General features: G+C 56.9%; 133 protein-coding genes, 2 tRNA genes, 1 other RNA gene and 1 pseudogene (2 of these 137 cut by a window edge). 42 read left to right on the top strand and 95 right to left on the bottom strand.

The features are described from left to right. Positions 1-89: the end of a hypothetical protein gene (locus ACP39K_RS11470; protein WP_033640661.1), read on the top strand. Its footprint begins 130 nt before the window's first position; only the last 89 of its 219 coding nucleotides appear in the window; the start codon falls outside the window, past its left edge; its stop codon occupies positions 87-89. Here the strand turns inward: ACP39K_RS11470 and ACP39K_RS11475 are convergent. Continuing rightward, positions 86-490: a hypothetical protein gene (locus tag ACP39K_RS11475; protein WP_079451355.1), complete on the bottom strand. Its 405-nt coding sequence runs from the start codon at positions 488-490 to the stop codon at positions 86-88. The two genes, ACP39K_RS11470 and ACP39K_RS11475, sit on opposite strands and share 4 nt — an antisense overlap. Positions 491-1,002: 512 nt before the next feature. Here ACP39K_RS11475 and ACP39K_RS11480 point away from each other — a divergent pair. Beyond that, positions 1,003-1,101: a YoaK family small membrane protein gene (locus tag ACP39K_RS11480; RefSeq protein ID WP_031221779.1), complete on the top strand. Its 99-nt coding sequence runs from the start codon at positions 1,003-1,005 to the stop codon at positions 1,099-1,101. A gap of 187 nt (positions 1,102-1,288) precedes the next feature. Here ACP39K_RS11480 and ACP39K_RS11485 read toward each other — a convergent pair whose 3' ends face one another. The 7 genes and pseudogenes from ACP39K_RS11485 to ACP39K_RS11515 all read right to left on the bottom strand — a co-directional run bounded on the left by ACP39K_RS11485 (position 1,289) and on the right by ACP39K_RS11515 (position 8,256). Continuing rightward, entirely contained in the window at positions 1,289-2,197 is a 909-nt protein-coding gene (locus ACP39K_RS11485; RefSeq protein WP_497008494.1) for a hypothetical protein, read from the bottom strand. A 2-nt stretch (positions 2,198-2,199) separates the two neighbouring features. After that, positions 2,200-4,596, bottom strand: coding sequence for a hypothetical protein (locus ACP39K_RS11490; protein ID WP_497008495.1), 2,397 nt, complete (start codon positions 4,594-4,596; stop codon positions 2,200-2,202). 16 nt (positions 4,597-4,612) lie between these two features. After that, entirely contained in the window at positions 4,613-5,392 is a 780-nt protein-coding gene (locus ACP39K_RS11495) for a phage baseplate protein (RefSeq protein WP_072270281.1), read from the bottom strand. Next, positions 5,393-5,971 (bottom strand): DUF2612 domain-containing protein, encoded by a 579-nt coding sequence (locus ACP39K_RS11500; RefSeq protein ID WP_497008496.1) that lies wholly within the window; start codon positions 5,969-5,971, stop codon positions 5,393-5,395. Then, positions 5,968-7,158, bottom strand: a pseudogene (locus ACP39K_RS11505) (baseplate J/gp47 family protein). Before ACP39K_RS11505 ends, ACP39K_RS11500 begins: the two are co-directional and overlap by 4 nt. After that, entirely contained in the window at positions 7,151-7,501 is a 351-nt protein-coding gene (locus ACP39K_RS11510) for a contractile injection system sheath initiator (RefSeq protein WP_497008497.1), read from the bottom strand. Before ACP39K_RS11510 ends, ACP39K_RS11505 begins: the two are co-directional and overlap by 8 nt. Then, on the bottom strand, positions 7,498-8,256 hold the full coding sequence (locus ACP39K_RS11515; RefSeq protein ID WP_497008574.1) for a Gp138 family membrane-puncturing spike protein: 759 nt from the start codon (positions 8,254-8,256) through the stop codon (positions 7,498-7,500). The genes ACP39K_RS11510 and ACP39K_RS11515 overlap by 4 nt, the downstream gene beginning before the upstream one ends. Before the next feature lie 152 nt (positions 8,257-8,408). Here ACP39K_RS11515 and ACP39K_RS11520 point away from each other — a divergent pair, with 152 nt between their 5' ends. After that, positions 8,409-8,762, top strand: coding sequence for an Aca2/YdiL-like domain-containing protein (locus ACP39K_RS11520; protein ID WP_497008498.1), 354 nt, complete (start codon positions 8,409-8,411; stop codon positions 8,760-8,762). Positions 8,763-9,073: 311 nt separating this feature from the next. On the opposite strand, the gene ACP39K_RS11525 is transcribed toward ACP39K_RS11520, so the two are convergent. The 24 genes from ACP39K_RS11525 to ACP39K_RS11640 form a co-directional block, all read right to left on the bottom strand. Next, a complete protein-coding gene (locus ACP39K_RS11525) occupies positions 9,074-9,337 on the bottom strand; it encodes a hypothetical protein (RefSeq protein ID WP_497008499.1) in 264 nt (87 codons plus the stop codon). Positions 9,338-9,359: 22 nt separating this feature from the next. Then, positions 9,360-9,734, bottom strand: coding sequence for a hypothetical protein (locus ACP39K_RS11530; RefSeq protein WP_497008500.1), 375 nt, complete (start codon positions 9,732-9,734; stop codon positions 9,360-9,362). Positions 9,735-9,748: 14 nt separating this feature from the next. Further along, positions 9,749-10,093: a hypothetical protein gene (locus ACP39K_RS11535; protein WP_497008501.1), complete on the bottom strand. Its 345-nt coding sequence runs from the start codon at positions 10,091-10,093 to the stop codon at positions 9,749-9,751. Positions 10,094-10,102: 9 nt separating this feature from the next. Further along, positions 10,103-11,164 carry a hypothetical protein gene (locus tag ACP39K_RS11540; RefSeq protein ID WP_497008502.1) on the bottom strand — a complete coding sequence of 354 codons (1,062 nt, stop codon included), beginning with the start codon at positions 11,162-11,164 and terminating at the stop codon, positions 10,103-10,105. 3 nt (positions 11,165-11,167) lie between these two features. Further along, positions 11,168-11,473 (bottom strand): phage baseplate plug family protein, encoded by a 306-nt coding sequence (locus tag ACP39K_RS11545; RefSeq protein ID WP_497008503.1) that lies wholly within the window; start codon positions 11,471-11,473, stop codon positions 11,168-11,170. Next, entirely contained in the window at positions 11,470-12,075 is a 606-nt protein-coding gene (locus ACP39K_RS11550) for a phage baseplate protein (RefSeq protein WP_015377524.1), read from the bottom strand. Before ACP39K_RS11550 ends, ACP39K_RS11545 begins: the two co-directional genes overlap by 4 nt. Then, positions 12,075-14,081 carry a transglycosylase SLT domain-containing protein gene (locus ACP39K_RS11555; protein ID WP_443021930.1) on the bottom strand — a complete coding sequence of 669 codons (2,007 nt, stop codon included), beginning with the start codon at positions 14,079-14,081 and terminating at the stop codon, positions 12,075-12,077. The genes ACP39K_RS11550 and ACP39K_RS11555 overlap by 1 nt, the downstream gene beginning before the upstream one ends. Next, positions 14,078-14,203, bottom strand: coding sequence for a DUF6889 family protein (locus ACP39K_RS11560; RefSeq protein ID WP_015377522.1), 126 nt, complete (start codon positions 14,201-14,203; stop codon positions 14,078-14,080). Before ACP39K_RS11560 ends, ACP39K_RS11555 begins: the two co-directional genes overlap by 4 nt. 56 nt (positions 14,204-14,259) lie before the next feature. Beyond that, the gene (locus ACP39K_RS11565; protein WP_060424623.1) at positions 14,260-14,688 is read right to left on the bottom strand and encodes a phage tail assembly chaperone; all 429 of its coding nucleotides are present in this window, start codon (positions 14,686-14,688) and stop codon (positions 14,260-14,262) included. Positions 14,689-14,698: 10 nt separating this feature from the next. Further along, positions 14,699-15,139 carry a phage structural protein gene (locus ACP39K_RS11570; protein ID WP_015377520.1) on the bottom strand — a complete coding sequence of 147 codons (441 nt, stop codon included), beginning with the start codon at positions 15,137-15,139 and terminating at the stop codon, positions 14,699-14,701. A gap of 11 nt (positions 15,140-15,150) precedes the next feature. After that, the gene (locus ACP39K_RS11575; RefSeq protein ID WP_497008504.1) at positions 15,151-16,632 is read right to left on the bottom strand and encodes a DUF3383 domain-containing protein; all 1,482 of its coding nucleotides are present in this window, start codon (positions 16,630-16,632) and stop codon (positions 15,151-15,153) included. Positions 16,633-16,634: 2 nt separating this feature from the next. After that, positions 16,635-17,183 carry a phage neck terminator protein gene (locus tag ACP39K_RS11580; protein WP_421131157.1) on the bottom strand — a complete coding sequence of 183 codons (549 nt, stop codon included), beginning with the start codon at positions 17,181-17,183 and terminating at the stop codon, positions 16,635-16,637. Next, the gene (locus tag ACP39K_RS11585; RefSeq protein ID WP_060437625.1) at positions 17,173-17,562 is read right to left on the bottom strand and encodes a hypothetical protein; all 390 of its coding nucleotides are present in this window, start codon (positions 17,560-17,562) and stop codon (positions 17,173-17,175) included. Before ACP39K_RS11585 ends, ACP39K_RS11580 begins: the two co-directional genes overlap by 11 nt. After that, the gene (locus tag ACP39K_RS11590) at positions 17,549-18,112 is read right to left on the bottom strand and encodes a hypothetical protein (protein WP_497008505.1); all 564 of its coding nucleotides are present in this window, start codon (positions 18,110-18,112) and stop codon (positions 17,549-17,551) included. Before ACP39K_RS11590 ends, ACP39K_RS11585 begins: the two co-directional genes overlap by 14 nt. Next, a complete protein-coding gene (locus ACP39K_RS11595; RefSeq protein ID WP_060424636.1) occupies positions 18,109-18,513 on the bottom strand; it encodes a DUF4054 domain-containing protein in 405 nt (134 codons plus the stop codon). The genes ACP39K_RS11590 and ACP39K_RS11595 overlap by 4 nt, the downstream gene beginning before the upstream one ends. Continuing rightward, positions 18,500-18,892: an STY1053 family phage-associated protein gene (locus ACP39K_RS11600; protein WP_497008506.1), complete on the bottom strand. Its 393-nt coding sequence runs from the start codon at positions 18,890-18,892 to the stop codon at positions 18,500-18,502. Before ACP39K_RS11600 ends, ACP39K_RS11595 begins: the two co-directional genes overlap by 14 nt. 34 nt (positions 18,893-18,926) lie before the next feature. Next, positions 18,927-19,871, bottom strand: coding sequence for a DUF2184 domain-containing protein (locus ACP39K_RS11605; RefSeq protein ID WP_497008507.1), 945 nt, complete (start codon positions 19,869-19,871; stop codon positions 18,927-18,929). 14 nt (positions 19,872-19,885) lie between these two features. Then, positions 19,886-20,377, bottom strand: coding sequence for a structural cement protein Gp24 (locus tag ACP39K_RS11610; protein WP_060437628.1), 492 nt, complete (start codon positions 20,375-20,377; stop codon positions 19,886-19,888). An 11-nt stretch (positions 20,378-20,388) separates the two neighbouring features. Beyond that, the gene (locus ACP39K_RS11615) at positions 20,389-21,612 is read right to left on the bottom strand and encodes a DUF2213 domain-containing protein (RefSeq protein ID WP_060443300.1); all 1,224 of its coding nucleotides are present in this window, start codon (positions 21,610-21,612) and stop codon (positions 20,389-20,391) included. Between the two features lie 62 nt (positions 21,613-21,674). Continuing rightward, positions 21,675-22,103 (bottom strand): hypothetical protein, encoded by a 429-nt coding sequence (locus ACP39K_RS11620; protein WP_414945924.1) that lies wholly within the window; start codon positions 22,101-22,103, stop codon positions 21,675-21,677. A gap of 71 nt (positions 22,104-22,174) precedes the next feature. Continuing rightward, the gene (locus ACP39K_RS11625) at positions 22,175-22,828 is read right to left on the bottom strand and encodes a phage head morphogenesis protein (RefSeq protein WP_497008508.1); all 654 of its coding nucleotides are present in this window, start codon (positions 22,826-22,828) and stop codon (positions 22,175-22,177) included. Beyond that, on the bottom strand, positions 22,785-24,248 hold the full coding sequence (locus ACP39K_RS11630; protein WP_497008509.1) for a DUF1073 domain-containing protein: 1,464 nt from the start codon (positions 24,246-24,248) through the stop codon (positions 22,785-22,787). The genes ACP39K_RS11625 and ACP39K_RS11630 overlap by 44 nt, the downstream gene beginning before the upstream one ends. Beyond that, on the bottom strand, positions 24,245-25,420 hold the full coding sequence (locus tag ACP39K_RS11635) for a PBSX family phage terminase large subunit (RefSeq protein WP_497008575.1): 1,176 nt from the start codon (positions 25,418-25,420) through the stop codon (positions 24,245-24,247). The genes ACP39K_RS11630 and ACP39K_RS11635 overlap by 4 nt, the downstream gene beginning before the upstream one ends. A gap of 71 nt (positions 25,421-25,491) precedes the next feature. Next, positions 25,492-26,223: a terminase small subunit gene (locus ACP39K_RS11640; RefSeq protein WP_497008510.1), complete on the bottom strand. Its 732-nt coding sequence runs from the start codon at positions 26,221-26,223 to the stop codon at positions 25,492-25,494. 175 nt (positions 26,224-26,398) lie between these two features. Here ACP39K_RS11640 and ACP39K_RS11645 point away from each other — a divergent pair, with 175 nt between their 5' ends. Beyond that, positions 26,399-26,671, top strand: a complete 273-nt coding sequence (locus tag ACP39K_RS11645) for a hypothetical protein (RefSeq protein ID WP_497008511.1) — start codon at positions 26,399-26,401, stop codon at positions 26,669-26,671. A gap of 314 nt (positions 26,672-26,985) precedes the next feature. Here the strand turns inward: ACP39K_RS11645 and ACP39K_RS11650 are convergent, their stop codons facing one another. The 5 genes from ACP39K_RS11650 to ACP39K_RS11670 form a co-directional block, all read right to left on the bottom strand. Then, on the bottom strand, positions 26,986-27,393 hold the full coding sequence (locus tag ACP39K_RS11650; protein ID WP_497008512.1) for a hypothetical protein: 408 nt from the start codon (positions 27,391-27,393) through the stop codon (positions 26,986-26,988). Positions 27,394-27,457: 64 nt separating this feature from the next. Then, the gene (gene lysC, locus ACP39K_RS11655) at positions 27,458-27,727 is read right to left on the bottom strand and encodes an Rz1-like lysis system protein LysC (RefSeq protein WP_497008513.1); all 270 of its coding nucleotides are present in this window, start codon (positions 27,725-27,727) and stop codon (positions 27,458-27,460) included. After that, positions 27,612-27,998, bottom strand: coding sequence for a DUF2570 family protein (locus ACP39K_RS11660; RefSeq protein ID WP_497008514.1), 387 nt, complete (start codon positions 27,996-27,998; stop codon positions 27,612-27,614). Before ACP39K_RS11660 ends, lysC begins: the two co-directional genes overlap by 116 nt. Next, positions 27,995-28,489, bottom strand: coding sequence for a lysozyme (locus tag ACP39K_RS11665; protein ID WP_497008515.1), 495 nt, complete (start codon positions 28,487-28,489; stop codon positions 27,995-27,997). The genes ACP39K_RS11660 and ACP39K_RS11665 overlap by 4 nt, the downstream gene beginning before the upstream one ends. A 4-nt stretch (positions 28,490-28,493) precedes the next feature. Beyond that, positions 28,494-28,721 (bottom strand): HP1 family phage holin, encoded by a 228-nt coding sequence (locus ACP39K_RS11670; RefSeq protein ID WP_060424656.1) that lies wholly within the window; start codon positions 28,719-28,721, stop codon positions 28,494-28,496. Between the two features lie 273 nt (positions 28,722-28,994). Between ACP39K_RS11670 and ACP39K_RS11675 the strand changes: the two genes are divergently transcribed. After that, entirely contained in the window at positions 28,995-29,258 is a 264-nt protein-coding gene (locus tag ACP39K_RS11675) for a hypothetical protein (protein ID WP_197809082.1), read from the top strand. Positions 29,259-29,365: 107 nt separating this feature from the next. Here ACP39K_RS11675 and ACP39K_RS11680 read toward each other — a convergent pair whose 3' ends face one another. The 12 genes from ACP39K_RS11680 to ACP39K_RS11735 form a co-directional block, all read right to left on the bottom strand. Continuing rightward, positions 29,366-29,926, bottom strand: coding sequence for a DUF1133 family protein (locus tag ACP39K_RS11680; RefSeq protein ID WP_497008516.1), 561 nt, complete (start codon positions 29,924-29,926; stop codon positions 29,366-29,368). After that, entirely contained in the window at positions 29,923-30,207 is a 285-nt protein-coding gene (locus tag ACP39K_RS11685) for a DUF1364 domain-containing protein (protein ID WP_060443310.1), read from the bottom strand. The genes ACP39K_RS11680 and ACP39K_RS11685 overlap by 4 nt, the downstream gene beginning before the upstream one ends. Beyond that, entirely contained in the window at positions 30,204-30,800 is a 597-nt protein-coding gene (locus ACP39K_RS11690) for a DUF1367 family protein (RefSeq protein WP_497008517.1), read from the bottom strand. Before ACP39K_RS11690 ends, ACP39K_RS11685 begins: the two co-directional genes overlap by 4 nt. 59 nt (positions 30,801-30,859) lie before the next feature. Then, positions 30,860-31,036, bottom strand: a complete 177-nt coding sequence (locus tag ACP39K_RS11695) for a hypothetical protein (protein ID WP_369605639.1) — start codon at positions 31,034-31,036, stop codon at positions 30,860-30,862. A 212-nt stretch (positions 31,037-31,248) separates the two neighbouring features. Continuing rightward, positions 31,249-31,593, bottom strand: a complete 345-nt coding sequence (locus ACP39K_RS11700) for a hypothetical protein (RefSeq protein ID WP_497008518.1) — start codon at positions 31,591-31,593, stop codon at positions 31,249-31,251. Between the two features lie 31 nt (positions 31,594-31,624). Further along, the gene (locus ACP39K_RS11705) at positions 31,625-32,548 is read right to left on the bottom strand and encodes a site-specific integrase (protein ID WP_369605638.1); all 924 of its coding nucleotides are present in this window, start codon (positions 32,546-32,548) and stop codon (positions 31,625-31,627) included. A gap of 129 nt (positions 32,549-32,677) precedes the next feature. Further along, positions 32,678-33,055, bottom strand: coding sequence for a hypothetical protein (locus ACP39K_RS11710; RefSeq protein ID WP_261465352.1), 378 nt, complete (start codon positions 33,053-33,055; stop codon positions 32,678-32,680). A gap of 14 nt (positions 33,056-33,069) precedes the next feature. Next, positions 33,070-33,648 carry a replication protein P gene (locus ACP39K_RS11715; protein WP_126181272.1) on the bottom strand — a complete coding sequence of 193 codons (579 nt, stop codon included), beginning with the start codon at positions 33,646-33,648 and terminating at the stop codon, positions 33,070-33,072. Next, positions 33,557-34,558, bottom strand: a complete 1,002-nt coding sequence (locus tag ACP39K_RS11720; RefSeq protein WP_369605637.1) for a DnaT-like ssDNA-binding domain-containing protein — start codon at positions 34,556-34,558, stop codon at positions 33,557-33,559. Before ACP39K_RS11720 ends, ACP39K_RS11715 begins: the two co-directional genes overlap by 92 nt. A 63-nt stretch (positions 34,559-34,621) precedes the next feature. After that, positions 34,622-34,858 carry a hypothetical protein gene (locus ACP39K_RS11725; RefSeq protein WP_497008519.1) on the bottom strand — a complete coding sequence of 79 codons (237 nt, stop codon included), beginning with the start codon at positions 34,856-34,858 and terminating at the stop codon, positions 34,622-34,624. A 14-nt stretch (positions 34,859-34,872) separates the two neighbouring features. Continuing rightward, positions 34,873-35,334, bottom strand: a complete 462-nt coding sequence (locus ACP39K_RS11730) for a toxin YdaT family protein (RefSeq protein WP_497008520.1) — start codon at positions 35,332-35,334, stop codon at positions 34,873-34,875. A gap of 11 nt (positions 35,335-35,345) precedes the next feature. After that, positions 35,346-35,591 carry a transcriptional regulator gene (locus ACP39K_RS11735; protein ID WP_041922220.1) on the bottom strand — a complete coding sequence of 82 codons (246 nt, stop codon included), beginning with the start codon at positions 35,589-35,591 and terminating at the stop codon, positions 35,346-35,348. Between the two features lie 103 nt (positions 35,592-35,694). Between ACP39K_RS11735 and ACP39K_RS11740 the strand changes: the two genes are divergently transcribed. The 9 genes from ACP39K_RS11740 (at position 35,695) to ACP39K_RS11780 (ending at position 43,928) form a co-directional block, all read left to right on the top strand. Continuing rightward, entirely contained in the window at positions 35,695-36,078 is a 384-nt protein-coding gene (locus ACP39K_RS11740) for a helix-turn-helix domain-containing protein (protein ID WP_497008576.1), read from the top strand. Between the two features lie 119 nt (positions 36,079-36,197). Further along, positions 36,198-37,124, top strand: a complete 927-nt coding sequence (locus ACP39K_RS11745) for a BstA C-terminal domain-containing protein (protein WP_497008521.1) — start codon at positions 36,198-36,200, stop codon at positions 37,122-37,124. A 556-nt stretch (positions 37,125-37,680) separates the two neighbouring features. Further along, on the top strand, positions 37,681-37,875 hold the full coding sequence (locus tag ACP39K_RS11750; RefSeq protein WP_060437647.1) for a hypothetical protein: 195 nt from the start codon (positions 37,681-37,683) through the stop codon (positions 37,873-37,875). An 84-nt stretch (positions 37,876-37,959) separates the two neighbouring features. Further along, a complete protein-coding gene (locus ACP39K_RS11755; RefSeq protein WP_154746943.1) occupies positions 37,960-38,268 on the top strand; it encodes a hypothetical protein in 309 nt (102 codons plus the stop codon). A gap of 523 nt (positions 38,269-38,791) precedes the next feature. After that, on the top strand, positions 38,792-39,664 hold the full coding sequence (locus tag ACP39K_RS11760) for a RecE family exodeoxyribonuclease (RefSeq protein WP_497008522.1): 873 nt from the start codon (positions 38,792-38,794) through the stop codon (positions 39,662-39,664). A 22-nt stretch (positions 39,665-39,686) separates the two neighbouring features. Then, positions 39,687-41,438, top strand: a complete 1,752-nt coding sequence (locus ACP39K_RS11765; protein ID WP_497008523.1) for a RecE-related exodeoxyribonuclease — start codon at positions 39,687-39,689, stop codon at positions 41,436-41,438. A 14-nt stretch (positions 41,439-41,452) separates the two neighbouring features. Further along, positions 41,453-42,520 carry a RecT family recombinase gene (locus ACP39K_RS11770; RefSeq protein ID WP_421131164.1) on the top strand — a complete coding sequence of 356 codons (1,068 nt, stop codon included), beginning with the start codon at positions 41,453-41,455 and terminating at the stop codon, positions 42,518-42,520. 75 nt (positions 42,521-42,595) lie between these two features. Beyond that, complete coding sequence (locus ACP39K_RS11775) at positions 42,596-42,871, top strand: excisionase (protein WP_015377485.1); 276 nt, start codon at positions 42,596-42,598, stop codon at positions 42,869-42,871. Next, complete coding sequence (locus ACP39K_RS11780; protein WP_103101180.1) at positions 42,846-43,928, top strand: tyrosine-type recombinase/integrase; 1,083 nt, start codon at positions 42,846-42,848, stop codon at positions 43,926-43,928. The genes ACP39K_RS11775 and ACP39K_RS11780 overlap by 26 nt, the downstream gene beginning before the upstream one ends. Before the next feature lie 316 nt (positions 43,929-44,244). On the opposite strand, the gene ACP39K_RS11785 is transcribed toward ACP39K_RS11780, so the two are convergent. From ACP39K_RS11785 to ftnA, 4 genes are all read right to left on the bottom strand, one after another. After that, on the bottom strand, positions 44,245-44,586 hold the full coding sequence (locus tag ACP39K_RS11785) for a YebY family protein (RefSeq protein WP_016928154.1): 342 nt from the start codon (positions 44,584-44,586) through the stop codon (positions 44,245-44,247). Between the two features lie 69 nt (positions 44,587-44,655). After that, positions 44,656-45,537, bottom strand: coding sequence for a copper homeostasis membrane protein CopD (gene copD / locus ACP39K_RS11790; RefSeq protein ID WP_244758097.1), 882 nt, complete (start codon positions 45,535-45,537; stop codon positions 44,656-44,658). Between the two features lie 2 nt (positions 45,538-45,539). Then, on the bottom strand, positions 45,540-45,923 hold the full coding sequence (gene yobA, locus ACP39K_RS11795; RefSeq protein ID WP_033640665.1) for a CopC domain-containing protein YobA: 384 nt from the start codon (positions 45,921-45,923) through the stop codon (positions 45,540-45,542). A 326-nt stretch (positions 45,924-46,249) separates the two neighbouring features. Then, on the bottom strand, positions 46,250-46,768 hold the full coding sequence (ftnA, locus tag ACP39K_RS11800) for a non-heme ferritin (protein ID WP_015377481.1): 519 nt from the start codon (positions 46,766-46,768) through the stop codon (positions 46,250-46,252). A gap of 344 nt (positions 46,769-47,112) precedes the next feature. On the opposite strand from ftnA, the gene ACP39K_RS11805 reads away from it, so the two are divergent. Next, on the top strand, positions 47,113-47,343 hold the full coding sequence (locus ACP39K_RS11805; RefSeq protein ID WP_016928156.1) for a DNA polymerase III subunit theta: 231 nt from the start codon (positions 47,113-47,115) through the stop codon (positions 47,341-47,343). A 31-nt stretch (positions 47,344-47,374) separates the two neighbouring features. Here the strand turns inward: ACP39K_RS11805 and pip are convergent, their stop codons facing one another. Together pip and ACP39K_RS11815 are read right to left on the bottom strand one after the other, a co-directional pair. Then, positions 47,375-48,328: a prolyl aminopeptidase gene (gene pip, locus ACP39K_RS11810; RefSeq protein WP_033641435.1), complete on the bottom strand. Its 954-nt coding sequence runs from the start codon at positions 48,326-48,328 to the stop codon at positions 47,375-47,377. Positions 48,329-48,484: 156 nt separating this feature from the next. Continuing rightward, positions 48,485-48,880 carry a RidA family protein gene (locus tag ACP39K_RS11815; protein ID WP_048322942.1) on the bottom strand — a complete coding sequence of 132 codons (396 nt, stop codon included), beginning with the start codon at positions 48,878-48,880 and terminating at the stop codon, positions 48,485-48,487. A 148-nt stretch (positions 48,881-49,028) separates the two neighbouring features. Here ACP39K_RS11815 and ACP39K_RS11820 point away from each other — a divergent pair, with 148 nt between their 5' ends. Then, the gene (locus ACP39K_RS11820) at positions 49,029-49,925 is read left to right on the top strand and encodes a LysR family transcriptional regulator (protein WP_004928843.1); all 897 of its coding nucleotides are present in this window, start codon (positions 49,029-49,031) and stop codon (positions 49,923-49,925) included. A gap of 4 nt (positions 49,926-49,929) precedes the next feature. Here the strand turns inward: ACP39K_RS11820 and dksA are convergent, their stop codons facing one another. After that, positions 49,930-50,355: an RNA polymerase-binding protein DksA gene (dksA, locus tag ACP39K_RS11825; protein ID WP_004928840.1), complete on the bottom strand. Its 426-nt coding sequence runs from the start codon at positions 50,353-50,355 to the stop codon at positions 49,930-49,932. A gap of 369 nt (positions 50,356-50,724) precedes the next feature. Here dksA and ACP39K_RS11830 point away from each other — a divergent pair, with 369 nt between their 5' ends. Continuing rightward, on the top strand, positions 50,725-51,471 hold the full coding sequence (locus ACP39K_RS11830; protein WP_497008524.1) for a carbon-nitrogen hydrolase family protein: 747 nt from the start codon (positions 50,725-50,727) through the stop codon (positions 51,469-51,471). 26 nt (positions 51,472-51,497) lie between these two features. Next, entirely contained in the window at positions 51,498-52,166 is a 669-nt protein-coding gene (gene exoX, locus ACP39K_RS11835) for an exodeoxyribonuclease X (protein WP_060444442.1), read from the top strand. A 35-nt stretch (positions 52,167-52,201) separates the two neighbouring features. On the opposite strand, the gene ACP39K_RS11840 is transcribed toward exoX, so the two are convergent. From ACP39K_RS11840 to ACP39K_RS11865, 6 genes are all read right to left on the bottom strand, one after another. Beyond that, positions 52,202-54,235 carry a S9 family peptidase gene (locus tag ACP39K_RS11840; RefSeq protein ID WP_033640669.1) on the bottom strand — a complete coding sequence of 678 codons (2,034 nt, stop codon included), beginning with the start codon at positions 54,233-54,235 and terminating at the stop codon, positions 52,202-52,204. Positions 54,236-54,303: 68 nt separating this feature from the next. Beyond that, the gene (locus ACP39K_RS11845; protein WP_033641437.1) at positions 54,304-54,957 is read right to left on the bottom strand and encodes a tellurite resistance TerB family protein; all 654 of its coding nucleotides are present in this window, start codon (positions 54,955-54,957) and stop codon (positions 54,304-54,306) included. 149 nt (positions 54,958-55,106) lie between these two features. Further along, positions 55,107-55,685 (bottom strand): TorD/DmsD family molecular chaperone, encoded by a 579-nt coding sequence (locus ACP39K_RS11850; RefSeq protein WP_048797007.1) that lies wholly within the window; start codon positions 55,683-55,685, stop codon positions 55,107-55,109. A gap of 42 nt (positions 55,686-55,727) precedes the next feature. Continuing rightward, a complete protein-coding gene (locus tag ACP39K_RS11855) occupies positions 55,728-56,465 on the bottom strand; it encodes a phosphatase (protein ID WP_033640672.1) in 738 nt (245 codons plus the stop codon). A 90-nt stretch (positions 56,466-56,555) separates the two neighbouring features. Further along, positions 56,556-57,497: a glyoxylate/hydroxypyruvate reductase GhrA gene (ghrA, locus tag ACP39K_RS11860; RefSeq protein ID WP_033640673.1), complete on the bottom strand. Its 942-nt coding sequence runs from the start codon at positions 57,495-57,497 to the stop codon at positions 56,556-56,558. Between the two features lie 126 nt (positions 57,498-57,623). Next, on the bottom strand, positions 57,624-59,090 hold the full coding sequence (locus ACP39K_RS11865) for a peptide MFS transporter (protein ID WP_016928165.1): 1,467 nt from the start codon (positions 59,088-59,090) through the stop codon (positions 57,624-57,626). Between the two features lie 447 nt (positions 59,091-59,537). On the opposite strand from ACP39K_RS11865, the gene ACP39K_RS11870 reads away from it, so the two are divergent. The 3 genes from ACP39K_RS11870 (at position 59,538) to ACP39K_RS11880 (ending at position 60,411) form a co-directional block, all read left to right on the top strand. Beyond that, positions 59,538-59,627 (top strand) — tRNA-Ser (locus ACP39K_RS11870). A 527-nt stretch (positions 59,628-60,154) separates the two neighbouring features. Next, positions 60,155-60,244: transfer RNA gene (locus ACP39K_RS11875), tRNA-Ser, on the top strand. Positions 60,245-60,291: 47 nt separating this feature from the next. Further along, a non-coding RNA gene (locus ACP39K_RS11880) (RtT sRNA) lies at positions 60,292-60,411 on the top strand. A gap of 54 nt (positions 60,412-60,465) precedes the next feature. Here ACP39K_RS11880 and ACP39K_RS11885 read toward each other — a convergent pair. Further along, positions 60,466-60,822 carry a helix-turn-helix domain-containing protein gene (locus ACP39K_RS11885; protein WP_033640674.1) on the bottom strand — a complete coding sequence of 119 codons (357 nt, stop codon included), beginning with the start codon at positions 60,820-60,822 and terminating at the stop codon, positions 60,466-60,468. 296 nt (positions 60,823-61,118) lie between these two features. On the opposite strand from ACP39K_RS11885, the gene sdeA reads away from it, so the two are divergent. Beyond that, entirely contained in the window at positions 61,119-62,306 is a 1,188-nt protein-coding gene (gene sdeA, locus ACP39K_RS11890) for a multidrug efflux RND transporter periplasmic adaptor subunit SdeA (protein WP_033640675.1), read from the top strand. A 24-nt stretch (positions 62,307-62,330) separates the two neighbouring features. Continuing rightward, positions 62,331-65,474, top strand: a complete 3,144-nt coding sequence (gene sdeB, locus ACP39K_RS11895; protein ID WP_222398004.1) for a multidrug efflux RND transporter permease subunit SdeB — start codon at positions 62,331-62,333, stop codon at positions 65,472-65,474. Positions 65,475-65,539: 65 nt separating this feature from the next. On the opposite strand, the gene ACP39K_RS11900 is transcribed toward sdeB, so the two are convergent. From ACP39K_RS11900 to hinT, 10 genes are all read right to left on the bottom strand, one after another. Next, positions 65,540-66,019: an RrF2 family transcriptional regulator gene (locus ACP39K_RS11900; protein ID WP_028128027.1), complete on the bottom strand. Its 480-nt coding sequence runs from the start codon at positions 66,017-66,019 to the stop codon at positions 65,540-65,542. 264 nt (positions 66,020-66,283) lie between these two features. After that, on the bottom strand, positions 66,284-66,820 hold the full coding sequence (locus tag ACP39K_RS11905; protein ID WP_167325016.1) for a glycine zipper 2TM domain-containing protein: 537 nt from the start codon (positions 66,818-66,820) through the stop codon (positions 66,284-66,286). A gap of 101 nt (positions 66,821-66,921) precedes the next feature. Next, positions 66,922-67,167, bottom strand: a complete 246-nt coding sequence (locus ACP39K_RS11910) for a hypothetical protein (RefSeq protein ID WP_289527265.1) — start codon at positions 67,165-67,167, stop codon at positions 66,922-66,924. An 8-nt stretch (positions 67,168-67,175) separates the two neighbouring features. Then, positions 67,176-68,480: an NAD(P)/FAD-dependent oxidoreductase gene (locus tag ACP39K_RS11915; RefSeq protein ID WP_004928794.1), complete on the bottom strand. Its 1,305-nt coding sequence runs from the start codon at positions 68,478-68,480 to the stop codon at positions 67,176-67,178. A 332-nt stretch (positions 68,481-68,812) separates the two neighbouring features. Further along, complete coding sequence (ycfP, locus tag ACP39K_RS11920; protein ID WP_060444319.1) at positions 68,813-69,355, bottom strand: alpha/beta hydrolase YcfP; 543 nt, start codon at positions 69,353-69,355, stop codon at positions 68,813-68,815. 79 nt (positions 69,356-69,434) lie between these two features. Then, positions 69,435-70,454, bottom strand: coding sequence for a beta-N-acetylhexosaminidase (gene nagZ / locus ACP39K_RS11925; protein WP_016928173.1), 1,020 nt, complete (start codon positions 70,452-70,454; stop codon positions 69,435-69,437). Positions 70,455-70,491: 37 nt separating this feature from the next. Next, complete coding sequence (gene thiK, locus ACP39K_RS11930) at positions 70,492-71,358, bottom strand: thiamine kinase (protein ID WP_497008525.1); 867 nt, start codon at positions 71,356-71,358, stop codon at positions 70,492-70,494. Continuing rightward, positions 71,339-71,929 (bottom strand): penicillin-binding protein activator LpoB, encoded by a 591-nt coding sequence (gene lpoB / locus ACP39K_RS11935; RefSeq protein ID WP_033640679.1) that lies wholly within the window; start codon positions 71,927-71,929, stop codon positions 71,339-71,341. The genes thiK and lpoB overlap by 20 nt, the downstream gene beginning before the upstream one ends. 26 nt (positions 71,930-71,955) lie before the next feature. Continuing rightward, on the bottom strand, positions 71,956-72,345 hold the full coding sequence (locus ACP39K_RS11940) for a YcfL family putative periplasmic lipoprotein (RefSeq protein WP_016928175.1): 390 nt from the start codon (positions 72,343-72,345) through the stop codon (positions 71,956-71,958). A gap of 11 nt (positions 72,346-72,356) precedes the next feature. Continuing rightward, a complete protein-coding gene (gene hinT / locus ACP39K_RS11945) occupies positions 72,357-72,707 on the bottom strand; it encodes a purine nucleoside phosphoramidase (RefSeq protein WP_004928776.1) in 351 nt (116 codons plus the stop codon). A gap of 221 nt (positions 72,708-72,928) precedes the next feature. Between hinT and ACP39K_RS11950 the strand changes: the two genes are divergently transcribed. Beyond that, a complete protein-coding gene (locus ACP39K_RS11950; RefSeq protein ID WP_049191427.1) occupies positions 72,929-73,834 on the top strand; it encodes an ABC transporter substrate-binding protein in 906 nt (301 codons plus the stop codon). Here ACP39K_RS11950 and ACP39K_RS11955 read toward each other — a convergent pair. Next, positions 73,831-74,208 (bottom strand): winged helix-turn-helix transcriptional regulator, encoded by a 378-nt coding sequence (locus ACP39K_RS11955; protein ID WP_072270887.1) that lies wholly within the window; start codon positions 74,206-74,208, stop codon positions 73,831-73,833. The two genes, ACP39K_RS11950 and ACP39K_RS11955, sit on opposite strands and share 4 nt — an antisense overlap. Before the next feature lie 99 nt (positions 74,209-74,307). Between ACP39K_RS11955 and ACP39K_RS11960 the strand changes: the two genes are divergently transcribed. After that, entirely contained in the window at positions 74,308-75,057 is a 750-nt protein-coding gene (locus ACP39K_RS11960) for an SDR family oxidoreductase (RefSeq protein ID WP_048796994.1), read from the top strand. Between the two features lie 51 nt (positions 75,058-75,108). Here the strand turns inward: ACP39K_RS11960 and ACP39K_RS11965 are convergent, their stop codons facing one another. Continuing rightward, positions 75,109-75,627, bottom strand: coding sequence for a YybH family protein (locus ACP39K_RS11965; RefSeq protein ID WP_016928179.1), 519 nt, complete (start codon positions 75,625-75,627; stop codon positions 75,109-75,111). A gap of 158 nt (positions 75,628-75,785) precedes the next feature. Between ACP39K_RS11965 and ACP39K_RS11970 the strand changes: the two genes are divergently transcribed. Further along, positions 75,786-76,691, top strand: a complete 906-nt coding sequence (locus tag ACP39K_RS11970; protein WP_497008527.1) for a LysR family transcriptional regulator — start codon at positions 75,786-75,788, stop codon at positions 76,689-76,691. Positions 76,692-76,700: 9 nt separating this feature from the next. Here the strand turns inward: ACP39K_RS11970 and ACP39K_RS11975 are convergent, their stop codons facing one another. Beyond that, positions 76,701-78,005, bottom strand: coding sequence for an Nramp family divalent metal transporter (locus ACP39K_RS11975; protein ID WP_048796991.1), 1,305 nt, complete (start codon positions 78,003-78,005; stop codon positions 76,701-76,703). A gap of 230 nt (positions 78,006-78,235) precedes the next feature. Here ACP39K_RS11975 and mntR point away from each other — a divergent pair, with 230 nt between their 5' ends. Together mntR and ACP39K_RS11985 are read left to right on the top strand one after the other, a co-directional pair. After that, positions 78,236-78,706, top strand: a complete 471-nt coding sequence (mntR, locus tag ACP39K_RS11980) for a manganese-binding transcriptional regulator MntR (RefSeq protein ID WP_046686860.1) — start codon at positions 78,236-78,238, stop codon at positions 78,704-78,706. A gap of 14 nt (positions 78,707-78,720) precedes the next feature. Further along, a complete protein-coding gene (locus tag ACP39K_RS11985) occupies positions 78,721-79,086 on the top strand; it encodes a DUF4180 domain-containing protein (RefSeq protein WP_049191429.1) in 366 nt (121 codons plus the stop codon). A 56-nt stretch (positions 79,087-79,142) separates the two neighbouring features. Here the strand turns inward: ACP39K_RS11985 and ptsG are convergent, their stop codons facing one another. The 6 genes from ptsG to pabC form a co-directional block, all read right to left on the bottom strand. Further along, entirely contained in the window at positions 79,143-80,576 is a 1,434-nt protein-coding gene (gene ptsG, locus ACP39K_RS11990; protein WP_016928184.1) for a PTS glucose transporter subunit IIBC, read from the bottom strand. 342 nt (positions 80,577-80,918) lie between these two features. After that, positions 80,919-81,695, bottom strand: coding sequence for a metal-dependent hydrolase (locus tag ACP39K_RS11995; RefSeq protein ID WP_033640743.1), 777 nt, complete (start codon positions 81,693-81,695; stop codon positions 80,919-80,921). A gap of 19 nt (positions 81,696-81,714) precedes the next feature. Beyond that, positions 81,715-82,722 (bottom strand): DNA polymerase III subunit delta', encoded by a 1,008-nt coding sequence (holB, locus tag ACP39K_RS12000; RefSeq protein WP_197754719.1) that lies wholly within the window; start codon positions 82,720-82,722, stop codon positions 81,715-81,717. After that, entirely contained in the window at positions 82,722-83,360 is a 639-nt protein-coding gene (gene tmk / locus ACP39K_RS12005; protein WP_115115922.1) for a dTMP kinase, read from the bottom strand. Before tmk ends, holB begins: the two co-directional genes overlap by 1 nt. Then, positions 83,350-84,375, bottom strand: coding sequence for an endolytic transglycosylase MltG (gene mltG / locus ACP39K_RS12010; RefSeq protein ID WP_497008528.1), 1,026 nt, complete (start codon positions 84,373-84,375; stop codon positions 83,350-83,352). Before mltG ends, tmk begins: the two co-directional genes overlap by 11 nt. Positions 84,376-84,388: 13 nt before the next feature. Beyond that, positions 84,389-85,186: an aminodeoxychorismate lyase gene (gene pabC / locus ACP39K_RS12015; protein ID WP_060444315.1), complete on the bottom strand. Its 798-nt coding sequence runs from the start codon at positions 85,184-85,186 to the stop codon at positions 84,389-84,391. Between the two features lie 117 nt (positions 85,187-85,303). On the opposite strand from pabC, the gene ACP39K_RS12020 reads away from it, so the two are divergent. Continuing rightward, a complete protein-coding gene (locus ACP39K_RS12020) occupies positions 85,304-85,900 on the top strand; it encodes a hypothetical protein (RefSeq protein WP_497008529.1) in 597 nt (198 codons plus the stop codon). A gap of 89 nt (positions 85,901-85,989) precedes the next feature. On the opposite strand, the gene fabF is transcribed toward ACP39K_RS12020, so the two are convergent. From fabF to yceD, 8 genes are all read right to left on the bottom strand, one after another. Continuing rightward, positions 85,990-87,231: a beta-ketoacyl-ACP synthase II gene (fabF, locus tag ACP39K_RS12025; protein ID WP_004928734.1), complete on the bottom strand. Its 1,242-nt coding sequence runs from the start codon at positions 87,229-87,231 to the stop codon at positions 85,990-85,992. 82 nt (positions 87,232-87,313) lie between these two features. Beyond that, positions 87,314-87,550: an acyl carrier protein gene (gene acpP, locus ACP39K_RS12030; protein ID WP_004719003.1), complete on the bottom strand. Its 237-nt coding sequence runs from the start codon at positions 87,548-87,550 to the stop codon at positions 87,314-87,316. 154 nt (positions 87,551-87,704) lie between these two features. Continuing rightward, positions 87,705-88,439 carry a 3-oxoacyl-ACP reductase FabG gene (fabG, locus tag ACP39K_RS12035; RefSeq protein ID WP_016928193.1) on the bottom strand — a complete coding sequence of 245 codons (735 nt, stop codon included), beginning with the start codon at positions 88,437-88,439 and terminating at the stop codon, positions 87,705-87,707. Positions 88,440-88,450: 11 nt separating this feature from the next. Next, positions 88,451-89,380 (bottom strand): ACP S-malonyltransferase, encoded by a 930-nt coding sequence (gene fabD / locus ACP39K_RS12040; RefSeq protein ID WP_015377451.1) that lies wholly within the window; start codon positions 89,378-89,380, stop codon positions 88,451-88,453. Between the two features lie 18 nt (positions 89,381-89,398). After that, the gene (locus ACP39K_RS12045; protein WP_028128023.1) at positions 89,399-90,352 is read right to left on the bottom strand and encodes a beta-ketoacyl-ACP synthase III; all 954 of its coding nucleotides are present in this window, start codon (positions 90,350-90,352) and stop codon (positions 89,399-89,401) included. Positions 90,353-90,358: 6 nt separating this feature from the next. After that, positions 90,359-91,393 (bottom strand): phosphate acyltransferase PlsX, encoded by a 1,035-nt coding sequence (gene plsX, locus ACP39K_RS12050; RefSeq protein ID WP_004928717.1) that lies wholly within the window; start codon positions 91,391-91,393, stop codon positions 90,359-90,361. 11 nt (positions 91,394-91,404) lie between these two features. Then, positions 91,405-91,572, bottom strand: coding sequence for a 50S ribosomal protein L32 (gene rpmF / locus ACP39K_RS12055; RefSeq protein ID WP_004927778.1), 168 nt, complete (start codon positions 91,570-91,572; stop codon positions 91,405-91,407). Between the two features lie 16 nt (positions 91,573-91,588). Further along, a complete protein-coding gene (gene yceD, locus ACP39K_RS12060) occupies positions 91,589-92,110 on the bottom strand; it encodes a 23S rRNA accumulation protein YceD (protein ID WP_004927780.1) in 522 nt (173 codons plus the stop codon). A gap of 141 nt (positions 92,111-92,251) precedes the next feature. On the opposite strand from yceD, the gene ACP39K_RS12065 reads away from it, so the two are divergent. After that, entirely contained in the window at positions 92,252-92,833 is a 582-nt protein-coding gene (locus ACP39K_RS12065; protein ID WP_497008530.1) for a Maf family protein, read from the top strand. A gap of 6 nt (positions 92,834-92,839) precedes the next feature. Here ACP39K_RS12065 and rluC read toward each other — a convergent pair whose 3' ends face one another. Next, positions 92,840-93,799 carry a 23S rRNA pseudouridine(955/2504/2580) synthase RluC gene (rluC, locus tag ACP39K_RS12070; protein WP_497008531.1) on the bottom strand — a complete coding sequence of 320 codons (960 nt, stop codon included), beginning with the start codon at positions 93,797-93,799 and terminating at the stop codon, positions 92,840-92,842. Between the two features lie 552 nt (positions 93,800-94,351). On the opposite strand from rluC, the gene rne reads away from it, so the two are divergent. After that, entirely contained in the window at positions 94,352-97,717 is a 3,366-nt protein-coding gene (gene rne, locus ACP39K_RS12075) for a ribonuclease E (RefSeq protein ID WP_147826929.1), read from the top strand. Between the two features lie 60 nt (positions 97,718-97,777). On the opposite strand, the gene ACP39K_RS12080 is transcribed toward rne, so the two are convergent. Beyond that, positions 97,778-98,065, bottom strand: a complete 288-nt coding sequence (locus ACP39K_RS12080; RefSeq protein WP_015377446.1) for a putative quinol monooxygenase — start codon at positions 98,063-98,065, stop codon at positions 97,778-97,780. A 213-nt stretch (positions 98,066-98,278) separates the two neighbouring features. Between ACP39K_RS12080 and pyrC the strand changes: the two genes are divergently transcribed. The 8 genes from pyrC (at position 98,279) to ACP39K_RS12120 (ending at position 103,850) form a co-directional block, all read left to right on the top strand. Next, positions 98,279-99,325, top strand: a complete 1,047-nt coding sequence (gene pyrC / locus ACP39K_RS12085; protein WP_048795836.1) for a dihydroorotase — start codon at positions 98,279-98,281, stop codon at positions 99,323-99,325. Between the two features lie 75 nt (positions 99,326-99,400). Further along, positions 99,401-99,640 (top strand): DNA damage-inducible protein I, encoded by a 240-nt coding sequence (gene dinI, locus ACP39K_RS12090; protein ID WP_015377444.1) that lies wholly within the window; start codon positions 99,401-99,403, stop codon positions 99,638-99,640. Between the two features lie 130 nt (positions 99,641-99,770). Beyond that, on the top strand, positions 99,771-100,049 hold the full coding sequence (locus ACP39K_RS12095; RefSeq protein WP_004927809.1) for a hypothetical protein: 279 nt from the start codon (positions 99,771-99,773) through the stop codon (positions 100,047-100,049). Between the two features lie 201 nt (positions 100,050-100,250). After that, positions 100,251-100,505, top strand: coding sequence for a biofilm formation regulator BssS (gene bssS, locus ACP39K_RS12100; RefSeq protein WP_004927812.1), 255 nt, complete (start codon positions 100,251-100,253; stop codon positions 100,503-100,505). A 139-nt stretch (positions 100,506-100,644) separates the two neighbouring features. Continuing rightward, positions 100,645-101,760, top strand: coding sequence for an N-methyl-L-tryptophan oxidase (gene solA / locus ACP39K_RS12105; protein WP_028128020.1), 1,116 nt, complete (start codon positions 100,645-100,647; stop codon positions 101,758-101,760). Positions 101,761-101,976: 216 nt separating this feature from the next. Beyond that, positions 101,977-102,603 (top strand): LuxR C-terminal-related transcriptional regulator, encoded by a 627-nt coding sequence (locus ACP39K_RS12110; RefSeq protein WP_048795835.1) that lies wholly within the window; start codon positions 101,977-101,979, stop codon positions 102,601-102,603. Positions 102,604-102,725: 122 nt separating this feature from the next. Next, a complete protein-coding gene (locus tag ACP39K_RS12115; protein WP_004927822.1) occupies positions 102,726-102,842 on the top strand; it encodes a DUF2770 family protein in 117 nt (38 codons plus the stop codon). A gap of 3 nt (positions 102,843-102,845) precedes the next feature. After that, positions 102,846-103,850 (top strand): zinc-dependent alcohol dehydrogenase family protein, encoded by a 1,005-nt coding sequence (locus ACP39K_RS12120; RefSeq protein WP_497008532.1) that lies wholly within the window; start codon positions 102,846-102,848, stop codon positions 103,848-103,850. Here the strand turns inward: ACP39K_RS12120 and ACP39K_RS12125 are convergent. Beyond that, on the bottom strand, positions 103,798-104,856 hold the full coding sequence (locus ACP39K_RS12125) for an AI-2E family transporter (RefSeq protein ID WP_497008533.1): 1,059 nt from the start codon (positions 104,854-104,856) through the stop codon (positions 103,798-103,800). The genes ACP39K_RS12120 and ACP39K_RS12125 overlap by 53 nt on opposite strands. 442 nt (positions 104,857-105,298) lie before the next feature. Between ACP39K_RS12125 and ACP39K_RS12130 the strand changes: the two genes are divergently transcribed. Both ACP39K_RS12130 and ACP39K_RS12135 read left to right on the top strand, forming a co-directional pair. Further along, positions 105,299-105,853, top strand: a complete 555-nt coding sequence (locus ACP39K_RS12130) for a cytochrome b (RefSeq protein ID WP_016928207.1) — start codon at positions 105,299-105,301, stop codon at positions 105,851-105,853. A 23-nt stretch (positions 105,854-105,876) separates the two neighbouring features. Continuing rightward, the gene (locus tag ACP39K_RS12135) at positions 105,877-106,455 is read left to right on the top strand and encodes a YceI family protein (RefSeq protein ID WP_015377429.1); all 579 of its coding nucleotides are present in this window, start codon (positions 105,877-105,879) and stop codon (positions 106,453-106,455) included. 43 nt (positions 106,456-106,498) lie between these two features. Here ACP39K_RS12135 and trhO read toward each other — a convergent pair whose 3' ends face one another. Both trhO and ACP39K_RS12145 read right to left on the bottom strand, forming a co-directional pair. Then, positions 106,499-107,566: an oxygen-dependent tRNA uridine(34) hydroxylase TrhO gene (trhO, locus tag ACP39K_RS12140; protein WP_048795831.1), complete on the bottom strand. Its 1,068-nt coding sequence runs from the start codon at positions 107,564-107,566 to the stop codon at positions 106,499-106,501. A 119-nt stretch (positions 107,567-107,685) separates the two neighbouring features. Further along, positions 107,686-107,844 carry a hypothetical protein gene (locus tag ACP39K_RS12145; protein ID WP_016928210.1) on the bottom strand — a complete coding sequence of 53 codons (159 nt, stop codon included), beginning with the start codon at positions 107,842-107,844 and terminating at the stop codon, positions 107,686-107,688. Positions 107,845-108,105: 261 nt separating this feature from the next. On the opposite strand from ACP39K_RS12145, the gene ACP39K_RS12150 reads away from it, so the two are divergent. Continuing rightward, positions 108,106-108,324 carry the 5' end (the start) of a Kdo(2)-lipid IV(A) acyltransferase gene (locus ACP39K_RS12150; protein ID WP_015377426.1) on the top strand. Its footprint extends 702 nt past the window's final position, so the window shows 219 of its 921 coding nt (coding positions 1-219); the start codon lies at positions 108,106-108,108; its stop codon lies beyond the right edge, outside the window.

Raw genomic sequence — 108,324 nt, forward strand, 5'->3', positions numbered from 1 at the left:
CGCTGGTGGTGGTCGGCGCCATCCTGCTGTGGATCCATAAATTGCTGCGGTTCTTTTTTGCCGAGAAATTTGAGAAGAAACCGCGTTAAGCCGTGTTCTCGTTGGGGGCGCCGCCCGCAACGATAAAACCGGCATCGCGAATCGCCGCTTTAACCTGCCTGGCGTCCATCACGGCCGTTTTCACATAGCCAAAAAAGGCCACCCGTGCGCTGGGCAAACGGATTGGCGTCGCCAGTTGAGCCATCAGCTCACGATTGCGCTGCGCCATCAGCTCGGCGCGTGCCTGCCAAAACGCGGCCGGTTCGGAGGGTGCTTCAGTGGCGGTTTCGAACCGAGACGCCAACTCGCTTAGCGCCTCCCACTCCGCCAACAGGGCGGCAACTACTTCAGGATTAGCCACCTGCCCCCAGTCAGAGGGTAAGGCCCCCTCACGCCACGCCTCGAGATAGCCGGGCAACATCATCTTTAATTGATTCAGTTGCTCGTTCACTGCGGGTTTCCTTTTATAGCGCCTGATGCCGGGATATTTCCCATAATGACACTCTCGTTAAACCGTTGATGGGAGCAATGGCCGAAGCTTATCAGCGCCATAGATGACGTAATGACTTTTGGTGCGGCTAAATTAGCGATAGGTGCGGTGGGTGTGTGGAGCCGGAGATCGGGTTGAAATGTGACGACGGGAAAGAGAAACCAGAAATTTATTGGCGCTTTAAGTGGAATTTCCTTATAAATCAATCACACAAAAAAAGACCGAATACGATTCCTTTATGCGCAAAACAATGACAATAGCAAGATAAAACAATTAGTTAATGAATAAAAGCCTTTCGCAATCACTTGCTACACCTTGCATTTCCTTTCTTTAATTTCAGTCGTTTACCAAAGTTCTCGGATCGGTTCGGGAAAATTTCGGCCATGATCGCAGTGTCAATGACCGGACATCAAAGCTGATAGGTGTTAGCATGATGCTTTGGGCGGAATGTGCCACCAGATAACGAGAAAATCATGAAGATCGGATACCTGTTCCCCGTCGCCATCATCGTGGCGGCTGTAGTGCTCCTAGCTTGGTTCATCATCGGTGGATATGCAATGCCTGGGAAGTGATGTAGGTCTGGTAAGAGGCCGCAGAGCTGCGGCCATAGTTCAATTTTGATGTGCTTTACAAGTGATAGGTCTGCCCCGCCGATGTTCAACCTGACTGCACGCTACGAGGCCGGTGAAGGGGCAGCAGATTTTAGATAGGGGCTGCATCTGCTTTTTCAAGCCTGCCGGACTCCTTCCCCTCCCAGCATTACATCCCCAAGCGTGACGCGAGGATCGCGTCGGATTCGTCAGCAGTGTGTAGGCATAGAATGTCCATGAATGCCCCATAGCACGCACTGACGATGTTATTCGCTAACTGCGTACCACCAATCAACATCGGCGTAGTGTAGCTGCTCAAATCAGTCAGTTTTCCCGTCGCCGCCGGCGCTGAGGTCGCAAGCAACTTCCCTTTCTCGTACCCCTCAATGACCCCTTGAGCAACTTTGAACAAGCCCGCGGATGGCACATAGTCAGCATAGATATTGGTTGCGGCATTGAGCGCGCCACCACTACCCGCAGGCCATGCGCTATCGCGTGACCCATATCGCCACGCCTCAGTAACTGCGCTGTTGTTCGTTATCATCGTCCGAAGATACGCCATCGGTAAACCTGTCAGATTGTATCCGGCAGTAATTCCGTTATTGTCGGCACGATTGAGGTCGCTCATGCGGCCTGCAATCAAATAAGTCGAACTTTTCTGGATAACAAGATTCGTGCGGCTTTTGAGATACCAGCCCCCACCCGATGTGACCTGAATGATAACCGCGCGCGCAGTGGCATCGTAGGTCATGGGTAGCGGTGGAGTTCCTTGGGAACCCGCGATCAAATCCCCAGCAGAGCCAAGCAGGTTATAAACGGTTTGGACATTTCCAGCACCATCGACTTTTAAACCAAACGCCGGCGCTGCACAGAACGTCGCTCGACTGTACATCCCGTTATTTACCAGAAACTCAAACCGCGCAAGACAACCTGATTCATCTGGAACTGTGCCTCCGTCTGCTACTATCCGCGCTTTGTATGCGCTAAATAGCGCCGACGGATCAAGAATGGAAGCGGATAAGTCCAGAGCTGGGCGGAAACCAGAATAGCTTTTGCCGGTATTAATGGCTGCTGTCATTTTTAAAATTCTCCGGTCATTGGCAGGCGATCGAGGCACAGCCAGTTATAAAGGGGGAAAGGTTCGTTATTTCGCGTGATCCAGCGCGATTTAATTGGGGACGAATCACGGAAGCATGTAAGCGGATACACGTGGCCACTTGAACTAAGCGCGGTATTAGTAAAGCCAATCAGCATGTAATCATCTGATGCCGGAGCTTTATCAAACTCAATGCGAATTATGTTACCGTCGACGACAGTGACGCTCTGAACTGATGCGGAGTTTTTCTCGAGACTAATTCCTTGATTCAAACAATCAGCGATGAAGTTGGTATCAATGACGATCGGCGTATATGGGACATCACAGAGCAATTCAACAATATTTCCTGAGACGGAAAGGCTTTTTACTTTCAGCCCAGTCCACGTGCCTTTTTTCTCTGCGTTGTACAGATGCCAGTGAATGGCCTGTGCAGTATATTCCCCTTGTAGCACTTTCCCTTTTGCGTTCAGATGACTGAGCGAGTTGTCGTTATAGAGCCAGTTCAGCATGTATTTAGGGCCGTACATAATCGCCGTGTCGGGGTTTTGGCGCACGTATGCGAGTTGGTCAACCGCTGGAACTGAATACGGTTGAACCACGATGCTTTCGCCCGTCGGGTTACCCTCTTCATCAACGGCTCCAGCTTTGGTGTTGCTGCGACTGCCGACCTGCCCGATAACAATCAGGAAATCGTCTGTCTGGCCGGTAATGCCTTTAAAGTCGATTTGAATGCCGGGGAAATAAACGTTTTCTTTTGCGAGATAGTCTCCCGGATTTCGGCAATCACCATTATCGGAATCAGTTTCTCCATGCTCATGAGTCAGAAACTTAAATATATATTGCTTACCGACACCGTCCGCAGCACTCTTAGCCATTCGAACAAATTTTAGTCCGTTTTCATATGGCACAGTCCCCCTGCTGATTTGTATGAATGAGCGACCACCAGCCGCAAATCCAGCATGGATATAAATAATATTTCCAACACCCTTGGACATGAGTTCATTGTACATTGGGAGGATATTACCTCGGCGGTATGATGGGTAACTCATATCGTTAAGGTTTGATACGTCATCATTATTTACAGCATTTACGTTCTTACCTTCTGGATTTCCGTTTATACCCGCCAATAAGCGACCACGGAATGATTTATCAATATTAACAATGTTCGAATTAGCAGTATCGAACGCTAGATTAAGAGATTGGCCGCAGGCGCCAGCACCGTGAATCACGGTTGCATCAATAGGCATTTCTCGTATAGATGGAACATACATCACGCCAGCCCCAGAAGTAGCATCACCACCTGGCATATAGCTGAATACAAAGCCGCTTGATGTCAGTTTTTGCGCCGTTAACACAGGACGCTCAGACCACACAATATCACCGCGCCACGCAGCTGCAGGAACGCCGCCGACAGTCGTGATTGATGCCAAAGACTCGCCGAGATTATCTTGAAGCGGTCCGTCAATGCCGGGGATATGCACGCCGCCGTCATCGTCAATCGCGAATATTGCCGACGTCATATCAGACGTAAAAATAACGAACTGGAATCCAGCAACCCTGCGAGAAAACGTGGTCGAACAAATCGTGTTTAATCTGTCTTGCAAAACGTCATCAGTGCCGACGATCCGAATATCGCCGTTATTGTTTATTGTTACCAGTCCGTCAATGCCGTTTTTTGCCACGATAGCGTATTGCAGATCAACGTATCGATTTGCAATGCTCTTCGGCATGAGCTGTTCGATATAATCTTGAATTGAAGACTTTAACCCAGCCAGCCACAACCCAAAATCGTTATCAAGCGCCATTGCTGTCTCAGATGCGCCGCCGGCACCTTCAACTAACCACTGCCATTTCTCAGATTGATATTGCCGAAGTGAAGCAGTTCGCCTGTTAGTTTCAATCAGACTCGCCAGCAGCGAAATAACGGATGCGGCAATCTCATCAACGTATTTCCCATTGCTCAGATAGCGGCCCGTTGGCGTCGCTATACCGTTGACGTTCTCATATTCATCAACCCATTGCGTTGAAATGGTCGAGCGAACAGAGAAATAACGCCGCGTTTCAGTGCCAGCGTCGATCGCGGCTTGTGCAGCAGCGACATCAGGATAAGCATCAGCACCAGATTGCGCGATTTCTGCCGCAGCTTCGGCGCGATCTGCTGCACCCGAAGCAATGACTGCATTTTCAGCCACGCCTTCGGCGGCTTCCGCCGCACCTAGTTCAGCCTGAGTAGCTTTTGCGGCGGAATTAGCCGCTGAAATTGCACTACCTTGGGCTGCCTGGGCATATGCATCACCTGCTGATGCGCCGGCAGTGCGGCGCTGACCAAGGGTAACAGAAACCCCTACCACGTCAGTGACTGGCAAACCATTATTTGACATGATTTATTTCTCTCTATTAAGCGGTGCGATACCAGCCCATTAATTTGACGTAAGCATTGGTGATATTAATTGAATTCCCAGAGCCAAGGGTTTCTGTTGAACCACTAACATTATGTGAATGCGTACCAATATTTACCGTGTGTGCGTGTTCACCGTCGTCACTTGTATAAGTAAGTGGCCTATGTGAATCATTATCAGACCCAACTATATAGTCTTGGTATGAAGCACCTGGGCCTGCCATGCCAGACCTATGATTATGTCTGCCCTGGGTATCTGTTTGTCGAGAGCCGAGATCTACTTCATTAGCAGTGCCGCTGACAGATAACGCTATATTTGGCAGGTTTTCCTTACTGATGATTATTTGATCCGCCCCTCCGGACTCAAGCAAATCACTCCCATCAGGTTTCGATAACCTGATGGTTTTATTCTCACCAAGGTATACCCACGTAGTACCTGGAAAAAGTTCGTTAGGGTTTTTATTTTGAGCAAACCAAGCAACCATGCCGACAGGATGACTAAAATTAATTATTGGTTTTGATAATGCTTTAATCAGTGATTGTAAAACCTTGCTCGTATCACCATCATCCAACACATCATCACCGGAGTTAATGGAAATGAAATCACCTAATACGGATGACATCACGGAAGATTGCCGCCATACCTTGTTAAGTTCTTCACTTTTTGCGACACCTGCGGTAAATCCCGCCCCTACAGCGGGTAGTGATTCATATTCATTCTGTGATAACACGTTCGCATATTCACCGATGGCAAACGGTTTAAATTCATTCTTCGCCATTTATCCCTCCACAACTTCATAATTTACGGCGATCCCCATCGGTTTAATCGAGAGATACCCCTGCCGAATAATTTCTTTCGTGATTGCCGGTATTACGGCCCCTCGAGCTGTGATCGTCATGCTCATGTCGAGATTGTCCGAAAAAGTGATCGTGATACCGCCTTTCGGATAAATAGCCGCCAGAACGGCGGGCAGCGTTTCTACAGTACCGTCCCAGTTGTTGGCGCCGATTTTTGCACGCAGTACCGTTCGATAGGTGTCGTCATCCATATCGATATACTCGTCGCCGTAGTCGTAGCGTCCCTTCCATGTCCCCAGGTCGAAACCCAGAACGGGATCATCGAACGAAAAATAATGGTTCACTGCCGGTGCACGTATGCGACGCCCGCGCCCTACCCACAGGCCGATTACATCGAGCTGAGCGCCAATGGCACTATCAAGGTCAAACGCCGGCACGATGCCGCGCGTGCTGTCCTGTTGACGTACGAACGCCTCAGTGACTGCATTGACGGTGGCGAAGTAGTTGGGGAATTGACAGTGATAAGCGGTTATTAATACGGTGTATTTGTTGGTCATCATGCCACCGTGATAATTGCGATATTCTCCGGCGAACAGGTCGCAGACTCGTTAAACAGGATCGGAATGTTGGCCTCGCTCATCGTGACTGCATCTTTTCCAATGCTCACCGTCATCAGGTCATAGGTTTTCCCGCTGGCGGCATTTCCCAGCGTGGCGGGAACATAAAGCCGGGAAAAATAAACGGTGTCACCGATATAGAGCGTGTTGATGTAGTCGGACACGGCTTTTTTTATGTCTTCGCCAATGTCGCTGGTGTAGCCAGGAAGCACCTTAATTTTGATAGCCGCGTAAATCGGGACTTTGGTCGGCCGGAAAAAATGGATCGGCTTGTCTGTGTCGTAGGCATCCTTGACGATCACCGTCGTGGTGCCGAACGTCGGCGCGCCTGGTGATTTTTTTATCGCGATGATGCGGGCGATCTCTTCTGCATCGCCGCCGTCTACCACCATCGAAACCGCATGCGCCGGCACGCCGTTGATGTCGGTTTCCGAAGTGTCGTTGTCGTAGCCCTTATAGCGCGTCACGCCGGTGATATTGCCAATGGCACCTATCAGCCCCTCCATGACAGTTCGGGACGGTAGCGCGACGCTGAGCGCCTGCCGCTGTCGCAGTTCGGCGTCAGTTTCAACCGGTTTGCCGGCGGTGGCTGCTTCAGGGTTCGTGACGGATTGCCAGCCGCGCGTCGGTGTAGCGATTTGCGAAACATCACCGGGCAGCGCAGTAATGGCGCCTGCCTTCTTCGCCGTCGCGGTTACCACTGCCTAGCCGTGAATATCGAGCTCCACCTCTGCTGGCAAATCCCAGAGGTTCCCGGCGCTGTCGCGCACTGAGGCATTGCGGATAACCATCCCGACCTGGCCGACCAGCCGCACGTCAACCGTGGAATTCGACGGGGCCTTGCGGCTGATACCGTTGATTTTGACGTTACTCGCCAACCCAGCGCCGGTGCCGGTCGCCGGGCTAAACGCATTCCAGGTGGCGATCGCCGCATTGTTGCCGCCGTGCATCGCGTAGGCGATCAGCGACAACAGCACGCCGTCTTTGCTGTCTGGATCGATGTAGATGTCATCGCCATAGATGCCGCGAAAAATCGTCTGCCAGCCGGTGAGGATGGTCTGGAATTCAGGCGCGCTCATCCCTGCCGCCGTTATTTTTGGCAGCATCGAATCGATAATGTCTTCATACATAGGTGGTTACCGAGGTTTGGCCGAAGGCAGTGTTTAAAGTGGCGGTGATCAGAAGGTCGCGCGTATCGACATCGCGCTGGCTCTGGTACTCGACGATCTCGGTCACGTTCGGCGTGCCGAGGATGCGCTCGCGGATCACGATGTCATAGAGGCCCGACGTGTATTTGCCGAGTATCTGCGTCCAGTCGGTGCCGGCGGTTGTATCGAGGAACCACTCACCCTTTCGCAGCTGCAGGCGGCTGATCACCGCCATGCCCACGGCCTCGGGAGTGTTAATGAAGAAATCCCCCTCGCCGCGCCCGACGCTGTAATCGCCATTCTTGTCTTCTTTCCGGTATCTCACTGCGGGCCTCCCGTCTGGCCGCCGCCAGTTTCTACACCACCGTGCTTGTGCGTCTGCAGGCTGATGCCCCCGGCGTTGACGTCGTTCGTCACGTTGACCGGCCCCAGCATTGTCGCCGTGCCGCCACCGTCTCCCATACCCTGCGACAGGTTGCCGTTAATCGTCACGTTGCCGTTGAGTACGATCTCGGGGGAGTTGATCTCCGTGCCGCCCTGCGCGCTGGCGGTCAGCTTGCCTGGCGTGGTGACGTTAACGGCATGGCTGCCTGGGTCGAGTTCGATAAATGCGGCGCCATCGTCGGTGCGCAGCTGCGCGGCGCTGGTGCTGATACCGCTGATTTTCTGGGCCTGCGACTGCGGGCCGACAATAGCGAAAGCGTCAGACAGGTTGTGCATACGTTCGGCGGCCGACTCCTGCACGCCACCGTTTTGCCACCAGAAATCGATGCTCCGGTCGGCAAACACAAGAAGGCACTCATCACCTGACTTGATCGGAAACGTGAGCGTAACGCCCCCGCCACGCGGGAAAATGACCGGCACATCTACCAGCAGCGGCAGGCTGGCAGAATTTCCGCCGCCGGCGCTTTCCGGCTCGTAACCTTTCACAGCCGGCAGGACAACGCAGGTAACCGTGTCCGCGTCAAAGGATTGAATGATGCCGGGGATCGACACGCGCATTCCCGCGTTGATGGCGTCGATCAACGCTTGGTCGGCCTGCTGCTTATCGCCGATTTGAGATGTGAGGGATACAGGCATAATTTTTCCAATAAAATCCATCAAAGCTGTTTGATATTTACTAATGTTCAGTGAAATTGTTGACAACAGCCACTTGCATTGGTCGCTAATGCGACCTATCATAAATATGACGATTCGGGATGGCCCGAATCAATCCTTATGAGGACCTCAGCATGACTAATAAAGAATTGAAGGCACTTCGCCAGTTGCTAGCACTTGAGTGTAGCGAAGCTGCCGAACATATCGGATTTGTATCTACAAGAAGCTGGCAGCGTTGGGAAGATGGTACGCGGTCAGTACCTGATGATGTAGCAAGAAATATGTTAGAATACGCCAGCTATCATAATTATTTAATTGAACAGCAACTCACTAAGTTTGAACGAACTGGGGAGCCTATCAATCTTCGATTCTATATGACGGTAGATGAATACGAAGAGGTAAACAAACAACGAGATGTCGTTATGTGGAAGATAACAAATGCTGTTGCAGCTCACTGCTTTGCTGTTCAGAAAGCAAATCTTATCTAATTTTATGGGATTTTCCACTTTAGTCTCAGAAGGCCTCACTCCGTGAGGTCTTACTTACACTCGGCTATACCTCAAAAAAATCTGCTTATTACTTCTTTTGAATATAATCATATTTCACTTATTGGAGAACACGTCCATGCTGGTCTGGAGTAGTTGAGCGTTCAGAAAGCGCTTCGTGCCATCTCGCCTCAAGTACTATAGTGCGCTGATAATCACCACAACGCACATCCGCAGAAAATGCTCAAGTAGGGATGGTTATCCATGTTCTAATCTTATGAAAAAATGCAAAAAACATTAACATTTAAGATATTTTATACATTCATCCAAAGGAACTTTATTAAAGCGATAAAACTTGCAAGAACCCCAAATCCAAAAAGCACACCACCTGCACATGCCAGCACGCCAGAGATTATGGCACCACCATCCGTTTTCGCTTCGCTATTAACCACAGTAAATATAACAGCAAACAAACCGCCCCAAAACAAAGAGGCTATAATCCAATGCTCGACACTCAGAACAAAGACTATAGTTAAAGCGTTTTCTACCCAATGAATTTCGCCACCGCTAGTATTCATAATCCCTCATAAATTATATCAATTACGATTCTCGTACACATTTTCTCGTTTTAGCATCACCTCTGGGTCTATTGTCAGCATCCAGAGGCTGCACCACTTGCCGAATTTCATTGTTGTCCTTTGGAAAAATGGTTGTGTAATGATTATGCATTCCACCATTCTCGCCCCAAACATCAAAAGAAATCACATATGAATCGCCTAAGTCACCGTAAGAATACTCGTCAAACTGCGCATTTTCTGTCAACTCATCATCAAGAATGACTGCAACCTTTGTTAAAGGTCCGTTGACATAGGCAGTAAAAGTGTCAGCACCACAAGTAAATACAGATGACCTTTTCGCCATTGCTCCAGAAGAAATTAAAAGAAGTGCACATACGGCAAATTTATAAAACTTCATTAAAATCGTCCTTGCTAGTTTATTTTTTTGCAGTCATACGTCGCATACTGACGCGGCGCATCCATACTAGCCTGAAGCAGCTGAACGTTAAGAAAACGCTTCGTGCCGCCCCGCTTCACGTACTCCATGCCTAACCATTTTCCCGGCTGGTTCGTTGCAACACGCCATTCGTACTTGACGTTGTCATAGTCTTCTTTTTGCCCAAGGAAGGTGAATTTCTGCGTTTCCGGTCTGACACCGTTAATGTGCATGAATCCATCATTGCTGGCCGTTAGAGTGTAATCACCACAGCGTACATCAGCAAAACCGGATGACGCATACAAGGAACCGAAGACTAACAGCATCAGGTACTTTTTCATCGGTTTTTTCTACTGTCCTTTTAGCAAAGTAGAGCTCGATTGCAAATCTGCCGAGCCGCGCGCGAAGCACATCAGATCCATGTACCACGCCTGGCCCCGTGTGTCGCCAGTATAGTCGATCGCTTTCACGATATACACGCCGTCCGTCGCAATGCTGGCGGGCTGCTGCAGGGAACCGGCGACAACTCGATTTCCATTCTGGTCGGTTTCGCTGATGCGGCCGCCAGATTGGGCGATCTCACTGTCGGATAGTGCTGTTCGATAAACTGATGCCTGGTCGAGTTGGATCAGGCCATTAATGCGAATATTCGGGTTGATGAGGCAGCGCACATTAACGCCGGCGCCCATCGTCTGCTGAGGCATGCCGATCAGCCCTGTTTCGCTGTTCAGCACGATAGCCTCGTGAATGTATTTGTTCTCGTTGACCATCTGCAGCTTGCCGTCGATTAGCTGCCAGGTGGCCTTACACATGCCGGCAACGGAGTCCATGACATCGCGCGCGGATTGGAACAGCGCCAGACCTCGAGGAAAAACCGTATCGGGAAAAGTTCCGGTGATCCCCTGGGTGATGCCGTAGGCGTTGAAGCCTTTCAGGGCGGCATTGTACACGTCAGCCACGGTATAGCCGGCGGCGAGCGTCGTGTTCACCGTCGCATAGAGAAACGCCTCATGATCGCCCACGGCCTGAATCAGCACCCAGGAATCTATCGGGTTGTCTTTGCCGGTGATCGTGAAGCGCAGATCTCCCTCAAAAATTAGGCCAAAGTTCTGGCCGTCCCGCTGGCCTGATTTTGCCGGGTCCACCGGCCGCGCTACGCCGACCTGAGTGGCTTCTGCATCTGGGGCTATCCCATCATAGCCGGCAATCATGCGGACTTTAGAAAACTCGCTGCCCAGAATCCGGTTTTGGGTATCCGGCGAAAGGTTGTAAATTTTGACGTTGGCGACGCGCGGCCACCGCGTATCGGCCCACTCAATGCGGAAAGTGACTTTAAAATCTGACAGGCTGATGCCGCTGCCCTGCTGGTCCAGCAGCTGCAGCTCAAAATGCCGCATCCAGTTCTGACTCATGCCCTACTCCTGCACAAAATAAAGATTGCTGCCGATCCCGAGGTTGGTTTTCGTCGGTAGCTCTGGTTCGTTGTTGTCGACCATGACGATCAGCGCACCGGTAAACCCCAGGTGCGCATGCTGCGCTAGCAGGTTGGCGCCAGGCACCAGCGGCACACTATTCACCAGCGCGCCGCCTGCGCTGTCCATGAGGTCGAGCAACCAGCCGGCCTCATCGCGCCAGGTCAGCCGCATATTCATCTGCTGGCCGCCCAGCGCGATCCCGAATTGCTGATTGTCCGGCGTCAGCGGAATTTCCTGAATGTTCACCCGAAACCTCCCAGCACTCCCAGCGCGCCGCGCTGCGCCTGGGAGAGCAAACTTTCGTTGACCGGCTTGGCCGATTTCGTGCCGGAGTTCTGCACCGCCGACGTGCTGACGCCGTCGGCCATGTTGGCTTTGTCCGCAACCGAAACGCTCTGCGTGCGGGAAATGATGACGTTGCGCAGCGTCAGGACACACATCAGCACGTTTTCGCTGGTGCGATCGGTCGTGACATCCAGCGAGCGGATCAGCATGTTCTGGTACTGTCGCTTGCCGGTGGTTACGTCGAACGGCAAGCGGCTTTCCTGCAGCGCGAGCAACTGCTTATAAACTTCCCGCGGGCCGCTGCTGAGCGTCCGCCCGCTGTTGATGTCGATAAACTGGGTTGTGTCGACGCCATCCAGCAGCGAGCCACCGCCGGCGAATCCCAGCTCCATCGTCACCTCTGGCGGACGTTTGTAGGCGTGGTCGCTGACAGGCGCGCCATCCTCGATCGGGTGCTCGGTGATCTCCAGCGTGTCGCTGTGTTTTTCCGAAATAGCCACGCTCGGGATGATGCCGCCGATCTTCCGGGTCTGTTGCGAAAACAGGACGGAGAGAATATCCATTATTGCGGCCTCGCATAGAGTTGCTGGGTCAGGCGGGAGTTCACGCCAGTTTGACGATCGGCGACTTCCATCCCAGCGCGCGCAGGATCATTAACGCCGTGGATATTGATCACCGTCTGCTGATTCAGGCTATTCCCGCCGGCGCCTGGCATGTTGCTGAGCACTCTCGGTATGTAGTTGCGCGTCTCCGCCGGCATCAGCCCCATGCCGTGCTTCTGAACGTTGCCGATCCCCCAGTTATAGGACGCCAGCGTTTTTTCCAGATCGCCGCCGTTCATGCGGAGCAGCATTCCCAGATAACGCGCCGCGGCCGCCGCCGACTTGGACGGGTCGAAGACGTCATCACCGCGCAGCCCCATGTCCCGGGCGGTGCCCGGCATGAACTGGAACAAGCCTTTCGCGCCGGCACCGGAAACAGCAAACTGATTGCCGCCAGATTCGGTTAGCGCAACGCTGCGCAGCAGGCCCGCCGGCAGGTTGTACATTGCCTCGAGCTGCGTCAGTTTGGGCTGCAGCCAGCCCAACAGCGCCGCCCCTGCTTTTGTCGCCTGCGGCCGGCGTACCGACTGGCCGTATTGCGTAGATTCACCACGGCGCCACGGCAGCAGTTTGCGCCCCCATTCGTCGACCGTGTCACTGCCCGGGAGCTGGTTCAGGAAATTGGCGACGGGATTGTTGGTCAGCCAGGAGTATTTCCCCTCGAGTGGTTTAACGACAGCCTCTTCGACCGCAAGCAAGCCGCCGATCACGCCGACTTTGCCCAAGCCGCCCATCGCTTTTGACAGGCCACCGACGCTTTTAGTCACGGAGCCGATCGCACTGACCATTTTCGCCGCCCAGGTAACAGCCACGAAACCGGCCAATATTTCCAGCGCAGTTTTCCAGCCGCCGACGGCGTCTTTCAGTTCGAGCAGCTTGTCACGCAGCCAGATCATCGCGTTCTTGGCCTGGGTGATAGCCGGTTCCCACTTCGCCCAATCGATGAGGCTTTTTCCGCCTTCTTTCCAGGTGCGGTAATCGTCCCACAGCAGGCCGATACCCACGATAAGCGCAGTGATCATCCCAATCGGCGACATCAGGAAAGCGCTATTCAACAGCCGCCAGGCAACCAGCAGCGCGCCGAAAATCCCGATCAGTTTGCGCGATTCGGTATCGAGGTTTTTCCACCAAGTGATCACCTGATCGATAGCCTGATAGCCACGGTAAAGCATCCGCCCGAAAACCTCGGCTAACCAGAGAACACCCCGAACAGTTTTGGTGATGAATCCCTCTATCTTCGGGAAATTGTCCATAATGCGCCGGCGCAGAGTATCCAGTGAACCACTCAGGCCGCCGGCCAGATCTGAGCCTATTTTGTCTTTTGCCATGCCAAGCAACGCGGTCAGGCTGCGCATGGAGGTCATGAATTTATTGGACTGCTGCGCCGCGCGGTCGGCGTTCAGGCCGGTGGCTTTCAGCATGCTCTGGTAATCGGCAGTAAAACCGTTAATGCCGCGGCGCATGGCGAGGAGCGTGTTTTCGTCGATCCCCAGCATCTGCGCATACTGATTCGCTCGGTAATACGGCATACTGCGCAGCTTATCGCCAACACCGGTAAAAATGGCGGCGGCATCGCGCATCTGACCGTTCGCACCGCGCGTCTGCACGCCCAGGCGGTTCAGGAAACCTTCGGCGCCCGGGTTGTTACGGATGAATCTCGCGAGGCTCTCCAGCGAGCCCTGCGCAGCGGCCGCGTCTGCGCCCATCTGCGAGGCGGCATATCCCAACGCGCGGATGCCCGCCACTGAGGCGCCGGTGCGCTGCGATGCAAAATAGACTTTATCCAGGCCATTGGCGATCTGCGTGGTGAAGCCGACGATCGTCAGCGCAGCCCCTTCTACTGCTGCCCCCATTTTGAGCACGTTCGCCGTGACGCCGGCGACAACAGCCGAGAATTTTCGCTCGCCGGTGGAGTCGATCTCGAAGCCCAGAGAAATCAAAAAATCCTTGATGGTTTCAGCGTTCATTGATCCTCTCTCCACCTGGCGATCCGTGCTTCGTTATCCGCTTTCATGTCCAGGTAATCATTCATCAGCGCGACGTCGAACAAATCGAGGCGTCCATCCTTGAGCGCCTCAAAGCTGCACATGCCGGCATCCACCGGGCGTAACAGGTAATCCTCTCCGCCCGGCAGGACGTCCAGCGTCAGGCCGGCGGCTGGTCTTTCGTCTCGCTGTCGGGGAGTGCGGGCAAAAAATTTCCCAACGAGTCCCCGACCACGCGCGCGACGATTTGCAGCATGTCCATCATGTCGATGTCATCGAACATCAGTTGACCGCTGGTAAAGATCGACGTGTAGACGGTGCCATTCTGGCGTGACACCACCGCCAGGCAGGGATGAATAATCGCGTTGCTGTCATCGTCGCTCACGTCCGCCAGCGTTTGTGCGATCACCGGTAGCGCCACTTTGAGCGCATCCTCAATCGAAATCTGCCCGGTTTTCAGCTGGCGCAACACCTTAATTTCCCCCAGCAGGCCGGACAGCAGCGGCAGCAGCTTCCGGGAAACTTTCAACTGCTCGAAAACATTCAGTTTGGCCGCGCGGTATTTTTGGCCCTTAATTTCAAATTCCATGCATTACCCCTTAAAACGTGCCGAGCAGTTGGTCGATCTTGATGCAGTCGAACACCCAAGCGACGGTGTTACCGTCTTTGGCGTTCTGCCAATCCGGCAATTTCTTGAACGCGACGCCGCGCGCCGTGGTCACGTCGTTACTGGATTTGTTGCGGATCACGATGACGTTGTTGCCCCAGGTCGCAGATGACAGCGACTGCGCGTTATACATCACCGACAGCTTGGCGTTCGTCGGGCTGGTTTTGAGTAGGTTGACGGTGATCGTGCCCGATTTATCGGCGTGCAGGCTGTGCATCCCCTCGCCATCGGCGCCGGTCACCATCGTGTTTTTATCGCCACCCATTGCAACGACAATCCCCTCGTCGGAAGTCGCTGCACCGTTGCCGAGGTCAATCGAACCGCCCACGCCGGTGATATTGGCGGACACATCCAAAAAGCTATAAGTTGACATTCACCAGCTCCTTAGCGGTTAACGTTGATGATGACGTCGCCGAAGTGCACGGCGCCGGCCAGTTTGATCGCCACCTGCATCACCGGGGCTTTGCGGGCTTCGCGCTCCGCTTGCGCCTGCTGTGCAATCGGGGGGGAATAGACGTAATACCCCTTAGTCAGCGTGTCGCCGGTATTCAGCGCGCCGAAATTGTCGCCACCCCACACGCCAGGCGCAATCAGGCCGTTTTCAGCGCCCTGCGCCAGTGATGCTTCGACGTTGGTCAGCAGATCGGTAATGCCCTCATCGGTCTGAGGAACCTTTGTCGAGCTGGTATAGAGGCGGTTGTAGTAGTTGGTCTGAACGTAGTTCTGTAGCCAGTCCAGGCCGTGGCGCTCGTCAAAGAAATCAGCGTTACACATCACGCCTTCTTGCAGGATTGCCGTGTCGTTGTCGTAATTGACGAACACGTTGCAGTTTTTCTGCTGCAGGGTCAGCGCCTGGGTTTGTGTCAGCGTTTCAGCGACGATCCCCGGCTCTTGCTTAAATTTGATGGTGATCGTGGTGCGCCAGCCGGCGAAATTGACCGTAAAGGCACGGCCCAGAATCGACACCGCGGCGTAAGGGCTCTGGCTGGAATACTGGACACAGGTTGTACCGAACGCCGCGGCTTTCAGCCGGCTGGCAATGTCGGTGTTGTTGTCTGCATCGAGCACGGCGGTATTTTGCGTGGTGTGGGCGTAAATGCGGGAAACATCATCGGATTGGATCAGGCCGGCAACTGCAAGCACGTCATCATCAGAAATCGTCTCGGCGATATACAGGCCATACCATTTCGACGACAGGTCGATAAATTTCGCGACGCATTCAGTGATGGTTTCCGCCGGCTGGCGCGCGATAATTTTCGCGCCGGTGTCTTCAAGAATGCCCATCAGCGCGGAAATATCGGTTCCCGTGGCGTTTGGCGTAGCAAAGCCGACTGCGGACGCCTCGCCGGTGGTTTTTGAGCTCACGACAAACCGCGCATTGTTCGCATCCCAGACGACACTCGCCGCAGTCAGCTTTTCAGCCACACGCGCGGCGACGCCGTTCAGGTTGGTCTCTGCCGACAGGTCAACGCCGGATACCGTTTTGACCGTTCCATCGACGCTGATTTTCATCGCGCCATCGGTCACGGTTGTGAAATTGGTCATCGCCTGCTGCGCAGTATTCAGGATTGCCCCGCGCAACGCGGCGGCAGTGTCCACTTTCACCCAACGGCCAACGTACAGATCGATCGGCTGCGGACGCTGCCAGTAGTAAACCTGAGCGGCTAACGCCTCAGGCGCCTGGATGCCGAAGTCAGATTGCACGCCGGTAATGCCGGAATAAGCGCGCATCCGCTCGCTGGCGTCAATCACCGGCGATGCCCCGATAATCAGCAACGAACCAAAGTTTCGAGCCTGCGCCGCGCGCAAGGCCATATTAATCGCAACGCCGACGACGTTACGAACAGGTAACCCCTGCTGAGCCATAATTATTCTCCGAAGAATTTTACCGTTGCCTCTGCGATCGGCTTGATGCCGTATTCGCGAACAACTTTGCGACGCAGGCGCACGGTGATGTCATACCGGCGCACCCACTGGTTATTGATGAGTTCAGGGAAAGGAATGATGTCGCCAATAGATCCCAGCGACAGGCCGACGGCGATCAACTGATCGTTGTTTTGTGACAGCGTCAAGCCATCACGGAAAGTTGTCGCGATACGCTGGCTGTGCGGCCCGTAGAACGATGCCAGGCATTCGGTCACCTCGTGGCGCCACAGTTCCGCACTGTCGTCGCTCTGCAGCGTAAACGCTGGATTATCATCACCGATAAAGCCGGAGATCCCCACGGCCGACCAATCCACATCAGGCGGCATCAATGGTGGCTGCGTGGGTGTCCAGCGTGGTCGCACGTTGCCTGGCGGCAGCCCGGTTATACCGAGCACCCAACGATTTAGCGCACGTTCGAGCGCCTCATCGTAATCAGGGCCGGGCGAAATTGGCGTCAGGTAACCGGCCTGCGTGCTGGTGTTATTGCTCAACGGGGATCCCTCCATCGAACGGCAGCAGCTCACAATGCGCCTGAACGAATCCCGCGCCGTAGGCTGTGTAAGGGTCGACAAAGGTCACACGGTAATCACGGTTCTGATAGGTCACGATGTCCGCATCACGCGCCGTCTGCCCGGCGGTGAGCCGCTCAGTGGTCACAATCAGGATTGCACCGGTGACCACCTGCCCCGCGATCATGCGCCGCGCTTCGAGCGACCGATCGACGGTAACCACTCCGGCAAACGGCATTTTTACCGGGGCGTTGATGGCGAAACCGTCATCGTCGACGGTCTGCTGGTTGCGGGTGACAATCAGGGAGGTGTCGCAAAAATCGGGATCGAAAAGCACGTCTGTAACGTCAAGAGTTGGCATTTTTATCCCTCACGATGTAGGTCATCGCGCGCCGGTATTGCCCTTCATCGATCAGGGGGCGAGCGTTGGCATTGTCCGGCGCGTTGCCGGCGGCCCGGCTCTGCAATTCTTTAGCCGCACTTTTGCGCCCGCGGCGCGCCCGGGCTTTTAGCGTTGCTGGCGACAGCGGCGTAAAATCGGCGCTGGTCATGTAGCTTTTAACCGCCTGGCTCGCGATCGTGCCGGCCGACTCCAGCGCCGCAGTAGCAGCGCCGGTGCGACCATCAAACACCGCTTGCGCCGCGGCCTTCATTTTGGCGGTTGTCTCGGCATGCACCGATTTCACTCCGGGTTGAAGGTGCGGGCGCGGCGGGATGTTCTTCGCTGGCGATCCGTACTCGTTGATGTAGCCGATCTGTGCGTTGCCTATCCCGGGCTTTTCACCGTCTTCCGGTTGCCGGTCGGATGCCGCCTCAGGAATGCCGACCAGCACGTCGCGGCGCGCGATTTCATTCAGCGCAGAAAAAACGGCCTGCGACCGGTCGGCCCGCACCTTCAACCCACTTTTCATAGCTGCCGCCCTCCCATGCCGAACATCTGGATCAGCTGCCAGAATTCGGCGCCATAGCGGGTGTTGTTCCAGAAGCCCGCGTCCGGGTTCATCGTGGCGCTGCTGTCATAGCTCACGCTGACTTTGTCGACCGATTTCGACGACACAACGCCGCTATTCGCCCCGCCACCACCACCGATCGCCGCCGCCCGGTTATCCGCCGCCTGTAGCGCCATGTAATGCGCGACAAAAAGCTCGGCCAGGTACGGGAATACCTCGCCGAAATTGTTTTCATCGAGCAGTTGGTCAGCTAGATTTAAGCGGAATTGAATTTGAGCGTTGGGAAAGGTGACGGCGTTGCCGAACTGCGGGAAATCTTCGCGGAATTTATCGACGGTCGGCAGATGGTTATTTTTTGCCACCTTTCGCGCCCTCAGTCAGCGCCGCCGCCAGCTGCTTCTGCAGGTCGGCGATCGTGTCATCGCATTTGCCGATAGTGGCGACGTGCTCGGCGATGATCTGATCGCGTTCGTCACGTTCCGTCGTCAGGTCGGCTACTTTACTTTTTTCCTCCGCCAGCTGCTTCTGCAGGTCGGCGATCTGCGCCAGCGCCTCCGCTGGCGCGCCGGCATTGTCAGTGTTGCCGCCGTCGATAACTTCCGCATGCTCCAGGGTGAACCAGTTCTCGGCTACCTCTGGCGCCACCAAATGCAGGCCAGCGGAGAATTTTTCCACCTCATAATTCGGGTGCGTGAAAGTGAACGGCGTATGCACGCGGATTTTTACCAGTGATTGCTTCATGTGCTTTTCCTATAAGCCCCTTGCGGGGCTGTATTTAGATACCGTCGACGTATGCCAGGGTTTCGCGATATGGAGACTCCACCGCGCCCAGACGGCCGTAGTAGGTGGTCAGTTGGTACATCCCGCGATACTGGATCGGGACGTTCTGCAGCGGAACCATTGGGAAACGCACAAACTTTTTGCTGTTGGTGTAGGCCACCATGCGATCCTTGCCGCCCGCACCGGCGCCTTTAAGCCATTTCACCGCACGAATATTCAGCGGGACGCCGTTCTGGTGGTAGGCGATGGTGTTGGTCTGCAGGTAGGTCAGCAGCGACTGGTTGCCGGCGGACGAAACGATGATGCTCGACAGCAGCGCGAATTGCTCAGGCGGCAGCAACAGATCACGCGGAACGATCGTATAGCCGGAGTTGGCCCAGGCGGCCGACAGTACGGAGTTGATCGATTGACGAATTTCGTCAGCAGTTGAGGCCGTCCATACTTTCGGGGCGTTGGTGGTCAGCACGCCGTTGTAGTTCACCAGGCCTTTCACGCCGATAAGCGTATCGCCACGATAAACCTGCTCGTCGGTGTCCATGTTCCACTTCAGCTGCATGCCTTCGAATTTCTGGGCATCAACCGGGCGGCCGACCTGCTGCGCGGCAGCCAGTTCGACAACAGTCCAACCAAGCTCCATGCCCCACAGGGTCAGCGGGAAACCGGTTTTGTTGATGTCGAGGTTAACGGTCGCAATCTCGGTAGAGTTCTTGCCGATCCAGTTTTTGCCGTTCGGGTTTGGCGTGCCGGATGCCGCAAGTTCGGTGTTGGTAAAGCTGGAAATGTCGTCAGCGATCGACACGTCCTCGCGCAGCTCAATATCACGGCTCCACGTATAGCCCACCAGCGGCATATTCAGTTCTTGGTCGAGCCGTTCCAGCTCGCCGATCAGAAATGCGCCAGTGCTGTCTACGGTCGCCTGGTCAAAGGTATGAAGTGACATAATCAGCGATTTCCTTAAATGTTGTATTCGATTTCGACGTTGCCAGCGGCATCACCGGGGCCGGTGAAAAATGCGGTCGGCAGGACGACGGTTTCATCAGCCACGGCTGCGGCCACTGGCGCGCCAAGCGGGCTTGTCGCGCTCGGGTTGGCGATGCGGATATTCACTGGCGCGCGCGGTGTGATGCCGGACGCGTCAACGCCGACATTCACGGTCATGTAGCCGCGGCGCAGGCGGTCGCCGGTGAGGTTTTTATCGGTGCCCACCTGGCGGACCAGATCAGGCGTCGAGGTGGTTGGGTACGGGCGAATGTAGAAGCCCAAGATCACGCCGACGGCGTCGCCGGCTTCCAGCGGCACGAAATAGCCGCCTACGTCTTTACCCGCCAGGCCGTAAGCGCCGAACGCTTTGGCGTTATTCAGCGCGACAGGCTCTGCAGTGAGGTGATGAGGGCGTGAAACAGCCCCGGCGATGCCCGCAGGCATCCGGTACGTGTAAGCAGTCATCGGCTTTTACCTTATTTTTTCCAGTATTCGGCGAAGGCTTTGTTCAGCGCTGCCGGTGAGTTGCGGTTTTGATGGTCGAAGGTGCGCAGTTGGGCTGCGGGCTGGTTGGCGCGCTTGGCGATTTCACTGGCCGCGGTAAATGCGGCATCCAGCGACGCTTTCGGCATGGATTTAAAATCTGGCTTGTCGCCGACCAACGGGACAAGGATCTGTGCGCCTTTTTGCGTGCGGAATGCAGCATCGAGCACTTCGCGTTTAAAGGTCGCCAGCTTTCCACCCTCAGGCAGTTTGATCCCCGGAACCAGCAATTCAGCCCTGGCGATCACCGCCTGCTGATAGCCGGCGTCGGTGGTCGCCTTTTTCTTTTCCTCTTCGTCGTCATCGTCGCCGGGTTCGCCATCGTTCGTGCCGCCGCCTTCCAATTTATCCAGGCGCGCGAGAATGGCTTGCGCCCAGGCTGGCACGTCCTCCTCGCCATCTTTAGTAATACCCGGGCCGCCGCCCATCTCCGGATCCTTATCCGGGAGTGGGTATTGCGGGCTGATGTTGATGTTGATGGCCTTCGGCAAATCGCCCCCGCCCTCGCCATCATCGGTGGTGAGTTCGGCCGGCGCATTACTCATGGCCTCTTCGATCGCCGCGTTGTCTTTGGTTTTCAGCGCGCGGCGCAGCGAATCAAACCACGTTTTTTTAGTTGCCATTGTTCTGCTATCTCCAATTGAACAACGGATTCCCGCGCGGCCGGCAGGAACCAGCGCGACATGATTGCCGACAATGTCGTATTGCTCGGCTTTTCCCGGGGCCGTCTGCCGATATTCGGCGTCGTACCCGCAGGAGATTTGATCCACACCCTGATAAATCGCCTGGATGGCCTCGCTGCTTTTCACAACGAGATCCGCCAGCAACAAATCCGACTGTTCGCCGGCGCCGCGGCGGATATTGGTCGCGTGGCCGTGGGCGTTTTCCCGCCAGTTCGACGGGTTGACCATTTGCTCAGGGTGTAAAACGGTGAACGTCATCCCCTCGAATGAGGCGATCGTCTCTGGGCGGAAAACTTCTTCGGGGGAGCGATAAACGGAAATTTCGCCATCGCTGTCAGGCTCGATCTCGTCGAGTTCTGCGGCGTTGTAGACCTGCCAGCCAACCCGCGCGATCGGTACGGCTTCGCACAATAGGGAGCCGTCGGCTAACTCGTAACGGGTGTTACCGAGCCGGGTATTAAAGAAATATTTCATGAGTAACCTGCTGAATTGTAGGCATAAAAAAGGCCGCCTTAGCGACCTTTTTTATGGATGGTTCAAACGCTTTTACTCAATCTCTCTTTTAACTCAATGGCATACTTTAACCTGTCTTCCGCTGAACTATACGCAGATCTAGCGTCACGTATTCTTCTGTCATCTTTATCTGGATTATTACCTCTTCCGCCCCAATCAGGATGAGTAACACGCTCTAAGGTAGCTTTACATCTTTCCATTTCACGACGAGCACCATCTACATCAGAGCGGTAGGCAATTTCCTCATCATATTTCTTTAGTGCTTCAGTTGGATTATCTAAAAAATCCAATAAGTCTTGTTTTTTTGCTCTACGCAAAGCTGGAGGCGGAAGATTGAATATAATCCATTCATCCTTTCCAATAGGTCGGTACCGCCAATAATGTGTCCACCCAACGATATTGTCTCTAGTGTGATAAAACTCAAACCCATTTTTGCTCTGAATATTTCTCATTTTTTTAACCCTCTAGAGAAAATGATGAGAAATCTAACATAATCTAATTAATATTGCTGTTTAAGACCAATTCATTGCGTGGGTAAAACTACCTCACAGTAACAGCGGCAATTAGGCAGCGCGCCGGCGTGGCCGGTCATGCCGTCAAGCGTCGACGGGTCACCCCAGCGGACGAATTTGCCTTCCATTTTGGCGTGAGAGTGCCTGACGTCGCCGTCGTGTGCCGTTCGCCAGATGTAACTCTCGGAGCCAATAGCGGTCGCCCGGGCTTGCGTCAGCGCCTGCGTGGCGCGGCCTATTTCCGTCCTGGCGATCAGCTTCGCGCGTGACCAGGCAACATCGCCGCTTCGGAAAATTTCAGCGGCAAAATCTTTGCTGCGCTCGCCACTGATCATCGCCTCAATGGCTCGGGCGTGGATCCTGCTCACCCGATCAGCCGCATGCAGCGGCAGCGATTTCATCAGTTTGATGTTTTCCTCAACGATATTTCGCGCCACCTGGCCTGCTGAGGTGCTCTCCATCTGAACACGCAACCCAGCAGAAATTTCCTGCGAGATCTGGCGCCACTGCGTCGCCTCTCGGCGCGCGACGGCATCAAACATTTTCAGGGCAACAGATTCCGCCCAGGGGGCGATCAGTTCGGAGTAACGGGTCAGGCGGGTGTTGATGAGGATGACGGAATTATCGGAACCATCGTAAGACGTCGAGACGATGTCCCCGACCACCTGCGCTATCTTTCGTAGCTGCGTTGCGTACTGGCGCTGTAGCCCCTTCGGCGTCTGGGTCGAGATCGTTGCCCTCGAACGCCGGCGGGTCGATGTCCTGCGCATTTTCGATGTCCTCGTCGGTGATGGTTGAACCAACGCCGGTGATCCGTGACGATTCCTTCAACTGCTGCGCGCCGGCTTTTGGCGTCATCAGCCCGGCGTCGACGGCTTTCACCACCGCATCAACCGTGTTCACGGCCACGCTTGCGCGATCGGGTTCACTCATCTGCCACAGCGGATTAAATTCGAAGGAAAAATCGTCGGGAAGCGGCCTGCTGAACAGCGACATGTGCAGCACCTGCATGACTTTATGCAGCGGGCGGCGCAGCCGGCGCTCCTGCTGTGTGCTGACGTTGTCGTAGTAGTTGGAGAGGTCAGTTTCACCGGTCGAGAATCCGGCCGGTGACTGGCCGAACAGGCGCACCAGTGGAATTCCTACCGCGCCAGCGACCTGCTGGCCGAACTGCGCCAGAACGTCGGACAGGCCGGCGAACGTGTAGCTGTGGGTCGCGAATTCGTCCTCCGCATCCATGACCGTCATCCCTTCGATACTTTGGTACTGACGGATCATGTCCATGTGGGCCATCAGCCCTTTGTAGGCAGCGGTGTTCTGCCCCATACCCAGCACAGAACGCAGGCCTTTTATCGAGTAGGTTCGCAGGTGCGCTTTGTAGACCAGCTGCGCGGCGCCGGTGGTGGCGCTATCGAATGCCATCAGACGATCGAAGATTCTCTCAACCACCGATTGCCCCCAATCGTTCTCGGTCAGCATCTGCTGGTAAGGCAGCGTGACGCCGTCGAAACGAATGATCCGGCTGTAGTGGATTTTCCACGGGGGGATCCCAGTGGCCGTCGTCACCACCTGATAAAATTTTGGTGTGCCGAAATCCGGCCCCATTTCGGTGACGCGGTCTTGCGTGGTCGGGGTAACCATCCAACGATCGAGGACCATCACGCCGCGGAACGCGCCCGGCCCCACAGTTTCCACACGCAGCGGCGAACTCATGTCCTGCCCGTCGATCATGATGACGCCGATCGCGCCGCCATAGAGCCGGCCCCACTTAATCGTGTCGTTCAACCTGTCCCAGAGCGCCAACTCCTCCCAGGCGTTATCCAGTTTTGATTTTTCTTCAGGCTTCAGGCCGCCAGTGATCGTGATGCCCTTGCGGGTCATGTCGTCGGCAACGGCATCCACGGCCACGCCCACCAGCCAGGAGCTGCGATAGGCGTTCTCGATCTGCAGGCGATTGCGGCTGGTCCAGTTCGGCTGATAGGTGCCGTCGCTGCTCATATTGGGCGTGCGAAGCCCCAGGCGCGCCGTGAAGTTCTGGTAACTGTCCCGGAACCACGCGCGCACCCCGTCTTTTTTTTGGCTCATGCGTCTTGTCTACCCAATTGCGCCCAGGTGCCGAGGCCGTCGGAGCTGGTGATATAACCGTCCAGCGAGTAGCGCACCGCATCCCAGCAGTGGTTGTGTTTGTCGAGGACGATCGGTAACACCTCACCCGTGAGGCGGTCTGTTTTGTAGGAATAAAGCCGGGCCTCGTCGATCATGTGCTTGCAGCGCTCATGGATGACGATTTCTTCGAAGCCGCGGAGGTAGGTGATCCCGTCCTCAACGCTGCCGGCCCATTTCGTGGCGCCGTCGATGTTGAAGCCTTGCCGCGCCATGTAGCTGATCGTTTCGGGGCGGCTACAGTCGCCATGTATCGGCCACTTGCGAGCCTCGGGGATCGAATCGTAAAACTGCGGCATTTCGTCCAGCTCAACGCCGACGCCGTAGGCCTCGTATTCGATGTAGAGTTTTCGCCCGATGATGAAGCAGCGGATCAGCGTGGAAGGGTCTTGCGAGAAGCCGAAGTCGGCGCCATAGAAAAGCCGGTCAGCCTGCAGATAAAGATCGTCAGGAAATGCCTCAACGCGATATTTCCCGGAGAAAATAACCGCCTCGCTGAGCGCCTTCGGCAGCCCTAACCAGATGTGCTCATAGGCTTCATAGTCAACGCGCTTGCAATACTCCATTTCCTGCCGGAGTACGTCCGGGAAAAACGGGTTATCGGGATAATTGACCTGGCGAATGATGACGCCGCCGTCCGGTGGATCGACTTCGTGGCGCTTCATCAGGGTGTAGGTCGGGTCGGTGGCTTCCCGCGGGTTGTACGAAACCCAGACCTCGGAATTATTGGCGCGCACCGTCGGGCCGAGAACGTCCCAGCTATCCTGGGAAACGGTCTGCGCTTCCTCCACCCAACAAATTTTGATACCAAACATCGACTTGATGGATTGCAGGTTGGTGCGCAGCCCTTTGAACGTGAATCGGGTGCCGTTGCGCCCTGTTATCTCGTTATTTTTTACGCTGTAGAAATGGTTGAGGCCCAGGGCATAGATTTCTGCCTCCAGCAGCGCCAGCACAGAATCGCTGATTGAGTTCTGGAACTCGCGGGCGCAGAGAATGATCATCGGATCGATAGCGCCGAGGATAACCAGCGCGCGCGCAATCTCTACCGATTTACCACCGCCTCGGCCGCCGTAGGTCCAGCGCCAGCGCACGGAACCGATCGGGGTGTCGTACAGGACATCTGTCGCCCAGTCACTGCTGAATGCGTACAGAACGCCGTCAATTATGACTGGGCCGTCGGCTTTCCCTCGCGCAGCTTTTCCATGTGAGCAGCCCACACGTCCGCTGGGCAGTTCGCCGGGGTCACGATGCAAACTTTGCCGTAGCTCAAACCGGCCAGATCGACATTCACCTCGGTTTTATTCGTGCTCATGTCGATGCCGGTAAGCTGCGCAGCGTTTTTCACGTTCGGCGCGACCTGACCAAATTTTTTATTCTGCAGTGCCAACTGCGCAGATTTATACGACAGCTCTGCCAGGTGGCCAGCATTGAAGGAAACCAACAGCGCAGCGTTATTGCGCAGTTCCTGCACGCGGGCTTTTACGTCCGGCCTGCTCATCAGGATTGAGGCTTGCGATTCGGCATTCGTAGGCGCGTAGCCTGCGCAAATCGCGGCCTCTTTCTGTGGCATACCCTGCGCAATATTCTGCGCAAATTGTTCATGCTGCGGTTTTAAAAGGCTTGGGCTTTCTTTGCCCTTCCCCTCGTCATCGCCACCAGCAGCTGAAACGCCGGGCGTAACGGGCGCGGGATTTTCTGGAATTTGCGCATCTTGCGCACTGCGCATTTTTTTCTGCGCTTTTTTCTCTTTCCCTTGCGCAGGGATTTTTATATGCCGGCGTGCGGTGGCGTAGTTGTAGCCGTTAGCCTGACACCATTCTTTCGGGGAGATTTTGGTTTTGGCGTATTCGGCGAGGAACAGCTTTTGAATGGCTCCCCAATCCTGTTTTGCCATAACGTTCTCCGTGAATAAAAAAAGCCACGGGCAACCATGATCTGAGTGATCGGTGGGTGTCGCCTGTGGCTTTGCTTGCGCATTACGCAGCACCTGGATAGATGCTCTGTGATGAGTAAATCTGGGTTTGTGCTAATATATTACTTCAATATTAAAACAGCTAATCGAGTTAAACATGACTTACAAAGAGTTATATGAAGAAATAATGGAAAGGTATACAGGTACAGATTTTTATATCCTTAACAAGGATAAAACCTACCTATCACCCACCACCTTCACAAACAACACGATCATAGATGCCGATGGTAATGAATACGCTTGTTCATCTGAGGTTCATGGCTACGTATTACTTGACAAACCCAGAATTGCTGCATATGGGAAAATTGCCAACTATTCTAAGGCTGAGGATTTAACAGCCTTTGATTTCAGAAATGATCTAATTAATTAGCCTGTTATGCGATTATCGCCTCTCAGGCTTTCGCAGCGTTCCTACTGCCATGTCTGACATTTCTGATGTGTTCGTCCATAACTCACGGGACATCATAAGTTTGCTCAAAATCAACAGCTAGGGCATGGTAGATCGGGAGGATGGCGGCGACCTGAATCATTAACTATGATAGGCTCGCATACCTAGTTACACCGTCAGTTCCGCAGGGCTTAGTGATAGGCAATAAAAAACCCACCGCGGTGGGTTTTTTAATTTCTCACTGCTGTGCTTTACAATTTATAGACCGATACATAACAAGTCCAGACCTATCGATATCAATCTGTTAATCCGAATTTTTTCTTTGCGTAAGATTTTAATAATTCGACACCTACATCTTTGATAACTGTTAAAGGCTCGTTACTAATTTCTTTTAACTTTTCGAATACAGTTTCACTTTCTAAAGCGGTCGAAAAATCAAGACCCGCACTAGTTAGTCGAATGTCTACGTCATAGGGTGCTAACCTATCTAAATACTGTATGTATCCAAGCTTTTTAACATCATGAGTAACCATAGCTTGATTACTTACAAAACCCTGGTCAATCAATTGCATGTAATGGAACATTCCTTTCTCTGAACCAATATCATACCCAAATTTGCCGAGATCCATTGTTGATATAAAAGTAGTTTCAGCATCTAAAAAAACAGAAACCATACCTTTTAGGTAGTCCAAATCAGTTCTCATATTCCCTCCAAAGATGAAAGGATATTATGTCTCAACAATCTCAAATTTACCACTAAGCACAAAATTATAACTGTAATCGTAAAGTTCGCCATTGGTTCAATGATGCCACTTGTCCGGCACAGATGCGGAGCGCTGTTTGTAGTGCCAGTGTGTAGCTCACTGCGTCGCCCCATGTGTCGCCATCCATTTCTGGCTGCTCACATAGAGTGAATACGGATTCAGGGGGAAGGAGGATTAACGGCGCCGGGGGCTGTGCCGGTGGCCGGGCGCAAGAGCTCAAGCACAGCGGCAGGCAGAGGCTGACCAGCGCAGGGATCGTTTTTAATCGCTTCACGGTATTTCCTTTGGGAGGTGTCGTGCTGCTGGCGCAGCTGCTGCTCGCGTTGTTGCTGCGCCGCCATCAGCGCGCGATTCTGCGCATCTTGCGTCTGCAGCGTGGCTATCAGCCCGGCCTGTTGTGCCAGTGCCTTCTGCTGTTCTGCGCCCTGTTGGCGTGCCAACTGCAACCGGTGAGATAACAGCGAGCTGTAACCGCCAAGGCAGATAGTCACCAGCAAAAGAAGCGCCAGGCTGCCGCCGGCGATCTTGCTCATCCAGCCCTTCATGATTGGCTCCATGTGCAGACGGTGTTTTCGACTTCACGCCGGGTAATCAGCCCTTTCCACTCTTTGCCGCCGGCATACTTCCAGCGCTTCAGTTCACCGCACGCGCCGGCCGGGTCGCCGGCATTCAATTTTTCCAGCATCGTAGAACCGATAAACGCATACGGGCCGACGTTGTACGAAAACGAGTAAATAGCGGCGCGCTGGGTTTCCGTGGTTTTCACCTTGATCTCGGGATCGACAATCCGTGCGACTTTCTGCAGGTCAGATTTCAACAGCGCATCGCATTCTGCGTCGCTGTATCGCTTGCCGAGGATAATATCGGCGCCGGTATGTCCATCGCAGACCGTCAGAACGCCGACAACGTCGCGATAGGCCACATACCGCCGGCCCTCTAACCCATCGTGGCCGCCGAGCATTGCAGTGGCGATCGCAATCGCTCCGCCGCCACCGGTTATGGCAGCGACGATTTTATTTCTCAATTGTGAGTTCATGGCATCACTCGCTCATCGCTTTATAGGCTGCTTTTGCTCGCTCTTTGTCATAACCGACGGCTGTGAGTTTGTTAACCAATTTGCGTTTGTAATACCAGTTCACCCCCGCAGTAAAAACAGCAACGAGGATCCCCACTAATACAGCCCAATCTTGCAATGTCATGGCGCCAGCTGCGGCCAACAGTGAAGCAACCCAGTACGAGAGCTGAGAGCTGTATTTGTCCATTTTCATAACCTCCCCCTTACATGGTGACTCCCAGTAACGGGTTTAAAAGAATCATAAAATATTATGCTACGCGGTAGTTAAATATCGACTGATGATATTTTGAACTTAAGTATTAATCTGATAAGGTTTGCAATTCTAAAAGCAGCAATGCCAGCCATTATTAAACTAAGAACATAGTGATGATAAAAATCTAATTAGCCGACATTAATTAATTGGTGTAAAATCCCATCTGACACTCAATCTAGTTGCATGTTGTATAATTTGAAAAGGAACAATTCGATGAGTAATTATGCTGTTGTCGCACCTTTGAATACTTTTAAAAAACACTCAGCTAAATTTGCTAGCGCTGGCATTACTGTTCATGTACATGAGCCTGCCCGTGCGGAAATTTTTGATCACGCAATTCTGTCCTCATCTTATGAGACAACAAGCGTAGAACTTTATAACAGAGTCCGAAAAACACTCAATGAAATATGTAATCATGACAACTTAATGGAATCACATATTCCGGGTAAATTTGAATCAGTACTCGACCCAATGTAAAATTACCGGCAATAAAAAACCCGCTCAAAGGCGGGTTTCTTTTTAATTGGTCGCTGCGGGTACAACTTCGCGAAGCTTACTCCAATTTAATCATTTTTCGCGCAAAGTCAACGCCAAAATCGCTCGCTATTCAACTCAAATGCGTCACTCATCGGACGGTAAAGCATGAATTCCGCCGTTTTCACCCACACCGCGACGCGCGTCTCGCAGGTGCGCATGCACCAATCAGGGCGATAATCATGCAGCTCTGCGGCAATCTCCTTCAGGCTTTTTCCTTTCCCGATATAGCGCTGCTGAATGATAAATTTCAGTCCTGGGTAATCCAGCAGAACGGCCCCGATCACCCGATCCATAATCGCCGCCTCCGAATCAGTGCAAAATGCCAGGCTGCTTTTCTGTTTTCCCTCCAGAATGTCGAGCAGGTACTGGCGTAATTCTTCCTGCTCACATCCCGCTTTTTTCAATTGATTGAGCGCCTGGGTGATCGCCGCTTTTGTCACCTTGTTGCTCGTCAGTAGTCGGTTGAACATGTTGCCGGCCCTGCCGAAACTTTCCATCCCTGACCACCGGCCCCACATTTTCAGCCGCCCCTGTATCCAAACGCGCTCCAGTGCACGCAAATGCAGCTCTTTGCCGTCGCCTTTACCGATGTTGTCAGGGTAGATCATAGCTTTCCTTCCTTTCTCAAAATTTCTTGCGTGCGCATGACACCTTCGGCGTGCATCAGTCGGGCGTCGTTGGCGTCGATAAGGCGCGTGCGTCGGTCTACTTCATCGTGGCAAGCGCTGCAGGCCCACGCTGCCTGTGTGTCGTCTGGCTTTATTGCCGTGCCGCAGGTGCCGGCCAGCCGATAATGTGCGGCGACGGTTGTTTCTGGGTTTCGGTTACAGATGCCGGGGATCCTGATTTGGCAATCACGGCCGCGGGCCTCGTCTGTCAGTTTGCTCATGCTGCATAATCCAGAAGCTGAGCCGCGGCGTTCTCTGCCTCGGCGATGGTTGGGAAGGATTTGTTTAAGATGAAGGTCCACAGCACGTTAAGCGCTGCCTGGTACAGGTCGTTAAATTCGAGGTCGTCCATTTTTGCGAATGAGATCGATCGCGGCTCGCGCAGGGTCGAACCATCGGGGAGTTCAAAAAGGTCATAATGCCCCGCTTCAACGGTTACCCATCGGCGGAAAGCGTGGAAGGATTTTGCAATCGTCAGCCGTTCGGCGCGCTTCTCGGCCACCAGCTGCAGGTATTCGTCCGCCAGCGCATAGAACACGCCAGCATCGTCAACATGGCGCGCCAGGCGATTGATATACCCGCGGAGAAATTGGCGCTCAAACGTTGATACTGCGCCGCCAGTCGGGGTCCAGTATTCAAAACCGAGATTCAGGAGTGAGAAAAATTTGCGGTGCAGTCCGGGATTCCGGGCGCGCCTAAACTCGCCAGTGACAACCGCCCCCAGCTTTAGTTTGTTCGTGACGAAATCGACCGTGTCGGGCGTTGCCGGCACGAGGATCCCGCCTTGGGATTTGTAAAACGAATACTGCGCCATTTTCGTCTCCGTGGTGGCGCAGCAGGTGATCAGCTGTTCAGGCTGATGAGAGGATTATATCACTTTCTCCGGACGTCGTAGCCCATACGTCGGAGCAGCACAATCATGAGCTCAGTATCGGCGACGATCTGGCTCTCCTTTAGCGGTAAAACCGCAGTTATCGCTCCGTAAGACATGTATACTAACACTCTTCCATTTTCGGGAAAAAACTTAGCAACATTTTGTTTTTCAATCATTATTTTCTTCTCCGGCCATCCTCGGATTTACATCGCTCAACAATTATTACATCAAAATACTGTATGAATAAACAGTATTTTATGCGTAATATTGCTAAACATAACCTCTCAAAGCGATCGGATAGATACGGAGCTATTTTTAAGCCAAACAAGAGAATTTTCTAGTACTACTCTATCTCATAACGCTATCAAAAATATAAAAACCACTTCAATTATTCTGCGTTTGTCCTACAAGAACTACAACGAAAGTCCTCATCTTGATAGGAAATTAATAAGCTATCTGGGTCAACATAGTTACCAGATTCACATTCACCATCAGAATAATTACCTTCACAATGTACTCGAACAATCAGATCCTCAATATATTTATCATAATAAAATCGCTGAGGCTTAGTTAAGGTATCAGGATCCCCGTTTTTAATCTTTCCACTGAGGGCTCTAATTACACCTAATGTATTATCTAGATCTATAGCTTTACCATTTTTACTCTTGACACTACAATCCACATGTTTTACGCCATTATCACTTGCTAGAAATCTCAAAACATCTATATACATATCTCATTCACTTTTATTTATTTGTAAATAACTAAAACCTTCTATTTTCATCCAGATTATCGAGAGCATCTTGAATCTTATCAACATACTCTGGTCTCATTGGCTCATGAAGATATAAAGTCGTCACACCGGAACGAGTTCTCATTTGACTTACTGGAACACCTGCCGCCTTAAGGCTCTGGAGGAGTGAATTTCTTTCTTCAAAAGTAATTTCCTCTGGGAGTGAAATTTCGAATTTAAAATAATCATCACTCTCAATATATTGATTTTTCTTATACCAGCTACTAATAGCCTTTGGAGGTAAATTTATTTGAGCAGAAAGCATTTTTGAAAGGGATTTTATTGAATCCTTTAACTCATACAAAGCTAACTCATTAGCTCCAACTTCTTTCTCGTCCAGTTTAGCAACTTTAAAAGTCCCATAATGCTTTAGGAAAGTTGTGAAGTTTTCTGGATCCTTTCTATATTTATCCATTGTATCAGAGATTTTATTTTTTAACTTTTCTTTGAATGCGTTTATTTTCTGAAATCTAAGATCGTGTGGGTATTCAAGATGTTCTATCGGTGATATATCAAACGAATAAGGAGTTAAGTCATCTTTTATGATAATTGTTGGCTTATCAAATGCCAATCGCATTCCTAATTCAAACATTACATTTGCATTGCGGCTGCTGATATCACAAACAACTATTGGATTCAAGTATATATTCTGAACTATTCTTTTCTGAATTACGCCAACATCATTATCAAAACTAACTAACTTTGGTGTATAGCCAGCTAGCTTTGCGGCATCATATATTATCTCTTTTACTTCATCCCAATGACCTAAAGGATATCCATCGGTGTTTGCTATAGGCATAATTACACCACAAGCTTTTTCATCTTCGTCAAATTCTACTGAATCACTAGCAATGATTTTTTGTGTTGAGGGATTTTTTTCTTCTACCTTACTCATGATTAATTCCTAGAAAATTCAAGTCAACTATCAAGCATCACATTAAGCCATTTGTGCTATCAATACCGCATTATTCAGACGAAACATAGCTGCCTAACAATGATTCTTATAAATACTTTTGTAGGTATTCTAGCTTTTCCTTAGTAAGCCTGCCAGCGCCTGATCAAACATTTTGTGTATATGGCAAAACCGTAGCTCTATTGGGTTGAAATGCCACAGCGTTTTGTCCGGCCTGGTTTTCTTCCCTGCTGGCCGGAAATTAACTTCACCCAGTTCGTAGAAACGCTCATTCACGCCTATCAGGTGATAGCGCGCCTTGTTCCCCTGCCCGGTCCGGATCATGTTCACGTTCGGCGACCGGAGCATCGATTTCAGCCGAATGCAGATCTGCGATCGTGTCATGCTGTTCCCTGGGTGTTTTTCATGCGTTAGGGCGCTGATCTCTGCAGTCGAGAGATTTTTGCCCTGGATAAGTTCGACAAACTGCCGTGTAGTGATTCTGGTCATTGGTCATGCCTCGGTTATTTCACGTTGTTGTTACCCATGCTGGCGCGGATCCGTGCCAGCATTTCCATGCCCTTTCGCTGATAGCGGCCGTCCGTGTCAGCGACTTGTGCGTCGCCCGGCGGCCTGTTCTCCAGTGCTTTCGTTTTTCGCACTGGCGGGATGGAGAATCCCATTTCCACCTGCTTTGCCCACTTCGCCAGCAGCCGGCCGGCCAGTGCGGCGAGTTCGTTGTGTCCCAGCTTGCGTTCTACGCCGGCGCGACGGAGCTCCGGGCAAATCTGGAACAGCACCGGGTGGCGCCAGTCGAAACTATCTGCGCCGTCGAAACGCCAAGATTCGTTGCGCCAACGCCGGTATTCGGTCATGACGTCGTCCGCCGACAAGCCGAACGGGTTGGCCGTGCACTCGCCGACGATCGCAGTAAATTCCGCAAGGTCAGGCGGCCAGTGGTTACCGGCGCTGCAACGCTCCATGCACCGGCGCGCGGCGTAGGCCAATTGGTCATCTGAGAATTTCGAAATCGTCTGGCCCCAGATCGTGGAGGGCGCCACCCCGTTCTTGGTCACCCAGCGGTTGGCGTAGATCCCCGCCATCGTCTCCCAGAGGAGCCAAGCCCTGTCGCTCCCGTTCTGCATTTCGTGCGGCCCTGACCTGCTGCTGAGCGGTAGCGACTGCTGCGGTGTATCTGGTCGCATTTGAACCTCCTGCATGCTGCTTTCGTTTGACCGCCGCCTGGCGCTCGTAGAGCACGCTGTCGGCGAATTTCTGCTCCCACTGCGTCTGGTTAAATACCCTGCCTTCGGCTTTCCAGTACGCCTGGAAGCTCGCCAGTTCCTGTAGGGTATATCCCGGCGCCGGGCCGTCGATAATACGGCCCCACAACGCCGCCAATCGCTGGAAATCAACCGTCGGCGCCCAGTTGGCGCTCATCGGAAATTTTCCGCATGGGTTCTCGTCGTCTTGGTCTTCCCAGTGTGTCGGCGGTGATCCCTGTCCATCTGGTGAAATTTCGCCCGCTCCCGATAGAGAGAGGGGTTTATCTTTTAGATCTTCTTCTTCCTCTACTTCTGGTAACGCTTTTTGATACGCATCTGTAACGCTCGCAGCGTTACTGTTTGCGTTACCTTTTGCGTTACTCCCGCGTTTCACTTTCCTAGAATTTGCTACGCGATTATTCGTAAGTGCTCGTTTTTTCGATGAATTCCCGTTATGCCTTTCAAAGTTCGGAAAAACCAACGTCTCCCCATCGAGCGCCAGCCAACCAACGCTGATCAGCGCATCTGCAAAACCGGAAACGAAAGTGATCCGATCAACTGCATTTTTTGTAACGCTCGCAGCGTTACACTTTGCGTTACCGTCAATGGTCTGTTGATCGGCCCACGCCCATAATCTGACCAACTTGCCTAACACGGCGTCCGGGTCCAGATTCAGGATTTCCGACAGCTGGAACACCTCCGGTTTATCCGGGGTTATTACTTCAACCTTGATCCAACTTGCCGCCATATGTGCCTCAACTTTCTGTAATCTGTAACGCCGACAGCGTTACGGTTTGCGTTTCTTAAAAGGTCAGTTTCGCGCCGTCGCGCGTGCTCCCTGCGGCGCTGGCTTCCCTTTCAAACGCTGGCAGTGCTTTGCAAAACTTCGCGCCCAGACCAACAGGTCGGGCAGTTTCATGTTCGGGTTGTGGCGCTGGTGCTGTACGGCAGCCGCCGCCGACGTCGTGGCGACCGCCTCGTCGAACCGTGCCTCGCGCAGCTGCGCGGTGATCTGCTTCTGCAGGAAATCGTCGTAATTAATGGTCATTGGTCATGCCTCGGTTAATGCAGTGCGCTATAGGCCCGCCGCAGCTCGTAGAAGCTGCGCTCTGCCTCGTCGCACTCTCTTTCAAAATCCGCCGGTGATGCGTGCAGCAGCGCGGCGGCGATCGCCTCCTGGTGTTCCTTCAGCGCGCGGATTGCCAGGTATTCGATGCTGTTCCCCGCCACCAACCGGGCGCGTAGCACCGCCGGCAACGCAGCAAGGATTGCCGGCTGCAGTTCCTGAATTTTCTGGCGGGCGCCAGCACTATCGCTGTCGAGCCAGCGAAAGATCTGCTGCTTGTTGTTGTGCCATGCAGCATCATCAACGCTGCCGTCGGTGCGTTCGATCTGCGCCAGTTGCGGCGCCTGCATCTCCAACTTGAAGTAAGCGCGGGTAATTTCTGCCGCGACCGTGCGCTGAGTGGCCTCCGTGGCCCATCCACGCAGCGCGTCGCGGATCTGCTCGTGTTTGATTTCCATAAATCATGTCCTTAGGCTGCAGGCTTGGTATCCTGCTGTTCTGGCGGTAAACCGTCCGTTGGGTTGGGGTAAAGGTCGGGCCTTAACTCGTGGGGGGTGACACCTGTTACGTTATAAATTTGCAGTACACGATCAGCAGGTACTGCCCCTTTGTAACGAGTTTTCCAACGGCTAACTGACATAGGCTTAATGCCTAATAGAGCAGCCAGGTTGGATGCTGTTCCCGCTATCTGAATTGCTTTAGTTAAACCACTCATAATTTTCTCCGGTCTAGAAGTGAGAAGATTAAGCCAAAGACTTAATAACAAGCCAAGCCTTTGGCTGATTCAATTGTTTAAGCAAAAGGCTTATCATGCTGCAATGAAAGAAAAAAATTTCGCTGACTCAACCTTGTTTGAGCGCCTTACAGAACTCACCAAACGGGGCTTCTCTAAGTCAGAGATGGCCAGGATAGCTGACGTCACTCCTCAGTCAGTTAATGGTTGGTTTAAAAAAGGGGTTATCAGCAAGAAATCTGCCATAGCAATTGCAGAAGCTACTGGCGTATCAGTCGCATGGTTACTTGGTGATAATGTCGAAGAAAGCAGCGGACTGAACCAAGATGAAATGGAGTTGCTGAAGCTATACAGGCAGTTACCTGAAGTAGAACAAAAAAATATGATGGCTGTATTCAGTGCTCGACTAAAAGAGATCGATGATTACGTTGAGAAGTACCTCCGCGGTCGGTATAAACCGACAGAATAAAATTTATGGCATTTGCCAAACAATCACACAGCCTGAAGCCAGCATAGATTGGTGAGCAAAACCTTTGCAGGGAAAAGCTGAAACCTTTAGGGCAGCACCTATAAAGCAAGGAATATCAAATGGATACACCTAATTTACCTTCTTCTGGACAGCAGCAAAACCTAGATCTTTTCCCGGTTAGGGAGATCGAAGTTGACGGAATTCAGATGGGCGTTCTGAACGATGGAACCCCGTATCTTACGATGCGCGGCCTTTCTCGGCTTTGTGGCGTTGATTCCGGTACAATGGTTCGCCTTACTACAAATTGGCTTGAAGAACGCACAAAACCACGTGGTAAAAAGATTGATGCGATTCTCCAGTCTAAGGGCCTCCGATTAACCAAGCTCTACACCACGATTACTAATCAAGGTACGGAAACACATGCATATCCCGACAATGTTTGCATGGCTATCCTTGAATACTATGCCTTCGATGCCGCCGCGGGCGGTCAGTTTGACAGCAGCATTGCATTAAAGAATTTTAGAGCTCTCGCGGAAAATACCTTAAGAAGATTCATTTTCTTAAGTGTAGGGATTGATCCTGAAAACCCGCAGCGTGGAGCTTGGCAATGCTTCCATGAGCGCCTACAGCTAAACTCTCAAATTCCATTTGGCTATTTTTCAGTATTCAGTGAAATGGCTGATATTACACTAAAAATGATCAACGGCGGTTTCAATTTTGGTCCAGCTTCCGTGCCGGATATCAGCGTTGGTATTACCTGGGGCAAGCATTGGACCAGTTCTAACCTTGATGCTCGTTTTGGCCAAAGAACAAAGCATCCCCATGTCTATCCCGAGTGGTTTCCCCAGAGCAGAGCAGGTGCCATAGACGCATGGGTCTACCCTGATGATGCACTGGGTGAGTTCAGAAGATGGATGCAGCAATCTTACCTCCCAACAAAGTTTCCTGCCTACATAACGTCTAAAGCCAAGGCGGGTGAGATCCCGCAGGTTGATGTTGCTAAGTTATTAAGTCAGGTCAAGAGACCAGAGTTGCCTAAAAAGTAATTCTGACTGACCGTGCAAAGGCGTTATACGCCTACCAAACCGGCCGCGAGCCGGTTTTTTTGCGCCTTTCACCAACCCCACTACTTAACTGGTCACCATAAGCCTATGGCTTAAATATTTATTAAGCCATAAGCTTGACATAATTCTAAGTCTTTGGCTTAATAAATTACATCAAGCAGCAGCGAACAGGCAGGAAGCCCACGAAGTAGCCGCCCGGGGCGCACGAAGACCGGGATGATTCGCTAACGCAGCAGGTGAAAAACGTTCTGACAGCTGGAAAGACAGCACCGAGGCATGACCAACAGACCACACAGCAGAGGGCAACACGATGTTCACATCATACGAAGAGTATTTCGACAGTCTGGCGGAAGGCGAAGAGGCCATGTCAGAAGCAGAATTTAACGCAGCTCTCCAGTAACACTCACCGCGCCCTACGGGGCGCCACCGAGGCAATCATGAGCGACAGAGGTTTCTGGATTGTAATTGTCGTCGGCACCTGCGGCCTGTTCTGGACGGGAGTCATCGTAGCTGCACTGATTTTTAAAGGGGCATGGCAATGAGCAAGATCGTCCCAAACAGCGGTAAGGCCGTCAGCCTCCGTAACTCGCGCACCGGCGCGCCGTGGGTAGCATCGTTCGATTACATCCGCGGCCGCTACCGGTTCGAACCGGTCGGCAATCTACGGGCCATCAAGCGCCCTTTTGAATCTCTACGGATTCCGCCGGAATTCGAGCCAGCAGGCACGCACTAAAGCACCACCTGAAACAGCAGTGAAAAAAATGCCCGAATTAATGGGTAGAACCAAACACGCACTTTAATCAAATGAGGCATGACCATGAAAGTAACTAGCGCAACTTTAGTTTGTGAAAAAATCCACGCAGGTATTCATTCCGTATCTGAAAACGACAATGTCATTGGATATATCGCCAAGACCAAAAACGAAGAATTACCTGTTGGTGCAGTTTTAGCAGACGGAACCGATCTCGGTGAATTTGATTGCCCTGACTGCGCAGTAAAAGAAATTTACCGCAAAGCAAACAATATTACTGACGGGCATTTAATTACCAGCGACGACAAGAAAGAAATGCTTTTGGCCTTCATGATGGCAATGCTTGGCGGCTCAGCAGAACGCACAACCCACTAATTGCTGTGTGTAGTCTTCCCCGCCAGCGATGGCGGGGCTTTTTCAAATATTGAAATGCGTCATGCGTTTCCCTCCCGGGGCGTCAACTCGCAGGGCGTATTTCAATATCAACAAAGAGAGGGTTTATATAATGCAAACTTTCAACACGGAATTAGCAATTGAGGCCCAGAGCCAATATTGCAATGACAACCGTCTTCCGAATTTCTCGCCAATTGACGGGATTTGTTACCGTTGCAATAAGGATGTTTATGTTCCAGTTGAGAATAAATACAGCGACTTTGTTTCCGGAATTTCCGTAGAAAAGGCAGCGAGCACCCACATTATCGATTGTCCGCACTGCCGAATGAGTTATTGCGATTAAAAGTAAAAAGGCCCGCGCAAGGCGGGCCAGTCTACCGGCTTAACGTCCCGGTGACGGGCTGCCAGGGGACCAACCCTAACAGCCGAGGCATGACCAATGACCACATCGAGGATGCAGCACCGATCGGCCTGCATTCTACCTAAAACTCAGGAGAATTGCACAATGCAAAACGTCTACGCCTATCACTTAAAGGCAAAGCAAAAGTCAGGGAAACCCTCGCTTTTCATCTGGTTTGAAGCAAAGAACGATGCGCGGGCAAAGCGAGACCTCGAAAACCACATCGAGGACGCCGAGCTGGATCAATCCGCTTACTTCAAGCCGGTGCGCACCAATTACCCCGTTGTTGACGATCTGCCGCCAGAAGCGGCGTTCTGTGATACCTGGTGCCTGCGCTACAAACTGGACGATAACCTGTCGTGGCAGGTCATCCCTGCGGCTGAGCGCGAGCCGCATAAACCTGCAGGTGATGCTGGTGCATCAGAAACCAGCAGCAGCCAAAAGCCACAGTTAGACCAGACGACCAATGACGGCGGGGATCCAGCTCACGGGCAAGAGCCGCGAGCGTACTTCGCAAAAATGAGCGCTGACACGCGGGCTGTCGCCGTCATCCTGCACGGCTTCGAGGTGATCGATACCGTGCTGAGTAAATCGCAGATGACCAATGTCATAAACACCGCATTGAGCGGCGAATCCGCTTATATCGCCGATATGCTGCAGGCTCTACGTCTGCCTGCCGTTTCCTGCATGGATCCCGAACGCTTCGCGGCTTTCGTTGCCGGGGTCGCGCGTCGCTATGAAGAAACCGATCCTGAATCGACTTTCATCAATATCCGCAAATACGTTGAGCAGCTGCTGAAACCGGCCCAGGAACCGGAAGCAGAAACGACGAAAACCGTACATAAGCGCGGCTATACCCAAACGCATGACGCCCTCGACCGTGAGATCGCCTGCGCGCTGTGGGTCGGTGATGTCGACTGCCAAAATATCGCCGGTGAGATCGATCGCTGGGCGCAGAAAAAAATAAAAAAACGATGACGAAGACTTTAAGCGATGGTCAATGGCGCTGCACGCAGCCCCGAACATCCTAAAATACAGCCGTGAGACAATTTTCGGCGTGGTCCGCAACGTTCCATCGTCTGATATTTACCACTTCCCCGCCACACTCCGCAGCTGGATTGAGAAATATTTGTCTGAGCATGGCGTCTATGAATTCGGCGCCGCGCCGGATGCCGTGCATTTGGTTGCAGAGCCAGAGCCAGAGCCAGAGCCAGAGCCAGAGCCAGAGCCAGAGCCAGAGCCAGAGCCAGAGCCAGAGCCAGAGCTTGTCAGCTTAGGCGGTGGCCACTTCGATGCGTCCAGTCTTTTCGAAGCCTCCCCGCTGGCTGCAGTGCAGGTTGATAGCGAACTGAGCGAAGATACCGAGCAGCAGCCGGCGCCAGAGCAGACATGCAAAGACGCCTCAAACGACGATGAAAAAGCGGAAGTAGCGCAGCGGCAAGAAAGTGAGCCAGCAGCAGATTGCGCACAGGCGTATTTCGAGCCAGGCCGTTACGCTGATATTTCAAACACAGCCTATCACGCTGCGAACGGCATCAGCAGCACTCAGGTGAAGGACGCGCGTATCAGCCTGATGTATTACCACGGGCGCCACGTCATCAAAACGATCGGCCGGGAACGCAGCGACGCGCTGACGTTCGGTTCGCTGGTGCACACGCTGGCGCTTGAGCCAGAGAATCTGGTGCGAGATTTCAACGTAGAGCCGATTATCCCGGACAGCGCTTTCACGAATACCGCCTCAATGCGCGCATTTATCGAACAGCACAACGCCAGCCTGCCGAAACAGACCGACGCCGATACGCTGCGCGCCGTGATCGAGAAGCATAACGCCACCCTCCCGGCGTCGTATGCGTTGGGCGGCAATTACGAAGAAACCGCGCAATTTTATGTTTCACTCCCGGTTGAGTTTCAAAGCCTGGCAACGGCCGAACCTACGGCTTCAGCGATGAAGGGGTGCATCAAGAAGTACAACGCCACCCTACCGGCGCCGTTGAAAACCGCCGGCGGCCGCGACGCACTGCTGGAACAACTGACAGCCATCGATCCGGAGTTTGTTGAGAAAGAGCGCGCGATCCCAGCTCCGCTGTCGGTCAGCGGGAACAAAGAAGACTTGGCGGCGCGAATCAAAACGATTCTGCCAACAGCCATCTTTGCCGACGAACTGATCGATGCCTGGAAAAATTCCGACGACGGTCGCCAGTTGGTCACCCAGCAGCAAATGCAGCATGCCAAAGCCATTCAGCGTGCGCTGTTTACTCATTCTTCAGCGGGTCCGCTGCTACAGCATGAGCATCGCTCGGTTGAAGCAAGTTATTTCGGCTTTGATGAGGAAACCGGCCTCGAGGTCCGCGTCCGCCCTGACCTTGAGATCGATCTTAACAGCGTGCGCGTCGGTGTGGATTTGAAATCAGTCAGCATGGGCCGCGTGAAGCAAGATGCGCTGCGCGCCAAGCTGCACCGCGAAATTATCGATCGGGACTACCACCTCAGCGCTGCCATGTATAGCGACATCGCCGCCTTTGACCAGTTCTTCTGGATCTTCGTCAACAAAGACGAGGGCTATCACTGGGTGGCTATCGTCGAGGCTTCTCCTGACCTGCTTGAGCTTGGCCGGCTTGAGTACAAAAAGGCGCTGCGCGACATCAAAAACGCATTCGACACCGACACCTGGCCGGCGCCGATCACCGAAGAGATCGTCGACGACTTAAACGACTATGACAAGCGCCGTATGGAATCGCTGCGCGTTGCATAAGGGGCAAAAACTTAATGAACAATATCAGCATTCCTGAAGAAAAAACGGCGTCGGTTACCGACTCAAACATCGCGCTGTTCAACCCGCAATACCTGACTGCTATCAACCAATTTGCGCAGGTCATGGCGAGCGGCACAGCGACGATCCCCGCGCATCTACGAGGGAACCCGGCCGACTGCATGGCGATCGCCATGCAGGCCGCCCAGTGGCAAATGAATCCCTTCGCAGTGGCTCAGAAAACGTTCATCGTGAGCGGCGTTCTCGGGTACGAGGCGCAACTGGTTAATGCGGTGATTTCCACCCGCGGGCCGCTGGTCGACCGCATCAACTATGACTGGTTCGGTCCGTGGGAAAAGGTGATCGGCAAATTTGATATTCGCAAAGGGGATAAAGGGGAGTATCGCATTCCTGGCTGGCGCCTGGCTGATGAAGAAGGGATCGGGATCCGCGTCTGGGCAACGCTGAGGGGGGAGGATAAACCGCGGGAGTTAGTGCTCATGCTGGCGCAGGCCCGCACCCGCAACTCTACGCTCTGGGCTGATGATCCGCGCCAACAACTGGCCTATCTGGCAGTGAAACGCTGGGCGCGCCTGTACTGCCCGGAAGTGATTCTCGGCGTCTACACGATCGACGAGTTGGAAAAGACGGAAGAACGCGAAATTAACCCGCAGCGCGGCGCCTCGCGCGTCAGTGTGAGCCAGCTTGCGGACGGACCTGCCGCCGCACCCGTGCAGCAGAGCGCCCCGCCTGTCGATACGGATGATATTGCCAGCGGTATTCGGACAGCTATCGATCAGGCAGAAACAACAGACCAAGCCTCAAATATTCGCGCACAGGTTGAAGAGTTGCGTCAAAAGCTGGGGATAGCCGCTTACACCGAGTTGAAAAACAAAGTGATTAAGCGCCACCGGCAGATCACCGCATGCGGCAGCATCAGCAGCCAACTGAAAGACTGTCGGAGCGCCGAAGAGTTCGCCGCGGTAGAGGCGCTGGTGCGACGGTCAGAGCGAGATCTAAGCGCCGATGACATGGAGCGTTTCCAGCTTGCGCTCGACGATATGCGCCCAGAGTTTCAGGGCTGATTTTGGAAAATCAACGCACAACGCCGGCCACGGCTAATATTGTGGCCGGTTGTGCTGAGTAGTGAGGCATGACCAATGGCTAAATGGATGACTCTCGAAGAATGGCGAGATGATAACTACACCGATAAAAAACCAAGCATCCAGACGCTCTGGCGCTGGGCGCGCAACGGAAACTTCTACCCGCCGGCGGAGAAGCACGGCAAGCAGTACCGGCTGACACCAGGGACTATTTACATCAACCCCAAGGACTTCAACCTGGGGAGAAAAATAAAGGAAGCGCAGAGCCCTAATCCCGCGAGGCTCGCGTTCATGGAGAAAGTGATCAATGGCACGGCGAAGGGAGGGTTATGACATGCGCTTACCGAAAAACCTGACATTCCGCCGAAACCGGAACGCGTTCTACTGGCGCAATCCAGTCACCAAAAAGGAGATCTCTCTCGGTCAGATTTCGCGACGCGAGGCCATCGCCCAGGCGATTGAAGCCAACCACTATATCGAACAAAATTACTCTCCCGTTCTGCTCCTGGAGAAAATTAAGGGCAGCCACGAATACACGCTGAACGCCTGGCTCGATCGGTATGATGTCCTATTCAAGCGGCGAGAACTGGCCGAGAACACATACAAAGTGCGCGCTGGCCAAATTGCCATTATCCGGGAACGCCTGGGCGACATGGTGCTGACAAAAATCACGACACGCCACATCGCCGAATTTCTCGAGTTTTGGATCGCCCAGAACAAAAAGACAATGGCCGCAACCATGCGATCGGTGCTGTCTGATATTTTCCGCGAGGCGATCGTGGAAGGTCACATCGAAAACAACCCTGTGACCCCTACCCGCGCGGCGAAAGCTGTCGTGATGCGCGAACGTCTGGAACTGAAGCAATACGGGCCGATTCGAGAGGCCGCGGAGACAATGCCGCCTTGGTTCTGCCTGGCGATGGATCTCGCTCTGGTCTCCGGCCAGCGCCGCGAGGATCTGACACAAATGCGCTTTAGCCATATCGTTGACGGCCGCCTGCAAGTTGAACAAGGCAAAACGGGGGCTTTGCTCTCCCTCCCCCTTGATCTTGAACTGAAATGCATGGGCCTGCGGCTTGGCGCCGTTATCGACCGATGCCGATTGGTCAGCACGACGGACTTCATGATCAGCGCCGGCATCAGGAAAAATAGCCCAGATGGTTCGATCCATCCCGACGGGCTAACGAAAAAATTTGTCGCCGCGCGGAAAGCATCAGGTTTGGAATTTCAGGAAAGCCCGCCGACGTTCCACGAGATCCGAAGCCTGTCCGGCCGCCTGTACGAAAAGCAGAACGACAAGGCATTTGCTCAAAAGCTGCTGGGGCATACAACGGAAATGATGACGCTGAAATATCTTAAAACGAGGGGGAAAGAGTACGTGATGCTGTAAAAGACCGAATATCAAAATTCGGACATATTTCGGACATTTTCGGACAAACGAAAATAAACCCTTTAAAATCAACAACTCAAAAAAAGACCGAATACGATTCCTATATTCGGTCTAGGGAAATGGCTCTTGGGAGAGAGCCGTGCGCTAAAAGTTGGCATTTAATGCAGGGCTTGTTCAGCCGTGCACTTTAAGAGTAGCCTACCGCGCCAGTTTTGCCAGCCGCCCGGCGGCCGCGTGATAGTTTCGTGACGAAATAACTATGCGGCAAATGCGCATCAATCTGCGCACGCTGGGCAAGGCGTTGGCAAACAAGCGGTTAGTCAGCGCACAGCTTCTCGGCGCGTTCAATGAACGGCGCCATGCTCATTTTTTTCCCCGGTTCGGCAGGGTCGTCCAGCAGGATCACGTCCAGCGGCTGCGCGCGCTGATGGCCCTTCTTCACCTGCTGCTCCGCCGCGTCGTTGAGCGGGTATTGCATCAGGGTGCTGTTATTGAGCACGAACAGCGCGCCGCCGCTGCGGCACTGCAGCGTCACTTCTTCCTTGGTGAACGCCCACTGTTTGCCGTACTCCAGTTTGGTGATGTTCACCAGTTTGTCTGCCGCCAGCGCGCCGGTCGCGGTTGCCAGCAGCGTAATGCCGAGTAATACCGATTTCATGTGATGGCCTTAAGGTTGCTATTCGCGCCGATTTTCCCGCAGCTTGCCCGGTTGCGGCAAGCTGAAATGTCATACCGGCGCATAGGTTGCAAATAAACTGACCAGCAGCAGCACCGCCATCCCCAACCCGACTTCGAGCCAGCAGGCCAGCACCACGCCGCGCTGCGCCAGCGCCGGTACGCGGCTCATCGCCGGCACGATGGCGTAGCGATTGGCCAGCGCCACCATCACCATCAGCGCCACCAGCGCGGTTTTGATCAGCAGCAGGCGCTGATAAGGCGAGCCGAGGTTGAGCGGCCAACCGCCGAGAATGATCAGGTTGTTGACGATGCCGGTGACGATCACCGCCGCCACCGCCAGGTGCCCCCAGCGTGAGAAACGGATCAGCGTGGTGATGGCGTCGCTGCGCCACTGCGGCGGAGGCAGGTAACGCAGGCAAACCAGCAGCGGCGCCAGGCTGCCGAACCAGTAACCGGCGGCCAGCAGGTGCACCGCATGGTTGGCGCGGTGCAGCGCGCCCAACGCGCCTTCATGCATCGCCGCGTGGCCGATAAACGCCAGGCTCACCAGCAACAGCGCCGAGCACAGCGCCAACGCCTGTGCGCGCGGCCGTTCCGGCAGCAGCAGGCTCAGGATCGCCAGCAGCGACAGGCCCAGATGCCAGCGCCACACTTCGCCGAAGGTGGTGCCGAGCACCGCCCACCAGACCTCCAGCCGCCAGGCGTCTTCCCAACCGTCGCCCATCTGCCCGGCCTGAATGGCCAGCAGCGCCACGGCGGAAAGCCCGGCAATCCAGGTGCCGGCAAGCAGCAGCGGACGCACATCGCGGGAGAGGATCGGGGAGAGGCGCTGCGGTGACAATAAGGCGGTGAACAGACTGATGCCGAACATCAGCATCACCGCCGCAAAGTGCACCAAGCGACACAGAACGAACAGGGTCGCCAGAGTCACGATCAGTTTACGGTGAAGCTGTACTGGCCTTTGGTTTTATGCCCGTCGACCGACACCACATGCCAGCTGACGTTGTATTTGCCCGCGCTCAGCTCGCTTTCGATCGGCACGTTGACCTGGGTGTTGTTGTTCGGATCGAGCTGCAGCTTGCCGGTTTTCACCACGGCGTTGTCCGGGCCGGTGATTTTCACGCCGCTGAAGTTTGGTTCGATGCCTTCGGAGAAGCTGAGGGTCAGCGCCTTCGGCGCCGGGCTGACGCTGGCGTCGGCCTTCGGCGTTTCCACTTTCAGGTGGGCGTGCGCCAGCGCTTGCTGCGAAGACAGGCCGACGAACAGAACGAAAACGGTGGAAAGCAGGCGACAGGAGGAACGAATTTTACCGATCACAGTGGTATCCCTTAACAATATAAAGAGGGTCATAAGGGTTAAGGCCACAGCCAAGGCGATGTATCAGCGGCCCCAACCCACCGCAATGATTGCGCCACGGGTAAACAGAAAAACGGGTTGTATCGGCTAACCCGCTGTTTTGACTCTACCATCCCTGTAGCGTATCGCGGTAAATCATAACGACCACGCTGCGGCAAGTCGAGCGCATCACTGGCATTTTGCGATCCGGCAGCACGTATCGCCGCATAACCGCGATAAACGCAGGGTAAAAAAAAACCGCGCGTCAGGCTCGCCCGCGCGCGGTTTTTTCGATGTTCTGATGCAGATCAGGCCTGGTCGTTGCCGCCCTGGCCCATCGCGCCCATTTTCTTCAGATCTTTGTCGATGAAGAACAGGCCCTTGCCGCTGGTGCCCACCAGCGCCAGCTTGTCCAGCACGGATTTGAACAGTTTCTCTTCTTCATGCTGCTCCGCCACGTACCACTGCAGGAAGTTGAAGGTGGAGTAATCGTGTGCGGTCATGGCGGCGTGCGCCAGTTCGTTGATCTGACGAGTGATCAGCTGTTCGTGTTCGTAGGTCTGCTGGAACACGTCCGCCAGCGATTCGAACGCTACCGGCGGCGCGGCGATGGTGCCCAGCAGCGGCAGAGAGCCGGTGTCGCTCAGATAGTCGAACAAACGTTGCATATGCTGCATCTCTTCCTGAGAATGCTCCTTAAGAAATGCGGCGGCGCCTTCAAAGCCTTTATCGCTGCACCATGCGCTCATCTGCAGATACAGGTTGGCGGAGTAGAACTCCAGATTCAGTTGCTCATTCAGCTTTTGAGTCATTTCTTGCGTCAGCATAATGATTCCTTTTATTTTGCAGGTCATGAATTTAATTTCCGCGCATTATGCCCTGCTGCCGTAAAAATAAAAACACCTTATTTACACTCAAATCACATTAATTATAAAAACCATAAATATCAACAAATTAAAATATTTCATTCACATTGAGAATTCACATGATAATTATTTTCATCTTTTATTTTAATCAAAAAGCGAATCATTCTTATTTAAAAGAATAAATAGATTGCATTACTGCTGGATAAATATCGCTCCCGACAACGGCGTAATGGGCTTGCCAAGCGCCGCCGGGTGGATTACCTTCTGCGCAGATTCAATGCGGCAAAGTAAGTAAGGAGCATAGCGTGGGTTACAATCTGGCCGAGCTGTCCAAAGAAGAGATGGACAGGGTGAATGTGGATCTCGCCGCCTCAGGCGTGGCGTATAAAGAGCGCTACAACATGCCGGTGATCCCGGAAGTGGTGGAGCGCGAGCAACCGGAAGCGCTGCGCGACTATTTTCGCGAGCGCGTGGCGCACTACCGCGCGGAATCCCACAAGTTTTCGCGCCTGCCGTACGAACCGAAGGCTAAATAGAAAAACCCGCCGTTACGGCGGGTTTTTTGCGTCACTTGCCGGCAAACCGGTCGGTGGCGATCATCAGCTGGTGCAAAATGCCCGGCTCATCATACGAATGCCCCGCCCCTTCCACGATATGCAGCTCCGCCTCCGGCCAGGCCTTGGCCAGGTCCCAGGCGTTCTGCACCTGGCAGGCCATGTCATAGCGGCCGTGGACGATCACCGCCGGAATATGGCGGATCAGCGGCACGTTGCGCAGCAGTTGATCGTCGCTTTCCAGGAAGCCCAGATGGGTGAAGTAGTGGTTTTCAATGCGGGCGAACGCCAGCGCGAAATCATCCTCGCCGAACGAAGCGGATTCGCGGCTCGGCAACAGCGTGACCGTCTCCCCTTCCCACACGCTCCACAGTTTGGCCGCTTCAAGCTGCACCTGCGGATCGGCCGAGGTCAGCCGCTGCCGGTAGGCGGCGATCACGTCTTTACGCTCGTCATCCGAGAGGATGGACAGCACGCGCTCCCATTTTTCCGGGAAGAAGCGCGAAGCGCCGTCCTGGTAATACCAATGCAGCTCCTGCTTGCGCAGGGTGAAGATGCCGCGCAGCACCATTTCACTGACGCGCTCCGGGTGCGTTTGGGCATAAGCGAGCGCCAGCGTCGATCCCCAGGAACCGCCGAACACCAACCATTGATCGACGCCGGCCATTTCGCGCAGCCGCTCGATATCGGCCACCAAATGCCAGGTGGTGTTGTTGTCCAGGCTGGCATGCGGACGGGAGCGGCCGCAACCGCGCTGATCGAACAGCAGCACCTTGTAGCGTTCAGGATCGAACAGCTGACGATGATGCGGGGAGATGCCGCCGCCCGGCCCGCCGTGAATGAATACCGCCGGTTTACCGTTCGGGTTACCGCTCAGCTCCCAGTAGATCCGGTGGCCATCCCCAGTATCCAGCCAACCGCTGTCGTATGCCGCTAACGGCGGGTACAAACCTCGTAATTGTTCCATGGCGCTTTCCGTCTCTCTGTGAGTCATGCTTTCATCAAAGCGGAAGCCGCCCGGCAGGTCAACGGTAAAACCCGAAAACTCGAACGCGCGCCGAGAACTCGGCGCGCGTTTGCTCAAAATCACAACGACCTGCCTGTAAAATGCCCACAGGCCCGATCAGTTGAGGTGCGCGATCGCACTGATCTCCACCAACTGCTCGGGCGAAGCCAGCCCGGTGACGCCGATCAGCGAACCGGCGGGCCGGTGATCGCCGACATAGCGCTTGAACAACGCAATGCACGGTTCAACGTGCGCCTGTACGTCGGTCAGGTAGATCTCCACATACGCCAGGTTCGAACGTTCGGCGCCGAATCCCGCCAATACCCGATCCAGGTTGTCCAACGTCTGTTGGGTTTGCCGTTCGATATCGCCCGCGCCGATAAACTCACCCTGCATATCATGGGAAAATTGCCCCGAAATGTAGAGGGTGTCTTTGACGCGAACGCCTTGGGACACGCCATTCTCCTCTTCCCAAATGACCCCGTGATGGTAGTGCGTGATGCCGTTTTTCATGCTGCTTCTCCAACCGTTTATCGTTTCCATGACGACTATAATCGTTTGATTGGCGAATGAATGTCGTCACTGAAACGACATTGACTATGCAGTTAATTAATTGAATATGTTAAATTAATTATCTTATCACCGGCTCTCGGGGGGCGGCATGCTGCGGGCGAATCTCAATGACATTCAGGTTTTCATGGCCGTCGTCGACGCCGGCAGTTTTGTCGCCGGCGGACAGACGATGGGGCTATCGCGCTCGGCGGCGGGCAAGGCCATCGCGCGTCTGGAGCAGCGGCTGAGCGTGCGGCTGTTGCATCGCACCACGCGTTCGCTTGGCCTGACCGACGAGGGGCGAGAGTTTTATCGGCGCGGTCTGCAGATCCTCGCTTCGGTCGACGACGCCGAGGCCAGCGTGGCCGGCGACAAAGGCACCGCACGCGGGGTGCTGCGGCTGACCGCTCCCGCCGCCTTCGGCAGACGGATCCTGTTGCCGCTGGTGCCGAAATTTCTCGTCGCCTGGCCTGAGGTGCAGGTGGAGATCAGTTTTTCCGATCGCCTGGCGGATATCGTGGAAGAAGGATTTGATTTGGCGGTGCGGATTGGCGTCACGGCGCCGGATACCCGGCTGGTGTCCAGAACCCTCGCCAGGTATCGCGCCCTGCTGTGCGCCTCCCCCGCCTACCTCGCCGCCCGTGGCGAACCGCAAACCGTCGAGTCGCTCGCCGGGCACGAGGCTCTGCTGTTCAGTAGCCGCAACCAAAAACAGCCCTGGCGGCTGCGCGACGAGCGCGGCGAATGGGTCAAGGCCCCGGTGCGCGGCCGCCTGCGGCTGGACAGTGGGGAAGCGTTACGCGATGCCGCTCTGTCCGGGTTGGGCATCGCGTATCTGCCGGAGTTTATGATTGCGGAGGACTTGGCCGCCGGCCGTCTGCGGCAGGTGTTGCGCGCCGTGGCGGGTGAAGAAGTCAGGATTGTGGCGCTCTATCCGAATAAGCGCCTGCTGGAACCCCGCGTCAGGCGCTTTCTCGATCTGTTGGTGGATACGCTCGGCGGCTGAGACCTTACCCGCCTTTACGCATATGCGGCTCACGCATCTCCTGCGCGGTTTTTGCCTCGATGCTCAGTTCCGCCGTCGGGCGCAGCAGCAGGCGCGCCAGCCCGATGGGTTCGCCGGTTTCCCGGCAGTAGCCGTATTCGCCGTTCTGCAAGCGCGCCAGCGCCGCATCGATTTTCGGCAACAGGCGGCTTTCGCGATCCAGCTGGCGGAACAACAGGCGCAGATCCTCTTCGCGCGCCGCCTTATCGGCCTCATCGCCCGTCGCTTCGCCGCCGTCGATCTCTTTTTTCAGCTCATCGATGTGCAGCAGCAGCTTTTGCCGCTCATCCTGCAGCAGCTGACGGAAAAACGCCCGTTGAACCGAGTTCATATAATCAGAATCCGGCATGGCCAGCAGTTGCTGCGCATCCGGTAATGCCATCACAGTCATTGCGTTCTCCGAACATTGAAAGTGTAATATTATAACATAATAATTATTTTTAACACCCGGTCATCCTAAAACAAAATCTCATGTGTAAACAGCAGGTTAAATGCAATTCGCACTTTGTCGCTTGCATCCTGCCGGCTTTAGGCGGTTAATGACTGAGCAAGCCACCCAATCATAGGTAACGAGAGGCCATCATGAGTAAGGGAATGGATAGCAAAAAAAATGCGAAGAAGAAGCCGTTGAAAACCCCAGCTGAGAAACGTGCGGAGAAACGCGCCAAAAAAGCGCATCCGTCTGGTGAGTAAGCGTCCTTCCATCCGTCATTAAACCCGCCAAGGCGGGTTTTTTATTGCCTCACAGGAGAGATGGCCAATGCCCTGCTTTACCCTCGCCGCCGCCCAATACCCCGCCGCTGCGGCCGATATCGCCAGCAACCTTGAACGTCACCTGGAATTTATCGCGCAGGCAGCCGAACAGCAGGTGCAACTGCTGGTGTTTCCCGAACTGTCGCTAAGCGGCTATGAGTTGGCCAATGCTGCCGAACTGGCGCTGACGCTGGGCGATCCCCGCCTGCAACCGCTCAGTGCAGCGGCGCAATCGCGGCAGATGACGATCATCGTCGGCGCGCCTTTGCACAGTGGCCAGGCGCTGCATATCGCCGCCTTGATCTTTCACCCCAACGGCACGGTGGCCGTCTATACCAAACAGCATCTGCACGGCGCGGAACAGCAATTCTTCTCGCCCGGTGAGGGCGGCCCGTTGCTGGAAATACAGCAGCAACGTATCGCGCTGGCCATCTGCGCCGACACTTCGGAACCTGGCCACGCAAGCGCCGCCGCACGGGCGGGCGCGCAGATTTATGCCGCCGGCGTGCTGGTATCTGAAGCCGGTTACGCGAAAGACAGTGCCGCGCTGGCAGGCTATGCCCGGCGTTACCGCATGGTCACGCTGATGGCCAACCATGCGGCGCCGACCGGCGGCTGGATCCCGGCGGGCCACAGCGCCATCTGGGATAATACGGGAGAGCTTCTGGTTGCCGCGCCGGATGACGCTCCTGGGCTGATCATCGCCGGCAAGACTTCCGACGGTTGGCACGGCCGCCTGTGCCGGTTAAGCTGAAGCCTGACGGCAACGCGGAGGAAAGCATGACGTTACGCGTAATAGATACCGAAACCTGCGGGCTGGAGGGCGGCGTGGTGGAAGTGGCCTCCCTCGATCTGCTCGACGGCCAGTTAACCAATCCGATGAGCGATCTGATCAGCCCCGACCGCCCCATCAGCCTCGACGCGATGGCGATTCATCACATCACCGAACAGATGGTGGAAGGCAAACCGCGCATCGCGGTGGCGATCGGCCGCTATCAGGGCAGCCCCTACTATGTGGCGCACAACGCCGCCTTTGATCGCGGGGTGTTGCCGGAGATGAACGGCGCCTGGATCTGCACCCTCAAGCTGGCGCGCACGCTGTATCCGGACATCAAGTACGGCAACCAGTATCTGCGCTACGCGCTGAACCTGGACGTGCAGCTGCCGGCAGACGCCACGCTGTACCCGCACCGCGCGCTGTACGACTGCTACGTCACCGCCGCGCTGCTGCAACGCATCATCAAGGATTCGGGCTGGACGCCGGAGCAAATGGTGCAGATCACCGAACAGCCGGTGCTGCTGAAGAAATTCAAATTCGGCAAGTATCGCGGGCAGGAAATCGAACGCATCGCTCAGGAAGATCCCGGCTATCTGCGCTGGATGCTGAAGTCCATCGACGATCTGAGCCCGGACATGAAGCACACGCTGAAATACTATCTGATTGGCTAGCACAGCGGGCGGCGCAGGCCGCCCGCTGTTCGCCGTTACTCCGCCAGCGCCAGAATGAAGGCGTACTCCAGCGCAATATCCTCATAGGCCTTGAAGCGGCCGGATTTGCCGCCGTGACCGGCATCCATGTCGGTATACAACAGCAACTGCCGGTCGTCGGTTTTCAGCTCGCGCAGCTTGGCCACCCACTTGGCCGGCTCCCAATACTGCACTTGCGAATCGTGCAGACCGGTGGTCACCAGCAGATGCGGGTATGCCTGCGCTTTCACCTGATCGTACGGGCTGTACTGTTTGATGTAGTCGTAATAGGCCTGCTCGTTCGGGTTACCCCACTCGTCGTATTCGCCGGTGGTCAGCGGGATGGACTCATCCAGCATGGTGGTCACCACGTCGACGAACGGCACCTGCGCCACCACGCCGTGGAACAGCTGCGGCGCCTGGTTGATCACTGCGCCCATCAGCAGACCGCCGGCGCTGCCGCCCATGGCGAACACCCGCTTGCCGTCGCCGTACCCCTGGGCGATCAGCGTTTCGGTCACGTCGATAAAATCGTTGAAGGTGTTCTGCTTGTTGAACAGTTTGCCGTCTTCATACCACAGCTGCCCCAGCTCGCCGCCGCCGCGAATGTGCGCCAGCGCGAACACGACACCGCGATCCAGCAGGCTCAGGCGGCTGGCGCTGAACGCCGGATCCATGCTGCTGCCGTAAGAACCGTAGCCGTACACCATCAGCGGGTTGGCGCCGCGCTGGAAGCTGTCCTGGCGATACACCAGCGAAACCGGCACCTCGACGCCGTCGCGCGCCTTCACCCACACCCGCTCGCTGCGGTAGTTTTCCGGCGTGAAGTTCTTCACCTCCTGCTGTTTGAGCATCGTCCGCTCGCCGCTGTCCATGTTCAGCTCGTACAGCGTGGTCGGGGTGGTCATCGACGAATAGCCGTAGCGCAGCAGCGCGGTTTCCGGATCCGGGTTATACGCCAGCCAGGTGGTGTAGGTCGGATCGTCGAAGGCGATGCGCTTCTCTTCGCCCGTCTGCCAGTGGATCTGGCGCAGCAGCGTCAGGCCGGCATTGCGCTCTTCCACCACCAACCAATCGCGGAACAGGCTGAAGCCCTCCAGCATCACGTCGGCGCGCGGGGCGATCAGCGTCTGCCACTGCGCTTCGTCCGCCTGCTCGCTCTGGTACAGGCCAAAGTTCTTGCCGTCCTTGTTGGAGCGGATATAGAAATGCTGGTGATAGTGATCGATAGCGTACTCGTGATCCTTGCGGCGCGGCACGAACAGCTGCGGCTTGGCGTCCGCACGATCGGCGTCCAACAGCAGGATCTCCGAGGTGGTGGTGCTGCTCAGGTGGATCAGGATAAAGCGCTCGGAGGTGGTCTTCTCCAGCCCGACGTAAAAGGTATCGTCCAGCTCTTCGTAAATCAGCTCGTCCTGCTGCGGATCGCTGCCCACCACGTGGCGATAAACCTGATACGGCAACAGCGTCTTGGCGTGCTTGCGCACGTAGTACACCGTCGAGGAGTCGTTGGCCCACTCGAAGCTGCCGGAGGTGTTTTCCAGCACTTCGTCGGCCCAGCTGCCGTCGGCCAGGTTCTTGAAACGAATGTCATACTGGCGGCGCGACAGGAAATCCTCCGCCACCCCCAGCCGCTGGTTGTCGGGGCTGACGTCCAGCCCGCCCAGGGTATAAAACTCGTGGTTCTCGGCGCGCTGGTTGCCGTCGATAAGCACCTCCCAGTGCTCACTCTCGGCCTGCGGCTGGCGCACGGAAATCGCGTATTCGTTGCCCGGCTCGTAGCGCGTCTGATAGCGATAGCCATGGCGCACGTAAGGCACCGAATGTTCCTGCTGCGGAATGCGCGCCACCATCTCTTCGTACAGAGTTTCGCGCAGCGCCTGCTGCGGCTTCAGCATCGCATCGGTGTAGGCGTTCTCCGCCTGCAGGTAGTCCAGCACCTGGCGGTCCGCGCGCTCATCGTCGCGCAGCCAGTAGTAGTCATCCACGCGCGTATCGCCGTGGATGGTGATGGGATAAGGGCGTTTTTCCGCTTTTGGTGGGGTCATCATTGCTAAATCATCCGCTTACATAGATTGCGGCAAGAGTGACACGATTCCCCCCGGCTTGCCAAGCGGCGCTACGCCAGCTCGCGCTTTTTCTCGTTGACGTCGCTCTCGATGCCCTGCTTGACGTCCGCCGGGATCTTCAGCGCCTGCGCCAGCGCATCGAGGTAGCCGCGCTCCATAAAGTGATCGACGTCGATCACCAGACAACTCAGGTAGTAAACCTCCAGCGCCTCGTCTTCGTTTTGCACGCTGCGGGCGATCAATGCCGGGTTGAGCGGCTGATCGAGCGCTTCCTGCACCCAGCCCTGCGCCTCTTCCCCCACCTGCAGCTGCGACAGGCTGTGATCGATGGCGCGCTGCTCGTCGGCATCGATATGGCCGTCGCTCTTGGCGGCGAACACCAGCGCCTGCACCAAACGCTTGGCGCGCAGATCCACCGGCGTGGTTTGCAAACCGAACTGCGGTTCGTCCTGATGGGTCTCTTTCACCCGCTGCTTATACTTGTTCCACAGCACCGCGCCCACCGCCGCGCTGCCGCCGATAATCAGCGCATTCTTGCCGAATTTGCCCACCAGCTTGCGCGAAGATTTGTTGGCCAACAGCACGCCGACCAGGCCGCCCAGCGCCGTGGGCGCCAGCAGTTTGCCGATGCCTTCCGCCCCGCCCATCGCACCGGCCTTCTGCCCGATCAACGTTTGAATCTGCTGCATCCAGTTACTTTTCATCATCTACCCCTTGCGTGAGAAAACGCGGCGCGCAGGCGCGGCCGAACCGACGGTAAACCGCCAGATTAGGGGATCTTTTGTCAATTTACGTCTGGGGGATGCAAACCTGTGTTTAGCGGGCCGGACGGCCCGCCTGGATGGCTGCGGCGTTACGCGTCTTCGTCGCCCGCTTCGTCGTCCTGCTCGTACTCCGCCAGCTCGTCGCGCATCGCCTGGATGGCGTCGCGGGTCATCAGCGCCAGCGTGCGGTAGAAACCGGTGGTGGCGTGCGCTTCCACTTTACCGAGGAAGCGGCCGCACCACGGCAGCAGAAACTCGTCGAACAGCGCGATCTGCGCCTGCGCTTCATCCTCCTGCGACTGATCTTCCAGCCAGGAGGCCGCCAGCAGCAGTTGGCCGAAATGGTCGGCCGGCGCCTCCGCCAGCGGCATGCCGCGCTGCTGCAGGAAGGTGCGCACTTCCGCTTCGCTGGCGCCTTCGACGTAGTCGGAGCGGAACGGCGACACGCTGCACTCGCTGCCGACGAACATCGCGTTGAAGTCGGTCGCCAGCTGGTTGACGTCACAGCCCTGTTGCAGGCGCTTCAGCAGCTCATCCTGCTCCAGCGGCCAGTGCTGCTGCAGCTTGCCCTCTTTGATCAGCGCGAACAGCGGCACCAACAGCGGATCCTGCGGCTGGCGGTAGAACAGCGTACCCAGCACGCGGCAGACAATCGAAAACTCATTCATGATAAGGCCTTATACAATACGGAAAATTTTGCCGGGACGATGTCACAAATCGGCCAATTCCGCAATCGCCGGCTTGCCGCGCCGCTCGAGAAAATCCAGCAACCGGCGCGGGCTGACGTTAAGAATGCGCGCTTGTGGGAAGCCCACCTCTTCGATGATGCGCTCGCAGTGCTCGAAATTACCCAGTGAAAAAGCGACGTGCGAATCCGAACCCAGCGCCAGCCAGCCGCCGGCGTCGCGCACCGCGGCGGCGATCGCCCGGCAGTTGGCCTCGCTGCCCTTGCGGGAATGGGTGAACGACGAGTTATTCAGCTCCAGCGCCACTTCGTATTTGGCGGCGGCCGCCGCGACGGCGGGAATGTCGATCGGGTAACGCGGGTTGCCGGGGTGGCTGATGATATGCACGTCCCCCTGCGCCATCGCGGCGATCATCGCTTCAGTATTGGACGCTTTATCCTGCGGCGCAAACACCGGCTCGTGGAAACCGGCGATGATCACGTCGGTGGCGGTCAGCATCGGGCCGGTGCAGTCGATATCGCCCTGCAGGTTTTTGATGTTGGCTTCGATGCCGCGCAAGATGCCCACGCCGTTCACCCGGCGCGGCCACACGTGCATGTTCATAAAGTGCCAGTAGTGCGGCGCATCGGCCATGTCCGGGCCGTGATCGGTGATGGCGAACAGCTTGATGCCCTTCTGCTGGGCTTCGGCGATGTAATCGTGCAGCGTGCTGTAAGCGTGGGTGCTGGCGACGGTGTGCATGTGCAAATCAACGGGGTACATTGTTTCTCCTTCCAGAGGGCCCGCCCGCAAAGGTACGGGCAGGCGCGATGACGATAACAGCTTATCAGTTACCGAACGGCGGCTGAAGGATCAGTATCCCCGTTGCCTGTCGACCACGCCGGCCGGGGCATGCCCCGCCTCCAGCGCGCGAATGTTGGCGGCGATCTGATCCATCGCCTGCTGCGGCAACGTGATGGCAGCAATATGCGGGGTAATGGTGACACGCGGATGACGCCAGAACGGATGATCCTGCGGCAGCGGCTCGCGGGCGAACACGTCCAGCGTGGCGGCGGCCAGCTGCCCCTGCTCGAGCGCCGCCAGCAGATCGGCTTCCACCAGATGCGCGCCGCGCGCGATGTTGATGAGATAGGCGCCCGTGCTCAACTGCGCGAACAGCTCGCGGTTGAGGATGCCGACGGTCTCCGGCGTATTGGGCAGTAGATTGATGAGCAGTTTGACGCCGTCGAGGAAGGCCGCGCGCTGCGCCTCCCCGGCGAAGCTTTGCACGCCGTCGATCTGTTTGGCGCTGCGGCTCCAACAGCGCACGCGAAAGCCAAACTCGGTCAGCTTGCGCGCCACGCTCTGCCCCAACACGCCGGCGCCGAGGATGCCGATGGTGAAATCATCCAGCGAGTGAGGATCGAGCGGCTGCCATTCCTGCCGCTGCTGGAGCGCCTGATACTCGTCGAAACGGCGGAAATAACGCAGCGCATAGCTCAGCGCATATTCCTGCATCTGCTGCGCCATGCCGGTATCCTCCAGCCGCAGCAGCGGCACGCCGGCGGGCAGCGTGCCGGGGTGTTTGCGTTCCTGATCAAGAATGGCGTCGACGCCGGCGCCGAGGGCGAACACCGCTTTCAGATCGCGGCGGTTGGCCAGCATCTCGTGCGGCGGGCGCCACACCAGCGCGTAATCGGCCGGCCGCTCGTCGCCGCGCTGCCACTCGCGGATCTCGGCCTGCGGCAGGCGTTGCTTGATGCCGGCCAGCCATTCCTGGGCGTTAAACAAGGGGTGGTAATAAATGATGTTCATGCTGCGGGCTCCCGTTTGTTTTTATTGGTTTTCCTCCAGCCTTCCGCGATTCGCCGCCGGATGCAAGCGTTAAAGCCCAAAATAAAAACAGCCCCGACCAGTGGGGCTGTTGCGCATGCTCGTCAATCAGGCGGCAGACGGACCGTCGCGCCGGATAAGGCGCCGCAACAGCGGAATGAGGATCAGCATCGCCACGCCGACGCCCGTCGCCCCCCAGCCCAGCGCGCTGAAGATTTCGCTGTAGCCGGGATTGGTTTGCAGCGGCGTGCTGCCGCTGTTTTCCGGCATCAGGCCGGAGACGTAGCCCGCCAGCACCGAGGCGACGCCGGTCACCATCATCCAGCAGCCCATCATCACGCCCTGATAGCGCGGCGGCGCCAGCTTGCCGATCATCGCGTAACCGATCGGCGAGATCATCAATTCACCGACGCTTTGCAGCACATAGCTGATGACGATCCATTTAAACGCCACCAGCCCGTCGCCGCCGGCCATGCTGATGCCCAGCGGCAGCACCAGCATGCCAAGCCCGATGCAGAACAGCGATCCGGAGAACTGCAGCGGAATGTCGATGTTGCAGCCGCGAGCGCGCAGGCGGTTGAACCACCAGGCCAGCAGCGGGCCGCCCACCACGATCACCAGCGTGTTGATATTCTGGATCCACTGCGGCGCCACCTGAATGCCGTAAACGTTCAGATTGATGTTGTGCTCGGAGAACAGCATTAGCCCCATCGGCGCCAGCTGGTACAGCGCCCAAAACACCAGCGAGCCCAGCGCCAGGATCAGATAGGCCGCCATTCTGCGGCGCTCATCGCGCGGATGGTGGCGCAGCGTCACCACGCACAGCATCAGGAAGATCAGGGCGCCGAGTACGATCACAAAGTGCCCGCTGAACTCGGCGTGGGTCAGCATCACGCGGATGATCGGCACCAGCGCCACCAGCACCGCCAGCCCGACCAGCATGCGCCAACGGTATTGGCTGCGGCTGGCGTCGTGCAGCGGCGTATTGAGATCCGCCAGAATCCGCCAGCGGCAGACGGCGACGATGATCGCCGCCGCATTGCCCAGCGTGGCGAACAGGAACAGCGCGCGATAGTTTTCCGTCAGTTGGAAATACCCGGCGACGGTAAAGCCAACGAAGAACCCGAGGTTCATGCCGGCGTAGTTCCACAGGAATGCCGATTCGCGCCGGTCATCGTCCGGCTTGAAACGCTGGGTCAGCATCATGTTAATGCAGGTGACGTTAAGGCCGCTGCCGGTCAGAAACATCGCCAGCCCCCAGTACAGCCCCCACACGCCCGCGACGGCAATCAGCGCGCAGCCGAACACCTGCAGCACCATACCGAGCACGAACAGGTTGCGGTTACTGAGGAAACGGCCGCCGAGGTAGCCGCCGAACATGTGCAGACCATAGTTGAAGGCGCCGAACACGCCCATCATGGCGTTGGCGCTGCTTTCGTTGAAGCCCAATCGCTTGGTGGCGTACAGCACCAGCGTGGAGTAAAGCACGGCGAAGCCCAGCGTGGCGAAGATTTGGATGAAGAACAGCGCCCCTGCACCGGGGGGAATGGCATGGCGCGCTTGCGGCGCCGGCATGGCATCTGAAGGAGTCAAAACGAACCTCTACTGCATTATTATGTAATGAGTCTGTCCCTGTCTGCGGTATCGCCGGCCTGTCTCCCGGCAATCTGCGCGGCGTCGTGATGTTCCTTGCCAAAAACGCCGCGCCGACACAATTCCATTTAGCGACACATTTGACTAATAATCCAGTATTAATGCATATAACATCAAACAGAACTATCTCACTGGCGATATATTGAGCTACTTGAACAGAAAAAGGTCAAACAATCGTCTGTCATGAATTCTGGCCGCTGCCTACCCTGCCCGCTGGCGACCGCGAGTGGGAATATCGTTCGGTAAATCAGCAAATTGCTGCAAGTTTGGCTAAACAGTCATGAGAATGAAATAAGAGGGTTGACGCTGAGATCAGATTCTCCTACATTAGCGCCCGTCGACAGCGCAAAGCGTTTTCGACAACAAAACGGTGAGGTGTCTGAGTGGCTGAAGGAGCACGCCTGGAAAGTGTGTATACGCGAAAGTGTATCGAGGGTTCGAACCCCTCTCTCACCGCCAAATTCAAAAGAGAAAGCCTGGATTCGCGTCCAGGCTTTTTTTTGCATGGTGCACCGCCGAGAGGGGCGAGAAGCCTCGACGGGGTTTGACAAAACGCCTGCGTTTTGGACCGCCAACGGCGGCCCGCAGGGTGAGCGCAGCGAATCAAGCCCTCTCTCACCGCCAAATTCAAAGAGAAAGCCTGGATTCGCGTCCAGGCTTTTTTTGCATGGCGCACCGCCGAGAGGGGTGAGAAGCCTCGACAGGGTTCGACAAAACGCCTGCGTTTTGGACCGCCAACGGCGGCCCGCCGCGAACACCTCCCGCCTTACGCTACCGAGGTTCCCCTTTTTCTCGGTTCTCCTCGAACCGCCTCTCTGATTTTCTCGCCCTTTCATGACTTCTGACGTGTAGTTCGCCGCAGTTTTCAGCAAAGTGAACACGGCTTGAGCGGACGAACAAAAACACAGAAATTATTCTTGACCGGATCGGCCCCACTCCCTATAGTAGCGCCCCGTTGCAGCGATGATTTCGCAACAAAAAAATATGGTGAGGTGTCCGAGTGGCTGAAGGAGCACGCCTGGAAAGTGTGTATACGCGAAAGTGTATCGAGGGTTCGAATCCCTCCCTCACCGCCATATTCTAACGAGAAAGCCTGAGCGAAAGTTCAGGCTTTTTTGTATGCATAGCGCACCAACCGGGAGGGTGAGAACCCTCGACAGGGTTCGACAAAACGCTTGCGTTTTGGACCGCCAACGGCGGCCCGCAGGGTGAGCGCAGCGAATCTATCCCTCCCTCACCGCCATACAAAAAAGCCCGAACGCAAATTCAGGCTTTTTTATCCCCACTGCCCAACCGTTCAGTGGTGCGTGCATCTCACCGACGCTGGCTGCGCCAGCGCGCGGCGCCAGTCGCCCGGCGTTTGGCCGAACTGGCGTTTGAAGCTGCGGTTGAACGACTGCTGTGAGTCGAAGCCGAGCGAGATCGCCACGCTCACGATAGGCTCGCCGCTGTTGGCCAGGCGCTCCGCCGACACTTTCAGTTTTTGCATGCGGATATACTCCCCCAGCGCGTAGCCGGTCTGGCGTTTGAACATGCGCTGCAGATGCCATTTGGAATAGCCCGCGCGGTCCGCCACGGTGTTGATATCCAGTTTCTCTTCCAGATTGTTGTCGATCCACGCCTTCAAATCGGTAATAAAGCCCGTAGTGTTCATGCAGATGCTCCCATCATTCGGCAGGGTCACCCTCTGCCCGATGCACATACGTTGCAACAGTTTCGCTTTAAATGCAATTTTTATTATTGCATTTATCGGAAAGCCGCCACTATACTCCACCCAATTAATGTAACCGATATTGATACATTAATGTGACACCAATATGTTTCAAAACCTAACGTTGCGCCATGACAAAGCGCGGCGCCCCTTCCGCCGAACGCCGGCATGAAGGGAAAAGCCCGGAAAACAGGGCTGGGTATGGGGCCAGACAGCGCTTACTTATCGGAATAAAAATAATGCCAAATCAACCAAACTCATCGTTCAACGCCGGCGGCCGCACGCGCGCCGTCGCTCTGGGCCAGCGGCTCTCCGGGGTGGCGCTGTTGGCCGCCCTGCTCGCCGGGTGTGACAACAGCGTCGCGCACAATGCCCCGCCGCCGCCGCCGGTGGTCAGCGCCGCCAGCGTGGTGGTCAAGCCGATCAGCCAGTGGGATGCGTTCAATGGCCGGGTCGAGGCGGTGCAGAGCGTGCAACTGCGCCCACGGGTCTCTGGTTACATCGAGCGGGTCAACTACACCGAAGGCGACGAGGTGAAGAAAGGCCAGGTGCTGTTCACCATCGACGATCGCACCTACCGCGCCGCGCGTGAACAGGCGCAGGCAGAGCTGGTGCGGGCGCGCAACCAAGCCGCTCTGGCGCGCAGCGAATCCTCGCGCACCGAGAAGCTGATCGGTACTCAGGCCATCTCGCAAGAGGTGTGGGAACAGCGCCGTTCGTCCGCCGCGCAGGCGCAAAGCAACGTGCTGGCGGCGCAGGCCCAGCTCGATATGGCGCAGCTTAATCTCGACTTTACCCGCGTCACCGCCCCGATCGACGGGCGCGCCAGCCGCGCGATGATCACCGCCGGCAACCTGGTCACCGCCGGCGACAGCGCCAGCGTGCTGACGACGCTGGTGTCGCTCGACAAGGTCTACGTCTATTTCGACGTGGATGAAGCCACCTTCCTGCGTTATCAGCAGCAAGGCCGGCACGATGCCCGCCTGCCGGTGAAAGTCGGCCTGGTGGGCGAAGACGGCACTCCGCATCAAGGGCTGGTGGACTTCACTGATAACCAACTGAACGCCGGGACCGGCACCATCCGCATGCGCGCCCTGCTCGACAACCGCGATCGCCGCTTCACGCCGGGGCTGTTCGCTCGGGTACAGATGCCCGGCAGCGCCGAGTTCAACGCCATGCTGATCGACGACAAAGCGGTGATGACCGATCAGAACCGCAAGTTCGTTTACATCGTCGATAAAGACGGCAAGGCGCAGCGCCGCGACATCGACGTGGGCCGGATGGCCGAAGGATTGCGCATTGTGCAAAAAGGCTTGGCAAACGGCGATCGGGTGATCGTCGACGGCATGCAGAAAGTGTTTATGCCGGGCATGCCGGTCGACGCGAAAAGCGTCGCCATGACCACCACCGCCTCCGCACTTAACTAAGCTCCCAGCAGAGAACTCTGACCCATGGACTTTTCCCGTTTTTTCATCGACCGGCCGATCTTTGCCGCGGTGCTGTCGATACTGATTTTTGTCGCCGGGGTGATCGCCATCCCGCTGCTGCCGATCAGCGAGTACCCGGACGTGGTGCCGCCCAGCGTGCAGGTGCGCGCAGAATACCCGGGCGCCAACCCGAAAGAGATCGCTGAAACGGTGGCCACGCCGCTAGAAGAAGCGATCAACGGCGTCGAAAACATGATGTACATGAAATCGGTCGCCGGTTCCGACGGCGTGCTGGTGACCACCGTCACCTTCCGCCCCGGCACCGATCCCGATCAGGCGCAGGTGCAGGTGCAAAACCGCGTGGCGCAGGCCGAAGCGCGCCTGCCGGAAGACGTGCGCCGCCAGGGCATCACTACCCAGAAACAGTCTCCGGCGCTGACGCTGGTGGTGCATCTGGTGTCGCCTTCCGGCAAGTACGACTCGCTGTACCTGCGCAACTACGCCACCCTGAAGGTCAAGGATGAACTGGCTCGCCTGCCGGGCGTCGGCCAGGTGCAGATCTTCGGCGCCGGTGAATACGCGATGCGCATCTGGCTCGATCCGAACAAGGTCGCCGCGCGCGGGCTGACCGCCTCCGACGTGGTGAGCGCCATGCAAGAGCAAAACGTGCAGGTCTCCGCCGGCCAGCTCGGCGCGGAGCCGATGCCGACGCGCAGCGACTATCTGCTGTCGATCAACGCCCAGGGCCGCCTGCAAACTGAAGAAGAGTTCGGCAATATCATCCTCAAAAGCGGCGATAACGGCGAGATCGTGCGGCTGCGCGACGTGGCGCGCATCGAGATGGGTTCCGGCAGCTACGCGCTGCGCGCCCAGCTCAATAACAAGGATGCGGTCGGCATCGGCATCTTCCAGTCGCCGGGCGCCAACGCCATCGAGCTGTCGGACGCGGTGCGCGGCAAGATGGCCGAGCTGGCGACCCGCTTCCCGGATGGCATGAGCTGGAAATCTCCGTACGATCCGACGGTTTTCGTGCGCGATTCGATCCGCGCGGTGGTGGATACCCTGCTGGAAGCGGTGATCCTGGTGGTGCTGGTGGTTATTCTGTTCCTGCAGACCTGGCGCGCCTCGATCATTCCGCTGTTGGCGGTGCCGATCTCCGTGGTCGGCACCTTCGCCGCGCTGTATCTGCTGGGCTTCTCGCTCAACACCCTCAGTCTGTTCGGGCTGGTGCTGGCGATCGGCATCGTGGTGGATGACGCCATCGTGGTGGTGGAGAACGTCGAGCGCAACATCGAAGAGGGGCTGTCGCCGCTGGCGGCGGCGCACCAGGCGATGCGCGAAGTCTCCGGCCCGATCATCGCCATCGCCGTGGTGCTGTGCGCGGTGTTCGTGCCGATGGCGTTCCTCTCCGGCGTCACCGGCCAGTTCTACAAGCAATTCGCCGTCACCATCGCCATCTCGACGGTGATCTCCGCCATCAACTCGCTGACCTTGTCGCCGGCGCTGGCGGCGCGCTTGCTCAAACCGCACGGCGCGCCGAAAGATCTGCCATCGCGCCTGATCGACAGGCTGTTCGGTTGGCTGTTCCGGCCGTTCAACCGCTTCTTCGCCAGCGGTTCGCAACGCTACCAGCGCGGCGTCTCCCGCGTGCTGGGCCGGCGCGGCGCGGTGTTCGTCGTCTATCTGCTGCTGCTGGCCGCCGCCGGGGTGATGTTCAAGACCGTGCCCGGCGGCTTTATCCCGACGCAGGACAAGCTGTACCTGATCGGCGGCGTGAAAATGCCGGAAGGCGCCTCGCTGGAACGCACCGATGCGGTGATCCGCAAGATGAGCGCCATCGGCCTGAGCGTGGACGGCGTCACCGATGCGGTGGCCTTCCCCGGCCTGAACGCGCTGCAGTTCACCAATACGCCGAATACCGGCACGGTGTTCTTCGCACTGGAGTCGCTGAGCACCCGCACCCGCAGCGCGGCGCAGATCAACGCCGAGATCAACGCGCGCATTTCGCAGATTCAGGAAGGCTTCGCCTTCTCCATCATGCCGCCGCCGATCCTCGGCATCGGCCAGGGTTCCGGCTATTCGCTGTATGTGCAGGATCGCGGCGGGCTGGGTTACGGCGCGCTGCAGACGGCAATCAACACGATGTCCGGCGCCATTATGCAAACGCCGGGCATGGGGTTCCCGATCTCCTCCTATCAGGCCAACGTGCCGCAGCTGGACGCCAAAATCGATCGCGACAAGGCCAAGGCGCAGGGGGTGCCGCTCAATGCGCTGTTCAGCACGCTGCAGACCTACCTCGGTTCATCTTACATCAACGACTTCAACCGCTATGGCCGCACCTGGAAGGTGATGGCGCAGGCCGACGGCCAGTTCCGCGACAGCGTGGAAGACATCGCCAACCTGCGTACCCGCAACGACAAGGGCGAAATGGTGCCGATCGGCAGCATGGTCAGCATCGGCACCACTTACGGCCCGGATCCGGTGATCCGTTATAACGGCTTCCCGGCGGCGGATCTGATCGGCGACGCCGATCCGCGCGTGCTCTCCTCTACCCAGGCGATGGGCGCGCTGACGCAGATGGCCGATAAGCTGTTGCCGAACGGCATGAACATCCAGTGGACCGATCTGAGCTATCAGCAATCGACCCAGGGCAACGCCGCGCTGGTGGTCTTCCCGGTGGCAGTGCTGCTGGCGTTCCTCGCGCTGGCGGCGCTGTATGAAAGCTGGACGCTGCCGCTGGCGGTGATCCTGATCGTGCCGATGACCATGCTGTCGGCGCTGTTCGGCGTGTGGCTGACCGGCGGCGACAACAACGTGTTCGTGCAGGTCGGGCTGGTCGTTCTGATGGGGCTGGCCTGCAAGAACGCCATTCTGATCGTCGAGTTCGCCCGCGAGCTGGAAATGCAGGGCAAAGGCATCATCGAGGCGGCGCTGGAGGCCTGTCGCCTGCGGTTGCGGCCGATCGTGATGACCTCCATCGCCTTCATCGCCGGCACCATCCCGCTGATCCTCGGCCACGGCGCCGGCGCCGAGGTGCGTGGCGTCACCGGCATCACGGTGTTCTCCGGCATGCTGGGGGTCACCCTGTTCGGGCTGTTCCTGACGCCGGTGTTCTACGTCACCCTGCGGCGCCTGGTGGCGCGCAAAGCGCAGCCGCAGACGGCGTAATCATCGTCTTAACATGCAAAAAGGTCGGGCATTGCCCGACCTTTTTTTATGCATGCGAACCGCGATTATTTATCGGCGGTTTCAGCCTCTTGCTCGGCGGCGTACTCCGCGCAGGCGCGTTTGTCGCCCCGCTCCAGTTCGGCCAACGAGTCGGCCACGGTGTGGCGCGCCAGCACCGCGAGCGAAGCCTGCTCGGCCTCGTTCACCACCGATTTGAAATACCAGCAGGCGTTGGCGCTCACCAGGCAGCGGGCCGGCACTTCAGGGCGGGAAGCCCAGATGCGCTTGTCGTCGATCACCGCCAGATAGATATCCCGCAGGGTGATCTCTTCCGCCGGGCGGCCGAGGTGGATAGAGCCGTTTCGGCCCAGGGTGGAAACGATGATGCCGTCTTTGGTCAGCGGCACCATCAGTTTGCGGATAAAGCTGGGGTTGGCTTCCAGAGCGGCGGCGAGGGTGGCGCTCGTCGAACGCATGCCCTGCTTCTCAGCTACGGCGACGCTAAGGACCATTTGCAACGCTGTCGGAAAGCGAAAATCTAACATGTCGTTATCTCTGCGAGACGAAATACTCGGGTTTGGCCGGTGTGGCGATTGGCGCCGAACACACCGCTTAATCGCACAATAATATAACAAACGCGGGGGCTTTTTTGAAGTTTCGCCCAGCGATATCGCACGCAGACATTAGAACGATCGCAAATTTTTAGGCAGGCAGAAAACAGAAACCCGCGTCAATGTTAACGCCGCTCGCTTAACCGGGTTAAACGATCAGAACTAACACTGCCCGCGGGTTTAATTCGAATGTGGCGATCAGGCTCTGTTCAACACCAACTGGCCGTTTTTATCCAACGGGATTTGCGTGCCCGGATCGTGATCCATGCGGATCTTGCCCTGCTGATTGCCGATCTTGTAGGTCACGTCATAGCCCAGCATTTTCTGAGACTTGTCGTAGACCGTTTTGCAACGCTGCTGAACGCTGGTGCTGACGTCGTTGTTCTGCATCGCCCCTTGCACCTGGTTGCCGGCATAACCGCCGCCCAGTGCGCCGACCACCGTCGCCACGTCGCGCCCGCGACCGCCGCCGAACTGGTGGCCGATCACGCCGCCCGCCACTGCGCCCAGCACAGAACCGGCGATGCGGTTTTCATCCTGCACCGGTGCGCGGTGCGTCACGGTGACATTGCGGCATTCCTGACGCGGCGTTTTGATGGTTTCTTTAATCGGCGTTGCGGCGAGCACCTGCGCATATTGCGGACCGGCAGAAAAGACGTCCAGGCTGGCTACCGCGGCAATCCCCAGAGCGGCAGCGACACCAATTCCAACACCGGCTAACATTGACTTGTTCACAGGAAACCTCCTGAAAGTGTTACCACGCATTTTTTCCGGGGTCTGTTACCGGCTGCACCGCGCTTATTATTTTGCGCATGGGCGGCTTGCGGTATCCCGGTTTACGGCGTGCGCGACGCGCCGTCTGTAAACGAGGTAAAGTCTGCACAATGATCTGAAGGCCCGCAATAAGACAAAGGGACCAAAAATGCGGGAAAACGGCCGTTTTCCCGTTGTTTAGGAGGAATCTTAAGAATTTTACCCATGCCGATGACGGCTTCTGCAGAAGAATCAAACAGCCGCCGCCGATCGCCTCGCGCCGCCATAAAAAAACCCGCGCGGGCGAACCGGCGCGGGTTGATCGACAAAGGCGGGATCAGTGCATCTTCAGACGCGGACGGATCACCCGGTTGATGCCGCCCACCAGCATCATCAGGCCGGTTTTGATGTAGCCATGCAGCGCCACCTGGTGCATGCGGTACAGCGAGATGTAAACGAAGCGCGCGATGCGCCCTTCCACCATCATGGAGCCGCGCATCAGGTTGCCCATCAGGCTGCCGACGGTGCTGAAGCGCGACAGCGACACCAGCGAGCCGTGGTCTTTATACACGTATGGCTTCAGCGTCTGGCCGTTCATCAGTGCCAGAATATTGGTGGCGCAGCGTGAGGCCATCTGGTGCGCCGACTGTGCGCGCGGCGGCACGAAACCGCCGCCCTCTTTCGGGCAGGAGGCGCAGTCGCCGATGGCGAAGATGTTCGGATCGCGCGTGGTCTGCAGCGTCGGCTCCACCACCAGCTGGTTGATGCGGTTGGTTTCCAGGCCGCCGATGTCCTTCATAAAGTCCGGCGCCTTGATGCCGGCCGCCCACACCATCAGATCGGCGTCGATAAATTCGCCGCCCTTGGTGTTCAGCCCCTTGGCATCCGCGCTGGTCACCATGGTGTTGGTCAGCACGCGCACGCCCAGTTTGATCAGCTCCTGGTGCGCGGCGGCGGAAATGCGCGGCGGCAGCGCCGGCAGGATGCGCTCGCCGGCTTCCACCAGCGTCACGTTGAGCGCGCTGTTGTCCAGGCCTTCGAAACCGTAGCTGTGCAACTGCTTCACCGCGTTGTGCAGTTCGGCGGACAGTTCAACGCCGGTGGCGCCGCCGCCGACGATAGCGATGTTGACCCGCTCTTTTTGCCCCGGCTGCGCCGAGAACTTCAGGAACAGGTTGAGCATTTCGTTGTGGAAACGACGTGCCTGATGGGGGTTATCCAGGAAGATGCAGTGCTCTTTCACGCCCGGCGTACCGAAATCGTTCGAGGTGCTGCCCAGCGCCATCACCAGGATGTCGTACGGCAATTCGCGCGCCGGCACCAGTTCGCCGCCCTGCTCGTCGCAGATCTGCGCCAGCTGCAGAGTTTGCGTCTCGCGGTTGATGTTGGTCAACGACCCCAGTTGGAAGCTGAAATGGTGATTGCGCGCGTGCGCCAGGTAGCTGAGCGCATCCACGCCGTCATCGAGGGAACCGGTCGCCACTTCGTGCAACAGCGGTTTCCACAAATGGCTGTGGTTGCGATCCACCAGCGTGATCTCGGCTTTGTTCTTGCGGCCAAGTTTATGGCCCAGGCTGGTCGCCAGCTCCAGACCACCGGCGCCGCCGCCAACAATAACGATTTTCTTCTTTGGCGTTGTCAAAATAACCCCCTAAATGTGAACCATTTGTTATCCCAGGGTAAATAAATAATATCCTTAGAATACATAGGGTTCGCGTAAAATAAATCGGCTCTCTGCAGCCAGAATAGCATGTGAGGTTATTTGGTCATACCAAAATTGACGTACATCAATTTTTTTTGGTTAAAGGCTGGACGAGGGGATTTTTTGGGGATTGTGATTCAAATAGTTAGCGCTGAGTCACAGTTTTAAATTTTGCCGATTGCCACAGAGAATCTTGCTTTGACGCACAAAAAAGCCGCACTTTCCGCCGGTGAAAAACGGGGAGCGCGGCTCGCGGCAGCGTTATGAAACTGTTAACCCAGCGCCTTGAACGCCTTGAGCCGCTGCAGATGCGGCGAGATGTTTTTGAACTTGTGCGTCTGCTGTTCATCCCACACAAGCTCGTAGTAGTGATGCAGCAATTCGGCGCTGCGCCGGTTATCCAGCACCTCGTCGTGGCGCGACAGCACCACCAGACAGCGATCGCGGTTTTTCTCGCGGAAATCCTCCACGCACTTGGTGGCGATATCGCGATACTCTTCCGGCCGGTCTATCTTGCCGTGCATGTGCTCTTCCGGGTACAGGTTGGGATTGAACATCGCCTGGCGAATGCCGCACAGGAAACCGATGCGCTCCGCCCAGAAGCCGCCGAGGCCGACCCCGCAGATCAACGGGTGCGCGTCGCCGCCCTGCTGCACCGCCTTGTCCACCTCTTTCAACAGATGCTGCATGTCGTGACGCGGATGCAGCGTGCTGTAGCTGATAAAGCGCACGTCCGGATCGATAAACTGCAGCTGTAACACCTTTTCATGATTGCCGGGACTGGTGGAATCGAAGCCGTGCAAATAGATAATCATGTGGATCCTCGCAACAAGCCAAGGGCCGCGGGCGCGGCCCTCATCATTTCCGCTCTGCGCCGCGGTGCGGCGCCTGGATTCACCCTTGCGAACGCTGCTTGTGCTCCTCCCAGCGCTCGCTCAGCGCGCTGAGCGCCTTGTGCGCCTGCTGCCAGCGCTCGGAGTCGCGCAGTTCCTGACGGGTGAACTGACCGCGATGATATAACCGCTTCACCTTCTCTGCTTTGACCGGGGACAGGTTATCCAACACGCTGACCGCGCCTTCGCGGTGGTTGCACACCAGGATCATGTCGCAACCGGCATCCAGCGCCGCCTGGCCGCGTTCGGCATAGCTGCCCATGATGGCGGCGCCTTCCATCGACAGATCGTCGGAGAAAATCACGCCGTCGAAGCCCAGCTCCTGACGCAGGATCTGCTGCAGCCAGTACGGCGAGCCGCTGGCCGGACGCGGGTCCGCTTCAGTATAGATGACGTGGGCCGGCATGACGGCGTCCAACAGCTGGCGGTTGATCAGCTCGCGGAAGATCGCCATGTCGTGCTCGCGGATCTGCGCCAGCGGCCGCGGATCGCGCGGGGTTTCCTTGTGCGAATCGGCGCTGACGGCGCCGTGCCCCGGGAAGTGTTTGCCGGTGGTTTTCATGCCGGCGCTGTGCATGCCGAGGATGAAGCGTTCCGCCATCGCCAACGCCTGCGGCGGATCGCTGTGGAACGAACGCTCGCCGATCGCCGCGCTGCCGTGGCCGATGTCCAGCACCGGCGCAAAGCTGATGTCGATATCCTGCGCGATCATTTCCGCCGCCATCAGCCAGCCGGCCTCCTGCGCCAGACGGCCACCTTCCTGCGCATCGTGCAACGCGGCAAACGACTGCGCCGCCGGCAGACGGGTGAAGCCCTCGCGGAAGCGCTGCACGCGCCCGCCTTCCTGATCTACCGCCACCACCAGCCGATCGTGCGATTCGGCGCGGATCTGGCGCACCAGCTCACGCAGCTGCTCCGCATCGTGGAAGTTGCGGGTAAACAAGATCAATCCGCCAACCAGCGGGTGTTTCAATATTTCGCGTTCTTCTGCATCCAGCTCGTAGCCGGCGACATCTAGCATTACTGGGCCCACGGGCACCTCACTTCATTGTGTTCGTTCAGAATTCGGATGGTGATAAACAGAATCGCCGGCGCAGCGCAGCGCCCCAGCGCAAAAATTCAACGTCGCCGCTCTGCTGCCAGCGCACTTCAAACCACAGCAGCATCAGATAATCCACCCACGGCAGCCAACGGCGCACCTGTGCCTGCAGCCGGGCGATGTCGTGATAATCCTGACGCGCGTAGTGCTGCAAAAAGCGCTGCTGCCGTTCGGCCGACCAGCCGTTGCTGCGAAACAGCGCGGCGATATCCAGCGCCACATCACCGTCGGCGGCATACTCCCAGTCGATCAGCCGCAGCCCTTCGCCGGTGGCGAGCAGATTGCCCGGATGGATATCCATGTGCAGCGGCGCCAGATGCAGCGGTCGTGGCAAGGCGCTGCGTAAAAAATGACGCTGCAGGCGCAGCCAGGCGGGAGTTAAACGCCGCGTATCCAGCTGCTGCCAGTAGCGGAGGAACTGCCGCCGCAGATCCAGCCGGTAACCGCTGAGCGGCCGCCGATGCAGCGTCGCCACCATCGCCGCCAGCTCGCCGCGCTGATTCAGCGCGTCAAACTCGGCAATTGTGACGACGTCACCTTCAAGCCATTCGAGGATAAGCCACTGATTATTCTGCGCGAAAACCCGTGGCCCCAGCCCCGGCGCGCAGCGACGCAAGACCTGCGCTTCCCGCCGCCTGCTCACGCCCAGCGCGCGTTTCTCCGCGCTGTGTTGCCGCGCCAGCAGCGTAATGCCCACACCGTCGATACGCCAGCTCTCGCCGGTCAGCCCCTGCACCGGGCTGAAATGACAACCGGCGGTATTCACCGCCGGCAGTCTGGTTTCCATCAATCGTCGCAGCGCGGCCTCAGCGTTTAACGGCGCCATTGCCCGACCAGACGATCTCGCCGGTTTGCACCAGCATCAGCTGCATATCCAACGCCGGCGACTTCACGTCGCCGCTGACGTCGCTGTACAGCACGTACTGCGCGCCGACGATGCGCGCCAGGCCAATCGCCTTGCTGCGCGAGCCGAAGCTGTCATCCGCCGACAGGCCCAGCGTTTGTCTGGCGCTCGTCAGCTTCGCTTCCGGCACCACGCTGAAGGTGGAGTTCGACGCCAGCGCCTTATACAGCGCCGCGGTGGCTTTGCCCATCTGCAGCGAACCGTTGGTGTTGTTCTTGACGCTGTCCAGCAGCAACACGCTGCCGGCCGTGACGCCATCGGCCTTCAACATCTGCCCCACCAGCGGCTGAACACTGCCCAGCCAGTCGAGCTGCTGGATTTTCGGCGGCTGCGGCACCGGCTCGGTAGTTGGCGGCTGCGGCTGCTCGACCGGCGGCTGCGGCTGATCCGGCTCGACGGTGACCGGCGGCAGCGGTTGTTCCGGCTCAGGCGGGCGCGACAGACAGCCGCTCAGGGTGAATGCGGCCAGCGCCACTAAGACGTACTTTTTCATGCTTTTTCTCCAAACCTGGCAAGCGCTTACAGGTACAGATACAGACGCGCGCTTTTAGCGTCCAGATTGCCGTTAATCGAGTAGATTTTGGCGTCCGAGTTGGGCGCCACCACGATCTCGCGCGGTTTCTCGAAGGGGCGAATATCCAGTCCCTGCGCGTCGTACCAATAGAAACGGTAATGTACGGTGACCGGCGTCGGCTGACTGTTATTGAGCACCGAGGTTGCCATCACCCGCCCGGAAGCGTTCGAAATCGAGGGCGTATCGGCCAGAATGCCGGCAGTCAGCACCGAAGGATCCATCACCACCGTCTGCCCTTGGTTGACCGCGATGCCGGGCGGTGAGCTGCATCCCATCAACAACGCGGCGGGCAGCGCCAACGCCATCAGACCACGCAGAGTTTTTTTACCGCGCATGATTTCCTCGCTTAACGTGACAACAGCGGCCCCAGCGAGCGGCCACCGACCAGGTGCATATGAATATGATAGACCTCCTGACCGGCGTGGCGATTGCAGTTGACGATCAGGCGGTAGCCGTCCTCGGCGATGCCTTCCTGTTCGGCGATTTTCGCCGCGGCGGTGATCATGCGGCCCAGCGCGGCTTCGTGCTCCACGGTCACGTCGTTGACGGTTGGGATCAGCACGTTGGGAACGATCAGCACATGGGTGGGCGCCTGGGGGGAGATGTCACGGAAAGCGGTCACCAGTTCATCCTGGTAAACCACATCAGCAGGGATTTCGCGGCGGATAATTTTACTGAAAATCGTTTCTTCGGCCATCTGGCGTTCCTTGTTATACACAATTAGCTGTACGCAGTATGAGTGACAAATTCTACTGCTTTCAACCTGATTGCGCACTTTCCACGTCGAGTGCTGCAGATTCGCGCAGCCCGGCCCCCCGCTTGTGCATCTTTTCACTTTGGTTATTCACTATTGTTGCTTTACTTGCCCCGCGCCGCCGCCAATAGTAACCCCATGATTAACAAAGGATAGAGGGCGTTATGTTACCGAGGATTCCGGCGCTGTGCGCGCTGTTGCTGAGCGCCGCCGTGCAGGCGGCCCCGTCGGGCGGTATCGATCTGCAGGCTAATCGACAGCCGATACGCGCAGAGAAGAACCCCGCCGCTATCGCGCTGATCCCGGCGAACTTTCACTTCGCGGTGCCCGGCAAGCTGACGGTGGCGGTGGCATTCGAGAACTCCCCGCCGCTGGCGCTGTTCGCCGAAGACAATAAAACGCTGATCGGCAGCGATCCGGACATCGCCCGCCTGGTGGCCGACAGCCTCGGGCTGGAGCTGAATCTGGTGCCCACCTCCTGGGAAGATTGGCCGCTTGGCATCAGCGCGGGCAAATACGATGCGGCGATCTTCAACATCGCCGTCACCAAACAGCGTAAAACCAAATTCGACTTCGCCACTTACCGAGTGGACACGCTGGGCTTTTACGTCAAATCCACCAGCAACATCACCGCGATCAACCGGCCGCAGGACGTCGCCGGTCTGCGGATCATCGTCGGATCCGGCACCAATCAGGAAAACATTCTGCTGGGATGGGATAAGCAGAATCGCGCCGCCGGGCTGCCGCCGGTGCAGCCGATCTACGTGACCGACGACGCCGCCACCAACCTCAGCATTCAGTCCGGGCGCGCCGATGCGTTCTTCGGCCCCCACTCTACCGGCGCCTACAAGGCGGCGCTGACCGGCAAAACCAAAATGGTCGGCATCGGCCCCAACGTGGCCTATGTCGCGGTCACCACCAAAAAAGGCAACGGGTTGGTGAACGCCGTCAACGCCGCCATCAATGGCGCTATCGTCAGCGGCGAATATGCGCAGGTGCTGGAACGCTGGGGCGAAGGCGACGAAAAGGTCGAGCGTTCAACCATCAACCCGCCAGGCATCGGCGACTAGCCGCCGATCAGCTGCGGCGCATGCCGACGCATCCACTCGGCCAGCGAGTCCAACGTTGGCCGCAGCGATTTGCCCAGCGCGGTGACCTGATACTCCACTCGCGGCGGCACTTCGGGAAACACCTGCCGCGTCACCAGACCGCGCTGTTCGAACAGCCGCAGTTGACGCGTCAGCTCTTTTTGCGCAATGGGCGCCACCGCCCGCTGCAGCTCGCTGAATCGTACCGGGCCATCGATCATGATCAGCCGGTACAAGATCGGTATCGCCCATTTGCCCGACACCAGATTGACGAAGTCCACCATCGGGCAAGGTTCACCCGCCGTCGGCAACGCCGCCAAATTATTTTCCGCCGCTAAGGGCGCTTGCGTCGTCATTTCATCCCACCTCGTCCATTAGTATCCAAAAGGTGCCTACTATGCAAAAGTAACTATAGCGCAAATAATGCCGAAACTGACGCTAAAGAGGAATCGGTTATGTCACGACTGCAAGGCAAATACGCATTGATCACCGGCGGCACCAGCGGCATCGGGTTGGAAACCGCCCGCCAGTTCATCGCCGAGGGCGCGACGGTGGCGATCACCGGCCGCAGCCAACGCGCCCTGGACGCGGCGGGCCAGGCATTGGCGGGCAACGCGCTGCTGTTGCTGAGCGACGCCGGCGACCTCCCACAACAGCGCGCGCTGGCGCAGCAGTTGGAGCAACGGTGGCCGCGGCTGGACGTGCTGTACGTTAACGCCGGCGACGTCACGCACCGCCCGCTGCAGGAATGGGATGAACAGAGCTACCAGCGGCTGATGGACATCAACCTCAAGGGACCGTTCTTTCTGATCCAGGCGCTGCTGCCGCTGCTGGCCAACCCTTCTTCGGTGATCCTGTGCGGTTCGGTCAGCGCCCATATCGGCCTGCCGCAGAGCAGCGCCTACGCCGCCAGCAAAGCCGGTTTGTTATCTTTGGCCAGAACGCTCTCCGGCGAACTGCACGCGCGCGGCATTCGCGTCAACGGCCTCAGCCCCGGCCCGACCGAAACCCCGGCGCTGGGTAAGCTGGGGCTGGCGGAAGCGGATGAGCAGGCATTGCGCGACGATATCCGCGCGCTGGTGCCGATCGGCCGCATGGGCAGCGCGCTGGAACTGGCCAAAGCGGCGGTGTTTCTGGCGGCGGACGAGTCGGCATTTATGGTCGGCGCGGAGCTGCAAATGGACGGCGGCGTGGGGAACCTGTAACCGCGCGCGACACCCTAAGGAGGCCGCTTGCGCGGCCTTTATCTGTCCTTATCAGCTCACCCCTTGAATCGGATTGGTATTAAAGGTGTAGACCACGATCTTCCATTGGCCCTGCTGTTTCTCCAATACAAATACTTCACGGTTTAAATCGATCAGGGTGGCGCCGTCGCTTATTCGGGTGACCGTTGCGCCGCGATGATGGTGCGTTCGCACATAGGCCATATTACCGTTCACGCTGACGCTGTCATAAGCAAACTCGGTTTCAAATTTCTCGTTTTTAAATAAGTTGTCATATTGTTGGCGGCGCTTTTCATTGCTGTCCGCCGTCGGTTTTTCGTTCCATTGCGAGTAACTTTCTGGCGCAAAAAGTGACAAAATCGTTTGTGTGTCGCCGGCGTTAAGCGCTGTCTGGTAGCGGTTTATCAGCTCATACACCGCCTTCTGCTCTGCCGCGACGCCCGCCTCTGCGGAAACCCTGTAACGTTGCGGTACGGCCTCGCTGCTTGCGGCATAAGTTTGGCCGCACAAACCCGCGCCCGCCAATAACAATACGGCAGTTAACTTTTTCATATAAATATCCTCTTCGGCGTTATTTAATTATGGCAATAAAGGATGCGATTTCAGATAAATAAAAACGCTTAAAATAAATTATCCAATGCCGCGTTAAATTGACAGCCGGCATATTTAAAAATACTCTTTTAATAATTTAAATAATGGAAGCTGTTAACATGAACGAACTGCATGCGTTGCGCGTGTTCTGCCAGGTGGTGGAAATGGAGGGATTCAGCCAGGCGGCAACCAAAATGGGGCTCTCCCCAGCCAGCGTCACGTACAGCATCAATCAGCTTGAAAAACAGTTCGGGCAGTCCCTCTTCAAGCGTTCAACCCGGCGCTTCTCGCTGACCAGCGCCGGGGAGTGTTGCTATCGCACCGCGCAAGAGATACTGCGGCAGTTTGACCAGCTGAAAAACGACATGTCGGGTGACTTTGAACAACCGCGCGGACCGCTGCGGGTTGAGATAGCCTCAATGCTGAGCAGCATGCATATCGCCCCGGCGCTGCCGGCTTTTTTGGCGCAATACCCGGAGTTGCAGCTCAGCGTGTCGGTTAGCGATCGCCTGGTCAATCCGGCGGAAGATCGCGCCGACGTATTTATTCGCATCGGCGCCGGCGACATCCCCGAGATGGTCAGCCGTCAATTGCTGCAACCACGCTACCTGTGCTGTGCGTCGCCCGATTATTTTGCGCGCCATGGCCGGCCGGAACACCCGGAACAGCTGCAACAGCATCAGCGGCTGGGATTTATGCGTTCAGGCGCAGCGGCGGCGGACGACTGGCAGTTCATTCGCGGCGACGAACGCTACTCTCTGGCGCCCAGCCCGCTGCTGAGCTTCAACCATTCTCAATCGCTGTGCGAGGTTGCCAGGAATCACCTCGGCCTGGTTTACTTGCTGGATTGCACGCTGGAAAATTATCTGAAGACAGGGGAATTGGAGCCGATACTGCAGGAATGGGCGCCCACAGGGGCGCCGATCAATATTCTCTATCCGCGCCTGCGGGATCGCAGCCACAAAATTCGGGTCTTCGTCGACTTCATCAGCGAGCTGTTCACCGACAAATTCGCCAGGCCCTGAGCGCGCGCCTCACCCCAGTCCAGGGATATCGACGCCGAAAGTCTGCAGCAGCAACACCCCGTTGAGCAGCACGATCACCACCGTGCCGACCACCGCCGCCAGACTGGTCCAGCGGCCGTTGGCGAACTCGCCCATGATGTCGCGGCGACGGGTGAACATCACCAACGCGATCATCGGCGCCGGCAGCGCCAGGCTCAACACCACCTGGCTGTAGACCAGCGCGTCGGTGGCGTTGACGCCCATCGCCACCACGATAAACGCCGGCACCATGGTGACCAGGCGGCGTACCCACACCGGGATACGGAAACCGACGAAGCCCTGCATGATCATTTGCCCGGCCATGGTGCCCACCACCGAGCTGGAAATGCCGGAGGCGATCAGCGACGCAAGGAAGATGCCGGCCGCCGCCGCGCCGAACAGCGGCGTCAGCGTATGGTAGGCGGTGCCAATTTCGGCCACGTCGCTGTTACCGGCGTGGAAGGCGCTCGAGGCCATGATCACCATCGCAATATTCACCAGCCCGGCCAGCGCCAGCGCGATCACCACTTCAATATTGGAAAAACGCAGCAGCTTGCGCCGCTCGCCGTTGTCGCTGGCCGGGCTGCGGTGCTGGGTCAATCCCGAGTGCAGGAAAATGGCGTGCGGCATCACGGTGGCGCCGATAATGCCGACGGCGATGGTCAGCGCCTGGGCATCCGGCAACTGCGGCGTCACCATGCCGATGCCGGCCGCCTGCCAGTCTACCGGCACGATGAACATCTCCACCAGATAGCACAGCGCGATGATGCCCACCAGGCCGCCGATCATCAGCTCGACCGGGCGGAAACCTTTCTTTTCCACCATCAACAGCGCATAGGTGATCACCGCCGTCACCCCCATCCCCGCCAGCAGCGGCATATGGAACAGCAGCGCCAGCGCAATCGCCCCGCCGAGAAACTCCGCCAAATCAGTGGCCATCGCCGCCACTTCGCTGAGCAGCCACATGCCGATCACCACCGGCCGTGAAAACTGGTCGCGGCACATTTCCGCCAGATTGCGGTTGGTGACGATGCCCAGTTTGGCCGACAGCGCCTGAAACAGCATGGCGATCAGGTTGGCCATCACCACCACCCACAGCAGGCTGTAGCCGTATTTCGCCCCGGCCTGAATGTTGGTGGCGAAATTACCGGGGTCCATATAGGCGATCGAGGCAATCACCGCCGGGCCGGCGAACAGCAACGGCGTAAAGGCGCCGCGCTTGCGTCCGGCAAGGGCGGCGCCAATCGCGATGTTGGTCCGTTCGGTTAACGATGAGGGAGTAGCCGCGTCTCGCATGAAGTACCCTTAATCTTTTGCTGGTTATTTTTCCACCGATCATGCTGACAATGTAGCATCGGCTACACTTTATGCAACAGGCAAAATTAATGGGCTTTGTGTAGAGATATTTCTAACTACCACAATGCGTGGCATCGAATTGATAATGTGTGCTATTTGGACTAACTTAGGGCAACCCTCCCCGCATTACCGGGAGACGCCATTCTTATGCTTACAGGACGCCCCACGCTATGGTTACCCGCGCGCCAGATAACGCCGACCGCCACGCCCAGACCGACATGCCGGACGAGGCCGAGCACGCCCTGCGTTTTAGCCGCGCCCGCGAAGCGCAGTCCAATGCGCTGATCGAAGATTACGTTGAGCTGATCGCCGATTTGCTGCAAAGCACCCGCGAAGCCAGAACCACCGATATCGCGCGCCGCTTCGGCGTGTCTCACCCGACGGCGATCAAAAATATCGCGCGGCTGAAAAGCGCCGGGTTAGTGGAATCGCGCCCTTATCGCGGGGTGTTTCTAACGGAAGAAGGCGAGCAGCTAGCGCAGAAGGTGCGCCGCCGTCACCGCATCGTGGTCGATCTGCTGATGTGCCTCGGGGTGCCGAGCGAAACCGCCGAGCTGGACAGCGAAGGGATTGAACACCATATCTCGGACGAAACGCTGGCGGTGTTCGAGCATTACCTGCAAAAACATGCCAACCCCTGACTCCCGGAGCGCCGATGAGCTATGCCGTGCTGCAAGTCCACGACCTGCGCCTGGTGGTGTTCGCCGAAGCGGGGCCGCTGCTGAAAGACGAAAACGACGTCAGCCTGTTTATCGCGCCCGCCTTTGAACACGAGGCCGGGATGATCGCCCTCCCTGTCAACCGCCTCGACGCCGCCTTTTTCCAGCTCAAAAGCGGCATTGCCGGCGCCGTATTGCAGAAATTCATCAACTACCGCCTGCGCGTGGCGCTGCTGGGCGATATCACCCCCTGGTTAGCGCAAAGCAACGCGCTGCAAGACCTTGTGCGCGAAGCCAACCGCGGCGAACAGGTCTGGTTCCTCCCTTCTCTCGCCGAACTCGAACAGCGCCTTGGCGCCTGACGACAGGCAATAAAAAAGGGAGGCTTACGCCTCCCTTGGTAACTCCCCTGCCTGAATCAGTGATTACGGATGTATTCGTCCATATCGGTTTTCAGGTTGTCGGACTTGGTGCCGAAGATGGCCTGCACGCCGGAGCCAGCGACGACTACGCCGGCTGCGCCCAGTTTCTTCAGGCCCGCCTGGTCGACTTTGGACACGTCGGCCACGCTGACGCGCAGACGGGTGATACAAGCATCCAGGTTAGTGATGTTTTCTTTACCGCCGAAGGCCTGAACCAGCGCCGCGGACATTTCGGAACCGCCCTGCGCAGTCTGCTCGGCAGCGGTGTCTTCACGGCCAGGGGTTTTCAGATCCAGCTTGGCGATCAGCACGCGGAAGATGGTGTAGTACACCAGACCGTAGACGATGCCGACGATTGGGAACAGCCAGATTTTGCTGCTGTTGCCGCTCAGTACGATAAAGTCGATCAGGCCGTGCGAGAAGCTGGTGCCGTCACGCATGCCCAACAGGATGCAGATTGGGAACGCCAGACCGGCCAGGATAGCGTGGATCACGTACAGGATCGGCGCAACGAACATGAAGGAGAACTCGATCGGCTCGGTGATACCGGTCAGGAACGAGGTCAGCGCGGCGGAGATCATGATGCCGCCGACTTTCGCGCGGTTTTCCGGCTTGGCCGAGTGCCAGATGGCGATGGCCGCAGCAGGCAGACCGTACATTTTGAACAGGAAGCCGCCGGACAGTTTGCCCGCGGTTGGGTCACCCGCCATGTAGCGAGGGATGTCGCCGTGGAACACCTGGCCCGCCGCGTTGGTGAATTCACCGATTTGCATTTGGAACGGCACGTTCCAGATGTGGTGCAGACCGAACGGCACCAGAGCACGCTCAACCACGCCGTAAATGCCGAAGGCCACGACCGGGTTCTGATAAGCCGCCCACTGCGAGAAGGTCTGGATAGCCGTACCGATCGGCGGCCAGATGAAGGACAGCACTACGCCCAGAACGATCGCCGCCAGACCGGAAATGATCGGCACGAAACGCTTACCGGCAAAGAAGCCCAGGTATTCCGGCAGTTGAATGCGGAAGAAGCGGTTGAACATATAGGCCGCGATGGCGCCGGAGATAATCCCCCCGAGCACGCCGGTATCCGCCAGGTGTTTGGCCGCAATCTCTTCAGCCGGCAGGTGCAGCACCAGCGGCGCAACCACCGCCATGGTTTTCACCATGATGCCGTAAGCCACCACCGCCGCCAGCGCGGAAACGCCGTCGTTGTTGGTGAAGCCCAGAGCGACGCCGATGGCGAAAATCAGCGGCATATTGGCGAAGACCGAACCGCCCGCTTCCGCCATCACGTGGGAGACTACCGCAGGTAGCCAGCTAAAGTTGGCGGAGCCGACGCCCAGCAGGATACCTGCGATAGGCAACACGGACACCGGCAGCATGAGCGATTTACCTACTTTTTGCAGGTTTGCAAATGCGTTCTTGAACATAGTTGAGTGTGCTCCTGAGTAATAATGCTTTGCTACTTCTTGTCGCGATGATTCGCGCTGCAAGGGGGGGAGAAAAACCCCTGCAATTCAGGGTGTCTGAGCACCCCTTGAATTTATTACGCAGAGTAAAATAAATAACCTGCGCAATGTTTGATGACAATCACGTTTCGATGATCGAGCCGCGCAACTTTGCAAAAATCGGCGTTTTTTTGGCAAAACAGAGCAAAAAACGCGCGCCAACCACCTTGAAACGGGAGGGAACCTTACCCGTTTCAGTGATTAATTACGAGCTTAAAAAAAATTACGCAGACAATGACCTACAGCTATAGCCTAGGTCAAAGATCACAGATCGAGGTGAAATAAGCGTGAAAAGTTGGCGGTGGTGGCTTCGGCCAGTTGTTCCAGGCTAACGCCCTTCAATACCGCCATGTATTCAGCCACATCACGCACATAGGCGGGTTGGTTTTCTTTGCCGCGATGCGGCACCGGCGCCAGGTACGGCGAGTCGGTTTCCACCAAAATGCGATCCAGAGGCACATAACGCGCCACTTCGCGCAGCTGTTCGGCATTGCGGAAGGTGACGATACCGGAGAAAGAGATGTAGAAGCCCAGATCCAACAGGGCTTCGGCCGTGGCCAGATCTTCGGTGAAGCAGTGCAGCACGCCGCCGCAGTCCTGTGCATTCTCTTCACGCAGGATCGCCAGCGTGTCCGCGCGCGCATCGCGGGTGTGGACGATCACCGGCTTGTTCAGATCCCGGCCAATGCGGATATGTTCGCGGAAAGAGTCCTGCTGCAGCTCAAGGTTGTCTTTCTGGTAGAAGTAATCGAGCCCGGTCTCTCCCAGCGCCACCACCTGCTCCGCCGCCGCCAGGTGACGCAGTTCGGCGTAATCATAGCCCTCTTCCAGATTGAGCGGATGCACCCCGCACGAGAAGGCCACGTCGTTGCGCTGGCCGATCAGTTCGGTCATGGAACGGTAACCCGGCAACGTGGTGGCGACCGCCAGCACATAGCCGACGTCGCGCGCTTTGGCCTTGGCCAGCGCGTCGTCCACATTCTGGTGCAGCGTCTGATAATCCAGACTGTCAAGGTGGCAATGAGAATCGACTAACAACATAATGTTTAACTCTTTAACTTTACAGCGAGTGAGGGTGGGAATAGCCGGCGGCGCCAAGCATCTGTTCCCAGCGAAGTAACTGTTCGGTCAGCAGCAGCTCGCGGTTGACGCCCACCACGCTGAGCAGCTGATGGCGGCAGTTCAACCACTGCTGCACGATCTGTTGCAGCGAGGCACTGCTCAGCAGGCTGGCCAACTGATGCACCAGCGGCTGCTGATCCTGATTCAATACATAGTGATGCGCGCCCTGCTGCCACTTCATGGCGTCCACCAGCAGCGCGCACAGCCAGTGCAGGCGCTCGGCGACGTCTTCATGGTTCAGCGCCGGCAGCAGCGACAGCATATCGCGCTGCGGCAGCGCGGCGCTCAAGGCGGCGCACAGCACGCTGCGCTGCTGCCACTGCTGCGGCTGCAACAGCTGTTCGGCGGCCAGCGGCGCGCCGTCGTGCAGGCGCAGCGCCGTGAGGCGGTCCGTCTGAGAGCCGGCCGCCTGCCGGCTCAGCCACTGCAGGCTGAGTTGTTCATCCGGGCTGGCCAAATGCCAGTACAGGCAGCGGCTGCGCAACGTCGCCATCAGCCGCGACGGCTCACGGCAACCCAGCAGAAAATAGGTTTTCTCCGGCGGCTCTTCCAGCGTTTTCAACAGCGCGTTGGCCGCCGCCTCGGTCAGCTGTTCCGCCTGCGGCAGCCAAATCACCTTGGCGCCGCCCTGTTGAGCGTGAGCGTACAGCGTTTCAATCACCTGGCGAATCGGTTCGATACCCAGGCTGCTCTTGCCCTTTTCCGGCGCCAGCACATGATAATCCGGGTGGTTGCCCGCCAGCATCAGCCGGCAGCTGTGACACTCGCCGCAGCTTTTTTCGCCGTTGCGCTGTTGGCAGATCAACCAGCGGCTCAAGCCGTAGGCCAGCGCATCGTCACCATTGCCCGCCGCCGCGTGCAGCAGCAGCGCATGATGGCCACGGCCCTCAGCGTACTGCCCAATCAGCTGGCGATAAGGGCCGTTCAGCCACGGGTACCAGTTCATTATGCGCCTTCCTGCTGCCGCAGCCAGTGGCCGACGCAGTCGCGGATCGCCGCGGTCACCTGCTCCAGCGTCTGGGCGGCGTCGACGGTGACGATGGTTTCATCCTGCGCCGCCAGCTCGAGATAGCGAGCGCGGGTGCGTTCGAAGAACGGCAGCGCCTCCTGTTCGATGCGATCCAGCTGGCCACGCGCCTGCGCGCGTTGCAGGCCGACCAGCGGCGGCAGATCGAGATAGACCGTCAAATCCGGGCGGAAATCCCCCAGCACGGTGTCGCGCAGCGAGGTCATCAGCTGCGGATCCACACCGCGGCCGCCGCCCTGGTAAGCCTGTGAAGAGAGATCGTGGCGATCGCCCACCACCCAGGCGCCGCGTGCCAGGGCGGGTTTGATCACGGTTTCCACCAGCTGTACGCGCGCAGCGTACAGCATCAAGACTTCGGCCTTGATGGTCGGCAATTCGCCGTCGATGCCGCGCTTGAACAGATCGCGCAGCTTCTCCGCCAGCGGCGTGCCGCCGGGCTCACGGGTGAAGACGATATCGTTGATGCCATGTTCACGCAGCACATTGACCACCGTATCGCGCGCGGTGGTTTTGCCCGCACCTTCCAGCCCTTCAATTACAACGAATTTACTTTTCATTCTTTTCCTTTAACGCCTGACGGTACACGCGCACCGCCTGGTTATGGCTCGCCAGATTGGTGGTGAAGGTATGCCCACCCTTGCCGTCGGCGACAAAATAGAGATATGGCGTTTTGGCCGGATTGGCGGCCGCCTGCAACGAGGCCTCACCCGGCATGGCGATCGGCGTTGGCGGCAGGCCGGCGATCACATAGGTGTTGTAAGGCGTCGGCGTCTCCAGATCCTTGCGCGTGATGTTGCCATTATAGCTTTCGCCCATGCCGTAGATCACCGTCGGATCAGTCTGCAGACGCATGCCGATGCGCAAGCGGTTGACGAACACCGACGCTACCTTGCTGCGCTCTTCCGGCACGGCGGTCTCTTTCTCGACGATCGAAGCCATGGTCAGCAGCTCTTCCGGCTTTTTGTACGGCAGGCTGGTGTCGCGGCCGGCCCAGGCGGCCTGCAGCGCTTTGTTCATGCGCACGTGCGCGCGTTTGAACAGCGCGATGTCGCTCATGCCGGCGGTATACTGATAGGTATCCGGGTACAAATGCCCTTCCGGGGTTTCTCCCGCAGGAATGCCGAGCGCAGCGGCGATCTCCGCTTCGCTCTTGCCCGCCAGGGTGTGTTTCAGGTATTTGGACTGCTGCAACACCTGCTGCCAGTCACGCAGGCGTGAGCCTTCGATAAAGCGTGCGGTGAACTGCGCCTCTTTGCCGCTGGCCAACAGTTTCAGCATCTGGCGCACCGTCATGCCCGGCGTGAACCGGTAGGTACCGGCTTTAAATTCCGCCAGCTCCGGCTCCAGCTTCAGCAGCCACTGGAACCAGCGGCCATTGTGCACCAATTTATCGCGCACCAGTAACCCTTCGAGCGCTACCCGGCCAGTGCCGGCCGGCAGTTTGAAGATGGTTTCTTGTTGGATAGCCAGTGGCGTATCGGCAAAGCGTTCGATCTTCTGGTAGCCCCAAAACAACAGCGCCAATACCAGAACAACAATAACAGACAGGACCTTCAGCTTTCTTTTCTTCATCAATTAGCCATGGTTAACAGTGTGGACGCAAAAAATCATACAGCTGACGTGAAGCATAACGCCATGATTGCGCAGCGTTTACCGGCAGCAACGGCATCAGCGCATTGCTCACCAGGACTTCGTCGGCATCGGCCAGCGTCTCCAGCGGTTCACTGACGCAGTGCAGACGGTATTCCGAGCCCGCCAGCAGCGCGATCACTCGCCGCCGCATCAGGCCCGCGACGCCCGCCTGGCTCAGATCCGGGGTGAATACCGCTTTTCCCTTACGCCAGAACAAATTAGCCGCACAGCATTCCACCAGCATACCGGCAGTGTCAAGCACCAGCGCCTCGTCGGCGGCCGTCTGGTCAAGATGCGCGCGGATCAGCACCTGCTCCAGGCGGTTCAAATGCTTCAACCCCGCCAGCAGCGGATTGCGCGCCAGCGCTACCGGGCTGAGCGCAAGCGTAATGCCCTGTTCGCGCCACTGCAAATAGTGCGCAGGGTAGCTGCTGCGGGCCACGATGCGCGTCGGGTTTTCGCACCCGGTCGGGCTGTAACCCCGCCCGCCGCTGCCGCGCGTCAGTATCGCTTTGACCACGCCGAGCGGAATTGATTCGGCCGCCTGCGCCATCTCGCGCTCGAAAGCCGGCCAATCGGTGGCGGGCAGCATCAGCCGCTGCGCCGCTTGCTGCAGCCGCTCCAGATGCCAGGGCAGCAGCTCGATTTTACCGTCGATAACCCGGGCAGTCGTAAAACAGCCATCGCCGAACTGCAGGCCGCGATCGCTCGGCGCCAGCGCATCGTGGCGTTGTCCGTTAATCCAGTACATGCATCCTCCTGTTGCCGGGTAATTTTATTACGCTCGCAGAATAGCAGGCGGCCGTTAATGCAAAAGCGCTCAATATGACCACTTATCATCCAGCTCGGCTGGTGTTATGGTAGCTCATTGGAAAAATTAGGCTATCCGCATGAAATACAAAAAATATTATCAATAATTATAATTTTATTTACCATTCTGATAACTGCCGGGCTGCTGACCATAAAGCCGCTGCGCGTTGCCTTCCCCTCATTGCTGCCGGGAATAACATGCCCAACAGCAACCCTCTGCACGGATGATGTCGCAAAATTAGTAGATGCTCAAAAGCTTTATCGAACCGGCTATGCGCACGCCAGTAACGCCGTCGGACTATTTATCGGCAGCCCTCGAGTCGTGTTCTGCAGCGCAGCAGCCTGCGCCGAGATGTTCGGCATGGGAAAACGAGCCGCCGCTGCGATCGGTGATCTCGGTCTGATTGTTGCACCACGCGGTTGGACAGCGTTCTACTTAACGCATGAAATGATCCACTATCGGCAGGCAGAATCCTTCGGTAATCTCGCCATGTTGACCAAGCCTTCATGGCTGATTGAGGGCATGGCTTATTCCATGAGTGGCGACCCGCGCTCACTGGGCGCCCCCTTCGAAGAATGGCGTACTCAATTCGAGATGTGGCAGGCTACACTCGGCAATCAATCCGTGTTGCAAGCGGCGAAAAATATAAAATAGCCCCCTGCAGATGCCCCTCTCCATCAAGTTGTACGCGTAAAAAAGCCCGGTTAAAAACCGGGCTTTTCATCAGCGTTCAACAGCGCGAGTTACACTCGGCGGAAGATCAGCGAGCCGTTGGTTCCGCCGAAGCCGAAGGAGTTACACAGGGTGTACTCCATATCGCTGACCTGGCGCGCTTCGTGGGGCACGAAGTCCAGATCGCAACCTTCATCCGGGTTATCCAGGTTGATGGTTGGCGGTACCGCCTGATCGCGCAGCGCCAGCACGGTGAAGATGGACTCGATCGCGCCCGCCGCGCCCAACAGGTGGCCGGTCATCGATTTGGTCGAGCTCACCAGCACGCGCTCTGCATCGGCGCCGAACACGGATTTCACCGCCTGCGCTTCCGCCTGGTCGCCCGCCGGCGTAGAGGTGCCGTGTGCGTTGATGTAACCGATTTGTGACGGGGTCACACCGGCGTCAAGCAGGGCATTTTCCATCGCCAGCGCAGCGCCCGCGCCGTTTTCCGGTGGCGACGTCATGTGATAAGCGTCGCTGCTCATCCCAAAGCCAACCACTTCGGCGTAGATTTTCGCGCCGCGTTTTTTCGCATGTTCGTACTCTTCGAGCACCATCATGCCGGCGCCGTCGCCCAGCACGAAGCCGTCGCGGTCTTTATCCCACGGACGGCTCGCCGCCTGCGGGTTGTCATTACGGGTGGACAGGGCGCGCGCTGCGCCAAAGCCGCCGACGCCCAATGGGGTGCTGGCTTTCTCTGCCCCACCGGCTAGCATCACGTCCGCATCATTGTAGGCAATGATACGCGCCGCATGGCCGATGTTGTGCACACCTGAAGTACAGGCGGTGGCGATGGAAATGCTTGGGCCACGCATGCCGTACATGATTGTCAGGTGGCCTGCAATCATATTCACGATGGTGGATGGCACGAAGAACGGACTGATTTTCCGTGGGCCACCGTTAACCAGTGAACTGTGGTTTTCTTCGATCAAACCCAGGCCGCCGATGCCGGAACCGATCGCGGCTCCAATGCGGGTGGCGTTAGCCTCGGTGATGTCCAGGCCAGCATCCTGCATGGCTTGCATGCCGGCAGCGATACCGTACTGGATAAAGGCGTCCATCTTGCGCGCATCTTTGCGAGAGATGAAATCCTCAGAATTAAAATTCTTTACCAGGCCAGCAAACTTGGTCGCATAGGCAGTGGTATCGAAATGGTCGATCAGGCTGATGCCACTCTGACCGGCAAGAAGAGCGTTCCACGTGGACTCTACCGTATTGCCGACAGGAGACAACATGCCCAGTCCGGTCACAACTACTCGACGCTTAGACACGTTTGTCCTCCAGGGAGGGAAAAATATGACACTAGGGATAGAAAAAACTTAGGCGGTCGAACGACCGCCTAGATATGTTCTCTTACTGCTGGCTAGCGTTGATGAAATCAATAGCTGCCTGAACAGTAGTGATCTTCTCAGCTTCTTCGTCTGGAATCTCGGTGTCGAATTCTTCTTCCAGTGCCATTACCAGCTCAACGGTGTCAAGAGAATCAGCGCCCAGATCTTCAACGAAAGAAGCGTTGTTCAAAACTTCTTCCTGTTTAACACCCAGTTGCTCAACAATGATTTTCTTAACGCGTTCTTCGATAGTGCTCATACTCTTAAATTTCCTATCAAAACTCGCTTTCGCGATGGTTTTCGTAGTGTATAAAATGCTGAAAAAGATGCAACTAAATCCCGGCTGGTCAAACCACGATTTTACGCTATTTTGCGGTTTTTGCCTCAAATAACGCAAATGGTTTTCACATTTTTTAAATCATGTACATGCCGCCATTGACATGTAACGTTTCACCGGTGATATAGCCGGCCTCATCAGAGGCCAAAAATGCAACAGCGCTGGCGATTTCTTTAGCATCGCCCAGCCGGTTGGCTGGAACTGATGACAAAATGCCTGCACGTTGATCATCTGTCAACGCCCGTGTCATGTCCGTCTCAATAAAGCCAGGTGCCACGACGTTGACCGTAATGCCACGCGAAGCAACTTCACGTGCCAAAGATTTGCTAAAACCAATCAGACCGGCTTTAGCCGCCGCGTAGTTCGCCTGCCCTGCGTTCCCCATGGTGCCGACAACGGAACCGATGGTGATGATACGGCCAAACCGCTTTTTCATCATAGCGCGCATTACCGCTTTTGACAGGCGGAATACGGAAGTCAGGTTAGTGTCGAGGATATCCTCCCACTCATCATCCTTCATACGCATCAGCAGGTTATCACGCGTGATGCCGGCATTATTCACTAAAATGTCGATTTCGCCAAATTCGGCGCGAATCGATGCCAGCACGCTGTCGATAGATTGCGCATCAACAACGTTCAACATAAACCCTTTGCCGTTTGCGCCCAGGTAGCTGCTGATCGCTTCAGCGCCGCTCTCGCTGGTCGCGGTGCCGATCACTTTGGCGCCGCGTGCCACAAACGTTTCTGCAATGGCTCGGCCAATACCGCGGCTTGCGCCGGTGACCAGAACGATTTTACCTTCGAAGCTCATCATTTTCCTCTTTATTGTTCAAGCGCCGCCGACAGGCTGGCGGTGTCGTTCACCGCCGCAGCCGTCAGGGTGTCAACAATACGTTTAGTCAGACCGGTCAGCACTTTGCCCGGCCCCACTTCCAGCAGCGACGTCACTCCCTGTGCTGCGATAAATTCTACGCTCTCGGTCCAACGCACCGGGCTGTACAGCTGACGCACCAGCGCGCTGCGGATCGCTTCAGGATCGTTTTCGGTGCGCACGTCGACGTTGTTCACCACCGGCACCTGCGGCGCGTTGAAAGTGATGTCCTGCAGCGCTACGGCCAGCTTGTCGGCGGCCGGTTTCATCAGCGCGCAGTGCGAAGGCACGCTCACCGGCAGCGGCAGCGCACGTTTGGCTCCGGCGGCTTTGCAGGCGGCGCCCGCACGTTCAACCGCTTCTTTGTTGCCGGCGATGACCACCTGGCCCGGCGAGTTGAAGTTGACCGGAGAAACCACCTGCCCCTGTGCGGACTCTTCACACGCCTTGGCGATCGCGTCGTTGTCCAGACCGATGATGGCGTACATCGCGCCGGTGCCTTCCGGCACCGCTTCCTGCATCAGCTTGCCGCGCAGCTCGACCAGACGGATCGCCGCCTTGAAGTCCAGCACGCCGGCGCAGACCAGCGCCGAGTACTCGCCCAGGCTGTGGCCAGCCATCAGCGCAGGCGCTTTACCGCCCTGCTGCTGCCACACGCGGAAAATCGCCACCGAAGCGGCCAACAGAGCCGGTTGGGTCTGCCAGGTTTTGTTCAGTTCTTCCGCCGGACCTTGCTGCACCAGCTGCCACAGGTCGTAACCCAGGGCGGAAGAAGCCTCGCCGAAGGTTTCTTCGACGATCGGGAACTGTGCGGCCAACTCGGCCAGCATGCCAACGGTCTGCGACCCCTGGCCCGGGAAAACAAAAGCAAATTGCGTCATTTTTTCTTCCTGTCCAAATCAGAAACGAACCAGCGCCGAGCCCCAGGTAAAGCCGCCGCCGAAGGCTTCCAACAGCACCAGTTGACCACGCTGAATTCGCCCGTCGCGCACGGCTTCGTCCAGTGCGGAAGGCACCGAGGCGGCAGAGGTGTTGCCGTGACGATCGAGCGTCACCACCACTTTGTCCATCCCCATGCCCAGTTTTTTCGCCGTTGCGCTGATGATGCGCAGGTTGGCCTGGTGCGGCACCAGCCAATCCAGCTCGCTGCGGTCCATGTTGTTGGCCTGCAACGTCTCGTCGACGATGCGCGCCAGTTCGGTGACCGCAACCTTGAAGACTTCGTTGCCCGCCATGGTGACATAGGCCGGCTTGTCTTGATTCTGGCGATCCTTGTACGGCAGCGTCAGCAGGTTGCCGTAGCTGCCGTCGGCATGCAGATGGGTAGACAGAATGCCCGGCTCTTCAGACGCCCCAAGCACCACCGCACCCGCGCCATCGCCAAACAGGATGATGGTGCCGCGATCTTCAGGATCGAGCGTGCGCGACAAGACGTCCGCGCCGATAACCAGCGCATGTTTGACCGCGCCGTTTTTCACGTACTGATCGGCCACGCTGAGCGCATAAGTAAAGCCGGCGCAGGCCGCAGCCAGATCGAACGCCGCGCAGTCTTTGATGCCCAGCATTTGCTGCACCAGGCACGCCGCGCTCGGGAACGCGTGAGTGGTCGTGGTGGTCGCCACGATGATAAGCCCAATGTCTTCTTTAGCCACACCTGCCATTTCCAGCGCGTTCTCAGCGGCCTGGAAGCTCATCGTCGCAACGGTTTCATCCGCAGCGGCGATGCGACGTTCGCGGATACCGGTACGCGTGACGATCCATTCGTCAGAGGTATCCACCATTTTTTCCAAATCAGCATTGGTGCGCACTTGTACGGGCAAATAACTCCCCGTACCGAGAATCTTTGTATACATGTACGATCAGTCACTCTTAGGTAATACAGCCTCAAGGCGCGCAGCAATCCTTTCCGGGACTTGCCGCTGCACCGCCTGCACAGCCTGTTCGATTGCGACTGCAAACGCGTGAGGGTTCGCAGCGCCGTGGCTCTTGACTACGGTGCTGCGCAATCCTAACAGACATGCGCCATTATACTGGTCGGGGTTCAGGTGGCCGAACCGCTTAACCACCCGTTTTTGCAACCAACGGCCCAACAATTTCAACCACCACGCTCGCTTGTTTCCGTCGCCGGACGATTTCAACAGCGATAAGAACACCCTGACCACCCCTTCCATGGTTTTCAGGGTGACGTTGCCCACGAAGCCATCGCAAACCAACACGTCGGTCTTGCCGGTGAGCAGTTCGTTTCCTTCCAGGTAACCAATATAGTTGATTGCCGGAGTATTTTTTAGCACAGCGGCCGCTTCGCGGATATTATCCAGGCCTTTGGTCTCTTCTTCGCCAATATTCAGCAGCGCCACCCGCGGTTGCGCAATGCCGATCACCTCTTCCGCCATCACCGCCCCCATCACGGCAAACTGCACCAGCATGGTGCTGTCGCACTCGACGTTGGCGCCGAGATCCAGCACCACGGTTTTGCTGCGTTGCTGATTCGGGATCGCCGTCATCAGCGCCGGGCGCTCGATGCCTTCCAGCGGCTTGACCAACAGCTTCGCCAATCCCATCAGCGCACCGGTATTGCCGGCGCTGACGCACCCCTGCGCGTTTCCGCTGCTGAGCTGCTCGAGCGCAATGCGCATCGACGTGCCGCGGCTGGCGCGTATCGCTTGTGAAGGTTTGGCGTCGCCGGCGATCACGGACTCGGCGGGCACGACTTGCAGACGCTCCAGAAGAACCGGATCGGCGTGGGCAAGCAAGGGAGAGATGACGTCGGGATTGCCGACCAGCAGGAGATGAAGCTGTAAATTAGAGGCCAGTGCCTGCAACGAAGCAGGCACTGTGACGCAGGGACCGAAGTCCCCGCCCATTGCATCTAACGCCAGGGTTAGACGAGTCAAGGTATCGCTACTTAGCCGATAACCTTGCGACCGCGGTAGAAACCGTCGGCAGTGATGTGGTGACGACGGTGAGTTTCACCGGATACTTTGTCTACAGACAGAGTAGTCGTGGTCAGAGCATCGTGAGAACGACGCATGCCACGCTTGGAACGGGTTGGTTTATTCTGTTGTACGGCCATGGACCTTACTCCTCAATTACTTACGCTTTAAACTGGCTAATACGGCAAACGGATTCGGTTTCTCCGCCTCTGGAGGCAGTTGGCCAAATACCATGTCCGCTTCGGACACTTCACAGTGTTCAGATTCATGTACCGGAACGACAGGCAGTGAAAGAATAATTTCGTCTTCAATCATTGCCAACAGATCGACTTCGCCAAACTCGTCAACTTCGATCGGTTCGTACGCTTCCGGTAATGCCTCAGCCTGCTCATCATTGACGACCGGGCTAAAACAATATGTTGTGTGAACCTGATGTTCGAACGGGACTCCACAGCGTTGGCACATCAACGTTACCGTGACGTCCGCATGCCCTGTTATCACCGCGAGGCGTTGATTGTCGATATTAAACGACAACGACACCTCGACATCACTGTCCACACTGACCACGGAGTCGGCAACACGAGTAACCTGCTCAGGCGCATAGACACCAGCATAGTCCAGGCGTTTCTGAGCGGTACGTACCGCATCAATGGTCAAGGGTAATTTTACCTTTTGCATAGGGCGCGCATATTAACTTTGTAACGACATAGAGTCAAAGAAAAAGGCCGTAAAACGGCTCCTTTCACCAATATTCGCTTCCACAGCGGCCGACAGTTTAAAATGCCGTACCCATTTACGCTACGGTTTGCGAAAAAAATTATGCAGAGATTGCTTTTAGCCTCCACCTCCCCCTATCGAAAAATGCTGCTGGAGAAGCTGCAGCTGCCGTTCGACTGCGCCGCGCCGGAGGTGGATGAAACCCCCTTGCCCGGCGAAAGCGCGGAAGCGCTGGTGCTGCGCCTGGCGGCGGCGAAGGCTCAGGCGTTGGCCCTCGCCTATCCCGAGCATCTGATCATCGGCTCCGATCAGGTCTGCGTGATCGATGGCAACATCACCGGCAAGCCCCATACCGAGGAAAACGCCCGGGCGCAGCTGCGGCAGGCCAGTGGCCAAGCCGTGACTTTCTATACCGGCCTGGCGCTGTACAACGGCCGCAGCAAGCAGCTGCAAGCCTTGTGCGAGCCGTTTCACGTGCATTTTCGCGCGCTGAGCGAAGCGGAGATCGCCGCCTATGTGCGTCTGGAGCAACCGCTGAACTGCGCAGGCAGTTTCAAGAGCGAGGGATTGGGGATCGCGCTGTTCGACAAGCTGGAAGGCCGGGATCCGAACGCCCTGATCGGCCTGCCGTTGATCGCGCTGTTGGAGATGTTGCGGGCTGAAGGCATCAACCCGCTGGGGTGACGCAGATTACTTGGCCGCCTGCCGGCGCAGCACCTGCAGACAGTGGCGCAGCTCTTCGTCCATCGGCGCTTCGATGCGCATCGTTTCGCCGGTGGCCGGATGCTCGAAGCGCAGCGCCGCGGCGTGCAGGAACAGCCGCTTCAGGCCGGTACCCGCCAGTTGGCGATCGAACTCGCGGTCGCCATAGCGGTCGTCAAAGGCGATCGGGTGCCCGGCATGCAGAGTGTGCACGCGGATCTGGTGGGTACGCCCGGTGATTGGGCTAGCCTTCACCAGGGTGGCGAATTCGTAACGCTCCTCCACCTTGAAGCGGGTTTCCGAAGGCTTGCCTTCGCTGTTGACGCGCACGATGCGTTCACCGCTTTGCAGAATATTTTTCAGCAGCGGCGCCTGTACGGCCTTGCAGTGCGATTGCCATTGGCCGCGCACCAGCGCCAGATAATCTTTCTGCATGCCTTTCAGCCGCAGTTGCTCATGCAGCGAACGCAGCGCGGAACGCTTCTTGGCCACCAACAGCAAGCCGGAGGTATCGCGATCGAGCCGGTGCACCAGTTCAAGGAAACGAGCCTCCGGGCGCAGCGCGCGCAGCCCTTCGATCACGCCGAAGCTCAGGCCGCTGCCGCCGTGCACTGCGGTGCCGGAAGGCTTGTTGAGGATCAGCAGGTGGTCGTCTTCATACAAAATACAGTCGGCCAGCGCGGCCACCTTATCCAGCTTGGCCGACACCGGCGTCTCTTCGCGCTCGGCCACCCGCACCGGCGGCACGCGCACCACGTCGCCGGCCGCCAATTTGTATTCAACCTTGATGCGCCCTTTATTGACCCGCACCTCGCCTTTACGCACGATGCGATAAATCATGCTCTTCGGCACGCCTTTCAGGCGAGCGAGCAGAAAGTTGTCGATTCTCTGACCGGCTTCGTCGTCGGAAATCGTGATGAATTGTACTGCTGGATTGTTCGTTTTCATGGTGCGGGATTCTAAATAGAGCGCGTGAATAGCGCCACATCTTTTTCTGTGCTTAACTGTCTCTCTGACGGCGGGCGAAACCCCAGCGGACAATAAGGCAGCAAGCCGATTTGAACGTTTGCGATTTCTTCCGCAGTTAAGGAAAAGTCACCTTGCTATAACGGCATCAGCAGTGGAATAATGCAGTCACTTTCCGCGTTGATTCTCGTTAAACAGGGAAAACGGTGGAATTATAAAATTTGTCTGATCGCGCAAAAACGCAGCAATGGCGTAAGACGTAATGCGAAATCAAACAATTAGCGGGCTGCGGGTTGCAGCTTGGCCGGCAAATGGAATCAGATCTGTCGACGTAAATCAGAGGCTATTCCCCTAGTAAAAGTGCTGTCTTTCACAAAGAAAAGCAGGCTTACCGAGATAATGCGCCCCTATGCAGGCGACAACCGTGAGGTTGACGACTTTGCGAGAAGACACGGGGCTTTCGGTTTAACTCCGGCCATGAGGTTATTTTGCCCGCAGCTTTGTCGATAATGTAAAAATAACGAGTAAGTTAAGATGAAAAGAATGTTGATTAACGCAACTCAGCAGGAAGAGTTGCGTGTTGCCCTCGTAGATGGACAGCGGCTGTATGATTTGGATATTGAAAGTCCGGGTCATGAGCAGAAAAAAGCGAATATTTACAAAGGCAAAATCACCCGCATTGAACCAAGTCTTGAAGCAGCGTTCGTGGACTACGGCGCAGAACGACATGGTTTCCTCCCCCTTAAAGAAATCGCCCGCGAATACTTCCCTAGCAATTACTCTTCCCATGGTCGCCCGAACATCAAAGATGTGCTGCGCGAAGGCCAGGAAGTCATCGTTCAGGTAGACAAAGAAGAACGTGGCAACAAAGGCGCCGCCTTGACCACCTTCATCAGTCTGGCGGGCAGTTATCTGGTGCTGATGCCGAACAACCCGCGCGCCGGCGGTATTTCTCGCCGCATCGAGGGCGACGATCGCACCGAGCTGAAAGAAGCGCTCTCTTCGCTGCAACTGCCGGACGGCATGGGCCTGATCGTTCGCACCGCGGGCGTAGGCAAATCCGCCGACGCGCTGCAGTGGGATCTCTCCTTCCGCCTGAAGCACTGGGAAGCGATTAAAAAAGCCGCCGAAGGCCGCTCTGCGCCGTTCCTGATCCACCAGGAAAGCAACGTTATCGTGCGCGCCTTCCGCGATTACCTGCGCCCGGACATCGGCGAAATCCTGATCGACAACCCGAAAATTCTCGATCTGGCCAAAGAGCACATCGCTGCGCTGGGCCGCCCGGATTTCAGCAGCAAAATCAAACTGTACAGCGGTGAAATTCCTCTGTTCAGCCACTATCAGATCGAATCGCAGATCGAATCCGCCTTCCAGCGCGAAGTGCGCCTGCCGTCCGGCGGCTCGATCGTCATCGACAGCACCGAAGCGCTGACCGCCATCGACATCAACTCCGCGCGTGCAACCCGCGGCGGCGACATCGAAGAGACGGCGTTCAACACCAACCTGGAAGCGGCGGACGAGATCGCACGCCAGCTGCGCCTGCGCGACCTCGGCGGCCTGATCGTCATCGACTTCATCGACATGACGCCGGTTCGCCACCAGCGCGAAGTGGAAAACCGCCTGCGTGACGCCGTGCGCCAAGACCGCGCGCGCATCCAAATCGGCCGCATCTCCCGCTTCGGCCTGCTGGAAATGTCGCGTCAGCGCCTCAGCCCGTCGCTGGGCGAGTCCAGCCATCACGTGTGCCCACGCTGTAACGGCACCGGCACCATTCGCGACAACGAATCGCTGGCGCTGTCCATTCTGCGCCTGATCGAAGAAGAAGCGCTGAAGGAAAACACCAAAGAAGTTCACGCTATCGTGCCGGTTCAGGTCGCTTCGTACCTGTTGAACGAAAAGCGCGAATCCGTCAGCGCGATCGAAAAACGTCAGGGTGGCGTGAAAGCCGTCATCGTGCCGAACGATGAAATGCAAACCCCGCATTACTCGGTGCTGCGCGTGCGCAAGGGCGAGGAAACCTCTACCCTCAGCTACCTGCTGCCGAAACTGCACGAAGAAGACATGGAACGCCCGCTGGAAGACGCGCCGATGGAGCGCAAGCGTCCGGAGCAACCGGCCCTGGCTTCCTTCTCGCTGTCCGCCGATGCGCCGCCGCCGGCTGAAGAACCCGTCGCCGTGGCCAAGCCTGCCGCTGCAGCCGCCAAGGCGAAAGCCGCAGCGCCGGCCGCCGCCAAGCCGGGCTTCCTGGGCCGCCTGTTCGGTGGTCTGAAGAACTTGTTCGCCGGTGAAGAGCAACCTGCCGTCGAAGAAGCCAAACCAGCCGAAGCGCCGAAGGCGGAAAGCAACGGTGAAAACCGTCGTCAGGATCGTCGCGGTCAGCGCCGTCAAGGCACCGGCCGTAAAGAGCGCGGTGAGCGTAGCGACCGTGGCGATCGTCCGGAACGTGGCGAGCGTAAAGAGCGCGGTGAAGGCCGTGACAATCGCGAGCGCGACAACCGTGAACCGCGTGAGAACCGTGAAGGCCGTGAATCGCGTGAGTCCCGCGATGAGCAGCGCCGTAACCGCCGCAACCAGCAGCAGAACGCGCCGGTAGCGGAGGAAACCGCTTCAGAAGAAGGCGCTAAAGCGCCGCGCGAAGATCAGCAGCAACGCCGTGAGCAGCGCGCTGAACGCCAGCGTCGCCGTCAGGAAGAGAAACGTCAGGCTCAGCAGGAAGTGAAAGCGCTGGAAAGCGTTGAAGCGGTCGAGAGCACCGACGAAGAGCAGGAAGAACGCCAGCAGCAGAACATGCAGCGCCGTCAGCGCCGCACGCTGACGCAGAAAGTGCGTATCCTGTCTGCCGAAGAAGAGCTGCAGCGCGCAGCGGAAGAGCTGTTGGCGCCGAAAGCGCCGGTAGCGAAAGCCGAAGACGCGCAGCCGACCACCGACGACAGCGTCAAGCTGCTGCCGGAAACCGTTGCCGCACAGCCGGAAGACGATGCCCAGGGCGAAAGCCGCGGCAACGGCGAAGGCATGCCGCGCCGTTCCCGCCGTTCACCGCGCCACCTGCGCGTCAGCGGCCAGCGCCGCCGTCGTTACCGCGATGAACGTTACCCGCTGCAATCTCCAATGCCGCTGGCGGGCGCATTCGCTTCGCCGGAAATGGCATCGGGCAAAGTCTGGGTAAGCTACCCGGTCGCTCAGGTTGAAGAAGCCGAAGTGCAGACCGAAGCCGTAGAACAGGCTGTGGCACCGGTTGTCGCTGCCGCGGTTGAACAGCACAACGTTGCCGTGGAAGAAACCCAGGTGGCGGCCAGCGTCAACCCGCCTGCGCCAGAGGCCGCCGTTGAAACTGCTGCCGTTACCGTAACGGAAGAAGCTGCAGCCGTAGCGCCTGTCGTGGCTATCCCGGCCGAGGAAATCCCGGCGCCGGTGGAAACCGCCCCGGCAACTGTTGCAGTTGAACAGCCGAAAGCGGAAGAGACTGCCCCTGCAGTGGAAGCCGAGCCGGTAGCTGAAACCGTAGCTGTAGAGCCAGTGGTTGAACCTGCGCTAGCGGAAGACGAGCCTGTGGTCGAAACTGCACCGGTGGTAGAAGCCACGCCAGCGGAAGAAACGCCAATGGTAGAAGCCGCACCTGCGGCGGCAGCCGTGGAAGCCGCTCCGGTGGAACAAGCCCCTGCGCCAGTGGTTGCTCAGCAGCCGGCGCCGGTGAAAGCCGTGCAGGACGCGCTGTACAAACACATCGCCACTGCGCCGATGACCAAAGCGCCTGCGCCGGCCTACGTGCCGGAAGAACGCAAGCACAGCGACTGGCAGCGCCCTTCCTTCAACTTTGAAGGCAAAGGCTCCGCAGGCGGCCATTCGGCGGTGAGCCAGGCGACCGCGCCGGCCACCAAACCACAGCCGGTTAACGAATAAGTTAATCTGCAACCCTAAAAAAACCCGCCATCGGCGGGTTTTTTCTTGCCTGTAACGTCCTCAGGCGATCTTCTTCAGTTTTTTGATGTCCAGAACATCCAACTTGCCGTCAAGCCGGCTGACGAACTGCTGAAAATGCGCCGTCTCATTATGCTTATCCAGCGCTTCGCTGCTGGCCCAACGCTCAAAGAACACGAAAACGCCCGGTTTTTCCAGATCGCGATGCAAGTCATATTGCAGGTTGCCCAACTCCTGGCGGCTCGGCTCGATAATGTCGTGCACCGCTTCGCTGACGGCGGCTTCAAATCCCGCTTTCGCTTGCAGGGTGGCGATAACGCGTACTTCCATTGCTTTCTCCCTTTCCACTTGATGAAGGTCGACGGTATTGGCGTCGGCATCGTTGAAATCCCTGTTACTATGCGCCCGCCGCGCTATTGATTTCAACTTGTCGCCAACAAACAGATGCATCTGCGGCACTTTCCGCTTATCCTTACACCCCGGCGTGAATAAACCCATTATTCGCTTTTCATTAGACGTATTTGACCGCCGGAGCCTAGCTAGATGACCGCACAACCCCAAGTTCTGAAAATCCGCCGCCCAGACGACTGGCATATCCACCTGCGTGACGATGAAATGCTGAAAACGGTGGTGCCCTATACCAGCCAGGTATTTGGCCGGGCGATCGTGATGCCGAACCTGGTTCCGCCCGTAACGACCGTGGCCGCCGCGCGCGCCTACCGCGATCGCATTCTGGCGGCGGTTCCGCAGGGTCACAATTTCACTCCGCTGATGACCTGCTACCTGACCAACTCCCTGGCGGCCAGTGAACTGGTCAACGGCTTCGAACAAGGGGTGTTTACTGCCGCCAAGCTGTATCCGGCCAACGCCACCACCAACTCCAGCCACGGCGTCAGCGACGTGACCGGTATTTACCCGCTGTTCGAGCAGATGCAAAAAATCGGCATGCCATTGCTGATCCACGGCGAAGTGACCGATCCTGCCATCGATATTTTCGACCGCGAGGCGCGTTTTATCGAGCAGGTGATGGAACCGATTCGCCAACAGTTCCCTGAGCTGAAGATCGTCTTCGAGCACATCACCACCAAAGAAGCGGCGCAATACGTGCAGGCAGGCAATCGTTTCCTCGGCGCCACCATCACGCCACAGCACCTGATGTTCAACCGCAACCACATGCTGGTCGGCGGCATTCGCCCGCACCTGTTCTGCCTGCCGATCCTCAAGCGCAATGTCCACCAGGAAGCGCTGCGTCAGGCGGTCGCCAGCGGCTCGGATCGCTTCTTCCTTGGCACCGACTCCGCGCCGCACCTCAAGCATCGCAAAGAGTCCAGCTGCGGTTGCGCCGGCTGTTTCAACGCGCCGAATGCGATCCCGGCTTACGCAGCGGTCTTCGAACAGCTCGGCGCACTGGAGCACTTCGAAGCCTTCTGCTCGCTCAACGGCCCGCGCTTCTATGGCCTGCCGCTCAACGAAGACTTCATCGAACTGCAGCGCGTGCCAACCACCCAGCCGGAAGAGATTACCCTCGGCAATGAATCCGTGATCCCCTTCCTGGCGGGTGAAACCCTGAACTGGTCGCTGAAAGACTGATATTTTTGCTTCGCCCTCTTGCCCCTGCACTCGGTTAACTGTATAAATAAACAGTAAATCACTTCGGGGGCAATTATGCGTGTTGAAGTCACTATAGATAAAACCCGGCCGCTGCCGGCGGGCGCCATTGAGGCGCTGACCGGTGAACTGGGCAAGCGGGTCAACCGCCAGTTTCCAGACGCCGTCGTGCACGTACGTTATGCCGGCGCCAACGGGCTCTCCGTGCTGGGGGGCGCCAAAACCGACCGGGATCTGATCGAGGAAATCCTTCAGGAAACCTGGGAAAGCGCAGACGAATGGTTTAGCGCAGAATAACACTGCAATGCTGTTTTTGCCGGGGGTCGCTCTCCGGCTTTTTTGTTTCTGGCGCCCTGCCCATTCATCGCTTACCCTTACTCTGAAACAAAATTTGCCTCAGCGCTGTATTTAACGCAAAGGAGTAAGCATGGCCCCGGACAAGGTGAAATCCGAAGACGCAATGACGTTTGGCGAACTGCTGGCGCTGATTGCCGATCAGAAAAGGCGCTTGAACGTACTGGAAGTGGCCTTCTCTTACCTGGCCTTCAGCCTGGATGACAAAGCCAACCAGCGGCTGATCCACAGCCTGAAGCTGGAATCGCACAGCCAGAATCGTGATGCCGAAACGCAAAAGCATTTCGCCCATTTGGCCGAAGAGCTGGAAAAATGTCTGCACGGCGCATCGCCACCTGCCGACGCGGAATAACGCGCTGCGCTTGACTCATCCACTGCTGCACATACAAATTTGTAGAATAATTGTTCAAATAAATATTTATTTTGCAAATTTCGGTGACAACCCCCTCCACCGATGAAAGCGGATGCGTATACTGTAATTGCTCTCATGATGATGAGCCGCATTGATCCTCGTTAGTCACTCACGGTAGTTACTACTCAATAAGGGGTCTTTATGGACAGAAATGATGAAGTAATTCAGACGCACCCGCTTGTCGGTTGGGATATCAGTACTGTCGACGTTTACGACGCCATGATGATACGCCTTCATTACCTGTCTTCACTAGACCAAACGCCCGAAGAAGCCCAAGTAGACCGAACGCTTTGGCTGACTACAGATGTCGCCCGTCAATTAATCAATATCTTAGAGGCCGGCATCGCCAAGATTGAAGCTACGGATTACCAGGATCTTGATCGCAGAAAACATTGATACATCGTCCCCTAACCCCTAAGGCGCCGTGACCGATCCCGGCGCCTTTTCTTCGCCTTTCGCCGTTCAATCAGTGCATTGCGCTCGCCAACCTTTTATCATGGGGCGATAAGAAATCGCTATCAGAGAGGGTGGGCACGTGGAATATGATTTGATTGTGGTGGGCAGCGGTTCAGTCGGCGCGGCGGCAGGGTATTACGCTACCCGCGCCGGCTTGAAAGCGCTGATGATCGACAGCGCCATTCCTCCACACCGCAACGGCAGCCATCACGGCGATACCCGCATCATTCGTCACGCTTACGGCGAAGGTGAAAAGTACGTGCCGCTGGTGCTGCGCGCACAGGCGCTGTGGAATGCGCTGATTCAACAATCCGGTGAAGAACTGTTCCAGTCGTGCGGCGTGCTCAACCTGGGGCCGCAGCACTCCGAATTCATTCGCAATGCTCAGCAGAGCGCGCAAAAGTTTCGCCTTAATGCGCAAACCCTCAGCGCCGAACAGATCGCTCAACGCTGGCCGGAATTCCGCGCGCCGGAAGGTTACGTCGGTGTCTTCGAGCCGGACGCCGGCTTCCTGCGATCCGAACTGGCGGTTGCCAGCCTGATCAAACTGGCGAAAGAGGCCGGCTGCAGCCAGCTGTTCAACTGCCCGGTCAGCGCGGTGAACCCCATTGATGGCGGCGTTGAGGTCGTCACCGACGAAGGGCGTTTCACGGCGCGAAAAGCGGTGGTCACCGCAGGCACCTGGGTGAAGGCGCTGTTGCCGCAGCTGCCGATCGCGCCATTGCGCAAGGTATTCTCCTGGCATCAGGCGGACGGCCGCTACAGCGTGAACAATCGCTTCCCGGCCTTTACCGTCGAAGCGCAGGACGGCACGCACTATTACGGCTTCCCGGCGGATAACGATGGCCTGAAAGTGGGCAAACACGACGGCGGCCAGCCGATGGATGCCCCCGAGCAGCGCAAGCCCTTCGGCAGCTACGCCAGCGACGGCACGGAAGTTTTCTCCTTCCTGCGGCAATTTTTGCCGGGTGTAGGCGTATGTTTACACGGCGAAGCCTGCAGTTATGATATGAGCCCTGACGAAGACTTTATTATCGATACGCTGCCGGATTGCGATCGCCTGATGGTCATCAGCGGATTGAGCGGCCACGGCTTCAAGTTCGCCAGCGCTCTGGGCGAGATCGCCGCGCTGTTCGCGCAGGACAAAGCGCCGCCGGTTGACCTCTCCAGCTTTGGTCTGAAGCGATTTAGCTGAGCGGAGGATTTCGCTGTCCACGTTCCCGTCGAGCCCTGGACAGTGAAATCTGGCGGTTACAATTTATTAACCTGCTAACTCTTTTAAATACCAAGTAAAAATTCTGATAACGGAAATTTCTTGCATTCAGCATTTGAATTTCCGAATTGAACACTTGCAGTGTAAGTCCTATTTTACAGAAGATATGCTCCATCGGCTTTCAACAAGGACGTCACCATGAAACTACTTGTCGTGGACGAATGCTGCTTCACCCGGGTCGGTATAGCCAGCTACTTTGCTGATAGTGGGATTACGACGATCAAGTGCTGCCACAGCATTGAGTACGCTACGCCACTGTTGTCCAGCTTTCAGCCGAGCCACATTCTGGTGAACCTCAGCAACCAATGCCGCTATAACGAAGCGGACGCACAGCTGCTGGCATTTATGGAAGCCAGCCACTCTGCCTTGCTGTTTATCTATCTCGATACGCCTTACCCTTACAGCGAAGCGCCAATGCGCATCGCCGATAATGCCTTTCTGTTCAATAAAAGCATTCTGCCGCTCACCTTACGCACGCTGCGCGAAAATCCGCTGGCGCTGGCCGATGACGGCGAAGAGCGTTCCCTGTTCAGCCCGCAGGAACTGACGGTAATGAAATATTGGATGGCGGAGATGCCCAACTACCGCATCGCGAAAAAGCTGCAGATCAGCTCGCATACGGTGTACGTGCACAAACGTCACATCACGGAGAAGATCAACGCGCGCAACCGGCTGGAGTTCTACTCGCTGTATAACGTGCTGCGCTATTTCTACCCGCCGAGCACGCCAACAAATTCGACGCCGCTGGCGCTGCTGGCGGTATAGCATCAAGCCTGCGATAACGCAGGCTTTTTTATCACCGCTCTTCCAGCGCACACGCGCGGCGCGCTGTAAAAGACGTCGAGAAAAGGACTATAATCAAGGGTCCTTCTCTTCAGGCGGCTGAAATGTTAAACCGAATACTGGCGGCTATCGTCAACAATGTGCGTGAGCACCTGGTGCTTTACCTTTGTCTGTGGCTGGTGCTGCTGGCGTTGGATGTCTATTTCTTCTTCGTCATGTAATCCATGCCGCCGTTATTTCCCCGATTGAGCTTCAGCCGCTTCGGCGATCCCGCCCAGGTGCTGGAATTGCAGCAGATGAGCAGACCGCTGCTGCGCCCCGGACAGCAGTTATTGCAGATGCGCTATGCCCCGATCAACCCTTCCGATCTGATCCCGATCCACGGCCAATACGCGCACCGCATCGCCCTGCCGCAGGTGCCGGGATATGAAGGCGTGGGCGTCATCGTCAATCCGCAGAATGGGCATTCAACGGACCGACGCGCGCTGGCGGTAGCGGGTGACGGCAGTTGGCAAACCTTCGTCACGCTGCCTGAGGCTCGGGTGGTCTGGGTGCCGGATGACATTGACGACGCCTGCGCAGCGCAAATCTATATCAACCCGCTCACCTGCTGGGTGCTGTTGACGCAATGGCTGCCGCTCAACGCCGGCGACGTACTGCTGATCAACGGCGGCGGCTCCGCTGTCAGCCTGCTGCTGGCGCAGCTGACGGCGCTGCGCGGCATTCGTCTGGCGGTCGTGGTGCGCAACGCCGCTCATCGCCAGGCGTTACTGGCCGCCGGCGCCTGGCGCGTTATCGAAGCGCCACAGTTGGTGGAAATGACGAATTTTGGCGCCCGTGCGGCCATCGACTGCATCGGTGGGGAAGACGGATTGCAGCTGGCGCAGGCGGTCCGCACCGGCGGCGATTTTGTGGCGCTAGGCCTGCTGAGCGGCCGCCAGGTAGACTGGCGGCGCGTGGTGGACGAGTTAAAGCTGCGCGCTTCGCTGTTCCACCTGCGCAAATGGAACGCACAGGCGGCGCCGGCGCAGTGGCAGATGGCGTTTTATCAGCTATTCCAGCTGCTGCGGCGCGGCCAGCTGGCTTTGCGCCCACCCGCCGCGATTTATCCTTTGCATCAGTACGCAGCGGCGCTGCAGCAGGCCACGCAGCCCGGTGTGAACGGCAAGATCTTCCTCACTCCGGCGCCGCCGGAGGCTGACGCGGCGGGCGGCCGTCGCCCAGGATAACCGCCAGCCGATAGCCGCCCTCGGTGGTCTCCAGCGCGATGCGCGCCACGATCGTCAGCGGCACCGACAGCAACATGCCCACCGGGCCGAGCAGCCAGCCCCAAAAGATCAGCGACAGGAACACCACCAGCGTCGACAGCCCCAGCCCGCGCCCCATCACCCGTGGTTCGAGGATATTGCCGATCACCATGTTGACAGCGATAAAGCCGCCCGCCACCACCAGCGCATCGCCCAGCCCGTTGAACAACAGCGCCTGAATCAGCGGCGGAATGGCGGCCAATACCGAGCCAATGTTGGGAATGTAGTTGAGCAGAAACGCCAGCAGCCCCCAGATAAAAGCGAAGCGCACGCCGACCGCCGCCAGGAAGATCCAGACGATCACCCCGGTGGCCAGGCTGATGATGGTTTTAATCACCAGATAGCGCGTCACGCCGTCCAGCGCCCGCCGCACCGCGGCAAGGCCTTCGTCCGGCTTATCCAGCGCCAGCTGCAGCTTATACGGCAGCAGCTGCACTTCAAACAGCATAAACACCACGGTCATCAGCAGCAGGAAGACGTTGGTCATGGCGCCAGACAGGTGCCCCAGCATGCGGGTGACCAGATTCATCGCCGCGCTCGGATCGACATACTGCAGCATCGCTTCGCTGGAGAGGCTGATATTGAAGCGATCGGCGTAATGCTGCAGCTCGCGCAACTTCTCGATCATCATGCCGCGGTACTGCGGCAGCGAGCGGGCGAACTCATTGAGCGAAGCGCCCAGCATGCCGATAAACAGCATCACGACCACGATCACCGCCGTCAGCAGCAGCGTCACCCCGACGATACGCGGCACCCGCTTGCGTTCCAGCATCGCCACCAGCGGGTTCAACACCATGGCGAGAAATACCGCCAGCAAAAACGGCACCACGATGTCGGCGGCGGCTTTCACCCCGGCCAAAATGATCACCAACATCGCCAGCAGGACGGCCAGACGCAGGCTGCTGTCGGTCACGCGGGTTCGGCCCATGACGTTTCCTTGTTATTTCACTGGGTTAACCGGCCACCAAGAGCCGACTCTTGGCGCTAATGGTAGCAAAATCCACCGTCACGCCGCAGAGGATTTCGCCTAACCGTTCGAAAAAATTAATCTTTCCGCCCTGCTCTTTGCCGCAAGAAATAGGCATAACCTTTGCCAACAAATAATTCCACCGAGCAACTCATGGACGATTTACGTAAAATGACAAAAGCTGACATTAATAAATAATAAGCCTAATTTTCAACAACTAGCACAACCGCCCCATGAAGGAAATAATATCATCTTCAACGATTTATCTGATGAAGCCCGAACATCTCAAACAAATTCACTGACTAATATTTCTAAGAAGTAACATAGTTAAATTTATTATTGATTTTATGTTTCCTAAAGTTTAATTATTGCAGCCAGCCAATCGGTAATCGAAGGAAACAGGATGCTCTGGAAAAATACCGCCGATCGTTTCGGCCATGTGTCAGTGTTGATCCACTGGCTGGTGGCGCTGACGGTGTACGGCATGTTCGCACTTGGCCTGTGGATGGTCACGCTGGGCTATTACGACGTCTGGTACCATCAGGCGCCGGAGATCCACAAAAGCATCGGCACGCTGCTATTCATCGTGATGGTGATCCGCGTGGTCTGGCGCTTTGTCTCGCCGCCGCCCAAACCTCTGGCCAGCTATGGCCGCCTCACTCGCGTCAGCGCCATCCTCGCGCATCTGGCGCTGTACGCCGTGTTGTTCGGCATTCTGATCAGCGGCTATCTGATCTCCACCGCCGACGGCCAACCGATCAGCGTGTTCGGCTGGTTCGACGTGCCCGCCACCGTGACCGGCATGGCGGAGCAAGCCGACACCGCCGGCGCCATACACCTTTACCTGGCCTGGGCCGTGGTTGTGCTTTCGGTACTGCACGGGCTGGCCGCGCTTAAACATCACTTTATCGATCGTGATGTCACTTTGAAACGGATGCTGGGTAGCAGCGCCGATTAACCTTTGGATTTATGGAGATTGCTATGTTGAAAAAGACCGTATTGGGCCTGACCGCAGGCGCCCTGCTGCTGAGCGCCGGTTCCGCACTGGCGGCGGACTACAAGATCGACAAACAGGGCCAGCACGCCTTTATCGAGTTCCGCATCCAGCACCTGGGCTACAGCTGGCTGTACGGCAGCTTTAAAGACTTCGACGGCGGCTTCACCTTCGACGAAAAAGATCCTTCGAAGGACAAGGTCAACGTGACCATCAATACCGCCAGCGTCGACACCAACCATGCCGAGCGCGACAAGCACCTGCGCAGCGCCGAGTTCCTCAACGTGGAGAAGAACAAACAGGCCAAGTTTGAATCCACCGAAGTGAAGAAAAACGGCGACGGTTATGCGGTGGTCGGCAACCTGACGCTGAACGGCGTGACCAAGCCCGTCACGCTGGACGCCAAACTGATTGGCCAGGGCAACGATCCGTGGGGCGGCTACCGCGCCGGCTTTGAAGCCAACGGCAAGATCAAGCTGAAAGATTTCGGCATTACCACCGATCTGGGCCCGGCGTCGCAAGACGTTGAGCTGATCATCTCCGTAGAAGGCGTGCGCGAGAAATAAAAAAAAGCCCGGCTTGGCGGCCGGGCTTCTCATTTCCTCAGGCTCAGCGGGCTGGGCCTTCTTCTTCCGGTGCCGGAATGTGCATCGTGGTCTGCAACAATCCTTTCGATTTATTGAAAATCTTGACGCCATTTTCGCGGCCGGCACGGCGCGCGCGCTGCTCTTCGCGCGGCAGCTTCAGCTCTTCGCGGCAAATCTCGCTGCAGCATCCTTCAAACTTGGCGGCGCAGCTCGGGCACTGAATGAACAGCAGATGGCAGCCGTCGTTCTTGCAGTTGGTATGGGTATCGCACGGCGCGCCGCACTGGTGGCAGTTGGCGATCACATCGTCGGAGATGCGCTCGCCCATGCGCTCATCGAACACGAAGTTTTTGCCGATAAACTTCAGCGGCAACCCCTGTTCTTTCGCTTTGCGGGTGTACTCGATGATCCCGCCTTCCACGTGGTAGATGTTTTTAAAACCGTTGTGCAGCATATAGGCGCTGGCTTTTTCACAGCGAATGCCGCCGGTGCAGTACATGACGATATTCTTGTCTTTGCTGTCCTGCAGCATCTCCACCGCCATCGGCAGCTGATCGCGGAAGGTATCCGACGGCACCTCGATGGCATTTTCGAAGTGGCCAACTTCGTACTCATAGTGGTTGCGCATATCGACAAATACCGTATTCGGATCGTCGATCATCTGATTAACGCGATCGGCCTGCAGATACTCGCCGACGTTGCTCGGATCGAAGCTCTCGTCATCGATGCCGTCGGCCACGATGCGCTCACGCACCTTGAGGCGCAGCACCCAGAAGGATTTGCCGTCGTCTTCCAGCGCGATATTCAGGCGGACCTGATCCAACGCCGGGTGCGAGGCGAACAGCGCGGCTTTGAACGCGTCGAAGTGATGCTGCGGCACGCTGATCTGCGCGTTGATGCCCTCTTTCGCCACGTAGATGCGGCCGAACACCTTCAGTTTTTCGAACTGAATGTACAGGCTGTCGCGAAACGCCTTGGGATCGTCGATGGAGAAGTATTTGTAAAAAGAAACTGTGGTGCGCGGCTCGGTTTCCGCCAGCATGCGCGCCTTCAGTTCCTCATTAGAAATTCGGTTATGTAACACTGGCATGGTGTACTTTCCTGTCTTTCGGGAGGTGACTGATTACCGCGCGCAGCCAGCAGGCCCGCGCGCGGCGCACATCATACCCGAAAAACCGCCGCCGCGCAGCCCTGGCGCAAGCGCCCCGTTCAGCGTCCGCCGCCTTCGGTAAACGCGGAAGCCACCATACCGAGCGCCATCATCACGCCGGCAAGCGCCAATATCGCGTTCATCTGCAAATGTGCGCCGACGCTGCCGACCGCCGCGCCCAACACCAGCAGCCCCGCACTGATCCATGGTGCCAACATATTTACCCTCTGAATAATTACCGACAATAATATCGCCATTATCTTTGGCAGGAAAGATTGTGGAAAAATTCGGCATTCGATGCATATTTAACGCCCAAAAAGGGATTTTAATGCGTTGTGTTTTCCCGGATCGCCAGAAAAATGCCACAATAGTCGCAAACAAACGGCAGAAACGAACCTTGCCGCCGAGTTCACCCGGCTGCCAGACCGTGCGATGACGCTGTCATTACACTTAAACAACCGTATTCAAACAGAGAACCCATGACTCAAGTTCCTACTTTCAATCGCTCCTTATTGCACCCGCGCTACTGGCTGACCTGGGTCGGCATCGGCTTGCTGTATCTGCTGGTGTTGCTGCCTTACCCCGTCATCTACTGGCTCGGCACCTCGATTGGGCGATTTTCCATGCGCTTTCTCAAGCGGCGCGTCGCTATCGCCCAGCGCAACCTCGAGCTCTGTTTTCCCGACATGCCGCAGGCC

This window comes from Serratia sp. EC4 (assembly GCF_059652115.1).

Coding starts and splice junctions, on each gene's coding strand:
- pip (WP_033641435.1), bottom strand. CDS start 48,328: ATGGAACAATTACGAGGTTTGTACCCGCCGTTAGCGGCATACGACAGC.
- ACP39K_RS11770 (WP_421131164.1), top strand. CDS start 41,453: ATGAACAATATCAGCATTCCTGAAGAAAAAACGGCGTCGGTTACCGAC.
- ACP39K_RS11600 (WP_497008506.1), bottom strand. CDS start 18,892: ATGAAGCAATCACTGGTAAAAATCCGCGTGCATACGCCGTTCACTTTC.
- nagZ (WP_016928173.1), bottom strand. CDS start 70,454: ATGCTAGATGTCGCCGGCTACGAGCTGGATGCAGAAGAACGCGAAATA.
- ACP39K_RS11485 (WP_497008494.1), bottom strand. CDS start 2,197: ATGACAGCAGCCATTAATACCGGCAAAAGCTATTCTGGTTTCCGCCCA.
- ACP39K_RS11700 (WP_497008518.1), bottom strand. CDS start 31,593: ATGTATATAGATGTTTTGAGATTTCTAGCAAGTGATAATGGCGTAAAA.
- ptsG (WP_016928184.1), bottom strand. CDS start 80,576: ATGTTCAAGAACGCATTTGCAAACCTGCAAAAAGTAGGTAAATCGCTC.
- rluC (WP_497008531.1), bottom strand. CDS start 93,799: ATGAAAACGAACAATCCAGCAGTACAATTCATCACGATTTCCGACGAC.
- ACP39K_RS11715 (WP_126181272.1), bottom strand. CDS start 33,648: ATGGCGGGGATCTACGCCAACCGCTGGGTGACCAAGAACGGGGTGGCG.
- ACP39K_RS11765 (WP_497008523.1), top strand. CDS start 39,687: ATGGCGCTGCACGCAGCCCCGAACATCCTAAAATACAGCCGTGAGACA.
- ACP39K_RS11585 (WP_060437625.1), bottom strand. CDS start 17,562: ATGCCAACTCTTGACGTTACAGACGTGCTTTTCGATCCCGATTTTTGC.
- ACP39K_RS11575 (WP_497008504.1), bottom strand. CDS start 16,632: ATGGCTCAGCAGGGGTTACCTGTTCGTAACGTCGTCGGCGTTGCGATT.
- thiK (WP_497008525.1), bottom strand. CDS start 71,358: ATGGCGCCGTTAAACGCTGAGGCCGCGCTGCGACGATTGATGGAAACC.
- ACP39K_RS11685 (WP_060443310.1), bottom strand. CDS start 30,207: ATGAGCAAACTGACAGACGAGGCCCGCGGCCGTGATTGCCAAATCAGG.
- ACP39K_RS11695 (WP_369605639.1), bottom strand. CDS start 31,036: ATGATTGAAAAACAAAATGTTGCTAAGTTTTTTCCCGAAAATGGAAGA.
- ACP39K_RS11650 (WP_497008512.1), bottom strand. CDS start 27,393: ATGAGAACTGATTTGGACTACCTAAAAGGTATGGTTTCTGTTTTTTTA.
- ACP39K_RS11660 (WP_497008514.1), bottom strand. CDS start 27,998: ATGAAGGGCTGGATGAGCAAGATCGCCGGCGGCAGCCTGGCGCTTCTT.
- ACP39K_RS11645 (WP_497008511.1), top strand. CDS start 26,399: ATGACTTACAAAGAGTTATATGAAGAAATAATGGAAAGGTATACAGGT.
- ACP39K_RS12095 (WP_004927809.1), top strand. CDS start 99,771: ATGGCCCCGGACAAGGTGAAATCCGAAGACGCAATGACGTTTGGCGAA.
- ACP39K_RS11985 (WP_049191429.1), top strand. CDS start 78,721: ATGAGCTATGCCGTGCTGCAAGTCCACGACCTGCGCCTGGTGGTGTTC.
- ACP39K_RS11965 (WP_016928179.1), bottom strand. CDS start 75,627: ATGAAAAAGTTAACTGCCGTATTGTTATTGGCGGGCGCGGGTTTGTGC.
- ACP39K_RS11535 (WP_497008501.1), bottom strand. CDS start 10,093: ATGAAAAAGTACCTGATGCTGTTAGTCTTCGGTTCCTTGTATGCGTCA.
- ftnA (WP_015377481.1), bottom strand. CDS start 46,768: ATGCTGACGCAAGAAATGACTCAAAAGCTGAATGAGCAACTGAATCTG.
- fabG (WP_016928193.1), bottom strand. CDS start 88,439: ATGAGCTTCGAAGGTAAAATCGTTCTGGTCACCGGCGCAAGCCGCGGT.
- ACP39K_RS11620 (WP_414945924.1), bottom strand. CDS start 22,103: ATGAGAAATATTCAGAGCAAAAATGGGTTTGAGTTTTATCACACTAGA.
- ACP39K_RS11515 (WP_497008574.1), bottom strand. CDS start 8,256: ATGCCTGTATCCCTCACATCTCAAATCGGCGATAAGCAGCAGGCCGAC.
- ACP39K_RS11665 (WP_497008515.1), bottom strand. CDS start 28,489: ATGAACTCACAATTGAGAAATAAAATCGTCGCTGCCATAACCGGTGGC.
- ACP39K_RS12110 (WP_048795835.1), top strand. CDS start 101,977: ATGAAACTACTTGTCGTGGACGAATGCTGCTTCACCCGGGTCGGTATA.
- trhO (WP_048795831.1), bottom strand. CDS start 107,566: ATGCCAGTGTTACATAACCGAATTTCTAATGAGGAACTGAAGGCGCGC.
- ACP39K_RS11820 (WP_004928843.1), top strand. CDS start 49,029: ATGCTGCGGGCGAATCTCAATGACATTCAGGTTTTCATGGCCGTCGTC.
- ACP39K_RS11720 (WP_369605637.1), bottom strand. CDS start 34,558: ATGGCGGCAAGTTGGATCAAGGTTGAAGTAATAACCCCGGATAAACCG.
- ACP39K_RS11680 (WP_497008516.1), bottom strand. CDS start 29,926: ATGATCTACCCTGACAACATCGGTAAAGGCGACGGCAAAGAGCTGCAT.
- ycfP (WP_060444319.1), bottom strand. CDS start 69,355: ATGATTATCTATTTGCACGGCTTCGATTCCACCAGTCCCGGCAATCAT.
- ACP39K_RS11885 (WP_033640674.1), bottom strand. CDS start 60,822: ATGAACACTACGGGCTTTATTACCGATTTGAAGGCGTGGATCGACAAC.
- ACP39K_RS11605 (WP_497008507.1), bottom strand. CDS start 19,871: ATGTCACTTCATACCTTTGACCAGGCGACCGTAGACAGCACTGGCGCA.
- ACP39K_RS11480 (WP_031221779.1), top strand. CDS start 1,003: ATGAAGATCGGATACCTGTTCCCCGTCGCCATCATCGTGGCGGCTGTA.
- ACP39K_RS11630 (WP_497008509.1), bottom strand. CDS start 24,248: ATGAGCCAAAAAAAAGACGGGGTGCGCGCGTGGTTCCGGGACAGTTAC.
- ACP39K_RS11970 (WP_497008527.1), top strand. CDS start 75,786: ATGAACGAACTGCATGCGTTGCGCGTGTTCTGCCAGGTGGTGGAAATG.
- ACP39K_RS11845 (WP_033641437.1), bottom strand. CDS start 54,957: ATGAAAAGTAACTGGATGCAGCAGATTCAAACGTTGATCGGGCAGAAG.
- sdeB (WP_222398004.1), top strand. CDS start 62,331: ATGGACTTTTCCCGTTTTTTCATCGACCGGCCGATCTTTGCCGCGGTG.
- ACP39K_RS12130 (WP_016928207.1), top strand. CDS start 105,299: ATGCTCTGGAAAAATACCGCCGATCGTTTCGGCCATGTGTCAGTGTTG.
- ACP39K_RS11750 (WP_060437647.1), top strand. CDS start 37,681: ATGAGCAAGATCGTCCCAAACAGCGGTAAGGCCGTCAGCCTCCGTAAC.
- ACP39K_RS11865 (WP_016928165.1), bottom strand. CDS start 59,090: ATGCCGGCGCCGCAAGCGCGCCATGCCATTCCCCCCGGTGCAGGGGCG.
- ACP39K_RS12065 (WP_497008530.1), top strand. CDS start 92,252: ATGCAGAGATTGCTTTTAGCCTCCACCTCCCCCTATCGAAAAATGCTG.
- rpmF (WP_004927778.1), bottom strand. CDS start 91,572: ATGGCCGTACAACAGAATAAACCAACCCGTTCCAAGCGTGGCATGCGT.
- ACP39K_RS11675 (WP_197809082.1), top strand. CDS start 28,995: ATGAGTAATTATGCTGTTGTCGCACCTTTGAATACTTTTAAAAAACAC.
- ACP39K_RS11940 (WP_016928175.1), bottom strand. CDS start 72,345: ATGCGCGGTAAAAAAACTCTGCGTGGTCTGATGGCGTTGGCGCTGCCC.
- ACP39K_RS11565 (WP_060424623.1), bottom strand. CDS start 14,688: ATGGAATTTGAAATTAAGGGCCAAAAATACCGCGCGGCCAAACTGAAT.
- ACP39K_RS12120 (WP_497008532.1), top strand. CDS start 102,846: ATGCCGCCGTTATTTCCCCGATTGAGCTTCAGCCGCTTCGGCGATCCC.
- pabC (WP_060444315.1), bottom strand. CDS start 85,186: ATGTACTGGATTAACGGACAACGCCACGATGCGCTGGCGCCGAGCGAT.
- ACP39K_RS11975 (WP_048796991.1), bottom strand. CDS start 78,005: ATGCGAGACGCGGCTACTCCCTCATCGTTAACCGAACGGACCAACATC.
- ACP39K_RS11710 (WP_261465352.1), bottom strand. CDS start 33,055: ATGACCAGAATCACTACACGGCAGTTTGTCGAACTTATCCAGGGCAAA.
- ACP39K_RS11840 (WP_033640669.1), bottom strand. CDS start 54,235: ATGATGACCCCACCAAAAGCGGAAAAACGCCCTTATCCCATCACCATC.
- ACP39K_RS11760 (WP_497008522.1), top strand. CDS start 38,792: ATGCAAAACGTCTACGCCTATCACTTAAAGGCAAAGCAAAAGTCAGGG.
- ACP39K_RS11610 (WP_060437628.1), bottom strand. CDS start 20,377: ATGACTGCTTACACGTACCGGATGCCTGCGGGCATCGCCGGGGCTGTT.
- tmk (WP_115115922.1), bottom strand. CDS start 83,360: ATGAAAAGTAAATTCGTTGTAATTGAAGGGCTGGAAGGTGCGGGCAAA.
- ACP39K_RS12145 (WP_016928210.1), bottom strand. CDS start 107,844: ATGTTGGCACCATGGATCAGTGCGGGGCTGCTGGTGTTGGGCGCGGCG.
- ACP39K_RS11705 (WP_369605638.1), bottom strand. CDS start 32,548: ATGAGTAAGGTAGAAGAAAAAAATCCCTCAACACAAAAAATCATTGCT.
- lpoB (WP_033640679.1), bottom strand. CDS start 71,929: ATGAAAAAGTACGTCTTAGTGGCGCTGGCCGCATTCACCCTGAGCGGC.
- holB (WP_197754719.1), bottom strand. CDS start 82,722: ATGAACTGGTACCCGTGGCTGAACGGCCCTTATCGCCAGCTGATTGGG.
- ACP39K_RS11775 (WP_015377485.1), top strand. CDS start 42,596: ATGGCTAAATGGATGACTCTCGAAGAATGGCGAGATGATAACTACACC.
- ACP39K_RS11960 (WP_048796994.1), top strand. CDS start 74,308: ATGTCACGACTGCAAGGCAAATACGCATTGATCACCGGCGGCACCAGC.
- ACP39K_RS12125 (WP_497008533.1), bottom strand. CDS start 104,856: ATGGGCCGAACCCGCGTGACCGACAGCAGCCTGCGTCTGGCCGTCCTG.
- ACP39K_RS11780 (WP_103101180.1), top strand. CDS start 42,846: ATGGCACGGCGAAGGGAGGGTTATGACATGCGCTTACCGAAAAACCTG.
- ACP39K_RS11570 (WP_015377520.1), bottom strand. CDS start 15,139: ATGTCAACTTATAGCTTTTTGGATGTGTCCGCCAATATCACCGGCGTG.
- ACP39K_RS11555 (WP_443021930.1), bottom strand. CDS start 14,081: ATGAACGCTGAAACCATCAAGGATTTTTTGATTTCTCTGGGCTTCGAG.
- rne (WP_147826929.1), top strand. CDS start 94,352: ATGAAAAGAATGTTGATTAACGCAACTCAGCAGGAAGAGTTGCGTGTT.
- mltG (WP_497008528.1), bottom strand. CDS start 84,375: ATGAAGAAAAGAAAGCTGAAGGTCCTGTCTGTTATTGTTGTTCTGGTA.
- ACP39K_RS11525 (WP_497008499.1), bottom strand. CDS start 9,337: ATGAATACTAGCGGTGGCGAAATTCATTGGGTAGAAAACGCTTTAACT.
- ACP39K_RS11745 (WP_497008521.1), top strand. CDS start 36,198: ATGGATACACCTAATTTACCTTCTTCTGGACAGCAGCAAAACCTAGAT.
- ACP39K_RS11540 (WP_497008502.1), bottom strand. CDS start 11,164: ATGAGTCAGAACTGGATGCGGCATTTTGAGCTGCAGCTGCTGGACCAG.
- ACP39K_RS11855 (WP_033640672.1), bottom strand. CDS start 56,465: ATGTACCCCGTTGATTTGCACATGCACACCGTCGCCAGCACCCACGCT.
- ACP39K_RS11850 (WP_048797007.1), bottom strand. CDS start 55,685: ATGAATGAGTTTTCGATTGTCTGCCGCGTGCTGGGTACGCTGTTCTAC.
- sdeA (WP_033640675.1), top strand. CDS start 61,119: ATGCCAAATCAACCAAACTCATCGTTCAACGCCGGCGGCCGCACGCGC.
- pyrC (WP_048795836.1), top strand. CDS start 98,279: ATGACCGCACAACCCCAAGTTCTGAAAATCCGCCGCCCAGACGACTGG.
- acpP (WP_004719003.1), bottom strand. CDS start 87,550: ATGAGCACTATCGAAGAACGCGTTAAGAAAATCATTGTTGAGCAACTG.
- ACP39K_RS11615 (WP_060443300.1), bottom strand. CDS start 21,612: ATGAAATATTTCTTTAATACCCGGCTCGGTAACACCCGTTACGAGTTA.
- ghrA (WP_033640673.1), bottom strand. CDS start 57,497: ATGAACATCATTTATTACCACCCCTTGTTTAACGCCCAGGAATGGCTG.
- dinI (WP_015377444.1), top strand. CDS start 99,401: ATGCGTGTTGAAGTCACTATAGATAAAACCCGGCCGCTGCCGGCGGGC.
- ACP39K_RS11560 (WP_015377522.1), bottom strand. CDS start 14,203: ATGTGCAGCTTTGAGGCGCTCAAGGATGGACGCCTCGATTTGTTCGAC.
- ACP39K_RS11500 (WP_497008496.1), bottom strand. CDS start 5,971: ATGATGACCAACAAATACACCGTATTAATAACCGCTTATCACTGTCAA.
- ACP39K_RS11755 (WP_154746943.1), top strand. CDS start 37,960: ATGAAAGTAACTAGCGCAACTTTAGTTTGTGAAAAAATCCACGCAGGT.
- ACP39K_RS11590 (WP_497008505.1), bottom strand. CDS start 18,112: ATGAAAAGTGGGTTGAAGGTGCGGGCCGACCGGTCGCAGGCCGTTTTT.
- exoX (WP_060444442.1), top strand. CDS start 51,498: ATGACGTTACGCGTAATAGATACCGAAACCTGCGGGCTGGAGGGCGGC.
- ACP39K_RS12080 (WP_015377446.1), bottom strand. CDS start 98,065: ATGGAAGTACGCGTTATCGCCACCCTGCAAGCGAAAGCGGGATTTGAA.
- ACP39K_RS11490 (WP_497008495.1), bottom strand. CDS start 4,596: ATGTCAAATAATGGTTTGCCAGTCACTGACGTGGTAGGGGTTTCTGTT.
- ACP39K_RS11530 (WP_497008500.1), bottom strand. CDS start 9,734: ATGAAGTTTTATAAATTTGCCGTATGTGCACTTCTTTTAATTTCTTCT.
- mntR (WP_046686860.1), top strand. CDS start 78,236: ATGGTTACCCGCGCGCCAGATAACGCCGACCGCCACGCCCAGACCGAC.
- ACP39K_RS11495 (WP_072270281.1), bottom strand. CDS start 5,392: ATGGCGAAGAATGAATTTAAACCGTTTGCCATCGGTGAATATGCGAAC.
- ACP39K_RS11550 (WP_015377524.1), bottom strand. CDS start 12,075: ATGGATATTCTCTCCGTCCTGTTTTCGCAACAGACCCGGAAGATCGGC.
- ACP39K_RS11740 (WP_497008576.1), top strand. CDS start 35,695: ATGAAAGAAAAAAATTTCGCTGACTCAACCTTGTTTGAGCGCCTTACA.
- ACP39K_RS11730 (WP_497008520.1), bottom strand. CDS start 35,334: ATGGAAATCAAACACGAGCAGATCCGCGACGCGCTGCGTGGATGGGCC.
- ACP39K_RS11735 (WP_041922220.1), bottom strand. CDS start 35,591: ATGAGTGGTTTAACTAAAGCAATTCAGATAGCGGGAACAGCATCCAAC.
- ACP39K_RS12115 (WP_004927822.1), top strand. CDS start 102,726: ATGTTAAACCGAATACTGGCGGCTATCGTCAACAATGTGCGTGAGCAC.
- ACP39K_RS11830 (WP_497008524.1), top strand. CDS start 50,725: ATGCCCTGCTTTACCCTCGCCGCCGCCCAATACCCCGCCGCTGCGGCC.
- hinT (WP_004928776.1), bottom strand. CDS start 72,707: ATGGCCGAAGAAACGATTTTCAGTAAAATTATCCGCCGCGAAATCCCT.
- ACP39K_RS11690 (WP_497008517.1), bottom strand. CDS start 30,800: ATGGCGCAGTATTCGTTTTACAAATCCCAAGGCGGGATCCTCGTGCCG.
- ACP39K_RS12045 (WP_028128023.1), bottom strand. CDS start 90,352: ATGTATACAAAGATTCTCGGTACGGGGAGTTATTTGCCCGTACAAGTG.
- ACP39K_RS11725 (WP_497008519.1), bottom strand. CDS start 34,858: ATGACCATTAATTACGACGATTTCCTGCAGAAGCAGATCACCGCGCAG.
- ACP39K_RS11950 (WP_049191427.1), top strand. CDS start 72,929: ATGTTACCGAGGATTCCGGCGCTGTGCGCGCTGTTGCTGAGCGCCGCC.
- ACP39K_RS11955 (WP_072270887.1), bottom strand. CDS start 74,208: ATGACGACGCAAGCGCCCTTAGCGGCGGAAAATAATTTGGCGGCGTTG.
- fabD (WP_015377451.1), bottom strand. CDS start 89,380: ATGACGCAATTTGCTTTTGTTTTCCCGGGCCAGGGGTCGCAGACCGTT.
- ACP39K_RS12135 (WP_015377429.1), top strand. CDS start 105,877: ATGTTGAAAAAGACCGTATTGGGCCTGACCGCAGGCGCCCTGCTGCTG.
- ACP39K_RS11785 (WP_016928154.1), bottom strand. CDS start 44,586: ATGAAATCGGTATTACTCGGCATTACGCTGCTGGCAACCGCGACCGGC.
- yceD (WP_004927780.1), bottom strand. CDS start 92,110: ATGCAAAAGGTAAAATTACCCTTGACCATTGATGCGGTACGTACCGCT.
- ACP39K_RS11900 (WP_028128027.1), bottom strand. CDS start 66,019: ATGTTAGATTTTCGCTTTCCGACAGCGTTGCAAATGGTCCTTAGCGTC.
- ACP39K_RS11670 (WP_060424656.1), bottom strand. CDS start 28,721: ATGAAAATGGACAAATACAGCTCTCAGCTCTCGTACTGGGTTGCTTCA.
- ACP39K_RS11995 (WP_033640743.1), bottom strand. CDS start 81,695: ATGTTGTTAGTCGATTCTCATTGCCACCTTGACAGTCTGGATTATCAG.
- ACP39K_RS11815 (WP_048322942.1), bottom strand. CDS start 48,880: ATGAAAAACGGCATCACGCACTACCATCACGGGGTCATTTGGGAAGAG.
- dksA (WP_004928840.1), bottom strand. CDS start 50,355: ATGACTGTGATGGCATTACCGGATGCGCAGCAACTGCTGGCCATGCCG.
- ACP39K_RS11520 (WP_497008498.1), top strand. CDS start 8,409: ATGACTAATAAAGAATTGAAGGCACTTCGCCAGTTGCTAGCACTTGAG.
- bssS (WP_004927812.1), top strand. CDS start 100,251: ATGGACAGAAATGATGAAGTAATTCAGACGCACCCGCTTGTCGGTTGG.
- ACP39K_RS11640 (WP_497008510.1), bottom strand. CDS start 26,223: ATGGCAAAACAGGATTGGGGAGCCATTCAAAAGCTGTTCCTCGCCGAA.